The sequence below is a fragment of the Aquimarina sp. AD10 genome, assembly GCF_003443715.1.
Taxonomy (GTDB): domain Bacteria; phylum Bacteroidota; class Bacteroidia; order Flavobacteriales; family Flavobacteriaceae; genus Aquimarina; species Aquimarina aggregata.
The window spans coordinates 5,419,744-5,535,086 of sequence record NZ_CP031965.1; the positions used below are offsets into that span (position 1 = coordinate 5,419,744).

Sequence of the window (115,343 nt, forward strand, 5' to 3'; positions counted from 1 at the left end):
AAATACTGGAACTAATTTTGTCTAACCTGATTCATAATGCTGTAAAATATTCAGGCGAGCATAGTGTTATTGATTTACAAGTAAAATTAGAAGAAAAAACACTAGTATTTAAAATTATTGATCAAGGAATCGGAATTCCAGAAAAAGAACAACAATTTATTTTTAAACGATACTTTAGAGCAGAAAATGCGTTGTTAGATCAAGGTACAGGAATAGGGTTAAACATTGTAAAAAGTCACATAGAAAATTTAGGAGGTAGTATAACTTTTACTAGCCAAGAAAATAAGGGATCTACTTTCATTTTAAAAATACCAGTTACTAATAATGACCAATCAGTATGAAAACTATATTACTAATAGAAGACGATACAGCATTAAGAGAAAATACCGCAGAACTGTTAGAGTTGTCTAATTATAATGTAATTACCTCTCCAAATGGAAAAACAGGTATTATTAAAGCTAAAGATGAGAAGCCTGATATTATCGTTTGCGATATTATGATGCCAGAGGTCGATGGCTATGGTGTTTTAGAAAGCTTGTCTGGTGATGCTTCGACAAGCCATATTCCGTTCATTTTTTTGTCGGCCAAGACTGAGCACAAAGAAATAAGAAAAGGTATGGATTTAGGAGCAGATGATTATTTAACCAAACCTTTTGACGAAGAAGAATTGCTTAGTGCTATAGAAAGTCGTTTAGCAAAAGCACAGTTGCTTGCTAATGTATTAGAAGAAAATGCAGTGACCGAACAAGGTGTAAAAGAAGATAAAGGTTTAAGAAGTCTGCATGAACTTAAAAATTTTTTTGATGACAACGGCGAAATTTCAGAATTTAAAAAGGGAGAAACAATCTACAAAGAAGGAGAGCACTCAAATAAAATTTATTTGATTTTAAAAGGAGTTATCAAAACTCATAAAATGGATGAAGGAGGCAAAGAACTTATTACCGCTTTGTATAAGGCAGACGATTTTTTAGGATTTACCTCTTTTATGGATACAATACCTTATCAAGAATCTGCAACAGCAGTAGAAGAAGCCGAATTGGCTGGCGTTTCAAAAAATGATTTAAAAGATATACTAGAAAGAAGTAAAAATATCTCTCTAGAGTTAATGGAATTATTAACAGATAATCTTTCAGAAATCAAAGAACAATTATTGCAAATGGCCTATAGCTCTGTGCGTAAAAAAACAGCCCAAACCATTTTGCAATTTGCACAAGTACTTAATAAGAAACCAGAAGACAGTATTAAAATATCAAGAAATGATTTGGCAAGCGTTGCAGGGATTGCTACCGAGAGTTTGATACGGACATTATCGGGTTTTAAAAAAGATAAACTTATTGATATAGAAGGTCGTAATATTAGAATTATTGATCTAAAAGGACTTCAGCTTATTGAATAATTAATACTGTTAATTCAGAGTCGGTATTAAAAAAATTAATATTTTTGTGATAATGAGAAATGTATTTCATAAAATAATGTCGATAAGTATGGCTTTCGTAGTTCTTATAACTACGATGTCATTTACTATAGATATGCATTATTGTGGTAATACATTGGTTGATGTAGCATTGTTTAAAGAAGCCAAGTCTTGTGGCATGGAAATGCAACAATACAATAACCAAAATATAGATTTGTCGTTTACTAAAAAGTCATGTTGTTCAGATAAAAAGATAATTATTGAAGGGCAAGACAACTTAAAAGATACTAGCAAAACCACAAATCTTGAACAAGAGATTTTTATTACATCTTTTATTTATTCTTATATCAATCTTTTTGAGGGGGTTGAAGAAACCAAGATTCCTTTTACAGCGTATTCACCACCCTACATTAAACAAGATGTACAAGTGCTACATCAGGTTTTCCTTATTTGATTTTTAGATTATGTTCCAAGTAAATAGATAGATACATCTATTTAGTTAGGCCTTGAATTGATTTTGTAGTTTGTGAAATAACTTCGAAAACATCTATGTATTAATGTCTAAAAATCACATGTATGCTCAATAAAAGCATAAAATTCTTAATCGAAAATAAACTTGTCGCAGTAGTATTGTTACTCCTATTTGTAGGCTGGGGTATCATTAATACACCTTTTAATTGGGATATAGGTTTCTTACCAAGCCATCCCGTTTCTGTTGATGCAATTCCAGATATTGGAGAAAACCAACAAATTGTATTTACCAAATGGCAAGGTCGTTCTCCTCAGGATATAGAGGATCAAATTACATATCCTTTAACGACAGCATTACTAGGTGTTCCTGGAGTCAAAACTATTCGAAGTTCGTCTATGTTCGGATTTTCGAGTATCTATATCATTTTTGAAGAAGATGTAGAGTTTTATTGGTCTAGAAGTAGAATTCTTGAAAAACTAAATTCTTTGCCAAATGGTTTACTACCGCAAAATGTAAATCCCGTATTGGGACCAGATGCTACTGGTTTAGGGCAAATTTTTTGGTATACTCTAGAAGGTAGAGATAAACAAGGTAAGGTAACAGGAGGTTGGAATTTACATGAACTACGAAGTATACAAGATTATTACATTAAATATGCGCTATCTTCTGTAGGAGGAGTAGCCGAGGTAGCTTCTGTTGGAGGTTATGTTCAGGAGTATCAGGTAGATGTAGATCCTGAAAAAATGCGACAATATAACGTAAAATTAAAACATGTTGTAAAGGCGGTTAAAGAGAGTAATCAAGATATAGGAGCACAAACTCTAGAAATCAATCAAGCTGAATATTTTGTTCGTGGTTTGGGGTATGTAAAATCTATTTCAGATATAGAAAATGCGGTAGTTGCTTCAGAAAATTTTACATCTCTAAAAATTAAAGATATTGCAAATGTTACGTTAGGACCTGCTAGCAGACGAGGTATTTTGGATAAAGAAGGGGCAGAAGTTGTTGGTGGCGTTGTCGTGTCTCGCTACGGTGCAAACCCAATGGAGGTTATCAATAATGTGAAAACAAAAATAGAGGAATTAAAAGAAGGATTACCGTCAAAAGTACTAACAGATGGTCGTGTATCTCAGCTTACGGTAGTTCCTTTTTATGATCGAACAATACTTATAAAAGAGACACTAGATACACTTCATGAGGCATTGATTTTAGAGATTTTGATTACCATTTTGGTGATCGTTGTTATGGTTTTTAACCTAAGAGTTTCTATTTTGATTTCAGGAGTATTACCAGTTGCTGTTTTGATGGTTTTTGTGACTATGAAATTATGTAATGTAGACGCAAATATTGTAGCGCTATCAGGTATAGCAATAGCAATAGGCACAATGGTTGATATTGGCGTCATTCTATCCGAAAATATGATACGACATATGGATGATGATAAGTTGCGCTTTCGAGAAAATGGTATAGCATATACAACTAACGAGATTATGTATAATGCGACGACAGAGGTTTCGGGAGCTATCCTAACAGCAGTGCTTACCACAATAATTAGTTTTGTACCTGTTTTTGCAATGATAGGTGCCGAAGGAAAATTATTTCGTCCGCTTGCTTTTACCAAAACAATGGCCCTTTTGGCTGCGTTGATCATTGCTTTGTTTTTAATACCTCCATTTGCAGCGTATTTATTTAAAAAAAGAAATACCAAATTATCATTAAAATACATAATACATATTTCACTCCTAGTATTAGGAATAGTAGCAATAATTTTGGGGTATTGGTTAGGTGTCATCCTACTTGCATTTGGTATAGCAGGTATTCTAAAAATAAGAGGTACGCTTGATGAGATAAAGGGAAACTTAATTAAAGTAATCATTTCTGTCATTGCTATCATAGGTATTCTTGCCCAATATTGGCGACCCTTAGGTTTTGATAGAAGTATAGTTGTAAACTTAATTTTTGTGGCTATAATTTGTTTTGTGGTTTTGGGAATTTTTATAGTTTTTAAAAGATATTACGAGCAGATTTTGAGATGGGCTTTAGAAAATAAAGTATTGTTTCTTATCATTCCTACAATCGTCTTTATTTCTGGATTGTGGATAATGAATACTACTGGAAAAGAATTTATGCCATCACTAGATGAAGGTTCTTTTTTACTAATGCCTACTTCCTTACCACATGCTGGAGTAGAAGAGAATAAACGTGTGTTACAACAGCTAGATATGGCAGTGGCTACAATCCCCGAAATAAAAACTGTCGTTGGTAAAGCCGGAAGAATAGAGTCGGCGCTGGACCCAGCACCATTATCGATGTATGAAAATATGATTCAGTATAAATCTGAATATATGCGTAATGCCAAATCAAAGAGACAACGTTACAAAGTAAACGAAGATGGGCTTTTTGTATTAAAAGATAATAGCTTTACAATCAATCCCAATGCAGATATAGATCATGAAAAAATCAATCATTACGCTGATAAACTAAGAAATCCATTCACTGTTAAAAGAGAACACTTAGTTAAGGACGAAGATGGTGAGTTTTATCGTAATTGGCGCCCTCAAATTAAGAATCCAGATGATATTTGGAACGAAATAATAAAAGTTACGAGATTACCAGGAATAACTTCTGCTCCCAAATTACAACCTATTGAGACCCGATTGGTAATGCTCCAAACGGGGATGCGAGCGCCTATGGGGATTAAAATAAAAGGTCAGATTTTGACTCAAATAGAGACTTTTGGTATACAATTAGAAACTATGCTAAAACAAGTAAAAGGCGTAAAAGAACAAGCTGTTTTTGCAGATCGTATTGTAGGTAAACCGTATATATTAATTGATATCAAAAGAGAACAGCTAGCAAGGTACGGCATATCAATTACAGATGTACAACAAGTTTTGCAAGTAGCTATAGGAGGGGTGCCACTTACGCAGACTGTCGAAGGCCGTGAACGTTACAGAGTTCGAGTACGTTACCCTAGAGAGTTACGAGGTAATATAGACGATCTTAAAACGATTTATGTTCCTTTAAAAAAGGGTAATCCAATACCTCTTGGCGAATTAGTTGATATTCGTTATGAGCAAGGACCACAAGTAATTAAAAGTGAAGATACATTCCTTGTAGGGTATGTGTTATTTGATAAGCTTGATGGTTTTGCAGAAGTCGATGTAGTAGAAAGTGCACAAGCTTTGTTTAAACAAAAGATAGCTACAGGAGAATTAATTATTCCCAAAGGAGTTAGTTATCAATTTACAGGAACTTATGAAAATCAACTACGAGCGCAAAAAACACTTTCGCTTGTAGTTCCATTAGCACTTATAAGTATCTTTTTGATTTTGTATTTCCAGTTCAAATCAGTGACTACGTCTCTTATGGTATTTACTAGCATTGCTATCGCATTTGCAGGAGGCTTTATTATGATTTGGCTCTATGGTCAGGATTGGTTTTTTAATTTTAACCTGTTTGGGGAGAATATGCGAGAATTGTTTAATATGAAAACTATCAATTTAAGTGTGGCAGTTTGGATAGGGTTCATTGCATTATTTGGAATCGCGACTGATGATGGAGTAGTAATGGCAACGTATCTTACGCAAACTTTTGATCGAGATAAACCAACAAGCAAAAGTAGTATTCGAGATACAGCATTAGAGGCTGCTCAAAAAAGAATCCGCCCTTGTTTAATGACTACCGTAACAACAGTCCTTGCCCTGTTTCCTATATTAACTTCTACAGGCAAAGGAAGTGATATTATGATACCAATGGCTATCCCGATTCTAGGAGGAATGGTGATTGATGTTACATCTTATTTTATTGTACCTGTTTTATACAGCTGGAGAGAAGAATTTAAATTAAAAATAGCGAACAAATGAAAAATATAGAAATTACGATTTGTGTTTTGTTTGTTTTCACTTTTCACTTTATTGAAGCACAACAATTACAATCTTTTATTGAAGATGCAAAACGCAATAATCCAGAGATTCAAGGATACCTTCTTCGACACAATATAGCCGAGGAAAAAATAAATGAAGCCAACTGGATTCCAAATACAGAATTTAGTGCAGGTTACTTTGTAAGTGAACCAGAAACTAGAACAGGAGCACAACGTGCACGATTTTCGGCAAGACAGAAATTACCTTGGTTTGGTGCCATTACCGCTAGAGAAAATTACGCAAGTGCAATGGCAGATGCCGAATATGTAGAAATCGCCATTGCAAAACGAAAATTAACACTTTCTGTTTCTCAGTCATATTATAGGCTTTATACTATAAAAGCAAAACAAAAAGTACTCAATGAAAATATTCGACTCTTAAAAACATATGAAAAACTAGCATTAACATCGGTAGAAGTAGGTAAAGCTTCTGTGGTTGATGTGCTACGCCTACAAATACGACAAAATGAATTACAACAACAAGTAGAAGTATTAGATGAAGCGTATTTAGGAGAACAAATAACCTTTAATAAACTCCTTAACAGAGAAGGAAATGTTGTAGTTAATATCTTAGAAGAATTATCGTTACCAAAAGAAGATGCAGTATATGATAGCAATAGATTGCCATTTAATCCAGAGCTACTTAAATACGATAAATTGTATGAGTCTGTAGTACAATCAGAAGTATTAAATAAATCTGAACATAATCCCATGATAGGTTTTGGATTGGATTATGTACCTGTTTCTGAAAGACCTGATTTGAGTTTTTCTGATAATGGGAAAGATATTCTTATGCCTATGATTTCGGTATCCATTCCTGTTTTTAATAAAAAGTATGATTCAAAAAGTAAACAGAATGAGCTTAAACAGCTAGAAATAACATCTCAAAAGGATAATCGATTAAATGTTTTAGAGTCTGCTTTTGCGAAAGCAGTATCAAGACGAAATCAAGCAAGGATACAATATAATATGCAAGTTAAGAATATAAAGCAAACCAATGATGCCGAAGAAATTCTTATAAAAGGCTATGAAGCCGAAGCTATTAATTTTAATGAGTTATTGGATATACAAGAGCTAGGTTTAAAGTTTAAAATCAATCAAATAAGTGCTATATCGGCATATTATGAGGAAAGTGCGATAGTTAATTATTTAATAGCAGAATAAGACAAAACAATGAAATTTAAAAAATTATTATTGTCCAAATAAACAAAATACAATGAGTAAAAAAATAAAATCAATTTTAACGGCCTTACTAGTAGTTACAACAGTTTTAATAATATCTTGTAAAGGAAGTACTAAAGAAACTAATATCGAAGTGATAGACGAAAGTAAAGGTAAAGAATATACTGCTGCTTACGTTTGTCCTATGCATTGCAAAGGAAGCGGGAGCGATAAAGAAGGTAAATGCCCTGTATGTAGTATGACTTATGTACCTAATAATGATTCTGAACATGTTGATCATCAACATGAATAAAAACAACTAGTAATTCTGTTAGCATATTTAAGAATAGTACAGAGGTATCATTACTAGATTAAAAAATAAAATAAAATGACAGAGATATATACAATTACAGGAATGACTTGTAATGGATGCCGAACAGGTGTCGAAAAAAAACTTAATGGAATACCCGAAGTAAAAATGGCCACAGTAAACCTAGAAAAAGGAGAAGCCATTATCGCGACAGAAAAACCGATTAAGATTCATGATTTAGAATCAGTACTACCAGAAAAATATACGATTACCCCAAAACGAGGGCATCCAGTTATAGAGAATGACTCATCTACGGTAAAAAAAACAGGTAAATCAAAGCTTGAGCAATTAAAACCTTTACTTCTTATTTTGGGCTATATTACAGTAGCGAGTATACTTATTCATCGTAAGGATTGGAATGTAAGCGAAATGATGCTTGACTTTATGGGGTTATTTTATATTGTATTCAGCTTTTTTAAATTATTAGATTTAAAAGGATTTCCTGATAGTTTTGCAATGTACGATCCGTTAGCAAAAAAGATTCCCTTATATGGTCGAATATATCCATTTATAGAAATGGGATTAGGATTACTGTTTTTATTACGATTTGAAATTTTTATAGCTCTCGTTGTTACAATCATCATTTTGGGTATAACTACAATAGGGGTTACCAAAACTTTGTTGGACAAAAAAGCTATTCAATGTGCATGTCTAGGTACAGCTCTTAAGCTACCAATGACTGAAGCTACTTTTATAGAAAATGCGATTATGATAGTAATGGCAGTACTAATGTTAGTGAATTATATAGTATGAATAAAAACATTTTATATCTCGGTATTGCAGTTGGTATAGGAGTACTTACAGGTTATGTATTGTTTGGTAGTCATAATGCTTCTACGGCACAAAAAAAAATGTTAGATGATCATGAACATGTAGCATCTGATAACCAAATTTGGACGTGCTCAATGCATCCACAGATTATGCAATCAGAATCAGGTGATTGTCCCATCTGCGGAATGGATTTAATCCCAAGAACTTCTGGAGAAAGTGGTTTGGAACCGAATGAAATCAAAATGACCGAAAATGCAATGGCATTAGCAAATATTCAAACGAGTATTATAGGTAATGCATCAACAGGTAAAGAAAAGGAAACAATTTCATTATCAGGTAAGATCGTGATTAATGAAGATAAAGTAGCAATTCAACCTGCCCATTTTAACGGTAGAATAGAAAAATTGTATGTTACCTCAATAGGCGAAAGTGTTAAAAAAGGACAAGCTGTCGCTACCATATATTCTCCAGAATTAGTAGCTGCTCAACAAGAATTAATGACAACCTATGCACTAAGAGAATCGCAGCCACAATTATATAAAGCTGTACGCAATAAGTTTAAAAACTGGAAAATTCATGATTCACAACTAGATGAGGTTATAAAAACTGGTAAAACAAAGACAAGTTTTATTATTTATGCTCATGTTTCCGGTGTTGTTAGTGAAATAGATGTTAGTAATGGAGCACATATTATGGATGGAAAACCTATCTTTAAAGTAACAAACTTAAATACGGTATGGGCAGAATTTGATGTTTATGAAAAACAAATTTCTCAATTTAAGAAAGGTCAAAAAATAAAAGTTTCTACAAATGCATATCCAAATAAACAGTTTGATGCTGTTATTTCGTTTATTGATCCTATTCTTAATACAAGTACAAGAACAGTAACGGTACGCACAACATTAGAAAACAAGAAAAGTTTACTCAAACCTGGCATGTTTGTATCAGGAAAAATCCAAAGTTCGATTAATGTTACAGACAAATTAGTAAGTATTCCTGCAAGTGCACTTTTGTGGACAGGAAAACGTTCTTTGGTGTACGTAAAAACAGATCCTAACAGTCCTGTTTTTGAAATGCGAGAAGTAACAATAGGAACTCGTAATACAGATTCATATACTATTGTATCAGGTTTAAAAAATGGAGACGAAATTGTTACCAATGGTACATTTACTGTGGATGCCGCTGCCCAGTTACAAGGTAAAAAGTCAATGATGAACAAACCAAGTGTCAAAACAATATTGAGTAAGGATAAAAATATAAGAACACAAGAAAATAGGGATAGTGATGTAATGATAGAAATGAAATTACCAGAAAGTGTTCAAATAGCTTTTCAATCTGTTCTTGTATCTTATTTACAAATGAAAGATGCTTTTGTAGCCAGTGATGCCAATCAAGCCTCAGTTTTTGCTAAAGCAACATCCGAAAAAATGCAGGCATTAATAAAAAGTGATTTAGGTAAATTAGAAAAGGAATACTTTCTAAATAGTATTGATTTATTAACATCAATATCTTCAAATAAAGATTTAGAAAAGCAACGATCTTTTTATGTAACACTTAATGAAAATTTGATTGCGCTTATTACGAATGTTACATCATTTAAAAACACACTTTACATACAAAAATGCCCTATGGCAAATAGTAACAAAGGGGCCGTATGGCTTAGTACAGAAAAAGAAATACGTAATCCTTACTTTGGTGATGAGATGTTAAAATGCGGAAGCGTTATTGATGTAATACAGAATAAATGAGAAAGGTTTAAACAATAATTCGGTAGAAGAATCTGTAATGCATAGATGAGGTTTTTACAACTTGATTGGATTAATGAGATTTTTGAACTGATCCAAAATGATAGCTATAGTTCAATGAAGCGTAGGTAATTTTAAACGTTGTTCATTAATTACATTCCTGAACTAGTTAAGAGAACTCTTACATGAATAAGTTGAAACCTTGTTTTCCTAGTGATTTAGATTTCAGTTATTATTGGTTTAGAGTCTTACATCAATCTAATATTTATGAAATACCTTCTTTTAATCATTTCATTTTTTTATTCAGTAACACAAATTTATGGACAGTCAGAGACTACCAATCGGTTCCGGTTTATCGAAGTGAAATCTCATTTTGGTGCTTTTCTAAAATCAGATAATGCCTTGGGAAATAGTGGTATTTTAGATAATGGTTATGGCGGAATAACGGTCAAAATTGGTTGGCAGCCTACAAATCCAGAAGGTTGGGCAAGTAGATATGGATATCCATCCTATGGTATTGGAGCATATGCAGGGTTTTTAAGTGATGCTAATGTTTTTGGAAACCCAAATGCTATCTATGGTTTTATGAATTTTCCTATATCAAGATCTGATAAAAGAAATACCTTTAGTATTGAACCTTCTATTGGGATTACGTACAATTTAAATCCTTTTGATGAGGAAACTAATGAGCTGAACACTTCTATAGGAGCAAGAGCGGCCGTTTATTTTAATATTGATTTTGGTTTTACGTATAAATTTACACGAGAATTAGATTTATTGTACGGGTTTGATTTTAGCCATTTTAGCAATGGGTCAACCTTTAAGCCCAATAATGGTCTTAACCTTTATGGTATTAATTTGGGTATGCGCTATCATTATAATGCAGCTCAATTTAAGAAAGATAATAACCCATATACTAATAATGTTTTACCAGCAAGATTTAAACGCCCTTCTCGTTCTGCAAGGGATAAAACCAGCAGAAATTCTATAAGTCTATATGCTGCTGGTGGAGTTGCTCAAAGCGATAGAGAAATAGGTACGAATATAGTATTTGGAACTTTTTCTGGTGTTCTGGATTATGAGCATCAATTCAATGAGATGCATGGTGTTACCGCAGGAGTCGATTTCTTTTATGATAACCGTTTTCGCGAAGTAGAAGCATCAGAAAGAACACTAACAGGGATACATGCAGGATATGATTTTTCATTTTGGAAACTGATTGTTAAATTTCAACTAGGGACTTATTTGTCTGATGATAAAGGAAAAGGAACATTTTTTATGCGACCTGCTTTGCGTTATAATATTTCTAAAACTGTTTTTGCACAAATCGGCCTTAAAACTTTAGATGGTGGCTCGGCAGATTATATAGAGTACGGTATTGGTTTAAGACCATTTAAGTGGTAATTTTCCTGCTGTTCTAATACTTTGTGTTAATTTACTTCAATGTAATTCGCCCTTAAACTATTTTGAATAAAAATTATACAAACCTCTTTACCACCAAAAGTGAAGAGGCTTTTTTGTGTTTATAGCTCATTTATTATAATTTTTATATCCATTACTTCTACTAATCCTTTGTCTAAAAACGCCTCACTATTAAGTTAGGAAGCTTCACTTTCGTTCTTGGTTGTTTCACCCAAAAAGACAATAATTAAGAGCTAACCTCAAAGTACATTTGTGTAAGAAATAAGAATAAAAATTTAATTGAAACAATAAAATGAAAATCATGGAAACAGTAAACTTAAAGGTTATCTATAATCACAAAAATGAGAATGAAACAGATACTGTAACTAAACAAAATATAAGAACTCAGTTTGTTAAAAGGTTAGAGATACAAGTTAGAAATTGGTATCACAAATTAGAACTCTTAGGTAGTGCAGCAGGTACAGCAATTAGAAACTAGATTACAGAAAAATTAGTAACAAACAAAAGCCATAAAAAGATGAAAAGGATAAAAATAATTGTAATAAAAATTTCCGAAAATATCTGGAATAGTATACTACATAAAGAAGGCTATAAAAATAGAGAAGAGTTTTTATTGGAGTACAAGAATAACGATGATAAGTTTCTATTCATCTAAAGAATTTAGAAATCATGAAAACAAAATACAGACTATTAGGAACTTTGATGGTATTAATACTTTTTTCTAGTTGTTCATCTGTAAAAATCACAGATTCCTGGAGAAATCTTGAAATACCAAAGATAAAAGGTAAAAAGGTGATGGTGGTAAGTAAAACTGATGATCAAACAGCTAGGATACGTTTTGAGAACGATTTAGTTGAAAACTTAAACAAAAAAGGATACCATTCGGTAGAGAGTTATGTTGTTTTTCCCAAATCATCACCCACCAAAGAATTGACTGAATCTGAAACACTTGAAATAAAGAAAAAGCTTAAAAATAATGGTATAGACGTAGTAATTGTAACAGTACTAAAGCATTGTGAAGAATATACAAAAACGACTAGTAAAAATGATTCCTTTTATGCGATATACCCTTCGTATTATGGATTAGGATACTATAGAGGATTTTATGGGTATTATGGGACTGTATATATGGATTCTGAACCAGTTACAGTACTAACAGAGAATGCTAAAAAATATATCCTTGAAACGGTAGTATATGATCTAACGCAACCAGAAGAAAAACAATTACTGTCTGTAATTACAACAGAGGTTGATGATCCACAAACTCTTGGGACAGTATCGATAGATTTCTCTAAAAAGGTAGTTAAAGAATTAAATAAATAAATGTTTTTTTCATAATTAGGTTAAGTTGATTGCGGACAGTCGGGAACTTAAGTAGGTGTTTTCGGCTGTCTTTTTTTAAAAACCTATAAGATATGATAGTGATAAAAAGAAAATGTTGATTTAAATACAGATATGAAGAGTATCCCCCACACCTTTATTTCTACTCAGAAGCCTCTAACTCCCAAACGGAGGCTTCTTCATTTTCAAAAACAAATGATAAAAACATGAGTGGCAATTCTAATATTATCAATCCAATTTTCCGTAAATTTAACAATCACCAATTAAAAAAGATATTATTTACATTGAGCTCTAGAAAAATCAAACACATTGTGATTTTAAGAATAGCATTGCTTATTGCAATGCTGATTAGCTTACCAAGAACATTATCTTTATTTGATATTACTAAGAAGTTGATCGATTCTTTTACAGAAGTTTCAGTAAAAGATATTATGATTCGTTTCTTATTTCTTTTTATACTATCATTAGTTTCTCTAGAACTTAATACCAATTATAAGAGTATATATAGACAGTATTCTCTATTTGTGAGAACTAGTTTAACCATTGCGTTTAATACCATATTATTTTTAGGAATAGTACAATTATTTGTTACCGTATATCCTTTGGTAACAGGGCAGGTTTTATCAGAATCAGAAATTGGATTTACGTACTTTGTGTATTTTGTAATTTTAATGATTACAATTTTTATAGCTAGAATTCTGAAATATCAAATAATACACCATGAAGATCTTTTAGAGAACGAAAAACTTAAACAACAAAATCTTCAAAAAGAACTAACAGCGCTAAAGAATCAAATCAATCCCCATTTTCTTTTTAATTCTTTAAATTCTTTAAATTCTATAGTACGAGATAATAAGGAGGCCACAATGTTTATAAAAAAGCTATCTTTTATGTATCGATACATTTTACAAAGTGGAGAAAGAGATGTAGTCCCTTTACAAGAAGAACTTAAATTCTTAGATAGCTATATCCATTTGGTAAAGAGTAGATATCGAGATCGTTTTAAAATAGATATAGATATAGATGCAGAATATCTGGAAAAGAAAGTTCCTCCGTTAGCGTTGCAATTGTTAGTAGAAAATGCCGTAAAACACAATGAGATTTCAGAAAGTAACCCTTTACAAGTAAACATATATTCAAAAGATTCTGATATTTATGTTGAAAATGAGATGCGATTAAGAACCTCATTTGTTGATAGTACAGGTAATGGATTGATGAACTTAGATAAACGATATTTTTTACTAAAAAAACAACATATCAGCATTAGTGCTACAGAGAATGTATTTAGAGTGAAACTGCCTTTAAATTAAATATATGAAAGTAATAATTGTTGAAGACGAAATTGCAGCAAGTGATCAACTCATTTTTTTATTGAATACAATAGATTCAAATATTGAAGTGGTGAAGGTTTTGGATTCTGTAAAAACAGCAATCAAGTATTTTTCTAATATTTCTGATGCATCACTTATTTTTATGGATATTCACCTAGCAGATGGTATTTCTTTTGAAATCTTTGAACAGGTTAAAATAGAAACACCTATTATTTTTACAACCGCTTATGATCAATATGCAATTAAAGCATTTAAGGTAAATAGTATAGATTATCTCTTAAAACCAATTGATGAAGATGAACTTTCTGAAGCTATTCAAAAGTTTAAAAATAGATCTAATGAGGATAGTTCTTTAAATAATCAAATTCATGGAATGTTGCAAGTGCTTCAGGCTAAAACAAAACCGTATAAAAGCACTTATCTGGTACATCATAAAGATGAATTACTGCCTATAAAAATCGAAAATATTGCTTATTTTTATATAGATACGGGTGTGGTGAAGGCAATTACCTCAGAAAATAAGGCATACATCATTGATAAAAAACTAGAAGATATCGAAGATGAATTAAACCCCGAAGTTTTTAACCGAGTGAATAGACAATTTATCATAAATAGAAATGCAATTGAAAATATTAAACACTATTTTAATGGTAAACTAATCGTTAATATAAGTCCAATAGCCAAAGAGCGCATTGTGGTAAGTAAAGCCAAAGCTACGGGGTTTAAAAAATGGGTGGATTTATAAAATCAAATACATGTATAAGGATCTAATGAATGAATTTTATTTATTTGGGTCATTTTTTAGTAATTATGTACAATGAAATACGAGTGTTTTGTATCCCAGATATCCTATTTCAACCACTTTTAATGAGATTAGAAAATTTGGGTATTTATATCCAAAGTATTATTCAAAAAGCGAAATGCGACATTTTGATCTTTCTAATTCACAAAACTATGTTCCAACAACAGTAGTTCATGATTTATTTTCTTTATTAAGAATAAAGTAACAAAAACTCTTTGTTATCCAAAGTGAAGAGGCTTTTTTACTCTATGAACTCATCGATTATAGTTTTTAAAACTACTTTATTTCTACTCGATCTTTGTTAAAAAATGCTTCAATGTGAAGCTGAGAAACTTCACTTTCATTTTTGGTCACTTCACCTATAAATTCAAAGAAGAATAATTACCCTAGAAGTACATTTGTGTATGAAATGAGAGTAAATGTTTAATTATAAAATAAAAACATCATGAAACAACTATCATATATATTGCTAGCAATTTTTACTATTTCACAATTCATATCCTGTTCATCAGATGATTCAAATGGATCAAATGATCAAAATTTGATTCTAGGAAAATGGCAACTTATAAAAGTAACCAGAAATATGGACGAGGTAATACTAAGTGATTGCCGTAAAGAAGAAACATTAACTTTTTTTGATAATGGGAATATAGAAAATTATTTTGTAGATAATGATCCTTGTGATTATAGCATGAAAACTTTTCAATATTCTGTAAGTGATGATGAACTTACCTTTTCTATTCCTAATGAAGGGATTAATGGTCGTACTTATATTTTAAAATCTCGTATTCTTTCTTTAACCAAGAGCAAGCTAGAATTCCAGTATTTTAATGATAATGAAGTAGGAGATTACCCAGAAAGTCAAAGAGAGACACAAGAATATATTAAAATATGATTTATGAAAAAGCTAATAACACTTGTAACATTATTTTTGATTAGCACATCATTTATAATTAATAGTTTAGATACGACTTCTGTGTATATCTGTACAGGAAAATATAGTAAGAAATACCATTACGAGGAAGACTGCAGAGGATTGTCAAATTGTAAAGCAAAAATAAAAGAAGTAGATATAACAACAGCAAAAGAGTTTGGCAGAACGCTTTGTGGTTGGGAGGATTAAATTACTAATTGTAAATAATAAAATTTTAAGGTATGAAGGTTTATAATAATAAGGTTTTCTTTTTCATGAGATCGATTCTATTAATTAAAAGTTGTATTCAGATGAGATTATTTTTGTTTTTTATTCTTGTAGTATCCAATGTTACATATGGACAGGTCGAATTACTTGATTCTAACAATGGTTTTAAATCAATAAAATTTGGTACAAAGCCTTATGAAATCGATGGAATTAGGTTTTATGGAAGTGATGATTCTTATAATTTGTATTTTTTATTGGAAGAAAAAACAGATTTGAATCAAGTTTTTGATGTGGATTTTCCTATTCTAATGTTGGGATATGATATTTATACAGATAAACTTAAACTTATTAAATACGAAAAATTCTATAAAGGGACATCTACAAAAATTGCTAATGTAGCATTACAGGATTATAAAAACATAGTTTCTAAATTTGAACGAGTTTTAGGGAAATCAGACTTTAGGAAAAATAAAGATGAAGATATGCCCAAACTTCAACATTTATGGTACACAAAAAAAAATAGTTTGTTGGTTGTATTTGAACAACTTGATTATGATATAAATAAATTAGGTGAGTTAGTTGGAATTTTTACTATTAAGGTATTGTTTCGTAATATTGAGGTCGAAAGTAACTCTGAATAAAAATCTATAATTTTAATAGTAATTTTGATAGAACAGTTAAGCTTTTTTGTAAGTTGTTTTTTTATTCCTAAAATATGCTGTTATTGCTAAGAGTATCATAAGTAATGCTAATACATACACAAAATTAGGAATAGGTATTGGATCTCCTGCAGCATAGCTATGTAATCCAGATAAATAGTAGTTCACACCAAAAGAAGTCATAATAATAGACCAAAAAGCAAATATACTTGCGGTATTTAATACAAAATTACTTTTCAATTCTGGTATCAATCGCAGATGTAATACAATAGCATACACAATAACACTAATTAACGCCCATGTTTCTTTAGGGTCCCAAGCCCAATAACGCCCCCAAGATTCATTGGCCCAAATGCCGCCTAAAAATGTGCCAACAGTTAATACAAATAGGCCAATTGTCATTGAGATTTCATTAATATAGGTAAGTTCTTTAATTTTAATGTTGATAACATTCTTGGTTTTGTCTGTTCTGATAATTATTAGAATCAATGCCATAAGGCCTAATACAGCAGACAATGCTAGAGGAGCATAACTGCTTACAATAGTTGCTACGTGCACTTTTAACCAAAACGATTTTAGTACAGGCATTAGATTTGTTATCTCAGGGCTTAACCAATCTAGATAACTAACAAATAAGAGTGCTCCAGAGAACAAGGTAGCCAATGGCAGAGCAAAATCAGATTTTCTAAAAGTAAGCAATCCACAAAGTAACAATACCCATGCTACAAATACGAGCATTTCATAGCCATTACTCCAGGGTGCGTGTTGTGCCACATACCAACGCAGTATAATATTTCCTGTAAATAGTAAAAAGCTAATGAGCGTAGTAACAATAATAATATTCCAAGCCCACTCAATGCCTTTGCTATGTTTAAATATTTTGACCATTGCTAGTAAGAGTAGTACAAATCCTAAAGTAAAAAACACTTGGAACAACCAAAAATTGAGGTTTAATTCATTGTACCACAACTCGGCCGCTATGCGTTTATCACTCGGAATAATTTCTTTACCCAAAACGTCTTGAAACTTCTTTATATACATTAAGTTTTCAAAGGCACTCTCGTAATCTTTTTTCAGTAAAGCTGTAAAATATTGAGGAATAATTCCTTTTGCAAAACGTGCATCTTCTGGAGGGAAATCTTCAAAATTGTGGGAATAGCTATGCCATTTATTAGTGTCATCAAGACTATTAGGAAAAACCTTTAAATAATTCCCGGAGAACACATTATATAAAATATTGAAGCGCTCATCTACTTTAATCACTTCTTTGTCAAATTCAGAACGCTCGGCAGGTTTTTTCTTATTAGCTTTTTCTACTTCTTCGGCTAGTAAATAGACTTCTTCATTATCTAAAAACCCAGAGAAAGGAACTAATCCGTTATCACTTATCGGTAAATTCTTAAAGAGTTCGCCTCCTTTAGTAAGATCTACTTTGATAATAGGAATGTTTTGCCAAGTATTAGGATCCACGTGCATAGCCAAAAATGCTTGGTTGGCATCTAGGGAATTGGTTTCTTCATTTTGTACGAGTTTGAAGTAAGGTTTTCTAGACAGTTTTCTTAGAAATTCAGAAGCTAGGGTATTTATAGGTTTAATACGTCCGTCCAGATCTTGCACCATTAATCGGCCAAACAATTCGGAATGATTTTTATCAATACGTTGTTGTTCTATTATGGCATTGGCATTACCAGCCCAAGGTGTATTTTGAGCAACCACTTCCGAAGAAAAAGAAAGCAGTAATACCCCAATAATAGCAACTTTAGTTTTTAATTTTTTTAGCTTTTTATTCACCGCAGCATAGTGAGATTTCCTTCCAAAGAGCGTAAAAAACATTCCTATTCCCATCAATAGATAGCCTAGATAGGTAATTGTTGTTCCTAATACATCATGATTCACCGCTAAGACCGTTCCTTTTTCATCTGTATCATAACTTGCTTGATAGAAACGATATCCGCCATAATCCAAGACATTATTCATAAAGATGCGATAAGGCATTTTTATACTATTGTTTTTATCTAAAACCGTTACTTCACTTGCATAAGCAGATGGACTTGTAGATCCGGGATACCGTTCTAATTGAAAATCATTCAACTTTATGGTAAAAGGCGTTTCTATCGCCTCGGCGCCATACGATACTATAATGTCGAGATCATTAATTCTTGTATCGTGCTCACTGGGTAAAAAACCATCACGGTATAACATGGTGACAGTTTTAGTGTTATCACCAATAGTAATATCTACTTTTACGGCGTCGTCTTTTATCTCATCATTGTCCTTAGGTTTGTCAGCAAGACTTACTAGTTCTAACTCTCCTTTCGGATAATACTTCATAGGCACAAAAGAAGCATCACCATCACGATATAAGGTTCGAATTACAAGTGGATATAAGCTATCTTTTTTAATAGTACTAGCGGTTTGTGTAGCCATCACAAAGTTGCCTAACTCACGAGGTGTTTTAATAAAGAGTTCACCATTTTCTTCAGAAATTGTAATAATATCATCTCTATTTATTCCAAAACCCACTAAATGTTGGTGTTCACCAATTGCTTCTATTTCTCCTTTTTCTAAAAATATATTCTGTCGACCTTTCCCTGCAGTAACCACCATTTCGATCATTGGTTTACCATTAGGAGAATTTTCTTTTACCTGCGGAATAGCATCTGCAATAAAGTTGTTATGTGAGATTTTTACAGGTGTTCCATTAATATTTGTGTTGATAGTAAAATCATTATTACTAATAGGAGAAAATTCAATTTTTTTGCGAACGACTCGAGTATTGGTTCCATTTGAGATTTTAGCTGTTAAGTAATTCGCGTCGGATATGATTATATTAGAACTGGCACCTTCTCTAATACGCATAATACCGCCATAAGAGCTATAACGTGTAATTCCCGCGCCCAATAAGATGATGATAAATGCCAAATGAAACATCAAAATTGGCCATTTTTCTTTACGCCATAACCTGTATTTAAAGGTGTTTAGAAAAAAAGAAATTCCTAATCCTATCATGACCATTTCAAACCACCAAGCATCGTAAATGACTTTCCAGGCAGTTGCTGTTCCAAAATCATTTTCAACAAAAGTAGCTACTGCCATCGATGTCGCAAAAACAAATAATAAAAGTACAGCAAGGTTTGGAGAGGATAGGAAGCGATATAATTTATTCATGTTTCAGTTTAAAATAAAAAGACACCATCTTAAATTGAAGACGGTACCTTAATTTTGTATGTCAATAGTATATTATTTCTCTTCTGAAGTAGCATTAGTTGCATCAATAGATGATGCCTTAGCATCCGGATATGTTGCTTCTCTTACGACAGCTTCTTCCATCCATTTTGGGAGTAAAGTTTTCTTAAACTCGGCTTTTTCGGCACGAAGCTTTTCCATATCTAAGCCTACATACTGTTGTGCTTTTTCTTTTGTAGAAATGTCTGGCATTTCAACTTCTTGATTATGTCCTAGGGTAGCTAGCATACGAACTAACTTAACACGTGCTTCTTGTGCAATTACTAAACCACTGGCTAATACTCTTACTGTTTCTATTGGAGAATGAAATGATGCTCCATGAGAAGCAGCTCCATAATCCCAGCGCCATTGAGCATGACGAATGTCTTGTAAGATCGGTGCCATCTGATCTTTGCTAGCACCAAGTTCCCAACATTTACCAGCTTCTACATGTGCTTTCACTAATATGCTTTCTAATTTTAATCTTGTTTCGTTTGCTTTACGTTGACGTTCGTATACATTTCGCACCAATTTGCCCTCTTCTTCGCGATGGCATACTTGACAAGCGTTTTGCATATTGTTTAAAGGAGATTGTAAGTGATGATCCGTAAACTTCTGCCCCCCTTCACTTTTATATGGCATGTGACAATCTGCGCAAGACACACCTCGTTGTGCGTGAATACCCTTTACAAAAGTTTCGTAACCTGGATGTTGTGCTTTGAGCATAGGTGTTTTGGAAATTTTATGTTCCCAATCGGCAAAAGCAATAGCGTCATAATACTCTTCCATATCTTCAACACTCATTCCATTTTTCCATGGAAATTTTAAATATGGAACACCTTCTTTTCCTGGTATTTTCTTGTCAAAATAATATTCTACATGACATTGTGCGCATACTAAAGAACGCATTTCATTGTGCGTAGCTTGATTGATGTCTTTGCCCATTGCATCAAAAGCCTCTACTAATGCGGGGCGGGTGATTCGTAATTTCATACTGTTAGGATCATGACAATCTGCACAACCAATTGGATTTACAATTTCTGCACCTTTATCTGCCCATTTTCCTTTGTAGAATTCTGCGATCCCTATTTCATTCATTAATCGAGGTACATCAGGACTTTTACAGGTCCAACAAGTAGCTGGCATAGGACCATCTCCTTTTCCTGTAGGACCTCCTGTTCTAAGCGAATTATGAATATCTTTAATGGCATAACCATGACCACGACCTTGATTATAATCTTTTGAAAAACCGTACCCGGCAAATAGAACCACTAAATTAGGATCTTCTTCAAGAACATCTCTCATATGCGAACCTCCTTGAAAGGAGGCAAATGTGGTATCTAATGTTTGTAATGATGATTGATATTCTTTAGGATAGTTTAAACCCCAAACTTCATTTCTAGGTTCGTTTTCGCTTATGTTTACTTGAGGAACAAAGGCATACTTTGCTTCACTTTTTCTATTAATAATACTTGAAGCAAGTAAGCCTAATAAAAAGACAACGATGATAGTAACTATAAATAACACTTTGTTTTTCATAATGCTGTGTTTATTTTGAATCTATTTCTTTTTGTAGCCACTCAGGAACTACAGACTCTGCTTGGTCAGTAGGTATGGGAGCTAAATTATATTTTATAGTAGAAATACCTTGCTTTTTGCCATGAGGTATTTCTACATGACAGCTCCAACACTGTCTATTTGTTCTATTTTCTCTATGATCTTCGATCCATCCATCGTATTTAATTTGGGTAACTTGTTGCACATGACAGCGAATACAATTAGCTTGTACAACGCGTTGCGAAGCTTCTTTCATTTTTATAACATCAGGCTCAGCTCGCATTGTAAAAACAGATGCATGGTAAGAACCGTCTTTGGCTTTGAAATAGTATTTGTTAACGATGTTATCATGAGGCACGTGACACGCATTACAGTTAGCTACTTCTCTATGTGAACTATGCATCCAACTGTTATAAACAGGTGTCATTACATGGCAGTTAACACACGTTTGTGGATTATCACCCAAATATGACACCACTTCGGATTCTTTAGCCATGAATAGCCCTAATCCAATAAGGCAGGCAATAAAAAATACTGCAATGGTGCGCCAATGTGTTCCTTTTTTTGGTAATATTTTATCTTGTATTGCCAAGTTTTGTGTGAATTAGTATTTAAATTTAGACAAATTTATTTTAAAACATATGCCTTTTATCTTTTAGTGTTAATATACCTCACATATTTGAAATCATAACTTGATTTGTTGCCCTTCTCTTGCTAAAAAACAATTAGGAAAACGTTCCTGACATTCTTTTTCCATGTTTCTTAGAAAGTCATCATTATGATCAGGGTCATGATGAGTTAGATATAGTTGTTTAACGTTAGCCAATTCTGCTACCTGAATTGCTTGTTCCCAACTGCTGTGCCCCCAACCACGACGAGTTAATAATTCTTGTGGGGTATACTGAGCATCATGAATCAATACATCGGCATTTTTGCAAAATTCGATCACCTTGGGGTCCAATTGTTCACCGTGTTCTAGGTCTGTACAATACACAAATATTTTACCTTCTGTTTCTAATCTATAGCCATGTGCACCACCAGGATGTGTATGTTTATTCGCTAATATTTGACCGCCATCAAAGGAAATTCTATCTTCTTTAGTTGTTGTAAAAGTAAAATTAGCACCCATATCATCTATACTTATAGGAAAATAAGTGCTTTCCATTTGTTTGGCTAATATTTCTTTGAAATCATCTATTTTTGGAGCATCATCCCCAATAACAAAAAACTCTATTTCTTTGTTAAGGTCATACGCAGGGGCAAAAAATGGAAAACCCTGAATATGATCCCAATGAAAATGAGAGAATGTCAAATAAATCTTATTACCAGGAAAAAGCTTTTTAGAGATAAGTTCTTTACCAAGCTTTCGAATACCTGTACCTGCATCAAAAACAAGCACGCTTTCTCCTTCCTGTCCACCAGATACTAGTACACAAGTGGTATTACCACCAAATTCCTGAAAACCCGATTCGCAAACTGGTGTTGAACCTCTAGTGCCGTAAAATGTTATAATCATAAATAGAGTTTAGTGAAAAACAGAGGTACTACAGTAAATCACTTATTAATATTTTTGATTTCATCTTTATATGTTTCCTGATCTATTCCCTTTTCGATAACAGCCAACGATTTAGCCACTATGTACTTTACATTTCCTGAAGTAAACCCTATTGCTTTGGCCATTCTCTCTAGCCAAATGGTTTGTTGCTCTCCTGTAATGGTACTGTCTTCAGAAATTAATTTTGTTAAGGTATACATACTTTCTAGTCGCTCATTATAGGTGTTGTTAGGGTCAAGTGGGTAGGTTAAATAGTTTTGAATAATATGATCATACTCTTCTCGTGAAACCCCTAAGGTTTCAGCTAAATGAGCTAAAAAAGCTTTTTCTTCTTCTGATATTTCACCATCTCTTAAGGTAATTTTAACAACTGCGCCAAATTGATAATGATAGGTACTCTTTGATTGCATAATATCGTAGTAAATAATTGCTATACAATAAAATTAGTTTATTTTAATACATCACAGATTATCTTTTTAGATCATTTTTTAAATTTAAAATATTATGAAACTAAACATCACAGGCCTACTATTATTTGTTTTTTTAACTGCATTTGGTCAAACACAAAAGGAAAAACAAGTAGAGAGAGAAAAAAATAAAGTAGAAATCTTTACTTCAGACGAGAAAGATAATTTACAAGTATTTGTTGCCAAACAAGTAGAACAAATGAAGCTTTCTGAAAAGTTAAGAGAAGAGTATTATGGTATTCTTTTATACTATACAAACAAAATGGGTCGTATTGGTGACAAAAATAAAGGATATACTGAAGCAGAGAAAAAAACTAAACTTGACGCTATGGTAATCAATTTAAACGATGAGGTTAAAGAATTTTTGACAGAAGAGCAATATGCCATACATCGAGAAAGTTTTGGTAAAATTGTTACTAGTGTTTATAATAGAAAAGGTTGGACTAAGCAATAATATAATGGTTACCATATCTTAATAAGTAATGAGTATCAAAGGTATTTTCTGTATTTTATGTGTTTGTTTTTTCTCCATTCATATGTTTGGACAAGAAAAAGGAGCTCAAAAAGATCAAAATCCGACTATAAAAATTTTCCAGAAAGAAGAAATTGATTATATCAAAAAATGGATGGAGAACTTTATATTGGACAAAGAGATGACCCCAGAAATAAATGAACGGTTTAAGATTGTTACTTCTTATTATGGTTTAAAAATGAAGCTTCTAGGAGAAAATACAAAACTGACCAAGATTGAAATTATTGGAAAATTTAATATCTTGATAAAAGAACAAAATAATGACCTTAAAGAAATGTTGCCCGCAGAACAATTTGAGAGTTTCTCTAAGCTTTATGATAAAATATCTTGGTCTGTGAACAAACGATTACATCAATTATAATGATTATATTTTTTTAACTGACAATACACACGCATCATCTTAGTCATATGAAAAATTTAAGATTACTGTTCTTACTTACCTTCATACACCTATTGGGGTATTCACAATCCTCAAAAACGTTAACAATAGGTATTCTAGCCGATAAATCATCAGAAGAAACGAAGCCTTTATTAGCAAAACTTCAAAACGAAATAAAAGCTGTAGTCGGTCAAAGTGCTACTATAGTGTTCAAAGAAGTACTCGAAAATGGATTTAATAATGAACTAGCAAAATCAAACTATCAAACATTAGTAAACTCAAATGCAGATATTATATTGGTATTTGGAGTCGTAAATACAATAATGATTGATGAGGTAGATGAATATTCAAAACCTATTATTCTTTTTGGTAGCGCAAATAGTGACTTTTATGATTTTGACGAAGACCAAAAGACATCGACAGTAAATAATATCAACTATCTCATTGCTCCTTTTTCATATACAGATGATTTGGATGTTTTTAAATCCTTGTATAATTATAAAAAAGTAGGTATTATAATTGATGACTTTTTACCCGGTATATTACCTGTCAAAAACCTATTTAATAACTATTTTTCTAAAAAGGGAGGTTCTTATACACTTATTCCTCTTCAGAAAGATGGTAGTATAAGCAGTGATTTAAATGATATAGATGCAGTATACCTTGCAGGTGGGTTTTACCTAAATGATAATGAATTCAAAACTTTGGTAACTACTATTAATTCTAAGAAACTCCCTTCGTTTTCTGTATATAGCAAAGAAGATGTAGAGAAAGGAATTTTAGCATCTAATCAGCCAGAAACCAATATTGATCAATTTTTTAGACGTATTGCACTCAATGTAGAAGCAATTATTGAAGGAACAAACGCATCTACATTACCTATATATTTAAATTATAAGAAGAAACTTTCTATAAACTATAATACCGCAAAGCAAATAGGGTTTCCGTTGCGTTACAGTATGCTTGCTAAGGCAGACTTTATAGGAGGAGAAAATGATGTAAAAGTCGGCACATCATATTCTATTATTGATATCATGAAAGGAGTGGTAGCAAAAAACCTTTCTCTTGATGTAGAACGAAAAAATATTGAGTTAAGCAGTCAGGATGTAAAAACTGCTAAGAGTAGTTATTTACCAAACATTACGGCTAATGGAAATGGTGTGTATCTGGACCCAAAGGTTGCAGAGATCTCTAATGGTACTAATCCCGAGTTTTCTACTTCTGGAAACGTAACTCTTGAACAGGTAATCTATTCAGAAGGAGCTGGAGCCAATATTACAATCAATGAAAATCTACAAAAAGCACAAAAGGAAACCTATAATGCAGCAGAACTAGATGCATTGCTTAATGCTTCGGTAGCTTATTTTAATGCCTTGGTTTTGAAAACAAATGTTGCGATTCAAAATCAAAACCTTCAAGTAACCAAAAAGAATTTAGAAATCGCAGATCAAAACTTTGCAGCAGGAGAATCGGGCAAATCAGATGTACTACGTTTCAGGAGTCAATTAGCGCAGAATACGCAAAGTCTAATCAATGCAGAAAATCAAAAGCTACAGGCTTTTAATACGATTAATCAATTAATGAATAATCCGATCGCAACCGAAATCGATATTGATGATGCCAAAATATCAGAAGGGATATTCGAAAATTATAAGTATCAGGATTTTCTTGAGATTTTGGATGATCCAAAATTACGCCCAGCTTTAGTTAAGTTTTTAGTCGAAGAAGGAAATAAAAATGCTCCCGAATTAAAAAACATCGGTTACAATATGGAAGCTACTCAACGTAATTATCGACTTAATAACTTAGGGCGATTTGTTCCAGTGGTAGCCTTGCAAGGGCAATATAATCTTGCTATTTCACAATCAGGTAAAGGAACAATAGTTCCAGAAGGCTTTCCTAACGCTCCTGATGGCACGTACAACGTGGGTGTCAATCTATCATTACCGATCTTTCAACAAAATCAAAGAAATATTAATAGACAAACAGCAAAAATTCAAGAAGATCAATTATTGATACAGAAAGAGAATGTAGAATTAAGTATCGAAAAAAATGTAAATGATATTTTATTGGATATGACCAATCAGATTGCGAACATCGAAATATCTAAAGTATCAGAAGAAACTGCCAAAGAGAGTTTAGATCTTACACAAAATGCATATGCCCAAGGCGCAGTGCCGCTTATTCAATTAATTGATGCCCAAACCAATTATTTGCAGGCTCAGCTTGCTAGAGCAACGGCCAATTATGACTATTTATTAACGTCAATGCAGTTAGAAAGAGCCATCGGTTATTTCTTTTTAATGAATACAGAGGCAAACAACCAAGATTTTATTCAAAGAGCTAATCAATATATTTTAAATAATAACTAATTAACGATTATGAAATTCGTAAAACATATAGTATTAATAGTATTTGGATTTTTGATGCTTACTGCTTGTAAAGATAAAGAGGTACAAAAAGAAGAAGTATTGAGACCTGTAGAATATCAGGTTGTCGGAAATTTAAATTCGCAAAAGATTAGAACGTTTAGCGGTGTTGCTAAAGCGGGTGATGAAATTGAATTAAGTTTTAGAAGTACTGGTATTATCACAACTCTGGATATCAAAGTAGGACAGAAAGTGAATAAAGGTGATTTGATAGCTAAATTAGATAATGTGCAAGCTAACCTTGCCTATGAGCAGTCAGTATCAGCACTAAATAGTGCTAAATCTGCTATGAATACTGCCAAATCTAGTTTGGATCGTATTAAGGCACTTTATGAAAAAGGGAGTAATTCATTAAGTGATTATGAGTCTGCTAAAAATTCATACCAAAGTGCATTGGATCAATATGAATCAGCAAAACGTAACAAAAGCATTCAGCAGTCGCAAATTAGTTATGGATATATTAAAGCTCCTAAAACTGGAATTATAGCGGCAAAAAATAGTCAGCTCAATGAAAATGTAAGTGCAGGGCAGGTCATTGCGATATTAAATGCAGGGAATCACACTAATATAGAGGTTGGATTACCAGAAAATATAATTAATAAAGTAAAATTAGGAATGAATCCTGATATTTCTTTTTCTGCTTTGGCAGGAAAAAAAATGAATGGAACAGTTATAGAAATAGCCCCTGTTGTCGACGAAAATTCTGCTACATACCCTATTACTATCGACATTACGGATCCCACTAAAGAAATTAAACCAGGTATGACTGCTAATGTTACGTTTAATTTTAAAGAAGAAAATGCTGAGACAGAAACAGTCTTGGTGATTCCTGTAAAATCGGTCGGAGAAGATGGTAATGGTAATTTTGTTTTTCTAATAGATTCTCAAGATGAAGCTGTAGGGGTTGTGAAGAAACATTCTATAGAAATTGGAGAACTTACTACAGATGGCTTTAAGGTTAAAAGTGGACTTTCTGAAGGTCAAAAAATCGCCACAGCAGGACTACAAACTTTATTAGACGGTCAAAAGGTGAAATTACAATAATTACTATCAAAAGAAAAACATATGAATTTTGCTAAATTTTCTATAGAAAAAAATCGTGTTGCTCTAAGTATTCTTACAGTAGTGATGGTAATGGGTATGGTTTTTTATGCTTCGCTCTCACGAGATAGTATGCCGCCATATACTATTCGTGTAGCATCTGTTGTTTCATCATTTCCTGGAGCAAGCCCTGAAAGAGTTGAGGAATTGGTAACCGATAAAATTGAAAAAATAGCACAAGAACTCCCCGAGTTAAAAAAAGTAACTAGTACTTCAAGAACCGGACTTTCTGTAGTTCAAGTAGAATTAAAAATGGAAGTTACTCCCGAAGAGTTACAAGCTGTTTGGGATCGATTACGACGTAAGTTAAATTCAATTCAGGGACTACCCAATAATGTACAACCACAGCTGAATGATGATGGTATTGGTGAAGTATTTGGGATTGCTGTAGGAATTACTAGCGATGGATTTTCATATGCTGCTATGAAAGAACAAGCAGATGACCTTCGTGATGACCTTATTAAACTAGAAGATGCTGCTAAAGTAGAAATTAATGGTGCACAAGAAGAACGTGTTTTTGTAAAATTTGATAACACAAAACTTAAAGCGTATGGATTAACTTCAAGCAGTCTGCAAGGGATTATAGCAAATACAAATATTTTGAATTCTGGAGGTGAGGTCAATATCGAAGAAGAACGAATTATATTAGAACCTACTGGTAATTTTAATACCATTTCAGATATTAAAAATATGCTAATCCCTCTTGGACAAAGTGGGCAAGTGGTTAGCTTAGGAGATATTACAATAATTGAAAAAGGGTATATCAACCCTCCAAAACAAAAGGTACGTATTAATGGTAGGGATGCCGTGTCACTACACATATCTTTAAAAGAAGGAAGAAATATTATCAAATTAGGAGAAGAAATTGACCTGTTATTAGAACAATGGCAGGAGAAATTACCAGTTGGATTAGAAGTGGCTAGATTAGCATCTATTGATCAATATATAGATCTTAAGATAAGTGATTTTTTAGGAAATCTAATGCAGTCTATCGCGATAGTACTAGCAGTAATGTTGATTTTCTTAGGATTTAGAACAGGAATGGTTATAGCGAGCTTAATTCCAATTGTTACTATTACCACATTAATGGTTATGGGGCTAATAGATGTTGGACTTAATCAAATAACACTTGCCGCCTTGATTATGGCTTTGGGGATGATGGTTGACAATGCTATTGTGGTTGCAGAATCTATTATGGTAAAAATGGAAAATGGTATTGATGTAAAAAAAGCGGCTATTGATTCTTGTGCTGAGTTATTTATGCCATTGTTGATATCTACACTAACAACTTCAGCTGCGTTTTTAGCATTTTTTATGGCAGAGTCCGTAATGGGTGATATCATGGGGCCGATATTTGTGGTTATTACTATTGCGCTCTTATCTTCTTGGATCATTTCGTTAAGTATTATTACTTTGTTTTGTGTGTTTTTTCTTAAAATTAAAAAACAAGAAGGTGGGAAAGTCGGTTTTTTAGATCGTATGATTAATGGATTAAAATCCAAATATAAAGACCTTATTCTATTAGCTTTAGCATGGAAAAAAACTGTTTTGGCAAGTATTGTGGTGTTGTTCTTTTTGTCACTCTATGGCTTCACCAAACTAGCGTTTGTGTTTTTCCCGGATAGCGATCGTAATATGATCACAATAGATATCAACTTACCTCAAGGAACCAAAATTGAAAGCACCACAGAAACCATATTAGCTATTGAAGAATTTATAATTAATAATTTGAAGGTCGCAAACGAAAAACCTGACGGTATTGTAGATTGGTCTTCATATATTGGTGAAGGACCATCATCCTATGATTTGGGATATAACGCAGATGAACCCAATTCTAATTATGCTCATATTTTAGTCAATACATCATCTTTTTTAGTGAATAATGATATGGTAAAGCAGTTGGATGCTTTTTGTTTTAAAACATTTCCTAATGCAGATATCAAAGTGGGGCTATTAGGGTCGGGAGGTGGAGGAACTCCTATTGAGATAAAAGTATCTGGAGATAACCCTGATAAATTGGCTAGTATAGCTGAAGAAATCAAATCAAAACTCTTTGGTATTTCTGGGACCAAAAATATTAAAGATGATTGGGGACCCAAAGGGAAAAAATTTGTAATTGATATTGATCAAAATAAAGCACAAACCGCAGGAATTACAAATCAAGATGTAGCAATATCATTACAGACTGTACTAGATGGTTTTCAGGCAGGAGAATTTAGAGAAAATGACAAGTCTATTCCTATTGTAATGACTAGTAATCAAGGAAAACAACAGTCCTTAGCTTCTTTAGAAACCCTAAATATTTATGGTCAAAACTCTGGCAAAAGTGTTCCTTTATTACAAGTGGCTAGTATTATTCCGCAGTGGCAATATTCCAAAATAAAAAGATTAAACCTTACACGAACGATTAATGTGTCTAGTGAATTAACTGAAGATGGAAATGCTTCAGAAGTTACGGCAGTCATAACTCCTTGGTTAAAAGAACAAGAATCAAAATGGGGAAAAGAATATACCTATACTTTAGGAGGGGATGCAGAAAGCAGTGCAGAGAACATGGGGGCTGTAGCAAAATATTTACCACTATCAGCTTTTATCATTGTGATGTTATTGATTATACAATTTAACTCATTTCGTAAAATGACCATGATTGTGACTACAATCCCATTAGGTGTTATCGGGATGGTAATTGGGTTGTTATTATTTGGAGTTCCTTTTGGTTTTATGGCTTTTTTAGGAGTCATCTCTTTAGCCGGAATTGTAATTAATAACGCGATAGTGCTTATTGATCGAATAGAAATAGAAGAAAATGAGCTTAAACGAAAGCCACAGGATGCAATAATAGCAGCTTGTATACAACGTTTTCGACCTATTCTATTAGCAACTTTTACTACGGTGTTAGGACTAATTCCATTATATCTGGGAGGAGGAGAGATGTGGGAACCTATGGCAGTAACCATTATGATAGGATTATTATTTGGTACAGTAATTACCTTATTATTCATCCCCGCTTTTTATAGTGTTTTGTACAAAGTAGATTATAAGGAGTATGAGTTTGATGATAAACTTTTGGAGTAGAAAATCATTGAATAAGGGGTAAGTGACTAATATGTAGGTTGAGCTCATCTGTTGAACCATACTAAAAATTACAGTATGATGCGAAGTAAAGGTATGATAGTAGTTTGTTTTCTTCTTGTAATGAGTATGTTAAAAGCGCAAGAAAAAAATCATATTAGTATAGATCCTATTTTGCCTATTTTTGGAACTTTTCAATTTCAATATGAACGAGCCATTAGTGATAAAATAAGTGTTGGAGTTTCGTTTGGAGTAAAAACAACCTCTGGTGTATTTAGAATTTCAGGTATTGATATAAACAGAATTTCTACTGATGATTTTAATTTTAAAGGAGTAAAAATCTTACCAGAATTTAGATGGTATATTCAAAATACTACCAAAAAATTAAGCGGTTTTTATGTAGGAGTATATACAAAATATCAGAATTTCACAGATGAAATCTTAGGTGTTTATACCGATAATAATGGTATAGATAATGCTATCGAAATTGATGCGAAAATAATAACACTTAGTGGGGGGGTAGAAATAGGTTATAAATTTATGATTCGGAAACGTTTCTTTATCGATTTTTTGATCGCAGGCCCCGGAATTAGTGCGAATAAGATTAAACTTATAGAAAAACAACCCATACCAGAATCATTTTATGATGATGTGTCCGAAGTTCTTTCTGAATATGAACTTTTTGACAATCTTAATCTTGATTTCCGGATAAATGGAAATCAGGATACTGATATTATACTTCCGGCATTTCGTTGGGGAATAAAATTGGGGTATTCATTTTAAAACTTTTTGATGATAAGAAAACTATATCCATATCGTTTTGAGCTCTTTTTATTTAGTCAAATTACAATTCTATTTGGATCTTTAATAATTCCAGGAGATTTTTTTGAAACGATAATGTCACCAATATTATTTTTAATCAATTTGGTCGCAGGAATTGTCTTGATTTCAAGAAAGAAAAGACTTATGCTATTTTTTATCATTTTGTTAATAGTATCAGGAATTGTTTTTAGTACAGATTTATTTGAAAATAATAATAGTAAGTTTTTAGCTTTTTTAAACATGGGAACGTATTTCCTGTTTTATGTGATTGTTACTTTTGAAATTATAAAACAAATCTGGGAAACTAAGTCTGTCGATAAAAATGTGATTTTTGGATTGATTAGTGGATATATTGCATTAGGACTAATCAGTTTTTTTATTTGTTTATCCATAGAAATGGCTTATCCAAGTTCTTTTGCAGGACTAAATGCAACTATCGATCAACCTCAATTGTTTACAGAACGATTAATGTATTATGCCTACATTACCTTGATGACGATTGGCTACGGAGAGATTGTGCCTGTAACCACATTAGCTCAAAAAGCTGCAATTTTAATAGGAATGATCGGGCAATTTTATTTGGTTATTCTAACCGCTATTGTAGTCGGTAAATACATTAGTAGAACTAATGATTAACAGTATTTAATGATCATAAAAACAATCTTTTTAAATTGGAAGAAATTAAAATTAGAACAAGTACTTTACTGCTAATATCGCTTAGCATATCTTTCTTAATCAACCTGAATAGATTTTTATTTATTGTATATCCGGATTTATCCTATTTTAACGATGTTGCCGCTGGTTCCATTCCTGTTTTTTTATTTCGTTTCATAAGTTTTGCGGCATATTGTTTAATTGTTTTATACCTTATTATATATTCAAAAAAGTATTTACAAAGGTTTTCTAAGTTAGTAAGAGTATTAGTTTTTATCGTAATTATTATTGCTGTACCTATTGCGGCTTTTTATCTAATAATGTGGGTTCACCATTTATTACTGTTTAAAGTTGTAGAGCCAGAAAGAGAAGGAATACGTTATGTCTGGGTCGTTATGTGTATAACATCTGTTTTGATTGGGTGGTTACTTGTATTTCAACGAAAACAGAAAATTAGTGTATTAGAAAAAGAACAACTAAAAAAAGAAAATATTCAAAATGAATTAGTAGCACTCAACAATCAAATCAATCCTCATTTTTTATTTAATTCGCTAAATACATTAAAGTATATTATCGAAACAAATCCAAAAAGCTCTATAGTTTATGTGGATCATTTGGCTTCTTTATACAGATATATATTACAAAGTAAAGATAAAGGGCTAGTTACATTACAACAAGAGTTGCAGGTTTTAGAAGCGTATATAAGATTAGCCAGAATTCGGTTTGGGGATAATTTTAATGTGAATATGCAACTTTCTATTCATACTAAAACCACGCTAATTCCTATACTCTCTTTACAATTGTTAATAGAAAATGCCATCAAACATAATGAAGTTTCTGAAGAATTCCCTTTAATTATAGATATTTATAATGAAAACGATAGTATAGTGGTCAAGAATAAGATTCAACTCAAAAGTAAAAGCAGCTTAACAACAGGTGAAGGCCTGAAAAACCTAAATAAAAGGTTTGAACTGCTTAAAAATAAGGTGATTAAAATAGATGTAGATACTTATTTTATTGTAAAATTACCCATACATTAAATAATCTTTGATTTAGGTAAAAACGGGATAAAAAAGTAAATAAATAGCATCATTTATATAGTATTTTGTTAAATTTATAGATATGCCTAATCGAAACACTTGTATATAATGAAAGTTCTGATTATCGAAGATGAGGTTTCTGCAAAAAAGTATTTGATACAATTATTGAATAAAATTGACCCAAACATCGAAATAGTAAAGACTATAGATAGTGTTAAATCTGCTGTCAAATATTTAAAAAAAGAGAATAATTTTGAGCTTATTTTTATGGATATTCAATTGGGTGATGGGATCTGTTTTGAGATTTTTGAACAAACCTTCGTTGATATTCCTATTATTTTTACTACAGCATATGATCAATACGCTATAGAAGCTTTCAAAGTTAACAGCGTATATTATTTATTAAAACCCATTAAGGAAGAAGATCTTGAGAATGCGTTATTGAAATTTAAAAAAACGAGAACACATATTAATCACCAACATGATCAATTGAATATGTTTTTAAAGCAAATGCAAGGAGCAGCTAAAAATAAACATACTACTACTTTTTTGATTTCCGATAAAAATGCACTGCTACCAATAAAAACAAAGGATTTTTCATTCTTCTTTATAGAATCAAACATAGTGAGAGGTGTTACATTTTCTAATAAATCATATGCCCTAGATAAAACAATTAGTGAATTAGAAGAAGAACTAGATTCTGAACTATTTTATAGGGTGAATAGACAATTGTTAGTAAATCGTAACGGAGTAGATAGAGTGTATAATCATTTTTATGGTAAAGTAAAAATTGATGTTACGCCAGAGTTTGATGGTCCTATTATTATTAGCAAAGCCAAGGTTAAAACTTTTAAAAACTGGCTAGTGTCTCATTAAAACCTTAATTTAGTCAGTTCATGACTTAATTTAGACACTTCACTTTTTTTTGTTTTTTTTAGTATGGTAGATCGAATACATTTATATATGTATATCATCATTTTTTACATCGTCAAGTAGAGAATTAATAGATTTCATACCCCGTAATGAAGCAATTGTATTTTGTATATCAAGTATCCTATTTCAAACCACTACTTCTTAGATTAGAAAATTGTGGTTTGGACGTAGCGAGTACAATTAGAAAGTCTGAAATAAGACATTTTGATTTGTCTAATTCTAAAAATTACATACCTACAGGAGTAGTACACGATTTTTTAGTTGCATTAAAAAAAGAATGCAAAATCGATAGTTTTGTAGACTATTTATCTTGTGGTTTTTGTCTCTCAGAATTGGGTAGTTTTGGCACGTATATAAAAGGACAACCAACCCTAAAAAAAGCAATTAGTGAGTTTGTTAAATTTAGCAATATTCTTCAGACTAACCTTAAGACGGATTTAAGGATACATAAAGATATTGTTGTCTTTTCTTTTTCTTTCTTAGAGAAATGTTCACATGGTAGTAGAATATCCGAGAATATTATATTGGTAATACTTTGTCAATTATTTAAAATGTACTTAGGGAATAACTGGAAGCCTATTACCATTTACATACCTAATACGGCTATTTCCGATATTAAGTCTTTGTCTCCCAGAGGGAAATATTTCGTTCAAAATAATCGATCAGAATATAAGTTCGTTTTTTCTAAATCATTATTAGATACCGAGGTTTGTGCAATTTCTTTAAATTCAAGTATAGTTCCAGAATGTCAAGAAACTAATATCATAAATATTATTGAACAAGTCATATCTAGCTATGAGTGCGGTTGTATTCCTTCATTAAAAACATTATCTATCCATTTTAATACATCAGAAAGTAGTATGAAAAGGCTACTTAAATCTAATCAAACTAAATTTTCTAATATTCTTGAGGAGATATTGTATAATAGGGCAATACACCTTCTTACAAAATCTGATATGAATATTAATCTTATTAGCGAAAATTTAGGCTATTCTGATAGTCCAAACTTTATTAGATCGTTTAAAAAATGGACGGGTTTAACACCTGGTATTTATAGAGAGCATCTCAGAGTATCTTGAATATACAAATTAGAATATCAAAACAGTTAAAATGTTTAAATGAGATTAATTATAGATTTTTATAATTTGTCTCGAATTAATAATCTCTCTTCAAGGCTATTTCCTTTAATGTAAATAACTTTAATTTTCTGCTTTTTATAGTTTGAGATCTCTCAAAATAGCTTCTAAGTGATAAATAATCTAAAATAAATCATAACCGATTGAGTCTCGTATTTATCAGATTCGCATTCTAATTTGTACACTTCACTTTAATAGTATCTAATTCATGGATTTATCCTATATAATTTTGTGTTTCAAAATAAGATATAAATACGAACTACTTGTATAGAATGTTGATTTATAAATAGAAAATTGAACTGCTATGATTGAATTTTTTGCATCAGTCTTGAATATGTTTCTTAGGGAGAAAAAGGCTATCTCTCAAAAAGAAGAAATTGATATGGAAGTTTGGTTTGACCTTCATCTATCGGAGATGAACTTATCCAAAACAATACGAACGCGATACAAGAGTATTGTTTTTCATTCTTTTTTGAAACTTTGGGCGATTTGTAATAGTGACGAAGAACTTAATGCTAAGAAATTTATTGATAAATTTAATGAGGTTGTTAACCAAAAGGATGTTGAGGTAAGAAAAATTTTATCAAGTGATCAGTATAAACAACACCAGAGTAATTTTAATGAATTCATGAGAATTATTATCACTCGCTTAAATTAATATTGATAATATAATATAAGTATAGTACTACGGTAGTTTAAAAAGCCTCATTAATCCCAAAATAAAAACCACTATTTCCATTTTCGCCAAATCCAGTGTCTAATCGTAGCCAAGTACTTTTGTTTTTAAGTAACTTAAAACGTATTCCGGCTCCTGCACTAGGTTTTATGTTACTTATGCTAAAGAAATTTTCAGGAGTACTTGCTACTTCGCCTACTAGTCCAAAAGCTGCCATTGTCCATCGCGGTTTAAAACGCCATCGATACTCTGTTTGAATAATGTACATATGTCTGTCTGTAAATCTACCGTAGAAATAACCTCTTGCGCTATAGCTTCCACCAAATTTTGCTAAACCTTGAAAAGGTGCGCCTCCAAAAGTATTTTCACTATATACTTGCATCGCCAAGATGCTTGTTTTGGTTAATGATTCATATGTTCGTAAATCCAAAAAGAATTTATTATACCCATGTGTAGCCCCTAGAAGTTCGCTCGAGAATTGTGCGTTAAGCTTGTAATAACGACCTGATAGAGGAGAGCCTAGATCATCTCTAGTATCTAAATTGAAGGTAACACCTAATCCACTAATAATAGCTCGATCACTTCCTAAAATTGTTCCAGATTCTAAAATCCCACCTTCTTCGACCTCAGTGACATCATGATTCTCAAAGACATATTCAAATCCGAAATTAAGATTTGGGGGTAAGCGTCTTAGATAACCTATTTTTAATTTATGCGAAGTCATGTTATACACTTCTTCATTTCTGTCTGGTGTTCTATTACCGATACCCCAAAATAAATTAGGGTAGATCTCCCAGGTATAGTCTATATTTATAAAATAATCACCTTTACCTAAATAGATTTCTGGTTTGACCTCAAATAGAAATTGCTCGTTTAGAGTATAAATTCCGCTAAACAGGATGTTTGATAGGCGATCATTGTAGATGTTTTTTTTATTTAATAAGAAAAATTGTCCTCCACCACCAAAACCAAATTCAGTTTCTGGCGTATAAAAGGCAATAGGAACTCCTATAAATTGAATACTTTTTGTACTAGCTATAGTATCTGTTTTAAATACCGTTTCCTTACTTTGGGACCTAACTCCATTAAAAAATAAGAGTAAGAGAGCAACTGTATATGTCGAAATTTGCTTTTTCATTAGAATTGATCTACTAAAATGTTAAAACCAAACGAAAAAGAAATACTATTCACAAAAATGGCCTCAGAAGTTATAGTGTTTATTGGGGTTGATTCTTGATCAATATTGATCCATAATAGGTTGGTTTTTAGTCCAATATCAAAAGTGACTACATCGAAAAATGCATATGAGTATCCTACTCCTAGTAGTGTTCCAAAACCACCACCTTCAGCCAATTCTTCTATAAAACCATTTGTTTGCTCTATTCGAGTGTTGTCTCGGTATAGTACATATCCAGGTGATGCTTGAAAAAAAAGTGATCCACGCTCTACCTTTGAGAGATAATATGAAACTATTGGCCCCAGAAATAAGTTCTCTGTAGTTCTCTCAACTATCCCCGAATTATTGCTTCTATTAGCACTAATTGTACCTCCTACTAAAAAACGATTTTTAATAAATTTTCCGGTGGTGAGATTAATTCCGTATTCATTGGTAGTTGTAGTTTCATTAGTATTTCTTAATTCAATGGTACTTGAGTTAATAGTGCCTGATAATCCGGTAAGCCATTTCCCTTTACGAAATGGCGAAACTATGGTGTCTTTATTTTGAATTTGAGCAGTAATAAGATTACTAAATAGAATAAATAGACTGATGCTTATTATTTTTATTGAGTAGGAATGTTTCATTAATAAAAGCTATGTTTTTGGTATATTTGAAAACAATAGGTTATCTTTTTAATAAGATGATTTTTCCATCTCGCAATACCTTTATTTCTAAAGGATCTGTTGGTTTTAGATTTTTTCCCAATTCACCAAGTCTTATCAAAGTATCATCAGTAAAATCGAAGATAATATCATTAAAGGCAAGTATAATATCACCGCCTATTATTAGTTTTTGTCCGTCAATTATGATTTCAGTATCACCTCCTTGTAATCCCATTTTGTGTAATGTGGATCCAAAGACCACGCGTTGTACTAATAAACCGCTATTTTGAGGTACGTTAAACAACCGTTTTGTTTTACCTATTAGAGGAAATGCATCAAAACCTAACCAAGGTGTTCTATTATTTGCCATTAGGTTTTTAGTAATATTTGCTGTAGCAGCAAAACCAATACCTTCAAAACCGCCTGATTTGGTTAGAATTTGACTTACAACACCAATTACCTCTCCAGTCATATTAAACATAGGTCCACCCGAATTACCAGTATTGATAGCAGCATCAGTCTGAATAAATTCTGTTTGCGTAAAAGGGTTTTTTCCTTTTTTATTTCTAATAATTCCACTTACATATCCAGAAGATAATGAGTGACTATAACCAAAAGGGGCGCCTACAATAAAAATTTGTTCTCCAATTTTTAATTGATCAGAATCTCCAAAAGAAACAGTTACTGCATTCTTTTTCGGAAATTCTAGTTTTATAAGGGCTACATCAGCTGTTTTAAATGTAGAGATTACTTTTGCTGGGATAACTTCTCCGTCCAGAAATCGAACTCTTAATTGTTCTGCTATGTCCACAACATGAGAAGCAGTAATAATCTCCGTATCCGAAACCATAAATCCAGACCCTAATCCTTCAGAAGTTATTGTTTTAGTAATACCACCATTTGACTCTAACTTTGCTTCCTGAGTGAAAATTACAACTACTGCAGGATTTACTTTTTCATAAAGTTGAGATAAGTCTTGAGAAGACAGGGTAAGCACAAAGAAACTCGTCATCAAAAACAGTAGATACTTCATAATAGTATTATATGTAATTTTCATAAAATTAAAGACTTAATACCAGAGGGTAATTATCATTTAAGTTCAGCTAAATTGTAAAGAATCTTAAATGAGTTGTAGACTTGAACTAAATTGATAACCGCTTTTTTTGAAGATGCCCTAAATTTATAAAGTAATAGTGATTTCTACACTGTTTTGATCTAACAAAGTTTAGTAACCTGATAAATGTCATGTTTTAATTTAGATCGATAGATGACCTTTATCCTATATAATTAGGAATAGACCTCTATTCAGAATAACACTAACAATAGTATGCCAATCAAAAGTTATCTCGCCCACCCAATAACAGGTATGAAAAATGACCTTATCGTTTCCTTGACCCAATACGAACAATGTGAAGTGATTCCTGCAGAAAATAATGAAGTAGTCATTTTGATTACTGATACTCAGGATGAGACTGAAGAGCATATACTGAAAGAAAAAATAGAGGCAATACCAAGCTTAAAACTGTTAGCTATGGTTTCTGGGTTTAATACTACAAAAAACTAAGCCAATGTATACATCGACACTTACCGATAGAAGGGAATTTATTAAGAAAATGGCAATACTCTCGGCAATGACCGCCGCTGCGACAATGTTTCCGGGAATTATTTTTGCCGAAGAACAAGAAAGTAACATTCCTGAAGGGGCAAATCTGGATTGGAAAAAAGGACCTTGTAGATTTTGTGGAGTAGGTTGCGGCATTTTAGTAGGTACAGAAAATGGAAAAGCAGTAGCCGTAAAAGGAGATCCCAACAGTTCTGTAAATAAAGGCTTACTCTGTGTAAAAGGATATCATCAAATTATGTGTATCCAAGCAAAAGATAGATTAACACATGCATTGGTAAAGAAAAATGGCGCTTATGTTAAAACTCCTCTTAATGAAGCCTTAGATATTGTCGCTAATAAAATGAAGGAGACCATCCAGGAGCATGGTAAAGATGCTGTGGCAATGTATACCTCTGGACAATCCACAATACCTGAAGGATACGTTGCTTCTAAGTTTATGAAAGGTGCAATTGGGACTAATAATCTAGATTGTAATGCTCGTTTATGTATGGCAAGTGCCGTAGCTGGTTTTTTAACCAGTTTTGGAGCAGATGAACCCATGGGATGTTATGAGGACATTGATCATGCCGATTATTTTATAACCTGGGGTAATAATATGGCAGAAATGCATCCGGTATTATTTTCAAGAATGTTAGAACAAAAAAATAGAAGAGGGGCAAAGATTATTGATTTTGCTACACGTACAACACGTTCTAGTACAGCATCTAATAGATCAATATTATTTGAACCTCAAACTGATTTGGCCGTTGCAAATGCTATTTGTTATGAAATTATTCATAACGGTTGGATGAATAAATCTTTTGTAGAAAAGCATTGTAATTTTAGTAAGGGGTTAACTAATATGGGATATGGTTTAGAAGATAACTATTCTTTTAATGATAAACCCTCAAGAATAGATTTTGAAGCCTATAAAAAATTCTTAGAAGAGTATACTCCAGAAAAAGTAGCCAAATACTCAAAAGTGTCGGTAAAAGATATTAAGTATTTAGCTGCTATTTATGGAGACCCAAATAAAAAAGTAGTATCCTATTGGTGTATGGGGATGAACCAACATACCAGAGGAACTTGGATGAATAATTTGGTATATAATATTCATTTACTTACCGGAAAAATCTCTCAACCAGGTAATGGACCATTTTCTTTAACAGGGCAACCTTCGGCATGTGGTACGGCAAGAGAAGTAGGGACTTTTACTCATAAACTGCCTAAAGGTGTTGTGACGAATGAAAAGCACAGACGTCTTGCAGCAAAAATATGGAAAGTTCCCTATGAACGTATTCCGCCGAAACCAACATACCATGCTACCGAGATGTTTAGAGCTGTAGATCGCGGAGATATAAAATTTATATGGACCCAGGTTACTAATCCTTTGGTTTCATTACCAAAAACAGGGAGATATCGACCAGGTATGGAAAAGGATTCTTGCTTTGTGGTAGTTTCAGACGTTTTCCCAACACCAACATCAGATGTAGCAGATGTAATATTGCCAGCATCATGGCATATCGAAAAAAGTGGATTATACGGAAACTCTGAACGCAGAACCCAGCATTGGGATAAAATGGTAGAGGGACCAGGAGAGACTACTCCTGATGCCTGGATGACGATAGAGGTTGCAAAACGAATGGGATTTGGAGATTTGTTTCCGTATAGTGAAGAAAATCATGTTGAAGAAATCTATAATGAGTATAGACAGTTTCATGAAGGACCAAAACATGGAATGGCACCACTAGAGGTGTTAAAAAAAGAATCAGGTGCAATATGGCCGTATGTAGATGGTAAATCTACACAATGGAGGTTTAATGCAAAGTATGACCCAGCATGTACTAATGGAGAAGATTTTCATTTCTATGGGAAACCTGATGGTAAAGCTGTGATCTGGGAAAGACCTTATGAGCCAGCTCCAGAGGTTCCTGATGCAGCATATCCGTTTTGGTTAAATACTGGTAGAGTAATCGAACATTGGCATACAGGTTCTATGACTCGCAGAATTCCAGTATTACATAAAGCTATGCCAGGTGCTTATGTAGAGTTTCATCCTGAGGATGCAGAAGCACTGGGAATTAGGAATGGTGAAAATATTAAGGTTTCATCTCGTAGAGGTTCATGTGTGCTACCTGCATCTATTAATGAGCGAGGCTTACCTACCAAAGGGCAAGTTTTTGTGCCTTTCTTTGATGAAAATATGTTGATTAATGATGTTACGCTAGATGCCTTTTGTCCTATTTCAAAAGAGCCCGATTATAAAAAATGTGCCGTTAAAGTTGAAAAAGCATAGGGTATGAAAAAGAGACTAGGTATCATTTCATTCTTTGTGATTTTATTCATCACCTTTATTGTAATCTGGAATTATAGTTACAAAAAAGGACTAGAAGAAGCATATATTCCGATTAAGGAGCAATCCCTGGATTTTGGTATTCCTTCTGAAAAAGGAGTATTTACACGAGCCGAATTTGCATTGGATTATCTTAATATGCCTGTCGACGAAGCACATCAAAGAAGTTTAGAAACATACTATGATAATCGTGCATACCCAGGCGCACCACCAAGTATTCCACATGAGTTACTAAAAGGCGAAAGAGGAATTGGGGGTAAGGCTTGTCTGCAATGCCATCAAAACGGAGGTTTTGTAGACAAATTTGATGCTTATGCTCCGGTAACGCCACACCCAGAGATGATTAATTGCAGACAATGTCATGTCGCTCAAAATACACAAACACTTTTTGCAATTTCGAATGCTACTAAAATACAAGCACCTAAAGCAGGAGTCAATAATGCATTACCAGGAAGTCCACCTATGATGCCACATGGTATTCAAATGCGAGAGAATTGTTTGTCTTGTCATGCCGGCCCGGCAGCACCAAAAGAGATTCGGGTTACACATCCCGAAAGAGTAAATTGTCGTCAATGTCATGTGCCAGATATTCGTGAATTTGCAGATGTAGAAATTTTTACAAGAACTAATAATCATCAAAATGAGTAGACAAAATTATATATTTCTTCTTAGTTGTATTTTCATTTTTATGCTTTTTTCTTGTAAGCACGGAGAAGGAGAATATCATAGTCTCACAGATAAAATCGAAGAAAAAAGCAAAGATTATCATGGTGTTCCAGTTTCGTCTGAACCATATATAGATGATCTTAAAACTGTAGAGATTACTGAAGGAGAGCATACGTTTTTAATACCTGAACGTAAAAGTCAAATAACATCATATGCCTGTACAGAATGCCATTCTAAACCCTTAGAACAAATGAAAGGATCCGATTTTAAGAAAGCGCATTGGGATATTGAGTTGGTGCATGCAAACAAGGTAACTATGAATTGTGCTACGTGTCATAACGGGAATAACATGGATAATTTGCAAAGTCTTACAGGTAATTCAATTGATTTTAATAGGAGCTATAAATTATGCAGTCAGTGCCATAGTCAGCAATTTGAAGACTGGAAAGGTGGTGCCCACGGTAAAAATATAGGGGGATGGGCTGACCCCAGAGCCGCAATGACCTGTGTAAACTGTCATAATCCACATAAACCGCATATCGAATCCAGATGGCCATCTAGATTTAATACACAAAAAGTAAAAGAAAGAGAATAATCCAATAGCCTTTTTATGGTGATTTTAATAAAACGTAAGTTATGAGTGGGATTGGAAAATATTTTAAGTTAAACATGAATAGTGCAACAAGACAAACAACTGGTGGGGCTTGTAGTTGCGGTAATACATCTGGAGGATGTGGTTCTCATAGCGCAGATACAAGTGAACCAGCTCCTATAAAATCATCTTGTGGTTGCGGTAGTGATTCAGGAGGCTGTGGATCTTATATTGAACCTGAGATGGGAGATCAAGAATTTTTTGAGGCGGCAGTAGATGCTTCTATCGGTCAGGAAACTAAAAAAGATGGTTTCGACCAAGTATTCGAGGTAAAAATGGATCGACGCACAGCGTTTAGGAAGTTAACAGCTAGCCTTATGATTGGGGCTGGTGCAGTAAGTACATCCTGTAGTGTTACTAGTGGAGAAGAATCTAAAGAAAAAGCGCAGATTGATTGGGAAGAGCAGTTTAAAGGAAATTATAAATTGATGACAGACGAAGAACGAAATGCTACGGTAAATCGTTTAGTGCGATCTTATGAGCTTCGTAAAAAAGAGAATATTACTATGAAATCCACAGATGCACTAAAAGATGTATTGTTTGGATATGCTTTTAATATTTCAAAATGTCAAGGATATATGGATTGTGTAAATGCTTGCGTTGAAGAAAATAATCAGGATCGTAATTCGCAAATGCAGTATATCCGTATTCATGAAATGAAAGATGGAGAAGGTTTTAAGTTTAACGAGGCCAACGATAACTATTATCATGAGGTACCGGCTGAAGGTCATTTTTATATGGGCACACAGTGTTTTCATTGTGATAATCCCCCTTGTGTAGATGTGTGCCCTGTGCAGGCTACATGGCGAGAAGATGATGGACTTGTGGTAATTGATTATGATTGGTGTGTGGGATGTAGATACTGTATGGCTGCATGTCCATACGATGGACGTAGGTTTAATTGGAGTACTCCTGAAGTTCCTGAAGAAGAAATCAATAAAAACCAACACTATTTAGGAAATAGAATGCGTAAAAAAGGAGTTATGGAAAAATGTACGTTTTGTGTACAACGATCTAGATCAGGAAAAGACCCAGCTTGCGTTGAAGCATGCCCAACAGGAGCAAGAATTTTTGGTAACCTTTTGGATCCTAATAGTACAATTAGATGGGTATTAGCTAATAAAAAAGTATTTAGATTAAAAGAAGATTTAGGTACAGAACCTAAGTTTTGGTATTTCATGGATTAAAATAACATGCGTGAGGGATAGTAGCGGCATCCTTTTTTTAATGTCATCCTGAGCTTGCTAAAGGATAGTACATTTATAAAGATATAGCGAATAGCCCGACCGAAGCATAGCGAAGGGCACGGACAAAAAAAAGATAAAATGAAAACACTAAGAGTTTTTGGAAGTTTAGTAAAAGATAGCCTAGATATCGTTTCAAAAGGTTCTATGCGATATAATATTTGGATGGGAGCGCTGACTTTTATAATGCTTTTAGGAATGTATTGTTACTCAATTCAGTTAGAAGAAGGGCTAAGTGTTACAGGTATGACTGATCGTGTGAGCTGGGGATTATACATTTCTAATTTTACATTTTTGGTAGGAGTGGCTGCTGCGGCAGTAATGCTAGTGATGCCGACATATGTGCTTAAGGATATAGATTTTAAACAAGCAGTATTGATTGGCGAAGGGCTTGCCGTAGCCGCATTGATTATGTGTTTGGCATTTGTTGTCGCAGATATGGGGGGACCATCTGTATTATGGCATATGATCCCAGGGATTGGTGTTTTTAATTTTCCTGCATCGATGTTAACTTGGGATGTTATTGTGCTTAATGGTTATTTATTTATAAATATTAGTATTCCGTTTTATATCTTATTTAGACATTATCAAGGAAAAGATGCAAATCCAAAAGTTTATGTGCCAGGCGCTATTTTATCAGTGTTGTGGGCCGTAGGAATACATTTGGTAACTGCTTTTTTATATCAGGGGCTACAGGCTCGACCGTTTTGGAATAATGCCTTATTAGGGCCACGTTTTCTGGCTTCTGCATTTGCAGCTGGGCCCGCGTTAATTATTTTGGTGCTAGCAATTATTAGAAGTTTTACTGCCTTTAAAATAGAAGATAAAACCATCAAAAAAATAGCACTAATAGTTACTGTAGCTGCCCAGATTAATCTAATTATGTTGGTTTCTGAGTTATTTAAAGAGTTTTATGCCCCCACACATCATAGTGAAAGTGCTTTTTATCTATTCTTTGGTTTAGAAGGAAAAACGGCTTTACTACCTTGGATTTGGACAGCAATTTCATTAAATGTATTAGCCACAGTACTATTGACTTTTGGTAAGCTAAGAAACAATTTTAAAGTGCTTTATTTTTGTTGCTTTATTTTGTTTGTAGCCATATGGATCGAAAAAGGATTTGGATTAATTGTTCCTGGATTTATCCCAGGACCATATGGTAAAATTGCAGAATATACCCCAACAGGTATAGAAGTAGGAGTTACTTTAGGTATTTGGGCTTTGGGAGCATTTGTATTTACGATACTTGCTAAAACAGCAATTGGGATAGAAGTAGGAAAGTTGAGATTTAGGGCAAAAGAGTAAGGCAAGAAAGGATTTTATTCGGGCATAAAACCCGAATTATTTACCTAATTTTGACATCGATCGATTTAGTATATACAGATGAAAAAATTACGGCCTATTATGTTTGTGGGTACGGGCTCAGATGTTGGTAAAAGTATGTTAGTAACTGGTATATGCAGATTACTAAGGCAAAAAGGCTATTCTCCTGCACCATTTAAAGCACAAAATATGTCGCTGAATAGTTTTGTGACTCCTGATGGATTCGAAATTGGGAGAGCACAAGCAGTACAGGCGGAAGCCTGCAAAATCGAATGTTCTACAGATATGAATCCTATTTTACTAAAACCTTCAGGGATTCATAAATCACAAGTAGTTTTAAATGGTAAACCTATTGGAGACCAAACGACAAAAGAGTATTTTTTAGGAAATAATAAAGAGCAACTTTTTAAAGAAGCCAAACTAGCATTTGGTCGACTTAATGAAAAATATACCCCAATAGTGCTTGAAGGCGCAGGTAGTATAAGCGAACTAAACCTTAAAGATCGCGATATTGTAAATATGAAGATGGCCGATGCTGCAGATGCAGATGTGTATCTTATTGCAGATATTGATAAAGGAGGTGTTTTTGCAAGTGTTTATGGTTCTATTGCATTACTTGAACCTTGGGAAAAGAAATTGATAAAAGGAATTATCATTAATAAGTTTCGAGGGGATGTTTCTTTATTTGAAGAAGGAAAAAGTATTCTAGAAGAGTTAACTGGAGTCCCCGTTTTAGGAATTGTACCCTATGCAAAAGACATATATATTGAAGAAGAAGACTCTCTTGGATTAGAGAAAAAGAAAAATAAAGCACGTGACGGAAGCATTAATATAGCCGTTGTACTATTACCATATATATCAAATTATACAGACTTTAATGTATTAGAAAAAGATGCTAGAACACATTTGTTCTATTCAAATGATCCCAAGAATATTTCAGAAGCCGATATTATAATACTACCAGGAAGTAAAAACACGATCCAAGATCTTTTGTTTCTAAGAGAAAAAGGAATCGCCAAGGTTATTTTAGAAGCACATCGCTTACAAAAAAATATAATCGGAATTTGTGGCGGATATCAAATGTTAGGAAATACTGTGGCAGATCCTCTTGGAATAGAGAGTGATATTAAAACAATTCCTGGACTAGGAATTTTGCCGATAGCTACAAAATTGACAGCAGAAAAAACAACAACACAATGTAGTTTTTCTTTTAAAGAATATCCTAATGTTATAACGGGATATGAAATCCATATGGGTGAGACTACCATTGAGATTCCCAGTCCATTAAACTATAGTGTAACTGGTACAGAGGGGTACTTGTCTGGGAATTGTTGGGGTACTTATATTCATGGTATACTAGACAACGCAATTGTTATAGAGGATTTATTAAAAGATTTTACAGCTCCAAAAGTGGAAACTTCTTTTGACTATAAGGCTTACAAAGAAGAAAACTATAATAAATTAGCTGCTCTATTAGAAAAGCATATCGATGTTGAAACCATAATTTCTGAAATGCAATACGTATAATGATCTACGGACACGGTGATGATGGATATAAATATGAAATCGAATTTGAAGCTAATTTTAGCTCAAATGTATGGTTTGAAAGAACATCGATTAGGCTTATTAATTACCTTAAAGAACAGTTACCAAGTATAGCTAATTACCCAACACCTAATGCAGACGAACTAGCAAAAAAAATAGCCTTACACCATGGGTTAGGTAACGATGCTATTTTGATTACAAATGGTGCTACAGAAGCTTTTTATACTATAGCATCTCTATTTTATGCTAAAAAGGTTGCAATAGGTATACCTACTTTTTCTGAATATAATGATGCCTGTGCGAAAAATAAAATGGATATAACTTTTTTTCAGCGTACAGATGTGTTGCTCACTAGTTTTGAAGAAGATCTGGTATTTATTTGTAATCCCAATAATCCTGATGGTTTTAGCAACACAGTTTTAGAGATAGAACAGGTATTAAAAAAGTTTCCAAATACAATTTTTATCATCGATGAGGCTTATATAGATTTTACCTTTCAAATAACTTCTTGTGTTTCTCTTTTAAGGGATTTTGATAATCTGATTATTGTAAAATCATTAACCAAATTGTTTTCTATTCCAGGATTAAGACTAGGCTATATTTTGTGTAACCCAGAAGTTAAACATAAGCTTCAACAATCCAAAATGCCATGGAGCGTAAATACAATGGCTATAGAAGCTGGAAAATATATCTTCGATAATTATGCTGAAATGTGTCCAGATATGGCAATGTTGTTAGCGTACAGTGAATCTCTTCAACGACAAATCAATATGTTAGATAGTTTTAGTGTTATTCCATCAAAAACGAATTATTTTTTGGTAAAACTAAAAAACCCAGATGCAACACAATTGAAAGATTATTTAGCACGCACTCATAAATTGTTAATTCGGGATGCTTCAAATTTTAAAGGCCTAAATGCAAATTATATTAGGATTGCGAGCCAAAATCCAAAAAAAAATGAATTGTTAGTTAATGCATTAAAAGAATGGAGTATACACCATTAATAATTCCTTTAGTACTAGGATATTTACTTGATTTGATATTTGGTGATCCAAGATGGTTACCACATCCAATACGATTATTCGGAAATAGTATTGCTTTTGGTGAAAAAAAGATGAATAAAGGCAATTTTGTTTTTTTTAAAGGAACTGTACTTGCAGTACTATTAACAAGTACTACTTTCTTATTTTTTTATAGTATTCAAAGAATAGTAGTAGAGTATTCCTTAGGTTACTATGTTTTTTCAAGTGTTTTTGTGTTTTATACCCTTGCAAATAAGAGCTTGATTAGTGAGGGTAAAGCAGTCTTTAAAGCTTTAGCGCAAAGCCTAGAAAAAGGACGAAACCGATTATCTTGGATTGTAGGTAGAGAAACTGATCAATTAAATGAACAACAAATAAAAGCAGCAGTTTTTGAAACCATGTCAGAAAATTTAAGTGATGGAGTGATTGCACCATTATTTTATTATGCGGTTTTAGGTGTTCCTGGAGCAATGGGATATAAAATGATCAATACATTAGATTCTATGATCGGATATAAAAATGATCGATATATTAATTTTGGAAAATTTGCTGCCAAGTTAGACGATATTGTTAATTATCTACCATCTCGAATAACTGCTTTTTTGATGTTGGTAGTGACTTTCAAGCTTCATAAAATCTCTTTTGTTTTAAAGTATGGAAAACAACATTCTAGTCCAAATGCAGGGTATCCAGAAGCTGCCCTGGCAGCAATTCTAAATTGTAGATTTGGAGGGCCTAATTATTATCATGGAAAACTAGTAGAGAAACCCTATATAGGAGTAAATGAAAGAGTATTAATGGATCATGAAATAAAGATAGTGACAAGAATTAATCAAAAAGTGACCTTTGTTTTTATAGCTATGATCTGCTGTTTTTTTTATTTTTATTATGCATAAAAAATATATTATAACTGGTGCTCCTGGAACAGGAAAAACAAGCTTGATTAATGAATTAAATGAAAGGGGATATTTATGTTATGAAGAAATATCCAGGAAAATAATAAAAGGTCAACAAAAAGTAAACGGAAATAAAACACCTTGGGGAGACGTTTCTGGTTTTGTAGATCTGGTATATACACAAACCATTAAAGAATTAACTAATCCCGTAGAACAAAATACTTTTATAGATCGTGGGTTACCAGATACAATCGCATATTTAAACGCTAGATCATTATCAATACCAAAGTATTTGTCGAATTTTCCGTTTGATACTCATTATGAACCCATCATTTTTTTGGCACCTCCCTGGAAAGAAATTTACACAAATGATCCGCAACGTCCTCAGTCTTTTCAAGAAGCTAAGCATATTCATAAGCATCTTATAGAAGTTTATCAAAACCTTAATTTTTGTGTTAAAATCTTGCCTAAAGTAACTTTAACAAAACGTGTAGATTTTATTCGATCTATTATTTAAGCAAAACAATTATATTCGCTGCGGATTAATGGTTCTTGTAGTGATACGAGATTAAAAGGGAATTTGGTGAGAATCCAAAACTGTTCCCGCAACTGTAATACGTTTCAAGAATTACTGTCAAAAATGCCACTGTATACTGTATATGGGAAGGCGATAGTAATACGTAAGTCAGGAGACCTGCCATATAATTTTTAATATAAACTCTCGGGTAAAGAGTTGGATATTTTAGAATAAAGTATGGGTTTTTGACTTTTAAAAAAGATATAACACTTATGTCTTTTGAACTTTATTTTTCTATTTCTAAAACTTTTCCTGCTTAATTACGATTTTTTCACAGATGAAAAAACACACATTATGCAGTGTATTTTTGTTGATGAACTTATTTGGTTTTTCACAATCACAAAGTATTGTAAAAGGTATTGTAAAAGAAAATACTACAGGTTTAAGTATTTCGGACGTTTCTGTAACAGTTTCACAGCAAAACATAGGAACTAGTACCAATAGTGATGGAGAATATTCTATTAGATTACCTAAAGGCCAATACATTATTGAGTTTTCTGCAGTTGGTTTCACTACGGTTTCAAAAAAAATACAACTAGAAGAAGAATTACAGCCCCTTTATGTTGGGTTAAAGCGTTCTGAAACCATTTTATCTGAGATTATTATCGAATCAGATAAAGAAAAAGAAATTGATGAACATACTGTTTCTAAACTCTCTTTAAAATTAAGACCTATTACAAGTGCACAAGATTTACTGAGAACAGTTCCTGGATTATTTATAGCGCAACATGCTGGAGGAGGTAAAGCCGAACAAATATTTTTAAGAGGCTTTGATAATGATCATGGTACTGATTTTGCAGTTTTTGTTGATGATATACCAATAAACTTAACATCGCATGCGCATGGACAAGGATATGCTGATTTACATTTTCTTATTCCTGAAACTGTTGGTGATGCAAGTTATTATAAGGGGCCGCATAAGACATCTATTGGTAATTTTGGGGTTTCTGGAGCTGCCTCTTATAGAACTAAAAGTAGATTGAATAAGAATTTAGTGAAATTAGAGTATGGTCAATATGACTATGTTCGTGCTTTAGGTATGGTTACCTTATTAGATCAGAAGAATTTTTTGACCAAAAACTATGAGAACGCATACATTGCTATAGAAGGTACTTATAATAGAAGTTTTTTTGATACTCCTCAGGATTTAAGAAGGTTAAATACTTTTTCTAAATATACTGCAGATATTAATGATACAAATACATTAGTCACCTCAATATCTACATTTCATAGCGATTGGAATGCCTCAGGGCAAATTCCATTGCGAGCAGTGCAATCTGGTTTGATAGGCAGGTACGGAGCGATAGACGATAGTGAAGGAGGAGATACAAAAAGAATTCATGGTACTATACAACTAAGTTCTGAACTTAATGAAAATATGGTTCTTAACAATCAATTATACTACGTGTCTAACGATTTTAATTTATACTCCAATTTTAGCTTTTTTCAAAATGATCCTGTTAATGGGGATATGATACATCAATTCGAATACAGAAATATTTTTGGATATTCAGGGATCTTATCTTTAAAAAGTATGATTGGGTCATTTGAAAGTAAAACAAAATTTGGCTTAGGAGTTCAATATAATGACAATAGACTGGGATTAAATAGAGGAGTTAGAAGAGTATTTTTAGAATCAGTTAACCGATTTAGAGTAAAAGAAACCAATTATAGTTTGTATGCAGAAGAATTGCTTCATATCAATGAGCGTTTTAGAATATTAATGGGGTTAAGAGGTGATTATTTTAATTTTGATTTAGAAGATATTCTCCCTGTGCAAGGTACCGGAAACGAAAATGCTTTTCGACTTAGTCCTAAATTTAGTGTATACTACGATATAGCTCCTAACGTTCAGTTGTATGCCAAGGCAAGTTCTGGATTCCATTCTAATTATACGCAAACAGTTATAAAAGACCCTTCTATTGATCCATTGCCAAAGGCAGTTGGATATGATCTAGGAGTAGAGTTTAAAATAGGAAAACATATACTAACCAATCTTACGGGATGGTATATACAAAGTGATGCAGAATTTGTTTTTATTACCGATTCTCCTGAGTTCGAAAATAGAGGCCGCTCTGAACGAGTGGGTGGAGATTTATCGTTGCATTATCAACCAAGATCATATTTATGGTTTGATACTAATATGAATTATAGTTACGGAACTTTATTAGATGAACCACAAGAGGCAAATAAAATACCCTCTGCTCCTCGTTTTACTTCTACCGGTGGGATAACTCTGAAATTACCAAACGGGATAAAAAGTTCGTTACGATATAGGTATTTAGCAGAGCGTCCATTACTAGAGGATGAATCTGTAAGTGCAGATGCATATTTTCTAGGAGATTTTGTCATGAATTATACAAAACCCAAATATGAAATAGGGTTGTCTATAGAAAATATTTTTAATCAAGATTGGGTAGAAGCTATATTTTATGATGCTTCTCAACTTCAGGGTGAAGCGGCTCCAGTCGATGATTTTCATTTTACACCAGGAACACCTTTTTCAGCCAAATTAAGTCTAACATATTTCTTTTAATTATGGGAAAAAATATACCTAAAGTATCGACAACATTTCAATTTTGTGATGGAGGATCTTGTCAAAAAGCAAAAAGCGAAGTAGCAGTAAGAGAAGCTAGAGCATACCTTCGTAATCAAGGAGTATGGGATGAAACACATACCATAAAAACAAGATGCAATGGTAGGTGTGAGGATGCACCAACCTGGATCGTACAACCGGGTAATTTTTGGTATAAAAATGTTACTCCAGAAAAGGCTGTAGCTATTGTGAAATCTCATGTAGAAAAAGAGCAACCACAAGAAGAATATCTTTTATTTAAAGAGGGGTGGTCGGTATTGTTAACAGAAAATGAAAAAACAGTAGCTCCGCCAGTATTTAAATATAAAAAAGATATAGAATATGGTGAGGTTTTAATTGCGAGGGCTTTTGCCTCTGATCAACATTTATATCCTTTATTTCAATATTTCTTTCAACAACCTAGACCTATAGGCGTACAAATAGGAGCGGGAGAGATCATTGTAATTAATCAACCACATACTGTAGATTATAATGATAAATATGAAGTAAAAATAACAGGAGAACAACTAGAGTTAGCACTTACTATTGCGGGTATTCCAAAGGATATAGCAGAAGATATAGCTGATCGTAAAGTAAGTATTGCAGAAGTTATCTGGCAAAGAAAAAAAACTATCTTTACCAAGGTGTTACGTCTTAAAAATAAAAAAGGAAAACACTTGGCTTCATTTTGGATTAAAGAAGAAGATAATAGTACATGGGAGCATCTGCTTACTATATATTTGTCTATGCAAATAGATAATATTCGAATAGAAGATGATCTAAGTGTAAATAAATTTTAATCCTCGTTTTGAAGTAATTTGATTTTTAAAACTTGAGCACGTGAATAGTAAACAGATAAGTATATTGGGTTGTGGGTGGCTAGGATTGCCATTGGCTGTTGATTTAGTGTCCAAAGGAATTAATGTGAAAGGATCTACAACAACAGCAACTAAAATTTCTGAATTAGAAGAAGAAGGAATTATGCCTTTTTTACTAAAATTAGGAGAAGCTAATCAAGAGGTATCTAAAGATTTTTTAAAAGATAGCGAGATCATTGTTGTTAACTTTCCTCCTAAAAGAATTCCAAATATACTACAGGTATATACGCAACAAATAGCAAGCATATTACCTTATATTTCAAACACTCAAAAAGTTATTTTTATTAGTTCAACTTCTGTATATCAAAATACAAATGATGAGGTTTTTGAAACGATTTATGTCCAACCTGAGAAAGCATCTGGATTGGCAGTTGCTGCTGTCGAAAAACTCTTACAAGAACAATTGGGAGAACGCTTAACCATAATTCGATTTTGTGGGTTAATAGGGTACGATCGCTTACCAGGTAGATTTTTAGCCAATAAAAAAGAGGTACTTAACGGAGATGCGCCTATTAATGTAATTCATAGAGATGATTGTATCAGACTAATACTTGCTGTGATAGAAAAAAATAGTTGGGGAGAGATCATTAACGGTTGTGCAGATCAGCACCCTTTACGAAAAGAGTTCTATACTATTGCGGCTAGAAATATAGGATTAACACCACCAAGTTTTATAAAACAGGAAACGATAGTCTATAAAATCATATCAAATACAAAAAGTAAAACCTTATTGGGCTTTGAATATAAATATCCAGACCCTTTAAAACTGATCTAATAATGCATGCTGTAGCAATCGTAGGCGCCGGACCAGGAGATCCGGATTTGTTAACCGTTAAAGCGCATCGACTTATAAAAGATGCACAAGTCATTCTACATGATAATTTAGTTTCTGATCGTATTATGGCGATAAGTTCTGAGGCAGAAAAAATATATGTAGGCCGAAAATTTGGAGATACTTCAGACCAGATCAGTAGGCAACAAAAAATTAACGAATTACTAGAATCGTATTACCGTCAAGGAAAAAAAGTGGTACGTCTCAAATCTGGAGATCCATATGTCTATGGTAGAGCGGCAGAAGAGGTTAGATATCTTACGATTAAGAAAATTCCTTTTGAAGTAATTCCGGGAATATCCGCGGCTCTGGCGGCAGCAAATATTCATAACATTCCAATTACAGAGAGAAACAAGTCTAATGCCATGCTTATTTGTACGGCACACACTGCCGATTATTCTTTTGAGCAACTTAATGGGATAGCACATATGCTCAAAGCCGGAAATACAATTTCGATATATATGGGACTTAAAAGTTTACACAGAATTATACCTAAATTGTTAGAAGTCTGTAAAGATGATACAATTCCTGTAAATGCAGCTTCTAATGTATCGCGATCAAATCAGTCTTTAATTACAGGTACTTTAGGAAGTATAGAAGAACAAATTAAGAATAGTACAATACAGATGCCTGTAGTACTAATTATAGGAGCAAATCCTATATGTTAATGTAAAGAGAATTATACATAAGAAATGAAAGAAGGTATATTACTTTGTGGACATGGTAGTCGTAGAGAAGCTGCGATAACATCTTTTAAAAAGTTAGTTACAATTTTACAAAATCGGTATGAAAAAGAGTATGAAGTTGATTATGGTTTTTTAGAGTTTAATCATCCAACATACGAAGCTGCTGTAGAGCGAATGTATCTTAACGGGATTCGAAAAGTATATGCACTACCTGTTATTTTGTTTGCAGGTTCTCATGCTAAAAACGACATCCCGTACGAGTTAAATACAATACAAAGTTATCATGAAGATTTAACGATCACCATGAGTAAACATATTGGTGTAAATTCGTTTTTACTTGATTTAGCCGTAAAGCGAATTGAAGAAACTGAAGCTACGTTAACACCAATGGATCGAAAGGAAACTTGTTTGGTAGTAGTTGGTAGAGGTACCACAGATCCGGATGCAAATAGTGATGTTTGTAAGCTTACAAGTATGCTTTGGGAAGGAATGGGGTATGGATTTGCAACTACGGCATATAGTGGTACTGCATACCCTAAGGTTGATGAATCATTGCAAATGATCGAAAAACTTGGTTTTAAACGTACAATTGTTATCCCATTTTTCTTTTTCACAGGCGTATTGTTAGAGCGTATTTATGGTCATGTAACTACTATGAATACTAATTCTGATCAAGAATTTATATATACAGCTCCGTTTGGTACAGATGAGCTATTGATGAAGGCTTTTGATGAACGTTTAGAAGAAGCAAAGACAGGGACAGCCTATATGAATTGTCAACTTTGTAAATACAGAAAACAAGTAGTTGGTTTTGAACAAGACTATGGTGCAGAACAAGTAGGCCACCATTTGAACGTAAAAGGAATCCTTTTTGAGGAAGATGAAAAGCCTGGAGAGGTTAAAAACTCCTTAGGAACTAAGATTAAGAAAGTTCTGGGGATTTAGAAAAGTTACATTAGATATCTTTAAATTGTAAATTGGGTTTATGTATGAAGATTTTATTTGATTAAAGGGCTAACAATTTAAATAAACAATCGCTTAAATGATGTTTATTTAAATCGTTAGCAAAAGTTTTATTTTATAGCAATTACAGCACTTGTATTTCCGGTCAAATTCATGGTAGAAACCTGTGAAAAACCAATTTCACTTGCCCAAAGATTAAAGTCGGCTGCGGTAAAGTCAAAACCTTCGGGTGTTTCCATTAACATTTGTAATGACATCATTAGACCAAATGCATTTGTTCTTCTATCATCATCAATGATATTTTCAATTACAATTAATGCCCCTGCACTTGGTAAAGCATCATAGGCTTTTTTGATAAGTGTTTTCTTGCCTTGTAATCCCCAGTTATGAAGAATGTTCCCCATCGTAATAACATCAGACTGTGGGAATTCGTCTTTAAAAAAGTTACCTGACTTAACAGATATGCTATCACTTAATCCATTAGCTAAAATATTTTCTTTGGCAAGAATTTCTAATGGAGGTAGGTCAAAGGTAATGGATTTTATATGATTATTGTTTTGTACTACTTCTACGGCTAAATGTCCAGAAGAACCTCCTATATCACAATGTGTTTTGTAATTAGAAAAGTCAAATTTTTGAGACAACATCTTAAAATTGGAACTTTGAAGACCTTCCATAGCTTTTAAAAATTCTTTCAATTTTTGTTGGTCAGCATATATATCTTCAAAAATTGGAGCTCCTCCATTTTTTATTTCATTTTGAGGAATACCCGTTTTTAATCCTTCTTCGAGTGTATTCCAAAAGCCATACAACCTATTATTTGATAGTTCAAGCATGCCTCCAACATAACTTGGTTTGTTCTTGTCAAGAAATAGATTTGTCTCCTCTGTGTTTGTATATATAGAAGATTCTTTTAATCCTGTTCTTTGTAAGAAGTTTAATGCGACTAAAGTGTCTAAAAAATCATAAAGCCCTCTGTCGTGTAGTCCTAATTTTTCCTTGATATTTTGACCAGCTAACTCTTCTTCCTCTGCTAAAAGAGTAAATAACCCCATATTAACTGCTGAGAGTAATGTTTTTGAAGCCCAGAATCCCAATCCAACTTGCATGATTTTTGAAGGGGTCAATTGTTTTTTAGTTACAGTTTTACTTTCTTTCATAATGACGATTTGTTTACTTAATTTTTGTTAACGCTAGATAGATGAACTGAAGCAAATCAAATAAGCCAGAACCAATTGATCTATCTGCCATTTTTATTTCTTTTAAACATATAAAAATTCAGTGCTATTATAAAAAAGAAATGACGTTTCGATTAAACACTAATCGAACTATTTACTATAGTGTTGTATGCTGTTTTATCTTGTCAAATAATTATAAATAAATACTGCATTTATAATAATTAGGATCCAGAATAAAATTCCATATAATCTAATTTTTCTAGCTTCTCGAGCCTTTTCGTCAAATCCATACTTTTCATAACGTTCAAATTCAGATTTTGAAAAATGATCATAATTTCTCCATTTTTGTGTTGGTATAAAAAAAGGTAAAAAGAAAAGAGGAATCCATTCACTAGGTGTTAATGGAGCAGTTTTACGATCATTTTGATTTTTTTTATACTTGAAATATTCAATTTCGACTTCTGATAGCTGTTTTTGAGTCAAATTCCGAGATTTTAATTCCAATTCAGCATTTTTAGTGTCGATTTTATTGTTCCCATTTTTTATAAGATCAAATAATTCAACATTCGTATATCTGTAAATCTTTTTATTGTTCATGAATATCCTACTCAATTGGTATATGAAGTTTAATACATGTGTTATAGTGATACAAAACGTTACTAAGCTTTTCGATATTATCGATGCATTGGTTGCTAAATTTTACTTTTTGCAAGCATTTCGTCTTACCAAAAATACAAGAACTAATCGATTACTGATTAGCAGCTATGATCACGTACTTGGTGTTAACGTTTGTTTATTATTTCAATTGATATACTTCCTAGAGATTTAAGACATGAAGTTATATTTCCAGATATTCTTTTTGGGCTGGCATCAAATATCTGAATTTCCCCTCCAATACCTAATTTCAGAATTTTTGAGTAAGTTTCATCAGTAATTTTATTTCCGTTGATTATCACGGTTGGTAAATCTCCAATTTTTATTTTATATTTTCTGATGGTGAAATACTTTTCCAAGTATCCTGAATTTGGAAAGTAAATTTCAATTTTTGCATCTTTCAAATCAGTTAAATACATTTTAAGGTGATGGCCTGAATTATCGTTAATTTTTAGTTTTGGTCTGGTTATGTCTTGTACGTCAAATTTGATACTTTTAGATTTAGTGTTCACTCCAGAGTTATACAATTTGACCTCGAGTATTTTTTTAGGGGCTTTTTCAGTGGTACAATTGATATAATAATATCCTTGTTTGTCTTTTTTTAATAAACCTCTGTGTGGGTCAAAAACTTGAATACTGTCAGTGTTTGGTACAGAAATTTTGATTTTATTTTGGATTCCTCTGTATACTATTTTTGGGTAATTGGCATTTTCTATAACGATATCAGAGTCATTATTTTGTCCAACAATAGTAATTGAAGAAAATAGTAGTAAAATGGTTATTAAAATGTATTTGCTCATCGATTTGTTTTAATAGACATTATGGTTAGTTTCTTTTTATTAGTTCGTCTATTTGCGGAATTAGAGGGCGGAAAAATGATTTCAATTGTTCAAAACTTTCATTATTATGAGCATAAGCTGAAATAATATCAATTGGTCTTTCACTTTCTTTATTTTTAAGTTTGAAGTTTGCTCCACTATCCAATAAAGTTTTTACTACATCCATAGCGTTTTTAGGAGGTTTAGTTAGACCATCTTGAATCATACTGTCTATGGCTATATCAATAGCTTCTCTTAACGGTTTTCCGTTGTCAATATTTAAATCTGCTCCATTTTCAATAACAAATTTCAGTATACTTGTGTTTCCCGAGTTTATCGCAGCAATAATCGGTCTGATTCCAATTCCGTACTCTTCATTGATATCCGCTCCATTCATTATCATTCTAGAAGCAATTTCCAGATTTGATTCGTCAATATGGGCATTTAATTCTTTCATTTATTTTACATCAACCACAACGTCTTTTGCATGTTGTGTTTGCCTGCCGAAGGCGACATTTGCAATATACAAATTGTTGTAGCGCGTTTTTTATTTCAATCGGTTAAACATTTTCTTTTCCTCTAACCCATAAATTATTTCTTCGCAGATTAAGTTTAGTTTCGCAATTGATAGATCGTTATTTGATTCGTAATTCAAGTTTTTATTATTCTTTTCAGTTTTTAAATTATATTTATTAAATTTCTTTTGAAATTTAGTCGAATCTTTAAAAAACCAAAAATGCCTTTGTGGTGAATGACTGCGAGTAGAAACGTATGAATATTTTTTCCCATTTACTATACTGTCTGCTTTTGTAGTGTAGATTTTAACTTCGTCTTTTTTTAGATTATCTATATTCTTTTCGTAAAACTCAAGAGATTTTGAATCAGTTAGTTTTATAGAATTGAATCCACCACAATTATCGTATTTTTTAATCCAAGTTTCATTTCCATTTTTCCAAAAACCATACATATTGAAGTTATATGCTTTAGGTTTGCAAACAGTCGTCTCTCCCTTTTTAAGGATTAGAAAACTAGAACTATAAGTTATATGCTTGACGATAAAAAAGTTTGAAATATTTTCCAATTTCATTTCCGACCTAAATTTAGTAATTAGTAATTCTGTTGGGTCATCTTTTTCTTGTCCGAAAGTCGGATTGAATATTATAAGTAAGATTATTAATGTGAATTTATGCATTTGCTAAATTTGCTACAACGTCTAATATGTGTGTCGTAATCGGGTAAAATGTTACCTAACTTTTCGACTTTTCTGCAAGCATTCAATTTAACCCGTTTTCTTTTTTGTATTCATAACTTTTACTTTTAAAGTATTTCAAAACTTTTAACGCATCTATAGTCTCCGGCAATTTAGAAAAATCAGGGTGATTTACGCAAAAATCAAGAAAATCGGCAATATTTGTTTGAGGGATTCCCAGTGATTCGGATAATACTTGCTTTGAAAACAAATTATCTATTTCATTTTCAATTTTAATATGCTTATCAAGTAAGACGCGATTTTTAAGCTTTTTTGTTCTACCTGAAATCTTATTAAGCAATTTAGTAACATTTACGGTTGCAGCAACTCCATAAAATTTAATTAACTTTCCGTCATCGGCTTCAAAAAGTAATCTCTCGTTTTTAGTTTTCACTTTTATATTTGCTTTAGGTAATCCCAAAGATGTGGAAGTAATAACAGGGTTAGTATCAAACTTTTTTATATCAAGAGCAACTGTACCTGTTAGATTATGTGGTAGAATTACAACTTCGTCTAAATTGACAATTTTTTCTTCTAAATCAACTTGAATTTTCTTTTGATTTAGAATTTCATCTGTTATAACGATTTCCTTCTTTCTATAACTAACAGCAGAGAATTGTAATGTATCTTGCAATTTAACTTCAATGCTGAAAAACCCTTTAATATCAGTAATCGTAGATTTTTTAGAATTTATATTAACAACTAAAATATCAGAGACAGTATAATTTGGACTTACAACTATGCCAGTCAATTCCACAATATTTTCTTGACTATATCCGATTATCGAAGTCAATAAAATATGTAGTAATATAAATAGGCGAAACGAGTCTTTATTATTCACATATTATGTATTGGGTTTTAATACAAAACCTTAAAATATTATGACTGTTGCAGATTTATACTAATAAGAGATAATGTTTTGTGTATGAGGAGTAGCGGATTAAATACAACTATTTTTCAAAAAGCAATATACTGAATAAATACAATAGCGGTTCGAGTTTGCACTTGAACCGTTATTGTTTTTATGCCTTCTTGTGTGTTCATCTATTTTCTTGAATGAAGACCAATTGTATTTCCTTCAGTATCTAGGAATATTGAGATAAATCCAAATTCTCCTATTGGTGTTTTTGATTTTAGAAGTTTTCCTCCTGCACTTTCAATTTTTATTTCTTCAGTAGTACAATCATTAGATGCGAAATAAACAACTGTATTGTTTTCATTAGCAACATAGTTTTCTTTTTCGACCAGAGCCCCTGTTGCATTTGCTCCATTATTTTCAAACGGAAATGTAGATTGTTGCCCCCATTCAATAGGTAAGTCAGTTAACTTTATTGCAAAAACAGTTTCATAAAATTTCTTAGCTCTTTCTAGGTTTGCTACATTAATATCAAACCAACAAACAGGATTTACAGTATTCATTTTTATCATTTTTAAGTTCTCTACAAAGTTGAGAATGGTTTGAGACTTAAAATTGTAAAAATGGGACAACACTATTTTTTTGAATCAAAAATCAATGACATTTTTAAATCCTCTCCGTAAAATTCTTTTGGTGTAATTCCTGTAAATTCTTTAAAATCTTTAATGAAATGTGACTGGTCAAAGTACTCATTTTCGTAGGTCAAATCGGTTAAGTTTGTCTTTTCGTTTTGTAAAAGCGATTTTAGTGTAGCCTGTAGTCGCACAATTTTTGAAAGTTGTTTTGGACTTAAGCCTACATTTGACGAAAATTTTCTAGCTAATATTCTCCGACTTAAACTGGCTTGGTTTGATAATTCATTAACTGAAAGTTGTCCTTTGTATTTCACAATTGTTTCTATTGTAGAGTTTACAATTCGGTCTTTTACCTCTTTGCTTTTTAATAACTCCAGCAGAAATTTTTCAGCTATGTTGATTCGCTGACTAGTGTTTTTAGCATCTAAAATTTCTTGCTCTAATTTTTTTCCTTTTTCACCAAACAACTCTTTTAAAGCAATAGGTTTGTTTTCCATTTCTTTTATGGGAATGTTGGTAAAAGGTGAAAATCCATTTGGATTAAATCGAATTACAAAAGTTCCTGTTTCTCCTACAGGTTCAACAATATAAGGTTTAGTAAGTTGACCTATTAAAAAACATCTTGGTTGCAGAAAACTTTTCCCAATTTTAGGATGATGCCAATACAAGTCGCCATAATGAAAAATTAATTTCACTGTTCCGTCTGGAACAATAGTGTTCCTAGTAGGGGTGTTTTCCAAAGAACTTTCCAATGTCCAATAACATTTTACAAAGTCTTCTAATTCACTATTGGGCTCAAATATTTTTGGGTTCACTCGGTTTCTTTTTTCAAGGTGACGCACAACATTCAGTGTATAAAACGTAGCGTGTAAAAAGATACTACATTTTCGAATTAGCACTGAGCCAATTTTTATATTTTGTTTTAATTTTCTGTTTTAAAGCCAAATTAAAAGATTTGGCAAACGTTATAGAAATACACTAAACTTTTGATTAAGAATCAAACCCCGTATTAATTATAGCCTTTGTTGACATGTCGTTATTCTTCGACCTCTAAATCTTCTCTTTTTATGACTTCACCTCCAATAATAATTTTTTCTATAGCATCATATGCTTCAATATCGATTAAAGGGTTTTTAGTCATCATAATTATATTAGCCTTTTTTCCGATAGCTAATGAACCAATAGAAGAATCTAAATGAAAAGCTTTGGCATTATTAATTGTAGCGGATGCAAGAATTTTATGTAAAGGAACACCTGCCTTTTTCATTAATTTAAGTTCCCAATACCCATTATGACCAGGTTGATTAGTATAAATTGGGCCTGATGGCGTATCTGTGCCAAATAGAATTAGACCATTATTATCAGAAAGGTATTTTAAAACTAGCATTGCATGAGACTGGACATTGCCATAGGTTTTATGCACCTCTTCTACATTAGATTCACTAAAAAGGTCTTTGGCGAACCATTGTGCTTCTTCCGTTTTATACCATTCAAGTAAATTTTTAGGAATCACTTTTTTTAAGGCGGGCTGATTAATAAATTTATTGTCAACTAAAGCTCCCTCTCCTTCAATGACTGTTAATGTGGGAGTGTAGCCTATTTGTTTTTGAATTTGTAAATCCAATGTTTCTTTTATTTCTAATGGAAGAGAGTCCGTTGGTACATCTTTATATTTTTCCCAGTTCCATAACCCGTGCGCTAAAATATCTACCCCTACGTCAGCCAAAAAAGAATGTCCTGTAAATGAATTTGCATGAACTGTTAGCACTAGTCCATTTGCATGTGACTCATTAAGTAATTCAGTCATAATGTTTTTAGTAGGTAAAGGTAAATTGGACATGCGTCCAAAGCCTGACTCATAGTAAGATTTTACCGCAATAGCCCCAGAATTTTTAATACGCTTAACCACCGCTTTGGGTGTATGGTCGGCTGGCTTATATTTATCTGGAATATGCTCCGCTTGACTTTCCATGTATATGAAATTTGGCTCAATTTCAAATCGAAACTCTTCAGGAGTATAAATCATTGGGTAACCATTTGCAACCGCAGCTCCAGAATATCCAATATGATATAAGTCGGGTTTTAATAGTTGCATGTTAAAAGAATTGATTCGTTCATCTGATATACCTCCAAGATTAATTATAGTGGTAAAACCATAGTATAAATAACTTCTAGGCATTTGGTTATTAAATTCTTTGACTAGTTCAGGGTATTTTTCTATATGGTGTTGAAGCATTCCCTGTACATCTGTCATATGAACATGATTATCAATTAACCCTGGAATTACAAATTTTCCAGTTCCATCAATCTGCTCAAATATTCCGCTTATGTTTGGCTCATTCTTATCTATGTAAATGATTTTATCTTTTTCGACCACTAAATGACCTATATATGGGTTATAATTTCCATCTTCTGTTGAGATAAGGGTAACGTTAGATATGTACAAACCTTGAGTAAGATTCAATTGCTCTTTTTTCTCTCGACAAGAGAATGCCTGTAATATAAATAGTAGTAATATTGTTTTCTTCATAATCATTCTTTTAATGCATGCCAACCTGTTAGTGTATGGTTAACTGAGTTGTATTTATCTGCTATATTTTATTGACAAAATAATAATAGAGAAAAGGATTAAATGCTCTAAAAGAAGATTTAGGACTCGAAATATTAAAAAAAATATCTTAAAAAGATTTAAAACTGAATGATTGTTAGAGTTTTCTATACTCGGTAGGAGATAATCCTGTAGCTCTTTTGAAAGCAAGATTAAAAGTTGATTTAGAATTAAAACCACACTCAAAGGCAATTGTTAGCATTTTCAATTGATTATATTCCCTGTCGTTTAACCTTTTCTTTACTTCTTCGATTCGCCAATCATTAATATAATTGTTAAAATTCTTATGAAGATGTTCATTGATTACAAAAGATAAGGCTTTTGGATTTACATCTAATGAACCAGCAATAGCAGTTAGAGAAATAGCACCATCTAAATAGGGTTTCTCCTCAGTCATAAAAAGAGTTAATTGATTCAATAAATTTTTACCATCTGTCTCTGTTAAAGTAAAAATTTTCCTTTTTGTGATTAAGTTAATGTCAAAGAGAAATCGATCGTTTGTAATAAATTGTAAACTCATATAATAAAGAATCACTGCTAATATTATCATAACTGGATAATAATATATGAGCTCCATAGTATAGTCAAAGTATAATAATTCTGCTAAAACGTAGATTAACCAAATGATAAAAAAAACAAAAAAATTGCGTATTAATTTATTTAAAAGCTTGTAAAGTTCTTTACGATATGAAGATTTATGTTGTCTAACAATTTTGTAAGTTAGATAAAGGTATATTGAAAAATAGATGATACTAAAACGATCGTTAACTTTTATGATGTTAGTTAGATACGTCATGTAATCGATTGGGTTTTTTAAAGAAAAATAATATAGTATAAATACTAAATTTATAATTAGAAATGGGAGGAAATGTAGGGAGTGAAAATTCAAAGGATTCTTAGTAGCTCTAGATGATTCTTTTGCATAAAGGTATAAGGCGGGAGAAATCAATAAAAAGAAGTTAAGATTATTAAAGAGCCATGGTTGTTTTTCATAGATACCTATTACTACAACTCGTCCTAATAAAGCTGCAAAACCGATTAATATTAGGGCTAAATAAAAAAAATCTTGTTTTAGTTTAAATCCTTTTATTAAAAGAAAAACGCCAATAATAAGACCTTGCATGGCACCAAATGAAATGACGAAATTTATAATAGTGTACAATTTTTTACTTCTTTAAGTTTTTTACTCTTTTTCAGTTCTAATGCATTCCAACGGTCTTGTGTATGAAATGTAGCGTGTAAAACAACGCTGGCTTTTCGGATTAACAAGGAGCAGAATTTTTATATTTTGTTTTTAATTTATCAATATTAAAAGCCAAATTTAAAAATTTGACGGTCTTCATAAATATAAACCTCTTGGTTTAGCATTTACTAGCTATGTTTTATACACGTTGTTTTAGCCAGTTTAATTCCACATTCCATTAGATTCAGTAAGAATAATTGGGTTTTTATCCGTAATTAATATTGTTTGCTCGTGTTGTGTTACATATCCACCTTTATTACCTACTAAAGTCCACCCATCATTTAATTCGACAGCAACAGTAGACTTTGTCGATATAAAAGTTTCTATTGCAACTGTAGTATTTTTTCTAAATCTTTCTCGATTTGTTCTAACTCTATAGTTTAAAATGTTTTCTGGTTCTTCGTGTAAACTTCTACCAACTCCGTGACCAGCTAAATTTTTAATTACTTTAAAACCTGATTTTTTAGCTTCTGTTTCTATTAAATATCCAATTTCTGAAATTTTTACTCCACCTTTAATATTGTTTATTGCTTTGCGTAAAATATTCTTGGAAGCATTTACAAGAGGTTGGTGATTATGGAGGTCTTTTCCAATAACAAAAGAACTTCCATTGTCAGACCAAAAGCCATCCAATTCAGCTGATACATCAATATTAATTAAGTCTCCTTCTTTTAATATTTTTTTCTCTGATGGTATTCCGTGAGCAGCTTCTTCATTTAAACTTATGCAAGTGAATCCTGGAAAATCATAAGTTTCATAAGGTGCTGATTTTGCTCTATAGCTTTTTAAAATTTCACCACCATATTCGTCTAATTCTTTCGTTGACATACCAACTTTAGCATATTCTTTCATCAATTTTAGTGTAGTTCCAACAACTTCACTAACTCTTTTCATTCCTATTAATTCAGATTCTTTTGTTATCGACATTTCGTTTTGTTTTAATTGGTTACAACGGTTTGTGTATGAATCGTTGTGGCGAAGCCACTATGATTTATACACCTTGTTGTGTTGTAGTTTTATTTTTAATTTCGAACCTATTTCAGGTTTTATTTTCTGTTTTTTCTTCTCAGTTTCAATCAAGTAGGAATATATTCCATTTTTTCTTTTGTTCAATTCTTTTTCAACTGCAATTTCTCGGTCTTTTAGATTTTTAAAAACGCTATCTACATGCATTGATTCCGTTTCACAGTCAAAGTATTTCTCGGACCTGTCCAATATTAATATTCCATGATGCACTCTTTTCTTAACTATCCAAGTTTCGTTTGTTATAGGATCAAATATTTGAGTGTTTGGTGGGATTCCATTTTCGGAATGTTGTAACTCTGTTAAAAGTCCAATTGCGGTGATATTAAAACACTCAATGATTTTTATGAAACCTTGTTCCATTGACTTACAAATAAATTTTCACTTCTAAATCCTGCTCTATCGACTCTTTGAAGAAAGATTTTAAATTATCTATATCATTATTTATGTCTTTCAAAGTATAATCATTGGTCGTCCAAAACTTTAAAATCTTTTCTGAGTCAACTTTTGGAGAAAACTCTTCTTTGTTCAGTATTCTGCGGACTTTTTCAATTTCGTTTTTCAGTACAGATATTTTATCTTGTTTATACGATTGTAATTCGTCTGTCCATTTGTCCGAATTAAGGTCTAAATTCAAGAGTATTGGGAACTCATCTCTTATGTTTTTAGGTAAATGCCTAGAACAATAAATTAGAAAATTAGGAGCCATCTCAGAAACAACTTCCTCTTTTTTATTTAAAGCTCTCATCCATCTTCCCATAATTTTGGTTTTAATGACACACAACAAAGGTGTATGTTAACGGTAAACATATTTCTCTTATAGAAGTAACTAAATTAGTAAATCTTTTACTTTTTTAATTTTTTTTGCCACATGAGTATAAATTTTAGTTGGTTTTGCTCTCGCATTATAAGAACCAAGATTAAAAAGGTGTCAAGAATATAGTAATGTATTAATCTTCTAATATTGCAGCCTTAATCCATGAGGACATAGATTTAAAAAAACTACTTTCTGTTTCCATTTTGTCAATTTCAGATTGATTAATCAGGCGTTTGAAATACTTTTTTTCAGAATGTCTAGCGTATAGTTCTCCTTCGAAACGATAAGCCTTTGAAAACATTTTTATTCCTGTGATAAATTCTTTGAGATTGGGAAAGTTAGTATTTATAAATGTCTCTATAGTTTCATTTTCTGATATAAAGAGCTCACCAGTACTACCGTTGATGATTTCGTAATTGCCATTCTTTCTTTTAGAAAGAAATAAGATTAACCGTTGTCCATTTTTTGGAAATTTAATGCGTCTATCACAGGTCCATTCTCTCCACATAGTAACAGTGATTTTTTGTGCAGATGTACCTTTAACAAATTCAGAAATTTGAAAATCGTATTCATATACAGAAAAAGATACCTCAGAAATAGCACCAACGACAATTAAATCAGCTTTTGAAATAATAACAGGGTATGATAACGTTCTTTTTTTAAAATTAGAGTTTGTTGTAAATCCTAAAATTAATAGTATAGAAATCAAAGTTTTCATAGCTAATGTTTATATTATTCTGTTAACCCCTCACTTTCAAGATATAAACTTTCCAATTGTTCTTTTATTTCATTTGATGGGTTTTTCCACATACCGCGTTGTATGGCTTCTAATAAACGCTCACTCATATCCTTTAATGCCCAGGGGTTATTTTTTTGTATAAATTCTTTGTTTTTTGGAGTTAATAAATAACTCTCAGTAATTCCTTCATACATAAAATCATCGATAAGATTTGTAGTGGCGTCATAAGCAAAAAGATAATCTAAAGTAGCAGCCATTTCAAAAGCACCTTTGTATCCATGTCGTTGCACACCGTTAATCCATTTTGGATTAATTACTCGGGATCGATACACTTTTAAAAGTTCTTCTTTTAATGTTTTTACTTTTGGTGTTTCTGGTATAGAGTTATCACCAAAATATATAGCTGCGTCTTCTCCTTTTACTGTTTTTACAGCATTTGCCAAGCCACCATGAAATTGATAATAATCATCACTATCTAGAATATCATGTTCACGATTATCCTGATTTTGCATGACAATCTGCATGGCTTGTAGTCGATATTGAAATGACTCATGTGCAGAGACTCCTTTTTTAGAGTTGCCATACGCATAACCGCTCCAGTTAATATATACTTTGGCAAGATCTTCTTGTGTTTGCCAGTTTTTTTCGTCTATTACAGCTTGCAATCCGGCACCATACGCTCCTGGTTTAGATCCAAAAACACGATACAACGCACGTTGTGTTGCTTCATCTTTTGGTAATCCTTGTTCTTGCCATTGTTGTTGTTCTGCTAAAAAACGCTTGCGTATAGGATTGTCTTCTACAGACTCATCCAGATGTGCTAAACGTGTAACAACGGCATTAAATAGATTTATAACATCAGGAAATGCATCTCTAAAAAAACCTGAAATCCTTAAGGTTACGTCTATTCTAGGCCTTTTTAATTTTAGTAATGGAATGATTTCAAAATCGGTGACTCTACGATTTACATTTTTCCAGATGGGTCGAACTCCCATAAGTGCGAATGCTTGTGCAATATCATCACCTCCTGTGCGCATCGTTGATGTTCCCCAAACTGAAACTCCAATAGTTTCGGGATAATCGCCATTTTCTTGTAAGTATCTATCAATAATGAGTTGTGCACTTTTTTCTCCAAGTCGATAGGCAGTTTCGGTAGGTATGGTTCGTACATCTACAGAATAGAAGTTTCTTCCTGTTGGTAGTAAATCTAACCGCCCACGAGTAGGGGCACCAGACGGTCCTGAAGGCACGTAATAACCATTTAATCCATTTAATAGAAAATCCAACTCATCGGTTGTTTTTTGCACTTTTACTAATGTGCTGGTTTTTATATGTTGGATTATTTGGAACGTTAAAGGATACAATGTAGTTTCTTCTCCCTTTTCTAAATAAGAGATTAACAATCGCTTTACAATGTGTTCTAATTGCGCAACTACTTGCCCAGCAGTTTTACAAAATACACCTTCAATAGTAAGCTCCATTACTGCTGTATACGGAATCTCTAATATGTTCTCTTCAATACCAAGATCTTTGGCTAATACTTGAGTAATCCCTTGTTGTTTATATCCGGGAACTCTATGCAATGCAATTAATAAATCTATTAGCTGTTCATTAACTGGTGCTTTACCAAAAATGTGTAATCCATCTCTAATTTGTGCTTCTTTTAATTCACATAAATACCCATCTAGCTTAATTAGTAGTTCGTCTACATCATCTGATGCAATACCTAGATCTACATTTAACTTGGTTTCTTTAACCAGTCCAGATATCTCTTTTTCTAATGCTCGAGATCGTTTTGGGTCTAAGGAAGCAGCCTCATAGTATTCGTCTACTAGATGTTCCAGCTTCATTAAATTTCCATAGCTCTCTGCTCTGGTCATAGGTGGAATCAGGTGATCGATAATCACTGCTTGATTTCTCCTTTTAGCTTGTGTTCCTTCCCCGGGGTCATTAATAATAAAAGGATAAAAGTGGGGTAGTGCACCAAATACAGCTGCCGGGAAACAGGTTTCAGCATTTAAGGATACACTTTTTCCCGGTAACCATTCTAGATTACCGTGTTTTCCTAGATGAATAACAGCATCTGCTTGATAATTTTCTTGTAACCAGAAATAATAGGCTAAATATTGATAAGTAGGAGGTAAATCAGGTGAATGATAAATTGCCTGTGGGTCTTGGTTATATCCTCGAGAGGGTTGAATACTTACAAAGGTATTACCTAATAAAAATCCCGAAATAATAAAACCATTTTCAGTACAATAGGGATCATTATCTGGAGTACCCCATTGCTCGGTAACCTTATTTTGTAGTTCTTGGGATAATAACGAAAAGCATTGTTTAAATTCGTTATGACTAAACACTAGAGCATGTGGTCTTGTAGTTGTTGTAGTGATATCGTTGGTAGTGACCTGGGTAATCCAATGCATGATTTCGGTACCACTTTTTGGTAATTGCGTCCCTAGATCATAACCTTCTGTTTGTAACGCTTGCAGTAATACCACACAACTCTCAGGAGTATCCAAACCTACACCATTAGCTAAACGACTATCTTTATTTGGATAATTAGGTAAAATAATAGCCACTTTTTTTTCACTATTCTTTTTAACCTGAAGTGAAGTCCATCGCTTAGCTAGCTCTGCTGTAAATTCACATGCAGGAATATAAGCTTCATATTTTAGAATAGAACTATCTGTAAGACTATCTTTTTCTATTTCCTTTTTAAAAGAAACCGCACGTCCTATTATACGCCCATCTATTTCGGGCAAGGCAATATTCATTGCTATATCTGTAGGAGGAAGACCAAAAAGTCCTTCTTCCCAGACTTTTTTATTTGCTGTAGAAAATATTGCTTGTAATACAGGAATTTTTAAGTTTTCAAAAATAAATTCAGAGCCGTCCATAGGTTTTATAGTAAACCCTGTAGTGTTTATGATAGTATGAATATCGCGTTTCCCTGAATGCGTCATTAACGATTGTACTTGTTCTACTAATTTTGAATCCCTAAGGTTACTAGTAAAAACCACAAAAGTATTCATCCCTTTAGCATGTAATGCCTTACTTATTGCCTGTATTGGAGATAGGTTATCTGAAAGATAATGTGTGCGATATGCTAATATAACTACATTGGGTCTTGAAGAGTTAAGTGAAAGTTCAAGTGTTTCCTGTTCTAATAATCCAGTTTCACAAGTAAATAAAAATACATCAGCTATTGATTTAACTGGAGTAATGTTTATCTGATCATTAAAAAACGTATATCGCAGATAATTCAAAAAAGCTACTGAATTTTCTTTTCCTCCTTCTTGTAAATACTGTCGCGATTGGTGTGCGATCTGAATATCAACAGAAGATAGTTTCATTAGCTCAAAATCGGGTTCATGAGCAGGTAAGAACAAAATAGTATTACCAATTCGTTCCTGTAGTTCGACTAGGGATTCTATTAAGTATTTGTAGTAACTAATACCTCCCAACATGCTACAAATGATAACTTTGGCTTTTTCAAGGACTTCCTCAAGATAGGTGTCAATTGTTAATTCTTGTTTAAGATATACTAGATTGGTCATACGTAAACTTGGTAAAGTATCTCCTTCGGTTTCATACAATTGTTTGTATGCTTCATTCATGGTATGAATCTCGGTATCGCCAGCACTTAGAAATACAATATCCCCGGGTTGTTGTTCGATATAAAAAATTTCATCATCATTTGGATTCCATCCACCAGGTATTGTTGCTACTAAATGCATATATCTTTTGGTTTTAACGCTGCCCAATACAAGTGAATATAGCTAGCGTATACATTTTTATAAGTATATATTTTTGTTGAAATTTCTTTATCTCTTGCGGTGAAAACTTTTCCGATACTAGAGTTGGTTTGATCATTAAGTATTTTAGAATAATGAAATTCATGTCCCCAGATTTCTAAACCCTCAAAAAGTACTTTACGATAGCCTAAGGATAATTTTTTATTTTCCATAGAGGTACTATAGTCAAATATATTGACCATAGAATGTGCCAATCCCTTTTCATCTATAATCGTTTTTCCTAGATACATCATTCCTCCGCATTCTGCATAGATAGTTACACCTAGGTTAGCGGCATTTCTGATTTGGTTACACATGCTTACATTTTGAGATAATTTTTCTAAATATAATTCTGGGTAGCCACCTGCTAAATAAATGTAATCTGCATCCGGAAGCTGTGAGTCGTGAATTGGGCTAAAATATACAATACGTCCGATAGATTCTAACCACTTTAAATTTTCTATATAGGTAAAGCTAAACGCCTCATCTTTTGCGATAGCAATTGTTTTTGTTTTAGAGGGAGTTTTGACTGGTATTTTTTCTCTTGCTATCTTATTAATTTCTTTGGCAGATTCTAATAGCTTTGAGACCGAGATGTTTGAGGTTATATGAGAAGCAGCTTTTTCTATTATCGTTTCAAAAGTCTTATCAATATGTAGACCCAAATGTCGAGATGGTATAGCAATTTCTTCATTAGGAGGGATATATCCCAATGATGGAATACCAACCGTATCACAAGCTTCTTTCAAGAAAGCATAATGAGATTCTGTTTTAACAAAATTAAATAGTACTCCAGCTATTTGAACCTCAGGATCAAATGTTTTTAATCCATGCAAAATAGGAGCAATTGTATATGCCATACTACTGGCATTGACAACTAAAATAACAGGAATATCTAATAACTTGGCAATTGCAGCAGAACTTCCTTGATCTTTTACAGCACCATCAAATAACCCCATAACACCTTCGATAATACTGATGTCGGTACCTTGTTGATAGTTATTAAATGTGCGTATCACATGTTCTTCTGGCATCATTACTACGTCTAAATTCACAGCAGGTTTTCTGGCTGCAGTACTATGATGGATAGTATCAATATAGTCCGGACCACACTTAAAAGGTTGTACATTTAAACCTTGATTTGAAAACCAACGACATAAACTTAACGTTACCGTTGTTTTCCCAGAATTACTCCATGGAGCTGCTATTAAAAATGCTTTAGACATATGAATTAAAAATCAGAAATCGCAGTATAATTTAATTGTAAGATTTTAGCCATTTCTTTTGCTTTACCTAATTTTACAAAACCTAATTCTGTATCTATAATAGTCGTTTTAGATATTTTACTAAGATATTTTTTATAGGTGGTTATAGCATATTGAAAAGAATCTTTGGCCCCTGTGTTAGCTTTGCCATCTGTAAAAACAAATAGCTGCACCGTTTGAAGGTTTAAGGATTTTAATACTTCATAAACTTTAAAAAATGCAGCTCCTAAATTGGTTTTCCCTTGAGTTCTTAATTGCTGATTTATAGAGGTGATTTCTTTTGTGTTTGTAGTGAACTCTTGTAGAATTTTAGCAGACGACCCCTGCAAACCAACTATAGCATACTGTATTTTATGTAAAGGGTGTGATAGTACGGTTTTTTCGATAACCCCTTTTAAATAGGCCATTTGTTGATCTATTGCCATAGAAGCACTGGTATCTACTAAAAATACAATACGCGCTATTGCTTTTTGTACTAGTTGTTTATGAATACGATTAAAAACTCCTGATTTTAAATAGGCTTTTACAGATTTTGCTATTGCGATCTCAGTGTGAGGATTTAAAGGATAGGGTGCTGATGAAATATTAGAAAGAGGATTTAGTTTAATGTTTTGTTTGTTGTTTTTCTTTGGAGCAGAAAACTGTAGTCCTTGTTGTACCGATTTAGGTAATTGAAATTCTGCCTTAGTAGAGGCTTGAGCTATTGATTCTTCTTGTGAATCTTTATTTTTTTGATTGGTATCATCATTTTCGTTTGTAGTATTAGGTGGAGTATATTCTTTTGCTCGATGTTGTAGTACAAATGGTGCAATACTATTTACAATTTCAAGAGTTACTTCTGGATAATTATAATAGGCTGCATATGCTCTGGCAGTCTTTAATAATAAAATATCCGCACGCATTCCTTCTACTTTATTAGTGATCGTTAACTCTGCACAAAATTCTTGAACGTCTTCTGGAATGATAACATTTTGTAATCGCTGTTTTCCAAAAAGAACCTGTTCTTTTATTTTCTGTTCTTCAGACTCAAATTTTATAAAGAATGTTTCTGGGTCGTTATCAAATGAGAGACGTTGCATAGCGATCTGAGAACGTATTTTTTTATCTGTAGGAGTATCAATATTTACACTAAGACCAAAACGATCTAATAGTTGTGGTCGTAACACTCCTTCTTCTGGATTCATCGTTCCTACCATACAAAAACGGCTATCTACCCATTGAGATATGCCTTCGCGTTCTAGATGATATCCTCCCGTTGCAGAAGCATCCAACAATATATCCATTAGATAATCATTAAGAAGATTAATTTCATCAATGTATAAAAACCCTTGATGCGCCTGAGCTAATAACCCTTTGTCTACAATAGATACTTTTTTATTAATTAATGTTTCTAAATCGACGCTACCCAATACTCTGTCTTCTGTGGCACCAATTGGTAGGTTTACAAATGGAAAATTTTCCCCCATCAACTGACTTAATCCTCTTACCATCGTAGTTTTGGCAGTGCCTTTATCACCTGTTGCTAATACTCCGCCAATGGTTGGATCGACTAAATTAAGTAACAAGCATAATTTTAAATCTTCTTGTGCTAGTATAGCAGTAAAAGGGTAATTATATTTTGATTGCATCTATTTCTATATAAGAGTTGTAAAAATAAGGATTTATGCAGGTAGAATGGTCATCCTTCTTTGTTTAAATATCACTTTTATGAGGATATAAAAGAAGATGATGTGCGTGGTACTTAAAAGTATTTATTTCTGAATCATTTGAATATAACAAACAATACTTTTTATCAGAATATTCTGTGTGTTTAAGGATACCCTATAAAATAATAAAAACTTTACAAACCTAATTTCCTAATATTTTCCTATTTTTAGATTAGCTATTGATTTTTTCTGTTTCTAGAGAATTATTCAATTTCTAGTCAAAATGCTAAGGAATACTAAGCTTATTCGAGCCAGAGTATTCGTTAGAAGTCAGTCTTTCTAATTACCCCTACTTTTTTGAATATCGATATGGCTTTCTATGTAGTAAATAGTCATATTGAAAAACCTACTTTACATGAAAAAAATTTTAGCAATAGATGATCAGCAACTTGTTTTATTATCCTTAGAAAAACACCTGTCGGATCAAGGATACATTATCGAATGTGCAAGTGATGGACAATCAGGACTAGAACTGTTTGATAGTTTTAAGCCTGATATTGTGATTGTGGATATTAACATGGATGGAATGTCTGGTCTTGAGGTTATTGAAAATATTCGTCAAGAAAAAAAATCAGACGTTAAGATTTTGGTGATGTCTGGTAATACTAATGAAGATACCATTCTAGACGGTTTTGATTTAGGTATAGATGACTATATGAAAAAACCACTATCACTTAATGAAATTTCGGCAAGAATAGCAAGAATATTTGGAATAAGATCAAGAAAGAAAACAGAAAACAACACTAAAGGTCAAATGTTACAAAGACATTGCGTAGGAGTTGTTATCCCATGTTATAATGAAGAAACAAGAATCTTGAGTAAAGAATTTACCGATTTTACTCATAGTAACTTAGGATATCATTTATGTTTTGTGAATGATGGAAGTACAGATAATACATTAGAAGTTTTAAAAAAATTATCTGAAGGTAGAGAAGATAATATAAGTGTTTATAATTGCGAAAAAAATGGAGGAAAAGGAGAAGCAGTGCGACAAGGGGTTTTGCATTTGGCAAAAGATCCGCAATTAGATTATATAGGATATTTAGATGCTGACTTGTCCACAGATTTTAAGGATTTTGATGATTTGGTTAAAACGATAGAGTCCTCAAAATTTAAAATAGTAAGTGGCTCGAGAATGAGTAGGATGGGAGCAAATATTACAAAAGAATCTGCGCGTAAAATAATAAGTAAAACGATCAATCTGATTATTCGAAATATCTTGAGTATGTCATTTAATGATACGCAATGTGGTGCTAAAATTATGGATAGAGAAATAGTCAATGAAATGTTCCGAGAGAAGTTTATTACAAAATGGTTGTTTGATGTTGAAATCTTTATGAAGATGCGCAAATTTTACGGAAAAGAAAAAGCAATTTCTTATATATGCGAGCAACCTCTTAAACGTTGGATACATGCAGACGGTTCTAAGTTATCTATGAAAGATTCTGTGAAAATTGTTGGGCAACTTGCTCAAATTGCTTATCACTATAACTTTAAAGTCAAATCAAAAGTCAGTTGAAATTAGATGTATAAAAGAAAACAGTTCTGCAAAAGGTTACAGAGTATCTATGTATTCTGTGATCATTTGTAGAACTTTTTCGAAATCTTCTTTAAGTTCGTAATTCCCATCCTTTAGATTGTTTTCATAATCTGTTGCGATTTCATAACTTTTTTCAAGTCCAAAAATACTTACCTTGTGCTTCAGTTTATGTACGTCTTCTGCAGCTTTTATTAGATTTTTATTTTCTAAATTACTGAAATATTGAGCTTTTTCTAGAGGGAATTCTTTTTTGATAACATTAAAGATTCTTTCTTCAAAAGTTTTATCTCCATTAGATAACTTATTGATTTCTGATAAGTTTGGTTGTTCCATTGTAGTTGGTTTTTAATTAGAACATGATCGTCTGATAATTTGGAATATTAAAACCATTCTAGGAGTGCTCTTTGTAACATAATTAATCCGACCACAATAGAAATGATTCCAATAATACCGTTCATCCATTTAAAGATAGAAATATTTCGCTCTATAAAACGACTCATTGTAAAAATTAAGACATAGCTATATATTGCCATAGAGAGAATAACACCAATTGATTCTATAATCAATATCCAGATAGCATCAGAAACCGTATCAGCACTTATAATTAATGCAGATGTAAGCGCACCTCCGGTTCCAGCCAACCCATGTAACATCCCAATCCAAAAAGAACGATTAATCGGGTTCATAGCTATTTCTTCACCAGTTTTACCATGTAAATGAATGGGATTATTAGCCATATGTTCATGAGCTTCTATTTTTTTATGATCCGCCATCATCTCGTTGACCTTATGGTTTCTACGAATAGCCATAATACCTAACCAAATCATAATAGGGCCCACTGAAAACTCAGCCCAGAAAGATAAGCCTTCAATAAAAGTTAACAGCGCAGTTCTAAAAATCAACGCTATTCCTCCAAATAGTAATAAAGTAACAGAATGTCCTAATGCCCACTGAGAAGCAGTAAAAACCGTTTTTAAATTGACTTTTTTCTTTTGAATAGCATTTTCTGCTGCTAAAACAGAAACAGCCGACATATGATCAGGTTCAAAAGAATGTAATACTCCTGCAATAAGAGGTCTGGCAAGATTCATTATGTTCATAAAGGATACGCTATATGGATTCCATCATTATTGATCAAATACATCTGAAGATGCACATTTGGGGCTATTTTCTGACAATGATAATGACATCTTTTTATTAGTTCTTGATAAAATTTTTCTTGGCTGGCAAAAGTAAAAATTTCTCTAAGACGTCCGGCCATATTTAATGCTAAAACTTTGTTAGCAATCTCTTCTGGGTAGCCACATGCTATTGCTAATTCATAAATAAAATTTTTGTCCCAGGTTGTTTTACCGCTATGTGTATTGGTATTGCCTTGTGCTAGTTTTGCAGCTTTACCAAGCATAATACCCATAGATACTTTTGTGATTTGTTGAGATTGATGAATTTTTTCAAAAGTTTCCTGAATCCAGTTTCCGTAATGAATACAAGAAATATCATCTATTTCAGGAAACAAGCCTTTCAACATTTTTTCGCTACGTGCACCAGAATTAATTAATAATTCGGTTTTTTTATTGGCAATAGCAACATCTATTCCTTGTTGGATGCTTGCAATATATGAGGCTGCAGAAAAAGGAGTTACTACTCCCGAGGTGCCTAAAATTGAAATGCCATATAGAATTCCTAATCGACTATTAAGGGTTCTTTTAGCTAATTGTTCGCCATCTTTAACGGATACTTTAATATGTACTCCTTTGGTTTCTATTTGATGATCTGATAATATTTTTTTGCAAACAGTACTCATCATTTTTCTAGGTACAGGATTAATTGCTGGTTCACCTACAGGAATTTCTAATCCAGGAAGTGTTACTAGTCCAACTCCTTTGCCTCTTACAAAAACAATTTCTTTAAGTGTATTAAAAGAAACTGTTACCGAGATGTGTGCTTTATGTGTTACATCAGGGTCGTCACCGGCATCTTTTATGGTAGCGTATTTGGCTTCGTTTGTAGTAAGAGAGATTAAGTTTACTTTGAATGTAACTGTTTCTCCAATGGGTAATATAACCGATACTTCTTCTAGTTTGTTTTGTGTGACTAGACTTAATAAAGCAGCCTTGGTGCATGCTGTAGCGCAAGCTCCGGTTGTGTAACCTCTGCGTAATGGTTTGTTAGGTATGTCTTGTAGTTCGCTCAAAAATTAAGTTACCAGTTTTGTCAATTCGTCTGTAGTATCTATACAAAGATACCGATTCGAAATTTCTGGTTTTTTTAGAATTACTATAGGTGTTTTTAAATGAAGAGCCGCTTGTATTTTTTCTTCTAGTTTACCATTATTGCCACTTTCTTTAGTTAAAATAACATCTGGAGCTATCTTCTCGAACAATTTTATTTCTTCTTTTTTAGATTGTGGGTATCCAAAAAGTAAATGTGTTTTAGGGAAATTAACTTCTAAGGCAATAGCACGAGAAGAATCTCTGTCTAAAATACGAAACCAAGTGGGATGTGTTTTCCAATATGATTTAAGTTTTATGATGGTTTGCACACCAGATAAAGCAAGCAATGATTGGTAATTATTCGTGTGAAAAAGGTTTATGGCTTCTTCAAAACTATCAATATGTGACACAAGTCGATGTGAAACTCGTGTTGAGAATTTTCTTTGATAACGAATTAAAGGAATTGGTAAAGAAAGCTTAGCAATAGTTTGGTGTAATTGTATAGCAAAGGGGTGCGAAGCATTAATAATGATGGTAATGTTATTCGTAAGACAGAAAGATTCTAGTAGGGTTGAGGTCATCTCACCAAATATGGGAGTACCTTGCCCTGTATAATCTACTTGAGTTTTGGTAGAATAATAATATGAAAGATCCAGTTTATCAAGTATTTTAGCTACTTGTTTACCTTCTGTAGTACCACCAAAAACCAGTATCATGAATTCTCAGCTATTTTTTCTTTTTTTCTAAAAATATGATGCCATTTATCATCATATAACCATGATCGGTTCTTTCTTGCTCCAATGGCTTCACCTACTACAATCATAACTGTTCTACTAAGTTTATTAGTTTTAATAATTTGTGTCAATTCAGAAAGAGTACCGATCCAAACTTTTTCATCTGGCCAACTTACACGATAAAGTATGGCTAAGGGAGTATCTTCAGGATAGTATTCTAAGAGTTGTTTTTGTATTTTCTTGGCAATACCAACACTTAAGAAAATACACATTGTAGCTCTTAGCTTAGCCATATCAGCTATTTTCTCATGTTCAGGCATCGGTGTGTTTCCTTCTCCTCTTGTAAGAATTATAGTTTGTGCAACTTCCGGAATTGTAAATTCTGATTTTAGGTACGCTGCAGCTGCTTGAAAAGAAGAAATTCCAGGAACGATATAATACTCATATCCTTTTTCATCAAAAATAGTCATCTGTTCTTGTATAGCACCATAAATGGATGGGTCGCCAGAATGTAATCGTACAATAGATTTTCCTTGGGTATAATACCTGTCTATGATTGCTATTTGTTCTTCTAGGGTCATAGAAGCCGAGTTTCTAACTAGGGCTCCTTCTTTTGCCATATGCGTTAATGCTTCAGGAACTAAACTACCAGCATATAGGATACAATCTGCATTTTCTAGAATGTATTGACCCTTTAGGGTTAACAGTTCGGGGTCTCCTGATCCGGCACCTATAATTGCAATACTTGCTTTTCGTTCGTAAACGCCTACTAGACTAAAAGCATACGTAAACTTTTTACCTGATTGGGTGAGTACTTTGGTTTTCTCAACAAGCCATTTGGATTGCCCTGCAATTAGTGCTGCGGCTGCTTCGGATACTCCATAAACTCCCACTTTTTTCTTAACCACTTCAGAAGGGTTAGCAACGTCGATAGTATTTAGTTCATCTCCTGTATAAGTAATAAAAGGAATTTCATTTTGTGAAGCGAAATCAAGATAAGCTTGTTCTTTGTTTTTGATTGAGGCAGATCCAATAGCATAAATGCTTTCTTTTGCAATCCCTTTTTGATATAAAGCAGACTCCATATCTTCAATTAATAATGAAGGTTCAATATCTTTCGCACAACCGCTACCTATTGCGATACAGGGAGCATAGTAGGTAATTATCGGGGTTTTACAATCTATAACTTCATATCCTATATAAATTATTAATTCATAGGTATCTAGGCTACAATCTTCAAGATTGTAATATATATCGACAAAATCGGGACAGCTTTTTTCTAAATATGATGTGCCTTTATCTTTTATTTTTAAGATGAGTGCTGTGGATTTTCTATTTACAAATAAAGAGATGATTTCGTTGGTACCAGTATTGCTTTTTGCTTTCCAACCATATGTTTCTGCAAGTGTATCTAATGACCACAATTCTTGCAGATCACTCGAGGTAGAAAGTACCGCCTGTGCATCTAATATTCTGCCTACTTGTTTTGTGAGTATATTTGCTTTTCCAACATGTCCGCTAAGAACAGATTGCACAAATTTACTTTGATCGTCCACGTTTATTATTGCAGGATCTGATGTTTTATCTTTGATATGTGGAGCAATACTACGAACACATATGCCTAATGCACCTACAAAAACCCAAGCATCGTAGCTATTAAAAGAAGCACTCATTAATTGACTGGCAGTATCAATTTGGTGAATGTCTTTGTTAGCTGTTACCTTTCTTGTGGTGTACACTTTAGAACGGTAGAATTCTTTTTGCAGTGTTTTGGCTATTTGTAGTCCTTGATCTGTAAAGCAGAGTATGGCGATTTTTAGAGTATGTTCTGACATAAATATTTAGAAGGGAATTATAAAAAATATCAAAAACAAAGATACCAGAAGTTATGTTGAATCAAGCTTAGTTTTTGATACTTTTTGCCTTTAATAATGTAATAGGATTATGAGCATCTACAGTAATAGTATGTTCGGTTATGATCTTGTATTCAATATTAGCGCAGCTTCGTTTAAACTGTTGGATCGAATTTTCTTTTACGGCATTAATAATAATGGTAGTTGTGGGTTTTAAAAAAGATTGAATTTTTAAAAAAAAGTCTTCTAGTTTACCACCATGTCCCCCAATAAATATAGTATCGGGTTTTGGTAATTTATTTAGGTCTTGTTCTAAGAAATCTCCAATAATAGCTTGAATTCCAGGGGCTCCAAAACGTTTTTGATTTTCGTTGAGTATCGCTTTACATTCTTTTCTTTTTTCAAAAGCAATTATTTCTACTTCCGGGTTTTTTAATTTTGCTTCAATACTAATAGATCCAGTACAAAAACCAATATCCCAGAATACCGAAGAGTTTAAAATTTCTAAAAGATGTAATGTTAGTAATCGAATAGGCATTTTGGTAATCATTTTAGGCCTATTCTGTAATCCAACAAAGTCTTTATTTTTTATTCCGAAGTCTATAACACGATGATTTTTCTTTTTTAAAAGGACACAATTTAAGGGATGAAACTCTTTTTTTGCAGCTTCATATAATGATAACTCATGAAATTTTTCGTTATCGCCCTCTATATCCTCCCCAACAATAATATCATAATTTGTATAGCCATAATCAATCATACGTTTCGCAATTGCTGCTGGGTTTTTCTCTTGGTCGGTAAGTACACCGATCAATTTGTTTTGTTGGATTATACTGACATCAAATGTTATCCATGTTCTGCCATGAACACTAACTGTTTGCAGTTGATTACTATTGGTATTTGTTGCATTTGCTAGTAATTGAATAGCACTAAAATAGGGTTCAATTATGATTTCAGTATTTGGATATTTGTTTTTTAACGTGTTTGCAAATCCATAAAACAGCGGGTTTCCCGACGCAAAAATGATAATGGGGGCTTCTACTTTTTCATAGGTTTTATAAACCTCTGACATCGGAGATTGAATATATATCCATTGATGATTTTCTGGGAGACTGTGCTTAACCAATTCATAATGGCGTTTTCCTCCACTAAATATGTGATGTTTTAGAATAATTTGTAGCTGCTCTTTATTAAAATTAGGCGCTTTATTTCCAATACCTATAATATGAAAAGTCATAACGATATTTGTATATAGCTTTAGTAATTTAGGAAGGATTATATTGCTCTTCTACAACTACTTCTTGTCGCATTTTTTTTCTATCCCATTTCCTAAGCTCTAACTCAGGTTGGTTATAAAACATATCTGTATACCCAAAACATAAATAACCTATCAATTGATTTTCAGATGGTGCATGAAGTACTTTTTTAACTTTTTTTGGGTCTAAAATGCTTACCCACCCCATTCCGATATTTAAAGATCTTGCCATAAGCCACATGTTCTGTATGGCACATACCACACTATATTTTCCCATATTCGGCATACTGGTTTGACCTAATACGGGCCCCTTTTTAGGTTTGTAAAATACAGCGATATTTAAAGGAGATTCTATAATCCCTTCTAATTTAAGTTTTATATACTCTTTTTGCTTTTCCTCTTCGAATAATAGAGCCGCCTGAGCAGTTTCTTCAGAAAATGTTTCTTTTATTGCACGTTTGGTTGCTTGATCTTTGATGAGTACAAATTCCCACGGTTGAGAAAATCCAACAGAAGGGGCAGAAAATGCAGCTTCTAGTATCGTATCAATTGCTGTATGAGGAATCGGGGTACTCAAGAAACGATTTCCACGAACATCTCTTCGATGCATTAAAATTTCTTTTAATAATTCTTGCTCATTTTTATCAAACAATCGTTGCGAGTGTTCTATCATAATGCCACAGATTTAACTTCTTCAAGGGTAAAAGCTGCATTTACAATAGCAGCAGCAAAATTGCTTCCTCCTCTTTTTTCTGAAATTAGCGCATAAGGAGTATTTGTTATCGTTTTTAAACGTTCTTTAGATTCAATTACATTAATAAATCCAACTGGGGCTCCAATAACACCGGTAGGGGATAGTATACCTTCATGAATTTGATCTGTTATCTCAATTAATGCTGTAGGCGCATTACCGATAACAAATAACGCTTTTGGATATTTTTTTGCTGCTAATTTTATACCAGCTTGTGTTCTTGTTAATCCCTCTTTTTCAGCTAAGGTTAAAGCTTCTGGATCATTTAATAAACAAACGACCTGATTATTGTATTTATTGGTATATGCCTTTGTGATCCCAGCTTGTACCATAGTTACATCGGTTACAATGGTGCCTCCATCTTTAAGATATTCATGCCAAATGGCAATAGCTTTTTCTGATGTATTTATATAATTGATATACTCAAAATCTCCTGATGTATGAATACATCGAATAGCTGCCCAAAGTGCATCTTTTTGTAATGTGTTTGGGGGGATATTATTAAGTATTTCTGTAAAACTGGCCTGTTGGATCTCTAATCCTGTTTCTGGTTTTCTATTTAAATATCCTCTGGGGGTAATTAAATTGTCTTTATATCTAAACGTTTGACTATTCCCAATAAGCACCACACAAAACATATCAACATCATTAATATCTAGGTTTTCTAATGTGGTGATTTTAATATGTTCTTCTGTTCTTCCTAATTGTTTACAAATAGCAACGGGGGTTTCTGCATTGCGATATTCTAGGTATATATCTTTTAAAGCCTTAAGTTGCCAATACCTTTTCTTACTTCTTGGGTTATATAATCCGGTAACAAAATCTCCTATTGCAGCTGCCCTAATACGATTTTCAATAGTGGTCCAAGGGGTCATTAAATCAGACAAAGAAATACAACAAAAATCATGACCTAAAACAGCTCCTAATTTACTGCCGGCTGTAATAAAAGCAGAAATACCAGGTACAGTTTCTACAGGTATTTCTAATTGCTGCTCTGCAACTTTTTGATATACAATTGATGCCATAGCATAAATACTGGCATCTCCTGAACCAATAACAACAACAGATTCTCCTTCTAGGGCATGTTGGATTGCAATTTCGGCTCTTTTTTCTTCTTCGCTAAGTTCTTTTCCTATACATAGTGCATTAGGCTGCACCAAATGTTGTATAAATTGAAAATAATAATGATACCCAATGAGTACTGTAGCCTCTGAAATTGCTTTTGTAGCCATGGGAATAATATAGTCTGAATGTCCAGGGCCTAGCCCTACAACTTTGATCATTTCTTAATAATTAATAATGAGAAATATGGTATTTCTCTATGAGTCAGTTTGGTTAAATCTGAAGTAATATATTCTTGATTGGTTCCTAAGCGCTCGCAATAGTAGCAGTTCCAATCTTTTTTTGCTAATTCTAACCGAAAATTATTCCATCCGGATCTTATTTTCATTAATATCACAGTGTCAAATACTTCAAAATACTTAGTGATTTCTGAAATTTCTTTAATTCTTGGGATCACAGCAATCTTATCGTTTAATAGACTTAAGGGTACTAAATGTTGCGCAGCACCTAGCGAAAAAGAATTGATTCCCGGGATCAAAGAAACTGGTAATTGTAAATCTTGAAGTTCGGTCAATAGATATGAAAAAGAAGCATATAAACTAATATCTCCTTCACATACGATAGCTATTTTTTTTCCTAAATGGTAAGCTTCTTTAATTTCTTTTGCTGTTTGAGCATAGACTGTAGAAGCTTGTGTTCTATCACTTGACATTTTTAGAAAAAAACCTTTAAGTTCTTTCTTCTCTAACCCATGATATTGTAAAATAGGAAATACATAACTTTTTTTAGTACCCTTTGTGATAGATCCAGGATAAAAAATAAGATCGACTTCTTTTAAGATGCGTAATGCTTTTAAAGTCAAGAGCTCTGGATCTCCGGGACCCAAAGCAATGCCATAGATGGTTTGCAAAATTATGTTGTTTTTTTCTTTTTTCTTTTATACAAAAAGAGTTGCCATTTTTCTTCTGCTACTCCTGCTTTATCCATTTCTGCTCTGGCCATAGTAAAGAATAGGTCTGATAATCTGTTAATATAGGCCACCACGTACTCTTCTACAGATGATGGATCTTCATGCATAAGGGTTACAAGTCTTCGTTCTCCTCTTCTAATTTGCGTGCGGCATACATGGCATAGTGCCGAAATTTCATTACCTCCAGGCAATAAAAAATAATCAGAAGGAGAACTGATCTGTGCTTCCATAGCATCCATCCATTGTTCGCAAAAATCGGCTCCGTCTACAGGTTTTGGGTTGGTGTTTTCTTTTTTAGAATTAGAAGGTCTTGCCAAATGTGACATCATATCCATTAAATCCTTTTGAATTTTATGTAGATTTTGTTGCCATTCATGATCATTTTCTAGCTTAGACCTTAGTAACCCAATGGTAGAATTAGCCTCATCTAATGCTCCATTACATTCTATGCGGGCAGAGTCCTTATATTCTCTTTTTCCTCCAAAAACTCCGGTCATACCGGTGTCTCCTTTACGTGTGTATATTTTCATAAACTTAAGCCTCTATAGGTGTCGTTAGTTTTGCTTCTAATGCCTGTTGTAATTTATCTTCTTCTATTTGCTCACCAATAATTACGAGGCGTGTTGCTTTTAGCTCACCTTCATTCCATCTTCTATCAAAATAGTTTTCGAATCGATCTGCTACTCCCTGAACAATCATACGCATAGGTTTTCCGGGTACGTGAATGATCCCTTTAATTCTATAAATGTGATGCTCTTTTACAAGAGATTTTAATGTTTTAATTAATATCTCTGGCGTATGTGGGATTGCTACATTAATAACGATAGAATTGATCTTTTCATCATGTTCATGATCGTGATGGTGGTCGTGCCCGTGCTCATGATCATGATGGTGATGCGTTTCATGATGAGAATGTTTGCTATCTACATGATCTTCGGCTTTAGCATCGATTCCTAGTAGTACTTCAGTAGGAATATTTCCTTTTACTGCAGAAATTAGCTTAATATTATCTCCTACTCGGTTTTGTATAACATCACGGACTTGAATATATTGTTCTTCATTAATCAGATCAGATTTTGTCATGATGATAAGGTCTGCACAAGATAATTGATCTTCAAATAGTTCTTCGATAGAAGATTCGTGATCTAGGTTCTCATCATCTAGTCGTTGTGATTGCACTTTATCTCGATCGCAAATTTCTCCTGTAGCTTGACCAACGCAATCTACAACGGTAATCACTGCATCTACTGTTATTTGAGGTTTAAGGTCAGGCCAGTTAAAAGCTTTTAGTAGAGGTTTAGGCAACGCTAAACCAGATGTTTCTACAATAATATGATCGATATCCTTTTTACGCTCCATTAACTGTAACATCGTCGGTAAAAATTCTTCTTGAACTGTGCAACACAGACAACCGTTACTTAACTCTAATATGTTTTCTTCTTCACATCCGCAGTCATTTCCTTTTAGGATTTCACCGTCCATTCCTAGTTCACCAAATTCATTCACGATGATAGCTAATCGTTTCCCGTTAGCGTTTTTTGCAATGTTATGTATAAGGGTTGTTTTGCCCGATCCTAGAAAACCTGTAATGATCGTTACAGGTATTTTATGTGTGTTTAAAGCCATAGTATTTTTATCAAAATGATTCTAAACAAAACTATTTATTATAGTTTAAAGGAAAAAAGAAATTTGGATATGTTTATGATATAATTGATAAAGGCTATGTATAGTTCTTTAAACATGTATGAGTTTCTTTTTTATTGTAAAGCTGGTTTTACAATTTTTATGACTTTTTCTCTTTTATGGTATTAAGATTTTAAGAGAACAAAACATAAATAAATGTTGAATAATGTAATTTCATTTCTATATATCGAGAATTATCGATATATTTATGTGTATGAATTTAAAATTAGCAACAGAAATAGGAAAATGTTTATCTAATAACCCTAGGGTACAAATTCTAGAATGGTTGAAAGAACCTGAAAAACATTTCCCCCCTCACGAGACATTAAAGCACTTTAATGATGGGGTTTGTGTAACCTATATTCAAGAAAAAGCAGGGCTATCACAATCTACGATTTCTACGTATCTGGCTAATATGGAAAAATGCGGTTTGTTAATCATAACTAGACACGGCAAATGGTCATACTTTAAACGAAATGAGGAATTAATTAGACAATACACTGAATTTCTCCTGTAATGTTTTAAGTCATTATATAAAAAATATCAATCATCAAATTAACAGTTTGATGTCGCAAGAAGCTATTTTAATTTAAAAAACAAATTATGAAAATACTAGTCATTGGTGGTTCGGGAACCATTGGTAAAAAGATTGTAGAGTTTTTTTCAAAAGAGCATCAAGTTATTGTTGCAGGTAGAAGTTCTAAAGATTACCCAGTAGATATCGCAGATACCAAATCCATCAAAGAATTATATAAAAAAGTAAAAGAAACAGGAAAAGTAGATGCCATAATATGTGCTGCAGGTGAGGCAAAATGGGCTCCGTTTAAAGATCTTTCTGAAACTGATTTTCATATAGGGTTAAGAAGTAAATTAATGGGGCAAGTAAATGTAGTTAGATATGGACATAAATGTTTGAAAAAGAAAGGATCTATAACACTTACTACAGGGATACTGGCCGATGATCCCGTATATCAAACCACTAGTGCCGCAATGGTTAATGGGGGTATACATAGTTTTGTGCAAGCTGTAGCTATAGAAATGAGGAAAAAAATAAGAGTAAATGTGGTGTCATCTGGTGTGGTTGTAGATGCATATCATAAATATGAAAGCTATTTCCCTGGCCATCCTCCTATCCCTATGGAGAAAATGATAATGGGATACAGAAAAAGCGTTAGCGGTAGAGTTAATGGTGAGGTTATTAGAATATATTCTTAAGAGCATTAATGCATAATAAATCAATATTTATAGATGGAAAAGATAGTAGTTATAGGCGGTGGGTTAATGGGAAGTTCGGTCGCATGGAAATTAGTTGATCGTGATGCAAAAGTAGTAATGATCGAACAACAAGGTCAGAACTATTTTAAAGGATCAAGTATTGGAAATACGGGTATTGCTAGAAGTTTGGGCCCGAAAAAAGATGTGTTTTCATATGCTCATAATAAAACGATCCAAGAAGTTGCTAGACTACTCGAGTATTTAAATGAAGAAGAACCAAAACAACAACATACCATAGATGAAATTTATTCGACATCTCCTGTTTCCTATCTTTATCATAAAAACGAATATGCCAAAATTGAAAAATTAAGATTTAAAAAACAAAAAAAGGATTTTAATAGAGCCTCGTCGAGTTCTTCTTTTAGAAAATTTGGAATGTCGATTCCTGATGATACAATTTTAGTTCGAGAGAAAAGACAATATTCGGGGACTTTAAATCCAACCGAGTTATTAAAAAAACTGCGTTCGGGAATTGAAAAAAAAGGAGGAGAGATAAAGTATGAACATCAGGTAGTTGGGCTTGTAAAAAAAGATGACATTTTTGAAGTAAGCGTTTTGAATATGAAAACACAAAAAATTCATAAACTCAAAGCTAAAAAAGTTGTTGTTTGCTCAGGAGCATATACGGTAAACGTACTCAAAGAGTTTGCCCCTTATTTTAATAAGATTATAAGCCCGAAAAAAGTTGTGCTATCGTTTTTTAAGATTACCGATGATCGTTATGGGCAGTTGTCCGAAGTAGAGAAAGAAGCATTATTTAATAGTCTACCATTCTTTTCTCAAATAAAACAAGAGTATTTTGCAATGATATCCGAACTTAAAGAAGGAGTTTCTCCTATAATAAAAGCTGGGGGGCATCAAAGAAGACGAAATATTCATGACCTAGAAAAAATCTGGGACGAAAAGCCACAAAAGAAAGAACTAAAATGGATAAAAAAACAGTTTAAGAAACACCTGGAAATGCTAGAGATCTATGTGTCAAAAAAGGATATTGAAGAAGTTAAAAGCTATAATTGTGTATATTCAGAGACAAGAACAAAAACACCTATAGTTACTCATATTTTTAATAAGTATGGAGTTCTTGATACAAATATAGCGGTTGTTGGAGGAATGTCAGGTATCGGTGCAAAAGGCTGTTTGTGCTATGGTCTATTAGCTTCTGATCTACTATTAGGAAAAAATGACAAACCTGATAAGATGTATAAAAAAATGACCAAGGCATTTGGTAATCCATCTGTTAATTTATATACAAAAAGAATAAAACCAGGAAGATTGTTTTGAGTTTATAATGAGATTTTTTTTTAGAAAAATTTGGATAGTTTATCAAACCAAAAACTAACCAAATCAATGAAAATTAGGATACAAGTTAAAGCGGATGATTTAAATTTATTTATTATGATTATGAAACTTGAATTAGGTCAAGAGTTTTATGTTAAATCATAACCGTATTAAGTAATAAAGTTTGTTTTGTTAGGTTTGCTAACGAAATAAAAGCATAGCAGAGCACTAATTAAAAATAAGATAAACATACAATGACTGGAGAAACAGATATTTCTAAACTAATAAAAGGAATGACTCCTAAATTAAACAAAGGTGAATACGTGTTTTCGACAGTAACTAACCTTAATAAAATAGATAGAGCAGACACTATTTGTGAATTTAAAGAAAAAGAAGGGACTACTATTGTTATTGAAAGAAAAAAAGCAAACGAATTAAACCTAAGTTATGATTATATTGCTTCTTGGATTACGCTTATGATTCATTCATCTCTTGATGCAGTAGGTTTAACCGCCATATTTTCTACAGAACTAGCAAAAAATGAAATTAGCTGTAATGTAATAGCAGGATATTATCATGACCATATTTTTGTTGACAAAAAAGATGCTGACCAAGCAATTCGTGTTTTAAGAGAATTGTCTGAAAATCAAAAATAAAATCGGTTGACAGCAGTGATTATGAATCATAAAAGTTTTTACACTTACCTTAAGATTTTGTATTTATTAAAATCCACCAAATCTTTTAATAATCTGTTTGAGATGTAATATGAATTTATAAACTATGTATGTAATTTGTTAGTACTATTCTTAATTCTTTGTTTTTTTAAACAGATAGCCATGAGTTCATATTTGAAATCTACCCTTTAGTGTAGCATTTAATCACTAATGGAATGGTAATTTTGTAATAAACCCCATTATATGAAAACTAGATATAGTCGAAATAGAATATACCTGAATGCGAATGAGCAAGAAACCATTAAGAATTATCCAATAATTTTAGGAGGTTGCGGCATAGGAAGTGTGATAGCCGAGTGTATATTACGGCTTGGTTTTGAAAATATTACTATTATTGATGGCGATCAAGTAGAATTGTCTAATCTAAACCGTCAAAATTATACTCAAAATGATGTCTCTATTGATAAAACAGAAGCAATTAAAAACAGATTAAAATCTATTAATGAGAATGCGACTATTACCGTTCATAATTGTTTTTTGACTACAGAAAATGTTGAACAGTATATCAAAGGACATAAAATAGCTATTAATGCCTTGGATTTCACTTCTGAAGTACCTTTAGTCTTTGATAAGATTTGCCAAGAGAATAATATCCCTATTTTGCATCCGTATAATTTGGGATGGGGTGGATTAGTTACTGTAATTGCGCCTAATGGATTGGCATTAAATACAATAGAAAAATTTGATGAAAATTTTAGTGAAGTAAATATGGTAGAATATGCGTCTAATTATTTAAAATTTTGGGGAACACCTCATACTTGGATAGACGATATTATAGAAAAATATAAAAACGAAGAAGAGAGTTTACCTCCTCCTCAACTGTCTATAGCATCATGGACGGTAGCTGGAATGTGCGCACATTTACTTTTTAATATTGCTACTAACAAAGAGTACAAGAAATTCCCCGAATTCTACTTGTCTACTATAATGAATAACTAAATTAACTTATTATTTGTAGCATGTGCAATGGCTTCAGAAATGTTAACTACCTCTAATTTTTCAAATAATTTTCTTCTATGAAATTTTACTGTATCTGGTGAAACAAATATAGCTTCAGCAACTTCATTTATCGTATATCCTCTTGTAGAGTATTGTAGTATTTCTTTTTCTCGACTTGTTAATTTTATTTTTTCTGTATTCGTCCAGAAATCACCTTCCAAGTCATATTTAAATACTTTATTATCTCCTTTTTTGTAAATCTTTATATTTCCCGAATTATGCTCAGCAGAAAGTGAAATAATACAAATAGATTTCCATATTTTGCCATCTTTAGTCAAAAACAAAGGAGTTAGTTTTTGATTGATTAAAATCTTCTTTCCTTCTTGATTTTTGAGACAATAGTCATAAGATATAGTATGGTTCTTTCTTTCTTCTAGAGGTATTTTGTCAAAAAAGTCAAACCCAACAGTGTTTATTTTTAAAAGAAGATCTAAATCAGGTTTTATGACATATTTAAAATAGAAAGCATACCCCATTTCTTTAACTTCTTGCGCAGTATGCCCACATAAAAATAACGGATTATCAGATACGTACTCAAATTCTTTTTTATGATAATCAATAACATAAATACTCTTATAAGTTGTTCTAGCAAATGCCTTTATTGGTTCTAAATAATTAGCAGTTTGTTTGTGCTCATCATTAGAAATGTTGTTAACTGTGTTTTTAAAATGAAAAAAATCGTTTATATCTTCCATAAATAAAATATCCTCTAAAACAAAGATATACTTTTTTAATCGAGAAGGATAATCAAACTACACAAAAGTGTAGTTCTTTTATAGATCCCTCATTACTACCTTTTTGTGTAATGATGAGGCTGTTTTATCTAGATAGCTTTGACAGTAAAATATTTCAATATGATACTCACACAAACCTATTTAGAAAAGCTTGGATCAGATCAAATATTAAATTTGGCAGAATTCATTGTTACAGAAAATTTTAACCATCATTCAAATCAAATTTTACCAAAAGATTACAGAAAAGATGTACGTTCAATTTATGATGAAGAAGTAACATATTATAACAATTCAGAAATTTATGTTACTAAGGATTGTATAGGATCAATTTTAGGAGCTATTCGTGTCTTAAGGTGGAATTATGTAGACACCTTACCTCTTCAAAAGATTTTTAGAATTAATCCATTATTGTGCATTAATCAAACCAATATAAATAACATTTTCCATATCGGGAGGTTTGCGATAAAAAAAGGAGTACGCGATATTAACTTGTTTAAGCAATTAATGGTTTGTGCTATAGCTCCTGTTTGTCAACATAAAGACAATATAGTTTTTGCAGAATGTGATGGAAAATTACTACGAATATTGTCTTTATTAGGTATAAAAGCAACCATTATAGGCAAGTCTATAGATTATTTAGGATCAGAAACTATTCCAATAGTAATGGCATATGATGGATTAATAGATTTTTACAATAAAAATAAGTCATTAGCCTCTGTTCGCAAGTCAACGCCTCAAGTAGAATCTTCAAGACTACCCAAAAGTGTAGTTTTCAATGCTCCAGCATACAACTACTCTTTAGTGTAGTCAAAATTGAAACAGTACGCATTAATTTTGAGATATAGATATACAAATTATATGAAAGATACAATCATCATAGCACTCCTAACATTAACAAGCTGTTTAGCTTATACTCAGACGTATCAAGGGATCGTTAGAGATTCGCAAAATAAGGCAATAGCTTATGCTAATGTGATTGTACAGAATGCTACTGATGATTCGTTAATTACAGGAGTTATAACAGATGAAGAAGGAAAATTTAATGTATCAGTTAAAACAGATCTACCTTTTGTTTTACTAATTAGTTTTATTGGTTATGAAAATTGGAAAAAACAAATAACCATACATGAAGATACAGATTTAGGGATCATTTCTTTAGTAGAAAGTAATAATCAGTTAGACGAAGTTGTTATTAGGGCCGAGAAAAAACTGATTGAACGAAAAGTAGATAGGTTAATATTTAATGTCGAAAATTCAATTGCTGCAAGTGGTGGTGATGCACTGGATGCATTAAAGGTAGCGCCACGAATTAGGGTTCAGAATGACGAGATTTCTATGATAGGAAAAAGCGGAATGAGGGTTCTAGTAAACAATAAACTTATACAATTAGCAGGAGATGATTTATCTAATTTTCTAAAAACAATTAGAACAGATGATATAAAAAGTATCGAAGTAATTACTAACCCACCTGCAAAATATGCTGCAGAAGGTAATAGTGGATTAATAAATATTAACTTAAAGAAAGCGAAGCTTAATAGTTGGAACACCTCATTACGTTCATCGTATCAACAAGCAACTTATCCAACAGGCAACGTAGGAGTAGGATTTACGTATCAAAAAAATAAATGGTCTTTATTTTCTGATGTTAACTATTCTAACGGATCGATAGCTCCTTTAAGAAGAAATAAAATATCTTATCCTGAACAGTTCTGGAATGAACGAAGCAATCGACGAGATTACAAAGATCTTATTGCCTATAAATTAGGGACTAATTATCAAATTTCAGATAAAACAAGTATAGGTGTTCAGTATATAGGAAATTATGGCAAACCAGATATAGTCGAAAATAATAGAGCAACGCTAACCAATAATTTAACACAAGAATTAGATTCTTTAATTAGCACGAGAGCAAGAACGAATAGAGAGAAAAAATACAATTCGATCAATACAAATTTTACCTATACTATTGATTCAATTGGTAAGATACTCTCGGTAGATATTGATTTCTTTAAATATCAAAATAATGATAATAGAAATGTGTCATCAAATAATTTCTTAGGTGATGGTTCTTTAATAACGGATTCCTTTTTTTCTGCTCAAAATATAGGAAAACAAGATATCACTAATTATTCTGCGAATCTTGATATGGAACACCCATTAAAAAATATAAGCCTTAATTATGGAGGGAGGCTATCGTTTTCTGAAACAGATAACAAGGTTGTCTTTAATGATTTGTCGTCGGGAGTTTCTGTTTTTGATCCTTCTCAAAGTGACGAGTTTAACTACACAGAAAATACCCAGGCACTATATTTCTCAGCCCACAAAAATTTTGGAGATAAAATAGAAGCAAAAATAGGCGTGAGAATGGAAAATACTGAAATTAAAGGGCAGTCTATTGTATCCAACCAAACGAACAATAATTCGTATACAGAATTTTTCCCAACGGCTTACCTATCATATGTACCTAGTGATATGCATACATTTTCTCTAAACTATGGTAGACGAATCGATAGACCTACATTTAGTTGGCTAAATCCCTTTAGGTGGTATTCTTCTAACTTTTCATTCTCTGAAGGAAACCCTAATCTAACACCTTCATTTACTCATAATATCGAGTTGGATTATACCTATAATGATAACTGGATTAATTCATTGTACTTTTCTAGCTTAGAGGACGGTTTTGAGTATGTTACGATTGTAGACGAAACAACAAATACACAACGGTTGTTTGCACAAAATTTTATAAAGACAAATATAATAGGACTTTATGAAATGATATCATTCGAACCATTTAAAGGAGTTTCTACAAGCCTAGTGATGAATGTATATTACAGTGACTCCAGATCAAGTATACCTGTAACAAATCAATCACTAACAGGATGGAATTTAGAGAGCTATATAGGAAGTGATTTTGTACTTCATAAAGACAAAAAAATACTTTTTAATGTATCATATATATTGGCTTCTGATGGAGTGGATAATTTAGACAGGAACACTGCTCTATCACAATTAGATGCATCATTAAAGTTTTTCTTACTAGATAAAAATTTACAAATAACCTTATCAGGAAATGATATTCTTAAAAGTAATCAACCTGAATATAAAGGGTTCTCAAATAACTTAAGAACAAGCTTCAAAAACTATTATGATACCAGAAATTTTAGAGTATCTCTGGTATACAATATTGGTAAAAAAATAGATGTTGAAGAACGTGAAATTAAAAACGAAGAAGAAAAAGATAGAATTAATTAAGAAATACTTGCAAGTAAGACCAAAGAAGAGCTCTTAAGTCTTTAAACTAATGGGCCAACAAACTATTAATTTATAAATTTTTTAAACATGAAAAATCAAAAATTTGATGTAAAAGGCTTCTTAAATGTAAAAACTCTTTCTCCACTAGAAGAAACTCAAGTAAAAGGAGGAACAGATAAAGTGAAAGTAAAAGTAAAAGTGAAAATTAAAGCTGCGGCTTAATTAACTTTTCTGAAATTATTATCACTAGAACTAAGGAGTGTAAGCACTCCTTAGTTTTACATCTAACTTAAAATTAATGAATTATGGATACGTTAATCGAAAAAGAAATAAAATTTAATGAGAATTGGTGGGACGATTTTTGCTTGAAAAACGAAAATTTTACAAAAACGAGTGTAATTGAAAATGCTTTAAGTGATATCGATGTAAAAAAACTAAGCATAGAGGTTCTAAATATTTTGAAAAATATGTTTGAGTATAATGTTAATGTAGAGGGTTTTCGTTTTTATTTAGGAGATGAGGAACAAAATGAAAATTACATTAAAAAAAATATATTCAACAACCCTCCTTTAGAAAATGAAGACATTTTAGCATATTCAGAAAGAGTGTTTAAAGGTGAGAAATTTGCTATTATCATGAATTTTACCGAAAAGTATTCGAATGAAATGGCAAAGATAATTAGAGAAAAAATAGATCCGCTAATCCAAAAAAAGGGATACCCGTTATTAGGCCTGGACGGAACTATTTTTATTGGAAATTATGAGTATACTCCTTTAGGAATACATCAAGATAGAAGAGGAGAAAATGTAATACATTTTCACTTAGGACCAGGAGATAAAATTATGTATAACTGGGAAGATGACGTTTATGCAAAATATGCAGATTCAAAGCCTAACAACCCTAATATAGAACCGTTACTACAGCATGCGCAAAAATATCAGTTTAAAACAGGAGATGTGTATTATATGCCCTGGAATAAATGGCATGTAGGGTATTCAGGAGAGTTGTCTTCAGCTATTACATTATGGTTTAATAACCCTACTAAACAAACATACACTGAAGAAATGTTTAAATCATTTACGTTACAATACATTAATGAAGATGATTCTATTCTAAGTTTAGATAGTGATACCAGTAATGTTAAACCTTTATTAGCAGTAGAGAATATTCAAAAAGATAATACCCTTTTTGATGTTTTAAATTATGTTAGTGAAGAATATAGATTAGCAATTCTAAGCAACGGGGGATGGTCTGGTTTACCCACAACCTTATCATTAGAAAAAGTCTTTGATTTAGAAGAAGACTATATCATGTTAAAAGATAAAAAAATCAGTACTCCCAATTTCTTCAAAATATATTTCACAAAATACGAGGATGAGTTAACTTTTTTTGCCAGAGGTTATAAAATGGAAATAAAATATCATCCTGAACTAGAAAATATCATTAAAAAATTGAATACTCATGAAGTATGTAGTGTCGATTCTTTAATAAAAGATCTTTCAAAAGATTGGCCCATAGAAGCTAGCCTTTATTTTCTGGCTTTGCTATACGATAAAAAAGCAATTGAGATTATTGAATAACAGCCAAAAGAAAATCCTATGATTAGTTTTAGTATTTCGGCTAAGAATGACGGAGCCAATGTAAAGTTAGTTAGTACAAATAAAAAATTTGTATTCACTTCTACTTTCAAGAAAAATAAAAAAGAAGAAATAGTTTCTTATTTAGAAAATGCGATAGGCGTGCCTAAAGCAGACGACACCAACATAAACATAACTATCGAAAATCCTTATGGGGTTAGTATAATCTTAAATGATCAATCAATAAAAATAAAGTTGAAGAGTACCAAAAACGATACTGGTATTACAAAAGAACTGGTAACAAAATTAAATACTATTGTTAAAGATGTATCAAACATTATTAATAGTTAAACCGGTATTACATTCAAATTTATACTAAAGAGTATACCATAATTAGGATTATGTTTCTGATAATTAATAACTCATAATTTCATCTAAAATATATTTTTATGTCTTTTCAATTCACGCATCAGCATGATAATATGGATTGTGGACCTGCTTGTCTAAGTATGGTTGCCAGTAGTCATGGAAAAAATTATCCTTTAAAGTATTTAAAAGAAAATTCTTCGATTACTCGAGAAGGTGTGTCTTTAAATGGAATAAGAGAAGCAGGAAATGATATCGGGTTTGATGCTATAGCGACCAAATTAAATATCGAAGAACTTAAAGGACGAAAAGATTATTTTCCTGCTATTCTTCATTGGAATCAAAACCATTTTGTAGTATTAAGAAGAGTCTCTAAAAATATATTTACCAATAAATACTATTACCATATTGCAGATCCTGCACATGGCTTAATTAAACTTTCAGAACAAAAGTTTTTAGAATCTTGGTACTCTGAAGACGAAGACGGAATAATTTTATTTTTAATACCGAGAGAAGAGTTTTATGAAAAAGAAGTTGTCGAAAAAGAAGAAATATCAATTAAATATATTTTAAGCTTTCTTACCCCATATCGCAAACAGCTAACCTATATGTTTTTGTTATTACTGTTTGGTAGTGGTTTAACCCTAATTTTTCCTTTTTTAACGCAAATGTTGATCGATAAAGGAGTTAATGCTAAGGATATTGATTTTATCTTTATAATTCTTTCGGCTCAGTTGGGTGTGTTTTTAGGAACTATTACTATAGATATTTTTAGAAACTGGTTAATGCTCTACATTGGAACAAATTTGAGTATTACTATTATTTCAGATTTTATAAAAAACATTTTAAAACTTCCCATTAAGTTTTTTGATACAAAAAAGAAAGGAGATTTTATACAAAGAATACAGGATAACGAACGAATAGAAGAGTTTTTAACCTCTCAAAGTTTAACCACGTTCTTCTCGATTATAACTTTTGTTGTGTTTTTTGGAGTGTTTATATATTATGATTACAAAATATTTGTTGTCTACCTTTTTTTAACAGTAATATCTGTTATGTGGTCCTTCTTTTGGCTCAAAAAACGTAAACGGTTAGATTATTATAGATTTCAACAAAGAAGTCAAGATCAGGAATCTATTTATGAAATCATCAATGGTGTAACAGAAATGAAAATCAACCAATTTGAAGATTTTAAACGATTAGAATGGGAAAAAATTCAAAAAAAACTGTTTAACCTTAATATCAGGATTCTTAGAATAAACCAAATACAAATTTCTGGTTTCGAATTTATTAATCAATTAAAAAATATAATTGTAACCTTTTTAGCAGCAACTTTTGTGGTCGAAGGTAAGATGACTTTAGGAGCATTATTAAGTGTGTCTTATATAATAGGGCAAATGAACTCACCAATTGATCAGTTAATTAGTTTCTTTCGCTCTTTGCAAGATGCCAAATTAAGTTTAGAACGATTAAACGAAGTCCAAAATCACCCAACAGAAGAACAAGACGATCAAAAAAAGCTTCAAAATATAGAAGCGATAAAAGAAAATGGCATAAAAAAGGGGATACGATTAGTAAATGTTAGTTTTAAATACGGAACAGCAATAGCACCAAATATTTTAGAAAACGTAAACCTATGTATTCCCGAAGGAAAGGTAACGGCAATTGTAGGAGCTAGTGGTAGTGGTAAAACTACGCTAATGAAATTGTTATTACGTTTTTATAATCCTAATAATGGTAAGATATTTTTTAATGATACAAATATACTCGACCTATCTCCAAAAAGTATAAGAGAAAACTGCGGAGTAGTCATGCAAGATGGTTACATTTTTTCTGATACTATAGAAAGAAACATCGCTACAGGAGACACCGATATAGATTATAAAAAGCTTGCTTATGCACTTAAAATAGCCAATATAGAAGAGTATATAGAATCTCTGCCATTAAAATTAAAAACAAAAATAGGAGCGGCTGGCAATGGCATTTCTGGAGGACAGCAACAAAGAATCCTTATTGCCAGAGCTATATATAAAAATCCGAGGTACATATTTTTTGATGAAGCTACTAGTGCCCTAGATGCAGAAAACGAAAAAATAATTCACGATAATTTACAAGGTTTTTTTAAGAATAGAACAGTAGTGATCATCGCACATAGGCTATCAACGGTAAAAAATGCAGATCAAATTATCGTTTTAAAGAAAGGCGGCATTGTAGAATATGGCAATCATCAAGAACTGGTAAGTACCAAAGGGGATTATTATAGTTTGGTGAAAAACCAATTAGAGCTTGGCTCTTAAAAGAGTGTAAGAGAGGAGTATCAATGAATATAGCAACTATGATGAAGAGTAAAGACCAGAGTAAACAATGCTGTTAAAACAAAGCCTTAAAAATAAATTGATCATTCGTTTGCAATAAAAATGATGTGTTTTTTATTGTAGAATATCCCTGACTATTTTTAGTTGGGGATTTTTTTACAGGATTGTGGTTTGCCGTAAAGAAGTAAAAATAAATGTAAATATATTCACGGATGTAAATACTAAAAATATGTTTCTAGTAAACATAGTGAATTGTTATCTGAAAACGCTAAAAAAAATAAATGGGATTTACAAAAGCATTATATTATCCAACTATTGATATTCAAAATTCTGATTGGGCAAAGTCGGCAGTGTTATTTTGGGATAACATTCAAACGATTGTTCCTGAATCTATTAACACGCCATATAAGAATAGGGTTTCTAAAATCCTGAATGATGAAGGATTATTAACACCGCATTTTGTAAATCCTGACCACAATGCAGTTCGAGACTTAGCTTCTGATGTCACAAATTTTCTTGAAACAAATGAAGGATTTGATTTTTTGGTAAGTGGACGTGATAACGGTTCTTCAATTCATGTGGAAAAATTACCGAGAGAACTTAAAAAATTTTCAAGAATACACCGTGAAAAACTACCTTATGCAATAAAAGTTTTATTAGAGGATCAAATTCATCGAAATGGATGGCTCGAAGTTAATAGTGTGTTTGTAGGATTCTATATGACACTACTTGCAAATAAAATTTGTGAAAGAGAAAGGCTGGTCTTATTGACAGACAATTCAATCGCTTCCAAATTAACAGACAAGGCCAAATTAGATAATCAAAGAAAAATCGTAGGTAGATCAAGGCAATGGGATTATGATAGAAATGAAAATACAACATTGCATTTGAGCCAAGGAATTTTATCTAATCTTATTTTAAAAGGTATTAGATTTTCACCTGATACTAAAACAGAAGATATTATTAAGTTTAAAAGGAAACACAAAGATGAATTAGGATTATTTCGCATTAATCTTGAGAAGCTTGTAAGTGATATTCCTGATGACATTCCATTTGAAACTTTACAGCAGAACATAAAGGATATTTACACAAATGAGTTTGAGCCATCATATAATAATTTTAAAAAAGCACTAGATGGTTTTAAACTAAAATGGATAAATGACCACGTAATGAAGGTAGCTTTCTTTAAAACGGGAACAGGAGCATTGCTACCTTACCTTTTAGGCGTTACCATTCCGCAAGCTTTGTTTGCAGGTATTGGTATTTCAATTGTGACATCTGCAATATCATATAATGAAGCAAAAAAGACAATGCTAAGAGAAAATCCATACTCATATCTTGTATCAGCGGAAAAAGAATTGAATAAAGAAGATTTTAGAAAAGCATTAACGAATAGAATATATTAATCAAAAGCCAGCAGATAACACTGTATAACAAATCATAACACCCTGTGGGACGCTACGCTTGGTATACTTGCTGTTGTAATTATTTTCCAAATTTAGGGGTAACATTTTAGAAGAATAAGGTACTTAATAATGTAAATTATTTATAAATAAAATGGAAATGAAGAAAAGAGTATTATTTATTACATTACTAGTATTGAATTTAGGACTTAATGCACAAACAAAAATTGGATTTAACATAAATGACGCTTTTGATGTATCAGGTAATTCAGTAGCACATTATGGTATGTCACGAATAAGTGGAACGGGATATCATTATGTTGGTTTGTCAGGATACTTTGGACTAAACTTTTATACAGAAGGTAAAGAAAGAATCAAAATCTCGCGAAATGGTAATGTTGGAATTGGAACGTCTAATCCTAAAAGTAAGTTTCACCTTTACAGAGGAATATCTGGGGGTAATCCACACGGCTTTTCAGCATTAACAGTGGAGGGTTCTGACCATTCAATGATATCCATATTAACTCCAAATAATAAAACAGCCTACTTTGGTTTTTCTGATGCTGAAGATGATTATGTTGGAGGAATGCAATATGAACATTCTACAAATAGATTAGTATTTAGAACTAATAACCACGGAAGCGATTTAATTATTAATAATAATGGAAATGTTGGTATTGGGACATCTAACTCAGAATGGAAATTAGCTGTTAATGGAAAAATCAGAGCAAAAGAAATCAAAGTAGAAACTGGATGGTCTGATTTTGTGTTTTTTAGGGATTATAAACTACCAACACTTCAAGAAGTGGAAAGTCATATAAAAGAAAATGGACATTTAAAAGACATTCCTAGCGCAAAAGAGGTGGAAAAAAATGGGATTTATCTTGGTGAAATGGATTCTAAATTACTTCAAAAAATCGAAGAATTGACCCTATATACAATTCAACAACAGAAAGAAATTGAAAGTCTTAAAAAAGAAAATAAAGAAGTAAAATTACTAAATAAAAAACTTCTTGAACTACAATCGAGACTGGAAAAACTGGAATCTGAAAAATAAACAAGCTTATAAAAATTTGTATAGTGTTATGCATCCTTCGGGATACAGATGCATCATATAAGAGCCGTTACTAAGTTTTAATAAAAAGGGATAAAAATTAGATTATGAAAAAATATGTAAATAAAGTTGTTCTTGTCTTTTTGAGTGTAATAATGATAGCATGTAATAGTAGTGATGAAGAAATTAAAATAAATGATTTTAAAGGGTTTTATAAAATTAAGTCCATTTCTAGTATTATTCCTGTTGATTTAAACAACGATGGCTTAAAGTCTAATAATTACCTTCAAGAAATTAAATCAAATTATATTTCTTATAACGGAGAGATAATAAATTATGCCTATAATAACGAATTGAGGCATAATTTTGCTGAAGCTAGACCTACTAGATATCAATCAAATAATACTACCCAATTTTTAGATATTCGATTTCCAATTCAACGAATAGATTCAATTTATCAAGGAAATAATAACTTTGTTAAAATGAATATGGAATATCAAAAAATGTCGACTGGATTTATTTATAAGCTAATAAATAGTAACATTGAAATAGAAGCTGACCCTTTTAATCAATTTGAGTTTTTTAATATTAACAATTTCAAAATAAATAGAATTAATAATATTGAATTTGAAATTATGTTTGATTTTAATATTTATGACTTCTCAGAAAATGATTGGATTGAGAGTAAGCTTATTGCCAGATATGAAAAAATGAAAGAATAAAACCTATACTAATATTGCGCACAAGCCCCAGTTATCCTTAGTCTTTTTACTAGTATAGTAAAAGCATTCTTGGTTTTTAAAAAAAATACATATTTATACTTGTTGTGATCCCAATGATACAAAGTTCGAACTTTTTAACTGATTATTTAGATAGTGTTTTTAATCATGTAAAAGAGTATAAAGCCTTAATGAAAGCTTGCTAAGACTATTCTGCCTGAAAATATTTTGACTCTTATGTAACTTTTGGAGAGAATAAAAAATAATGGTTTTGTACCCTGTGCTTCTTATCCTATTCATTCGAAAAGCAAGGAATAACATCTTCTTCAAAGTAAGGTTTTTGATTTGCCCAAAACATATAATTAACCTTCAAAAAATATTTTGCAAAAGAATTTAGCATTGGAACAAAATTTCTTCTATCCTTTTTACCGTTGTCTTTATTTTCTTCATAATCTTTATCAGCCCCCGTTTTACTAATATAATTTCCGTCTTGAATCGCAATTCCAAGAGGAACTGTGAATTTTCCTTCGTGCATTTGTGCAAGAGCATGATTCAGCTGTCCTTTTCTAGTAACCATTAAATCAGGTCCACCAAGTCCAACACCAATGTCTTCTCCATATTTGTAAATGCTTTTTAAATATCCTTTGTCGTCAAATGGTAGCCATTCTCCAGGAATAAAATTAGCGTATATCATCGTTGTTACATTTGGAAATGCTTTTTTAACTGCTAACATATTATTTTTAATTCCCTTAAGATAATTTGCTTCGGTAAAACTAGGATCTGTTTTACTACTAACTCCAATAGCTGTCTCCTGAAGATTAATTCCTTCTATTTCCTTATTAAACTCATTTCCTAATGCCATAAGTAATATTGCAAAACGTTCTTGAACTTTTTTATTCCATCTTTTAGCTGTCCAGCCTTCGGGTTCTCCATCATCATTATATTGAAAAACTGCACCTCCATCATATTCATTAGTCAACAAATAATTTGGAACAGCTTTATATCTTTTATCAAATGTGACATCTTGTAACTGAATAAAAAGTTTTTTTCCATACTTTTTTAGATAGGCTATATCTTCTTTAATTATAGAAAAATCGTATTGCCCTTTTTTAGGTTCTAATTCTTTCCAAGAATACATTATCTGTGCTCCTTGAAACCGAGGTATGAATAATAATGGATGTTTTGTAATTAATTCTCTATCTCTTGAAAAATACACAAAATGTCGAATACTATCTTGGGGTATTGGACAAGTGAAATTAATATATTTTTTATAGGCATCTTTATATTTTTCGGATGGGTTTCTCTCATTTTGTGCATTTAATGATATACATATAAATAGCAAAAGAGAGGAAGTGAAAAAACGTTTAATTTTCATTTAGGTATTCAGGTTTTGTATTGAGTAGAACAATTGTATAAAGGATATATATCCTTTATTTCCTGAATATAAAAGTAATAATAATCAACAAAAAAGCGAGACAATATTGTCTCGCTTTGGTAAAAATTGTCTTGTTGTGACCTCGTAAGAATCGCTATAATGAGGTACCAATGTTAAAATATAGTATCTATCATCAAAAACTCATTAATGATGATGAAGTGATACTTGAAGAGCCTATACCATCTAAACAACGACCAAAAAATAAATTGATTGTTCGTTCGCTGTAAAAGTGTGCATTTTTTATTGTTGAGTAAGCCCTGACTTTTTGAGTTGGGGTTTGTTTTTTTGATGATTGCGGATTACCGTAAAAAAGTGAAAATAAATGTAAATATATTCACGGTTGTAAATACTAAAAAAGTATATATATAATTTAATTATCACGATGTATGTATACTTTAATAATGAAAATATGTTCACTAGTGAACATAGCGAATTGTTAGCAGTAAATTAAAAAAACTATGGCAAAACCAAGAATATTTCTAAGTTCCACATTTTATGATTTAAAATATATCAGAGCGGAACTTGATCAATTTATAGAGAATTTAGGTTATGAACCTATTCGTAATGAAGAAGGAGATATTCCGTATGGTAAAGAAGAAGCTTTGGAAGAATATTGCTATAAGGAAATAAAAAACATTGATATTCTTGTATCAATAATAGGTGGTCGATTTGGGTCTGAGTCAAAACGAAGTGAAAAATCAATTTCAAATCTTGAATTAAAAATAGCCCAAGAAGAAAGTAAACAAGTTTATATTTTTATTGAAAAAAATGTTCTGGCTGAATACGAAACGTATCTTTTGAACAAAGACAAGGATATATCCTTTAGACACGTGGACGATATTAGAGTTTATAAGTTCATTGAAGAAATAAAATCTTTACCATCAAATAATAATATCAAAGGTTTTGAAACAAGTGCAGATATTCTTCACTACTTACAAGAACAATTTGCAGGTTTATTTCAAAGATTTTTACAAAATCAATCGCGATTCAAAGAAGTAAACCTTGCTTCAAAATTAGAAAACACCTCTAAAACGTTAAATCAACTTGTCAATTTTCTAAGTGAGCAAAATAAAGAGAATGCCGAGGAAGTAAATCGAATTTTAATGATAAATCATCCGCTTGTAGGTGAATTAAGAGAAAAATTAAAAATAGATTACCCTATTTATATTGAAGAAATGATGGACGTTGACCAATTAGTGCGAGCCAAAAATTTTGCAGGTATTGATGATACAGATAAGTATTGGATGTGGGAAAGAGAGTTTAGAGGAGAGAAATTGACTTTAGGAATTTCGAGAGAATTATTTGACCAAGAAGATAAGTTAAAATTCATTAAAAAATCTGATTGGATAGATGAATATATTATTACGAAAAGAGAGGAATACGATGAATTACCTTTCTAAAAATCTACTGCTAACACGGTGTATAAAACATAGCTATTAAGTGCTAAATCGATAGGTCTTTACCAATTTGCGAAGACCACCAAATTTTTAAATTTGTCTTTTAAGATTGATAAGTTAAAAACAAAATATAAAAATTCGGCTCTGTGTTAATTCGAAAAGTTCGTGTCTTTTTACACGCTACTTTTCATACACAAGTCCGTTGGGTGTAATCCCTCATAGACTTCAAAAAAGTCTTCAGTATGTATGCGAACGTAAAAATGAGCAGAAAAATAAATAAATGTAAAATATTGATAAACAGTAAATTATTTTTACGTTAGTCAGAATGCAAAAGAACCGCAAGAATTAATCAATAAACAAAATGACAATCAACAATAATATAATTGTTAAAAATTACAAATGCTTTGATTCTATTGAAGGTGGCGGATTCGATAAAATACTACCGATTAATTTAATAATTGGAAAAAACAATTCAGGAAAAAGCAGTCTAATCGACTTAATTCAATTTTTAATTGATAGTAATGATACTTTTAAAAAAACAGGAAGAGATTCTAAAGCTCCTGAAATTTTAATTGAACACACCTTGAACGAATCAAATATCTCTCGGGTTTTTCTTTCAGGAAGAAGTGGTGGCGGAATACCTGCAAGAAATTTTTTTGAATATGGAAAACGATTTATAGGAAAAAAGTACACTTACCGATATACAGGTGAAAATCAAAAATCTTTTGTGAGCTTAGATGCTGAATTTGTTAACCAAGCTCAACAAATGATTAATGGTTTGGCTGATAGTGTAGAATTTCCTTTTACAGGTAAATCATTTTGTAATATTTCAGCCGAAAGAGATGTTAATCCTGAGCAATCAAATGCCGAATTAAAATTCTCTTCTAATGGTATTGGAGCAACTAATACTATTCAACAAATATTGAATAAAACTGATAAAAACAGTAGCTTAATTGAAAAAGAGCTACTTGAAGAACTTAATATCATAATTAATCCTGACATATGTTTTACCAGAATTTTAGTCCAATTAGATGACCAAAATAAATGGGAATTATTCTTCGAAGATGCGAATCAAAAAAGAATCTCTCTTTCAAAAATGGGAAGTGGAATAAAAACTGTCTTACTAGTCTTACTTAACTTAATTGTCAGACCACAAATTGAAAACAAGAACCCAAGTTCTTATGTATTTGCTTTTGAGGAACTAGAAAATAATTTACATCCATCATTACAAAGACGCTTATATAATTATATAAAAATATATTCAAAGAAACATTCTACGTATTTTTTCCTTACTACACATTCAAATGTTGTAATAGATTCATTTGGAACAGACAAAAATTCTCAACTAATTCACGTATCAAATGATGGTGATAAATCAATAACAAAAACAGTTTTATCATATAGTGGCACAAAGCATATTTTAAATGATTTAGGCTTAAAAGCAAGTGACATTCTTCAAAGTAATGGAATCATTTGGGTAGAAGGACCAAGTGATAGACATTTTATAAACAAATGGATTGAGATTCTCTCACCAGAATTACAAGAAGGTTTAAACTATGTAATAATGTTTTATGGAGGTCGATTGCTATCCAATTTGTCTTTTGATTTCGAATGGTTAAAAAAAGAAGTTATTCCTCTTTTAAAAATAAATCACAATGCTTACGTAGTAATAGATAGAGATGGTAAAATGATAAACACTAAGCTTAACGAAACAAAAATTAGAATTCAAGATGAAATTGGAGAAAATAGATGTTGGATAACAAAAGGCAGAGAAATTGAAAATTATTTATCTGACAAAATATTATCGGTTTGGCTAAAAGAAAAGCATAAGTATCAATTCGAAATAAGTAATGATAAAAACACAAAGCTAGAAGAAAACATACTAAACGCGAGTGATAAAATAAAACTAAAATATAACTTAAATAAGACAATCTATTCTTCAGAGATTTCTGAATATATAGACGCAGATTCCATAGATGTTTTGGATTTAAAACAGAGATTAAATGAATTAATAGATGTAATAAAAGATTGGAATAAATAAGTACTATCCCCAACACTATATATAGTAAATTGGGCGATTAGTGTTTAATCCAAAGCTTGTTATCTATTTGTGAAGTCGCCAAATCTTTTGATTTGGTATTAAAAAAGAAAAATTAAAACAAAATACAAAAGATTTGGCTTGTGGTTATACAGAAAACAACTCCTTGTTTTCTGCCCAATTTGCCATGTATTTAACGTTGTGCGTCATTAACTAACTCAAAAATATCAATATTGCTGTTTTTTATCAGCATACTTACTCTTTTAATTGCTTATATATTATTAATATCTGGATACGATAGGATGAGTAGTAAATTACAGGATTTAATTGATGGTAAAGTTGAAGAGTTTACTGTAAAAGAAACTGTTGGTAGGGTTGATAATGGTTATAAAATAATGTTGTTTTTATCATTATTATGTTTCATTGGAGGAGCAATATTTTTAAGTGTATTTTTGTTTGGTTTTTGACAGGCAATGGTTAGAAAAAAAGACACATTCTTTCTTCTATTAAAACCTATATTTTTTATTTTCAACATTATCTATCATTGATATTAAATATACTAATTATAACATGGAGGAATTGCAAAAAAGAATAACGGATCTTGAGAAGGAACTTATTGAGCAAGAACATCGTCCAATAAGAATAGTTTCTAATTATCTAAAAAGGAGACAATACACGAAGGATGATCCACGCAGGTTAGCAACAACTAAAGCAATTATATGGAGATTGTTATTTTCGCCAGCTATACTTGCTACTACCACGGGTGGTGGCCTTACACTAGCAACTATAATTTTTATGATGATTCAGACAGAATTATTATCAGATCAGAATAGTCTAATTAAAGATCAGAATAAATTTTTTCAAAATCAGATTTTAAATAGTGACATTCAGGTTCAGCGGGAAATAATGTATAATAATGAAGAAAAATATTCTAAAAATCAAGTGATTGAAGCACTATTATCATACATCAAATTAAAAAGAAGAATAAACCCGAATGATAGAATAATTATTTCAAGTTTAAACCTGAGAAATGCGAAAATACGTTATTCTAAGTTAGAAAATATAGACTTTATAGATACTGATTTTAGAGGGTCAATTTTTAGTGAAGTTAGTTTTAAAGGAAGTAGTTTTAATAATTGTAAATTTTATTTAAATTTTGAATCTATATCACAAAAATTTACTTCTATTAAAAATAATAAAATATTACATTTTAATTCTAAAAAAGAATACCCAAAAAAAAAGAATACCATTTTTATTGGATGTAATTTCATTAACACTAATTTCCATCAAGGCAATCAGTTTGGAGGCACTATATTCTTAAATTGTTTGATGAAAAATTCCAATCTATACAATAGAAGATTTGACGACCCATCTGCAACTGACTTTCGGAATTTATATAATGAATTAAACGCCATCATATTCTGTTCAAATTTCCCATATGTTAATGATAGAACAGGTTTCGTTCATAAAAATTTTGGAAGTATGGATTCTATTTTAGACGGTTTAGTAGATAAAAATCAACAATTGGATAAAATATTAAATTATATAGAATCTACACAACCTAAAAAATTTAAATTAGTCTTTGATAGTTTTGTTAAAAGACATAAAAATGAAGAGTATGAAGATTTTGAAATTGTGAATTTAATCCAATCTATAGGTGACTTTCATAACGACGAATACATAGAAAGATGGAAGTCAGAAATTCTTGACAATACAAGAATAGATATTTCTGAAAGAATTTTTCAATTAAAATATGAAATAGAATTTAGAATATTTTATTTAAGTGAACTTCATGTTGGTATTCCTCGCAGTTTACAAAAATTATATTGGGATATCGGTATCAATGGTTAAGAATAAGTGTAATACAAAAATATAAAACAGCATTATTTTGTTAAATATATTATAACCAGTGTTTTATTATTGTGTTTGATTAGATGTGAAATATATCCAGAAAACTGTATTTTTTTTGTAATATTATAAAAATTTGATATTTAGCTATGTATATGCTAAAGTCATTTAAAAATATAGAAATACAGAAAAAACTGAAAACTTAACTAATTTTATTTAAAAAGATTATTGATTAAATCGATTTGATCGTCCATGATTTGTTCTACAATATGCACATATATCATAGTTTCTTTTATTTCTGAATGTCCAAGTAATTTTTGAAGGTTTTCTACACGACCACCACTAATTAAAAAATTGGTTGCAAAAGTATGCCTGGAACAATGAAAATGAAGATTTTTCTTGATTCCTAATTGTCTGGCGATAGTTTTTAACTCTCGGTTGATATGCTCACGAGTATATTTCCCTTCCCATAGGGTTGGAAATGCAATCATTTGATTGGCATATTGATTTAGTTTTATTCGAATAAATTTAGATGTTTTTTGCATTGTAAAGGCTAAATGATCACCAATGAAATTTTCTTCAGTAATTGACTCAATATCGCTTATTCTTAGGCCAGTAAAACAGCTAAACAGAAATCTACTTAATATGTTTTTATGAGACTTTGTGACAAATTCACTATCTCGATATTTTACTAAAATCTTTAATTCTTCTGGTAATAAAAATGTACGATCACCTACCATTTTTTTAACAGAAATATCGTCGAATTTTAATTCAGTATTAACTCCTTTTTTGTTAGCTGCATGCAGGTATTTTTTGAAATTTTTAATTGTTCCCTCTATTGTAGCGGGTTTGTTTTTTTCAGAGTTTTTCATCCAAGATCTAAAATCAATCAAAAACTGCTCATTTATTTCATAGAAATACAACGGAGATTTGAATTGCTCTATTTTTGATAGAGCTCCTTTTTGTTGTCTATAAGTTGAATGTTTTAATACTCCTCTTTGTTCCTCTAGTATTCTTTTGGCAAAAGCAATGTAGTCAATTCTTAAACTTGGATTTTCAAGTTCTTCCATCAATCGGTTTAATGTGAGAGCCTGATTGTTCAATCTATAATTAACTTCTATTTTATTAATGTCGGCAAGTCTTTTTTCGATTATCAAATTGTAGTCCTTATAGTTCTTACACTTTTTATTGATACGTTGTTTCTTCTTATCAAATTGATCTAGTTTAACAGAGATATCTAAAGGAATTCTTTTTCTGCTATTTAAATATACCTGGAGGTATAGGGCACAGGTTCCATCGTTGCGTACATAATCACTTTTGATGATTACTTTGTATGTTAACTTCCCATTCATTTTCTGTGGGTCAAATTGTGGGACAAATACAGAATTTTGATTCATTAACTCCATGAGGCTTTATTTTATGTAACATGTATAAAACGCTAAAAGCGAGTATTGTACATAATATTATGTACAATACTCGCTTTTATTTTTATGTCTTTATTAGACTTTGTGACCTCGGCAGGATCACAAATAATATTTTTAATTACTCTTATTAAACATTTAAATATTAATAAATAAGCATATTTATAAGGGGTTTAAGGTTTTTTTAATCCTTGTGTATTTAATGAGATTTAAAATAATGGACTAAAAATGGTCATAATATGGACTAGATTTATGATATTTGTATACCTCGTAAAATATAAAGGAGATGGCAATTACTTTCTTTATCCAATCCAAAAAAGCCCCTGCCCCCATATATGTTCGTATTAGGGAAGGTGTAGAAATTGATGCAAAAGCAAAAACTGGTTTTAAGGTTAACCATGAAAACTTTTCTAAGGGTAAAGTAAAACTCTTTAAAAAACCATCTGGGGCTGATGCTTCTGTAAAAAAGGAAATACAAGAGAAAAATGATCCGTTAATTAAGCTGCAAGAGGATTTGGATAGTCTCAGAATACATCTTACAAACTTACTTAACAATCGCAAAGAATATGAAGAGATAAATAGTAAATGGCTAAAAAGTGTTATAAATCCTGATAAAGAGGTAGATTCTGTTCCTAGTAATTTGGTTGAGTATTTTGATTATTATATAGATTTTAAGAGATCCTCTTTAGAATCTTCTACCATTAAAAAACTTAAAGTCTTTAGATCTAGAATGGGCGATTTTCAAAAAGACTATGGAATCGTCTATATTCAGGATGTTAATAAAAAATTAAGTATAGCTATCCAGAAATGGTGTGATAAAAATGGATATGCCCACAATACAAAAGTAAAAACATTAAAAGTTATCAAGACTGTTTGTAATCATGCTAAAGAGAACGGTGTTATTGCTCATCCAGAATTAGATTTAATAACTAAAGGTTTAAAGTACAAAAAGGTAGAGCATATACATTTGGATTTTGATGAAATACAAAAAATAATAGATTCAGATCTAGAAGATGAAAAGCTTGATATTGCTAGAGATTGGTTAGTGATATCTTGTTATACCGCACAGAGGGTTTCGGATTTTTTGAGGTTTAGCAAAGACAGTATTGTGGAAATGGATGGAGAGAAGTTTCTAGATATTAGACAAAAGAAAACTGATGAACCGATTTATATTTTCTTGAGTGATGAGGTGGTTGACATTTTAAACAAAAGGGGAGGAGAGTTTCCTCCTGTCTTTTCAGAAAACACAGAGAGTAATAAAACCATCTATAATAGACTTATAAAAGATGTATGTCGCTTAGCTAATATTAAAAATACAGTAACCGCAAATCTAAGGAATCCTTTAACCAATAGGTATGAGGAAAAAGAAGTGCCCAAATATAAGGCGGTTAGTACACACATAGGGAGAAGGTCATATGCTACAAATTACTATGGTAAAATAAATACGGCATTGTTGATAGCTGCAACAGGACATGCATCCGAAGAACAGTTTTTGCGTTACGTTGGTAAAAAAGGAACGCAAAATGCTTTGTCGTTGGCAAAAGAGATGCGAAAACTAGCAGTAAAAGAAGGTAGAAAACCTCATCTAAAACTCATTAAAAATGTTTCCGGTTAATTATAGGTTTTTAATCCAAGAGCTTTGTCTATAATAATTCCTTATATTTAATACTTATTCAATAGAGATAGGTGATATTTGGTTCTATGAAGAACAATAGTGTTATTGATAAAGAATGTTATGATATAGATAACCCATTGGTGGATATAACCAATGATGAGATAAATTTTATAATTCAGTATGTGCTTTCTCCTGATCATAAAGAAGATGTTAGAATAGATAGCATACCTTTTTTTATAGCAAATATCATAAGTTATATTAGTAGTGAAACTTTATTACAAGATATTATTGCTCTTCAAAAAAATGCGGGACTCTTAAAAGATGAACATGTAATTAGACATATTTTGGATGGTAAATGTTTTTCATCGGATCATTTTTTTACAGATAGGGTTAAGATAATTGCAGTATCATATTCTATATTAATGAAATATGAGTTAATGTGCTTTTTTTCAAAAGGTATAGGTTGTTGGATTCCCGAATTATCTGTTCAAGTAAAAGGAAGAAAGGTATATCATAATTTATCCTTGGTAAGCGATATCCTGACCAGAGAAAGTGTAATGAAATCTATAGAGGACTTTAGATGCCTTTCATATAATGAACAGGAGAACAAAATGAATATATTGATTAATCAACTCCGAGAACAAGACTATAGATTTGGTACAAAGTATAATACACCACATATTGATTATATATCTGAAAGCAAAAAAAGTCTTGTTGTAGAAAAACAGGTTTCCGTAACAAAAGAAGAAAATAAGAATGAACAAATTAATCCGTTTCCTTTAATTTTTGCTGATGATACAAACAGAACTTACTTTCTGTTCCATTTTTGCATGGAAGAACTAAAGATTAAAGATAAAACCAAGGCTTCTATCTTATATCACTATTTTAAACTCCATAACTATCTTAGCCCAGATTGCCGTCAAGATGATTACAAAGAATTTGTAGAAAAAAAGTACGGTATTAGGATCTCAAAAATTTTCCAAAAGAATCATAAAGCAGAAGATACTATCAATATCACTTTACCAAATTTGGAAATTTCTTTTAATGATCTACAAAATGAAATGAAATGAAACGTTTGCTATAAGAAAAATGAAATGCTTCACATAAATATTTGCATTGTAATCAAAAAAAACAAATTACAATGAAAAGTGAATCATTTATACAGTTAATAAGTATAACTCCAGAACAATTACAAAGTTTATATCTACAAGGAATAAAATTGGAGTTTGAAGAGTTGAAAAAATCTTTCCAACCAAAAGAGCCTACAAAATATCTTACACGATCTGAGGTTTCCGAAATGCTCAAAGTTGACTTGTCTACTGTTCATAATTGGACTAAGAAAGGTAAGTTGAAAGCTTATGGTATTGGTGGTCGTGTCTACTATAAGAGACAAGAAATAGAGGAGTCACTTATAAAGCTTAGCTAGTATAATCTGCTAAGTATCTAAAGTAGGTCAAGTGATTGATTTTGTGAAAATGCAAATAAAAGGAGTTGTACGTTTTGTTTTAGAAGAGAACCCTTATCTGGAGTTTTATTATAGAGATATCAACCTTGTAACAGGAGAAGTTAGAACTATTAATCGAAATGGGAAAAGAAAAACTCCTTACAAATATGCCGATTACAAGGGGTTAGAATTTAGAATATACGATTCTGGTAGTATTTATGTTATGGGAAGCTTACATAAATACTGGAACGATGGAGAGCATAACTATAATGATCTTACTAAGGAGATGTTTTTTGCTGTAGTGCAAGATTTAGAAAAAAGGTTTGATATTGATCCTAAATTATGCATTTTAAAGAATTTGGAGATAGGGGTTAATATTATACCTCCCATACCAGTTAATACGGTCTTAGATCATTGCTTTTTACATAAAACAAATCCTTTATGTTATACCCATAATACGGATGAAGGTAAATATAGACAGGTTAAGTATGAGCAGTATATTATCAAAATCTATAATAAATCTCTTCAATATGGTATCGATAAAGAGATTTTAAGGTTTGAAATTAAGTATACAAGAATGCAAAAAATCCATAGAGAAAAGATCTTTACATTAAAAGATTTGGTCAACTATGGGTTTAAAAATTTCACAAATATTTTAATAAAAGAGTGGGAAAATATATTGTTTTACGATTCATCGATAATTCATAATACTGTAAGATTGGCGAATTATAGAAACCCTTTGTATTGGTTGGATTTATTGGAAAATAGAAGCTCTTCAACATTTAAAAAACATCGAAAGGTGTTAAGATGGCTTACTAAGAATTACTCTCAGAATTATAAGCAAAAAATCTTAGAAACTATAAAGTGCAAAATTAATGATCTTGCGATGGGGTGTCCTAATTTACAACTTGTCTATAATGTAATAAAAGATACCCCTAAAAGACTGATTTTTAGTGAGACTAAAAAGTATTGTTTCGTAACAGGGCTAGATATATCAATGCAGAAAAATGATAGCATAACTTTGTCACATACAGGGTTGAGGTATTATCGGAAGTATTATCCTAAATTGTATACAAAGGTTAAGGAAAAGTATTTAACCCGAAGATGGTCGAATTCATCCTCGGAAGAGGAGATTAGAGAGATAGCACATCATATCCGTGATATTAAACGTAATTATATAAGAAGCCGAAATAATAAATATAAAAAAGGTCAATTAAATATGTTCGGAGTCTTAGGGATACGTCCTTTATCTTTGGCTTCTGTAAAGGGGGTAGAATTTATGTAGTTTCTATTCGTGATTCTAAAGAATAGAAAAAAAGTCAAAAATCTCCTGAAAACACCTAGAAAAGATACCCCATACGCATCTTTTTAACGTTTTTGTTTTTCCTTGTGTTTATTTAATAAAGAGTATACTGTTTCGAGTTTATAACCAGACATTATTTTTTTTAAAGGGTATTATGTTTAACAACTTCTGAGGTTGTCAAAATTATTTGTTTAAAAATATTTTTGTGTTGAGTATAACTATAAAGGACTTGTATAATTGGGTATGTGAAGAAATCAATGAATTTGGGATATATTTCTATATGGAACACGTGTGCTCACATCAGCTAAAAAAGAAATAATATAGATGATATTATGCAATAAGAGTTCATTAATTTAAGAGGAATACTAAAGGAAATGTTTCTGCTAAATAAGATCTGTTAGACTAGGTTAGCTAGAAATCATTTTATGAATGTATGTGCTTTCATTGATATCTTCCATTACGTGAAAAATTAGCCAAAGTAGGTTTTACCGCAAATTTTATACTTATTACCAAAAATTTTGGGGAATATAGCTATAGGATGTTGTTTTTTTATTAGATTAAAGCTTAATAAATTTCATTCCTTTAGAAGGGGATGAGTAAATTGTCTTTTTATGAATAAAAATTTAAAAACTGCATTATTTGTATTGAATGCTATTGTTTTAATTCTTGCTATTGTTTGGGTTAAAAATGACTCTCCTGAAATAGAACCGATAATTGTA

General features: G+C 32.0%; 106 protein-coding genes and 1 riboswitch (2 of these 107 only partly in view). Of the genes, 67 read left to right on the top strand and 39 right to left on the bottom strand.

The genetic code is table 11. The features are described from left to right. From D1816_RS22520 to D1816_RS22590, 17 genes are all read left to right on the top strand, one after another. Positions 1-341 carry the 3' portion of a PAS domain-containing sensor histidine kinase gene (locus tag D1816_RS22520; protein ID WP_118505796.1) on the top strand. Its footprint begins 898 nt before the window's first position, so the window shows 341 of its 1,239 coding nt (coding positions 899-1,239); the start codon falls outside the window, past its left edge; the stop codon is at positions 339-341. After that, positions 338-1,396, top strand: a complete 1,059-nt coding sequence (locus D1816_RS22525; RefSeq protein ID WP_118505797.1) for a response regulator — start codon at positions 338-340, stop codon at positions 1,394-1,396. The genes D1816_RS22520 and D1816_RS22525 overlap by 4 nt, the downstream gene beginning before the upstream one ends. 52 nt (positions 1,397-1,448) lie before the next feature. Next, positions 1,449-1,868: a hypothetical protein gene (locus tag D1816_RS22530; RefSeq protein WP_240338675.1), complete on the top strand. Its 420-nt coding sequence runs from the start codon at positions 1,449-1,451 to the stop codon at positions 1,866-1,868. A 122-nt stretch (positions 1,869-1,990) separates the two neighbouring features. Next, positions 1,991-5,752: an efflux RND transporter permease subunit gene (locus D1816_RS22535; RefSeq protein WP_118505799.1), complete on the top strand. Its 3,762-nt coding sequence runs from the start codon at positions 1,991-1,993 to the stop codon at positions 5,750-5,752. Further along, on the top strand, positions 5,749-6,975 hold the full coding sequence (locus D1816_RS22540) for a TolC family protein (RefSeq protein WP_118505800.1): 1,227 nt from the start codon (positions 5,749-5,751) through the stop codon (positions 6,973-6,975). The genes D1816_RS22535 and D1816_RS22540 overlap by 4 nt, the downstream gene beginning before the upstream one ends. A 52-nt stretch (positions 6,976-7,027) precedes the next feature. Beyond that, positions 7,028-7,285, top strand: a complete 258-nt coding sequence (locus D1816_RS22545) for a heavy metal-binding domain-containing protein (protein WP_118505801.1) — start codon at positions 7,028-7,030, stop codon at positions 7,283-7,285. 75 nt (positions 7,286-7,360) lie between these two features. Beyond that, a complete protein-coding gene (locus D1816_RS22550; RefSeq protein WP_118505802.1) occupies positions 7,361-8,095 on the top strand; it encodes a heavy-metal-associated domain-containing protein in 735 nt (244 codons plus the stop codon). Beyond that, complete coding sequence (locus tag D1816_RS22555) at positions 8,092-9,861, top strand: efflux RND transporter periplasmic adaptor subunit (protein WP_118505803.1); 1,770 nt, start codon at positions 8,092-8,094, stop codon at positions 9,859-9,861. Before D1816_RS22550 ends, D1816_RS22555 begins: the two co-directional genes overlap by 4 nt. 264 nt (positions 9,862-10,125) lie before the next feature. Next, positions 10,126-11,262 (top strand): acyloxyacyl hydrolase, encoded by a 1,137-nt coding sequence (locus tag D1816_RS22560; RefSeq protein ID WP_118505804.1) that lies wholly within the window; start codon positions 10,126-10,128, stop codon positions 11,260-11,262. Positions 11,263-11,581: 319 nt separating this feature from the next. Continuing rightward, on the top strand, positions 11,582-11,758 hold the full coding sequence (locus D1816_RS25900; RefSeq protein ID WP_157766097.1) for a hypothetical protein: 177 nt from the start codon (positions 11,582-11,584) through the stop codon (positions 11,756-11,758). 39 nt (positions 11,759-11,797) lie between these two features. Continuing rightward, positions 11,798-11,935 carry a hypothetical protein gene (locus D1816_RS25905; protein WP_157766096.1) on the top strand — a complete coding sequence of 46 codons (138 nt, stop codon included), beginning with the start codon at positions 11,798-11,800 and terminating at the stop codon, positions 11,933-11,935. A 14-nt stretch (positions 11,936-11,949) separates the two neighbouring features. Continuing rightward, positions 11,950-12,603 (top strand): hypothetical protein, encoded by a 654-nt coding sequence (locus tag D1816_RS22565; protein WP_118505805.1) that lies wholly within the window; start codon positions 11,950-11,952, stop codon positions 12,601-12,603. A 329-nt stretch (positions 12,604-12,932) separates the two neighbouring features. Next, complete coding sequence (locus D1816_RS22570) at positions 12,933-13,931, top strand: sensor histidine kinase (protein ID WP_162900348.1); 999 nt, start codon at positions 12,933-12,935, stop codon at positions 13,929-13,931. A gap of 4 nt (positions 13,932-13,935) precedes the next feature. Further along, the gene (locus D1816_RS22575; protein ID WP_066314344.1) at positions 13,936-14,697 is read left to right on the top strand and encodes a LytTR family DNA-binding domain-containing protein; all 762 of its coding nucleotides are present in this window, start codon (positions 13,936-13,938) and stop codon (positions 14,695-14,697) included. A 502-nt stretch (positions 14,698-15,199) separates the two neighbouring features. Further along, on the top strand, positions 15,200-15,649 hold the full coding sequence (locus tag D1816_RS22580; RefSeq protein WP_118505807.1) for a lipocalin family protein: 450 nt from the start codon (positions 15,200-15,202) through the stop codon (positions 15,647-15,649). Between the two features lie 3 nt (positions 15,650-15,652). Beyond that, positions 15,653-15,877 carry a hypothetical protein gene (locus D1816_RS22585; protein WP_118505808.1) on the top strand — a complete coding sequence of 75 codons (225 nt, stop codon included), beginning with the start codon at positions 15,653-15,655 and terminating at the stop codon, positions 15,875-15,877. Positions 15,878-15,978: 101 nt separating this feature from the next. Continuing rightward, complete coding sequence (locus D1816_RS22590; protein ID WP_118505809.1) at positions 15,979-16,536, top strand: hypothetical protein; 558 nt, start codon at positions 15,979-15,981, stop codon at positions 16,534-16,536. Positions 16,537-16,572: 36 nt separating this feature from the next. On the opposite strand, the gene ccsA is transcribed toward D1816_RS22590, so the two are convergent. The 5 genes from ccsA to D1816_RS22615 all read right to left on the bottom strand — a co-directional run bounded on the left by ccsA (position 16,573) and on the right by D1816_RS22615 (position 23,301). Next, positions 16,573-19,722 carry a cytochrome c biogenesis protein gene (gene ccsA / locus D1816_RS22595; protein ID WP_118505810.1) on the bottom strand — a complete coding sequence of 1,050 codons (3,150 nt, stop codon included), beginning with the start codon at positions 19,720-19,722 and terminating at the stop codon, positions 16,573-16,575. Between the two features lie 72 nt (positions 19,723-19,794). Continuing rightward, positions 19,795-21,318, bottom strand: coding sequence for an ammonia-forming cytochrome c nitrite reductase (gene nrfA / locus D1816_RS22600; RefSeq protein ID WP_118505811.1), 1,524 nt, complete (start codon positions 21,316-21,318; stop codon positions 19,795-19,797). A gap of 10 nt (positions 21,319-21,328) precedes the next feature. Then, complete coding sequence (gene nrfH, locus D1816_RS22605) at positions 21,329-21,928, bottom strand: cytochrome c nitrite reductase small subunit (protein WP_066314340.1); 600 nt, start codon at positions 21,926-21,928, stop codon at positions 21,329-21,331. Between the two features lie 93 nt (positions 21,929-22,021). Continuing rightward, a complete protein-coding gene (locus D1816_RS22610) occupies positions 22,022-22,852 on the bottom strand; it encodes an MBL fold metallo-hydrolase (protein ID WP_118505812.1) in 831 nt (276 codons plus the stop codon). Between the two features lie 38 nt (positions 22,853-22,890). Then, a complete protein-coding gene (locus tag D1816_RS22615) occupies positions 22,891-23,301 on the bottom strand; it encodes a hypothetical protein (RefSeq protein ID WP_066314334.1) in 411 nt (136 codons plus the stop codon). A gap of 94 nt (positions 23,302-23,395) precedes the next feature. Here D1816_RS22615 and D1816_RS22620 point away from each other — a divergent pair, with 94 nt between their 5' ends. The 11 genes from D1816_RS22620 (at position 23,396) to D1816_RS22670 (ending at position 36,114) form a co-directional block, all read left to right on the top strand. Then, positions 23,396-23,812 (top strand): hypothetical protein, encoded by a 417-nt coding sequence (locus tag D1816_RS22620; RefSeq protein WP_066314330.1) that lies wholly within the window; start codon positions 23,396-23,398, stop codon positions 23,810-23,812. A gap of 82 nt (positions 23,813-23,894) precedes the next feature. Further along, positions 23,895-24,251, top strand: coding sequence for a hypothetical protein (locus D1816_RS22625; RefSeq protein ID WP_118505813.1), 357 nt, complete (start codon positions 23,895-23,897; stop codon positions 24,249-24,251). 47 nt (positions 24,252-24,298) lie between these two features. After that, positions 24,299-26,641 (top strand): TolC family protein, encoded by a 2,343-nt coding sequence (locus tag D1816_RS22630; RefSeq protein ID WP_118505814.1) that lies wholly within the window; start codon positions 24,299-24,301, stop codon positions 26,639-26,641. A gap of 9 nt (positions 26,642-26,650) precedes the next feature. After that, positions 26,651-27,742: an efflux RND transporter periplasmic adaptor subunit gene (locus D1816_RS22635; protein WP_082832435.1), complete on the top strand. Its 1,092-nt coding sequence runs from the start codon at positions 26,651-26,653 to the stop codon at positions 27,740-27,742. Positions 27,743-27,763: 21 nt separating this feature from the next. Beyond that, positions 27,764-30,874 carry an efflux RND transporter permease subunit gene (locus D1816_RS22640; protein WP_118505815.1) on the top strand — a complete coding sequence of 1,037 codons (3,111 nt, stop codon included), beginning with the start codon at positions 27,764-27,766 and terminating at the stop codon, positions 30,872-30,874. A gap of 75 nt (positions 30,875-30,949) precedes the next feature. Continuing rightward, the gene (locus D1816_RS22645; RefSeq protein WP_118505816.1) at positions 30,950-31,654 is read left to right on the top strand and encodes a DUF3575 domain-containing protein; all 705 of its coding nucleotides are present in this window, start codon (positions 30,950-30,952) and stop codon (positions 31,652-31,654) included. 9 nt (positions 31,655-31,663) lie between these two features. Further along, positions 31,664-32,329, top strand: coding sequence for an ion channel (locus D1816_RS22650; RefSeq protein ID WP_118505817.1), 666 nt, complete (start codon positions 31,664-31,666; stop codon positions 32,327-32,329). Positions 32,330-32,364: 35 nt separating this feature from the next. Then, positions 32,365-33,387, top strand: a complete 1,023-nt coding sequence (locus tag D1816_RS22655; protein WP_118505818.1) for a sensor histidine kinase — start codon at positions 32,365-32,367, stop codon at positions 33,385-33,387. Positions 33,388-33,495: 108 nt separating this feature from the next. Next, a complete protein-coding gene (locus D1816_RS22660; protein WP_118505819.1) occupies positions 33,496-34,263 on the top strand; it encodes a LytTR family DNA-binding domain-containing protein in 768 nt (255 codons plus the stop codon). A gap of 146 nt (positions 34,264-34,409) precedes the next feature. Beyond that, positions 34,410-35,399: an AraC family transcriptional regulator gene (locus tag D1816_RS22665; RefSeq protein WP_118505820.1), complete on the top strand. Its 990-nt coding sequence runs from the start codon at positions 34,410-34,412 to the stop codon at positions 35,397-35,399. 361 nt (positions 35,400-35,760) lie between these two features. Continuing rightward, complete coding sequence (locus D1816_RS22670) at positions 35,761-36,114, top strand: hypothetical protein (RefSeq protein ID WP_120702441.1); 354 nt, start codon at positions 35,761-35,763, stop codon at positions 36,112-36,114. A gap of 37 nt (positions 36,115-36,151) precedes the next feature. Here the strand turns inward: D1816_RS22670 and D1816_RS22675 are convergent, their stop codons facing one another. Genes D1816_RS22675 through D1816_RS22685 form a run of 3 tightly spaced genes read right to left on the bottom strand, consistent with a single transcriptional unit; the run spans position 36,152 to position 39,010 of the window. Next, positions 36,152-37,270, bottom strand: coding sequence for a BamA/TamA family outer membrane protein (locus D1816_RS22675; protein WP_118505822.1), 1,119 nt, complete (start codon positions 37,268-37,270; stop codon positions 36,152-36,154). Next, the gene (locus D1816_RS22680) at positions 37,270-37,935 is read right to left on the bottom strand and encodes a DUF481 domain-containing protein (RefSeq protein WP_118505823.1); all 666 of its coding nucleotides are present in this window, start codon (positions 37,933-37,935) and stop codon (positions 37,270-37,272) included. The genes D1816_RS22675 and D1816_RS22680 overlap by 1 nt, the downstream gene beginning before the upstream one ends. Before the next feature lie 40 nt (positions 37,936-37,975). Beyond that, a complete protein-coding gene (locus D1816_RS22685) occupies positions 37,976-39,010 on the bottom strand; it encodes a S1C family serine protease (RefSeq protein WP_118505824.1) in 1,035 nt (344 codons plus the stop codon). A 270-nt stretch (positions 39,011-39,280) separates the two neighbouring features. Between D1816_RS22685 and D1816_RS22690 the strand changes: the two genes are divergently transcribed. The 15 genes from D1816_RS22690 to D1816_RS22760 all read left to right on the top strand — a co-directional run bounded on the left by D1816_RS22690 (position 39,281) and on the right by D1816_RS22760 (position 55,750). After that, positions 39,281-39,517, top strand: a complete 237-nt coding sequence (locus tag D1816_RS22690) for a hypothetical protein (protein ID WP_118505825.1) — start codon at positions 39,281-39,283, stop codon at positions 39,515-39,517. A gap of 4 nt (positions 39,518-39,521) precedes the next feature. Beyond that, positions 39,522-41,852 carry a molybdopterin-dependent oxidoreductase gene (locus D1816_RS22695; protein WP_118505826.1) on the top strand — a complete coding sequence of 777 codons (2,331 nt, stop codon included), beginning with the start codon at positions 39,522-39,524 and terminating at the stop codon, positions 41,850-41,852. Positions 41,853-41,855: 3 nt separating this feature from the next. Further along, positions 41,856-42,557 (top strand): cytochrome C, encoded by a 702-nt coding sequence (locus D1816_RS22700; protein ID WP_118505827.1) that lies wholly within the window; start codon positions 41,856-41,858, stop codon positions 42,555-42,557. Further along, positions 42,550-43,170 (top strand): cytochrome c3 family protein, encoded by a 621-nt coding sequence (locus tag D1816_RS22705; RefSeq protein WP_118505828.1) that lies wholly within the window; start codon positions 42,550-42,552, stop codon positions 43,168-43,170. Before D1816_RS22700 ends, D1816_RS22705 begins: the two co-directional genes overlap by 8 nt. Positions 43,171-43,211: 41 nt before the next feature. Then, the gene (locus D1816_RS22710; protein WP_233565287.1) at positions 43,212-44,414 is read left to right on the top strand and encodes a 4Fe-4S dicluster domain-containing protein; all 1,203 of its coding nucleotides are present in this window, start codon (positions 43,212-43,214) and stop codon (positions 44,412-44,414) included. Between the two features lie 138 nt (positions 44,415-44,552). Beyond that, a complete protein-coding gene (gene dsrP / locus D1816_RS22715) occupies positions 44,553-45,776 on the top strand; it encodes a sulfate reduction electron transfer complex DsrMKJOP subunit DsrP (RefSeq protein WP_066314294.1) in 1,224 nt (407 codons plus the stop codon). Positions 45,777-45,854: 78 nt separating this feature from the next. Beyond that, entirely contained in the window at positions 45,855-47,321 is a 1,467-nt protein-coding gene (locus tag D1816_RS22720; protein ID WP_118505829.1) for a cobyric acid synthase, read from the top strand. Further along, positions 47,321-48,343: a histidinol-phosphate transaminase gene (locus D1816_RS22725; RefSeq protein WP_118505830.1), complete on the top strand. Its 1,023-nt coding sequence runs from the start codon at positions 47,321-47,323 to the stop codon at positions 48,341-48,343. Before D1816_RS22720 ends, D1816_RS22725 begins: the two co-directional genes overlap by 1 nt. Next, positions 48,325-49,257 carry an adenosylcobinamide-phosphate synthase CbiB gene (cbiB, locus tag D1816_RS22730; RefSeq protein ID WP_118505831.1) on the top strand — a complete coding sequence of 311 codons (933 nt, stop codon included), beginning with the start codon at positions 48,325-48,327 and terminating at the stop codon, positions 49,255-49,257. Before D1816_RS22725 ends, cbiB begins: the two co-directional genes overlap by 19 nt. Further along, positions 49,250-49,774 carry an AAA family ATPase gene (locus D1816_RS22735; protein ID WP_118505832.1) on the top strand — a complete coding sequence of 175 codons (525 nt, stop codon included), beginning with the start codon at positions 49,250-49,252 and terminating at the stop codon, positions 49,772-49,774. Before cbiB ends, D1816_RS22735 begins: the two co-directional genes overlap by 8 nt. 12 nt (positions 49,775-49,786) lie before the next feature. Next, positions 49,787-49,974, top strand: a riboswitch (cobalamin riboswitch). A 137-nt stretch (positions 49,975-50,111) separates the two neighbouring features. Continuing rightward, the gene (locus D1816_RS22740; protein WP_118505833.1) at positions 50,112-52,370 is read left to right on the top strand and encodes a TonB-dependent receptor; all 2,259 of its coding nucleotides are present in this window, start codon (positions 50,112-50,114) and stop codon (positions 52,368-52,370) included. 2 nt (positions 52,371-52,372) lie between these two features. Next, a complete protein-coding gene (locus D1816_RS22745; protein WP_118505834.1) occupies positions 52,373-53,209 on the top strand; it encodes a ferredoxin in 837 nt (278 codons plus the stop codon). Positions 53,210-53,249: 40 nt separating this feature from the next. Further along, positions 53,250-54,062, top strand: a complete 813-nt coding sequence (locus tag D1816_RS22750) for an NAD(P)-binding domain-containing protein (RefSeq protein ID WP_118505835.1) — start codon at positions 53,250-53,252, stop codon at positions 54,060-54,062. 2 nt (positions 54,063-54,064) lie between these two features. Next, positions 54,065-54,787, top strand: a complete 723-nt coding sequence (gene cobA, locus D1816_RS22755; protein WP_118505836.1) for a uroporphyrinogen-III C-methyltransferase — start codon at positions 54,065-54,067, stop codon at positions 54,785-54,787. A 24-nt stretch (positions 54,788-54,811) separates the two neighbouring features. Further along, positions 54,812-55,750 carry a sirohydrochlorin chelatase gene (locus D1816_RS22760; protein ID WP_118505837.1) on the top strand — a complete coding sequence of 313 codons (939 nt, stop codon included), beginning with the start codon at positions 54,812-54,814 and terminating at the stop codon, positions 55,748-55,750. 128 nt (positions 55,751-55,878) lie between these two features. On the opposite strand, the gene D1816_RS22765 is transcribed toward D1816_RS22760, so the two are convergent. The 17 genes from D1816_RS22765 to D1816_RS22845 form a co-directional block, all read right to left on the bottom strand. Further along, complete coding sequence (locus tag D1816_RS22765) at positions 55,879-56,928, bottom strand: methyltransferase (protein ID WP_118505838.1); 1,050 nt, start codon at positions 56,926-56,928, stop codon at positions 55,879-55,881. A gap of 195 nt (positions 56,929-57,123) precedes the next feature. After that, positions 57,124-57,543, bottom strand: coding sequence for a hypothetical protein (locus D1816_RS22770; protein ID WP_118505839.1), 420 nt, complete (start codon positions 57,541-57,543; stop codon positions 57,124-57,126). Between the two features lie 185 nt (positions 57,544-57,728). Next, a complete protein-coding gene (locus D1816_RS22775) occupies positions 57,729-58,400 on the bottom strand; it encodes a GldM family protein (RefSeq protein ID WP_066314275.1) in 672 nt (223 codons plus the stop codon). Positions 58,401-58,425: 25 nt separating this feature from the next. After that, a complete protein-coding gene (locus tag D1816_RS22780) occupies positions 58,426-58,875 on the bottom strand; it encodes an ankyrin repeat domain-containing protein (RefSeq protein ID WP_118505840.1) in 450 nt (149 codons plus the stop codon). A 90-nt stretch (positions 58,876-58,965) separates the two neighbouring features. Next, positions 58,966-59,610 carry a hypothetical protein gene (locus D1816_RS22785; RefSeq protein ID WP_118505841.1) on the bottom strand — a complete coding sequence of 215 codons (645 nt, stop codon included), beginning with the start codon at positions 59,608-59,610 and terminating at the stop codon, positions 58,966-58,968. Between the two features lie 82 nt (positions 59,611-59,692). Further along, positions 59,693-60,508 carry a carboxypeptidase-like regulatory domain-containing protein gene (locus tag D1816_RS22790; protein WP_118505842.1) on the bottom strand — a complete coding sequence of 272 codons (816 nt, stop codon included), beginning with the start codon at positions 60,506-60,508 and terminating at the stop codon, positions 59,693-59,695. A gap of 203 nt (positions 60,509-60,711) precedes the next feature. After that, positions 60,712-61,086, bottom strand: a complete 375-nt coding sequence (locus D1816_RS22795) for a VOC family protein (RefSeq protein ID WP_118505843.1) — start codon at positions 61,084-61,086, stop codon at positions 60,712-60,714. 71 nt (positions 61,087-61,157) lie between these two features. Further along, positions 61,158-61,973, bottom strand: coding sequence for a helix-turn-helix transcriptional regulator (locus D1816_RS22800; RefSeq protein WP_118505844.1), 816 nt, complete (start codon positions 61,971-61,973; stop codon positions 61,158-61,160). A 221-nt stretch (positions 61,974-62,194) separates the two neighbouring features. Beyond that, positions 62,195-63,688 (bottom strand): amidohydrolase family protein, encoded by a 1,494-nt coding sequence (locus D1816_RS22805; protein WP_158597760.1) that lies wholly within the window; start codon positions 63,686-63,688, stop codon positions 62,195-62,197. Positions 63,689-63,863: 175 nt separating this feature from the next. Continuing rightward, the gene (locus tag D1816_RS25910; RefSeq protein WP_162900349.1) at positions 63,864-64,163 is read right to left on the bottom strand and encodes an AraC family transcriptional regulator; all 300 of its coding nucleotides are present in this window, start codon (positions 64,161-64,163) and stop codon (positions 63,864-63,866) included. A gap of 1,008 nt (positions 64,164-65,171) precedes the next feature. Continuing rightward, positions 65,172-65,936 carry a type I methionyl aminopeptidase gene (map, locus tag D1816_RS22815; protein WP_118505847.1) on the bottom strand — a complete coding sequence of 255 codons (765 nt, stop codon included), beginning with the start codon at positions 65,934-65,936 and terminating at the stop codon, positions 65,172-65,174. 57 nt (positions 65,937-65,993) lie between these two features. Continuing rightward, entirely contained in the window at positions 65,994-66,395 is a 402-nt protein-coding gene (locus D1816_RS22820) for a hypothetical protein (RefSeq protein ID WP_118505848.1), read from the bottom strand. Positions 66,396-66,399: 4 nt separating this feature from the next. Continuing rightward, entirely contained in the window at positions 66,400-66,792 is a 393-nt protein-coding gene (locus D1816_RS22825; protein ID WP_118505849.1) for a hypothetical protein, read from the bottom strand. 190 nt (positions 66,793-66,982) lie between these two features. Then, positions 66,983-67,567, bottom strand: coding sequence for a hypothetical protein (locus D1816_RS22830; RefSeq protein ID WP_118505850.1), 585 nt, complete (start codon positions 67,565-67,567; stop codon positions 66,983-66,985). Between the two features lie 14 nt (positions 67,568-67,581). Beyond that, on the bottom strand, positions 67,582-71,328 hold the full coding sequence (gene cobN / locus D1816_RS22835) for a cobaltochelatase subunit CobN (protein ID WP_118505851.1): 3,747 nt from the start codon (positions 71,326-71,328) through the stop codon (positions 67,582-67,584). Continuing rightward, positions 71,319-72,611, bottom strand: coding sequence for a cobyrinate a,c-diamide synthase (locus D1816_RS22840; RefSeq protein WP_118505852.1), 1,293 nt, complete (start codon positions 72,609-72,611; stop codon positions 71,319-71,321). The genes cobN and D1816_RS22840 overlap by 10 nt, the downstream gene beginning before the upstream one ends. A 5-nt stretch (positions 72,612-72,616) precedes the next feature. Continuing rightward, positions 72,617-74,278, bottom strand: coding sequence for a VWA domain-containing protein (locus tag D1816_RS22845; protein WP_118505853.1), 1,662 nt, complete (start codon positions 74,276-74,278; stop codon positions 72,617-72,619). Positions 74,279-74,711: 433 nt separating this feature from the next. Here D1816_RS22845 and D1816_RS22850 point away from each other — a divergent pair, with 433 nt between their 5' ends. Continuing rightward, positions 74,712-75,875, top strand: coding sequence for a response regulator (locus tag D1816_RS22850; RefSeq protein WP_066314253.1), 1,164 nt, complete (start codon positions 74,712-74,714; stop codon positions 75,873-75,875). Positions 75,876-75,911: 36 nt separating this feature from the next. Here the strand turns inward: D1816_RS22850 and D1816_RS22855 are convergent, their stop codons facing one another. The 11 genes from D1816_RS22855 to cobW form a co-directional block, all read right to left on the bottom strand. Next, on the bottom strand, positions 75,912-76,229 hold the full coding sequence (locus D1816_RS22855) for a histidine kinase (RefSeq protein WP_066314251.1): 318 nt from the start codon (positions 76,227-76,229) through the stop codon (positions 75,912-75,914). A gap of 47 nt (positions 76,230-76,276) precedes the next feature. After that, on the bottom strand, positions 76,277-76,996 hold the full coding sequence (locus D1816_RS22860) for a cytochrome c biogenesis protein CcdA (RefSeq protein ID WP_066314248.1): 720 nt from the start codon (positions 76,994-76,996) through the stop codon (positions 76,277-76,279). Beyond that, positions 76,993-78,090, bottom strand: a complete 1,098-nt coding sequence (locus D1816_RS22865; RefSeq protein ID WP_118505854.1) for a cobalt-precorrin-5B (C(1))-methyltransferase — start codon at positions 78,088-78,090, stop codon at positions 76,993-76,995. Before D1816_RS22865 ends, D1816_RS22860 begins: the two co-directional genes overlap by 4 nt. A gap of 3 nt (positions 78,091-78,093) precedes the next feature. Beyond that, complete coding sequence (locus D1816_RS22870; protein WP_118505855.1) at positions 78,094-78,825, bottom strand: precorrin-6A/cobalt-precorrin-6A reductase; 732 nt, start codon at positions 78,823-78,825, stop codon at positions 78,094-78,096. Continuing rightward, entirely contained in the window at positions 78,822-80,678 is a 1,857-nt protein-coding gene (gene cobM / locus D1816_RS22875) for a precorrin-4 C(11)-methyltransferase (RefSeq protein ID WP_118505856.1), read from the bottom strand. Before cobM ends, D1816_RS22870 begins: the two co-directional genes overlap by 4 nt. 67 nt (positions 80,679-80,745) lie before the next feature. After that, positions 80,746-81,933: a precorrin-6y C5,15-methyltransferase (decarboxylating) subunit CbiE gene (gene cbiE, locus D1816_RS22880; protein ID WP_118505857.1), complete on the bottom strand. Its 1,188-nt coding sequence runs from the start codon at positions 81,931-81,933 to the stop codon at positions 80,746-80,748. A gap of 28 nt (positions 81,934-81,961) precedes the next feature. Beyond that, entirely contained in the window at positions 81,962-82,624 is a 663-nt protein-coding gene (gene bluB / locus D1816_RS22885; protein ID WP_118505858.1) for a 5,6-dimethylbenzimidazole synthase, read from the bottom strand. Next, entirely contained in the window at positions 82,621-83,985 is a 1,365-nt protein-coding gene (gene cobJ, locus D1816_RS22890) for a precorrin-3B C(17)-methyltransferase (RefSeq protein ID WP_118505859.1), read from the bottom strand. Before cobJ ends, bluB begins: the two co-directional genes overlap by 4 nt. Beyond that, a complete protein-coding gene (gene cobI / locus D1816_RS22895) occupies positions 83,982-84,674 on the bottom strand; it encodes a precorrin-2 C(20)-methyltransferase (protein WP_233565288.1) in 693 nt (230 codons plus the stop codon). The genes cobJ and cobI overlap by 4 nt, the downstream gene beginning before the upstream one ends. Before the next feature lie 2 nt (positions 84,675-84,676). Next, a complete protein-coding gene (locus tag D1816_RS22900) occupies positions 84,677-85,264 on the bottom strand; it encodes a cob(I)yrinic acid a,c-diamide adenosyltransferase (RefSeq protein WP_066314239.1) in 588 nt (195 codons plus the stop codon). Positions 85,265-85,268: 4 nt separating this feature from the next. Further along, positions 85,269-86,360 (bottom strand): cobalamin biosynthesis protein CobW, encoded by a 1,092-nt coding sequence (gene cobW / locus D1816_RS22905; protein WP_118505861.1) that lies wholly within the window; start codon positions 86,358-86,360, stop codon positions 85,269-85,271. A gap of 271 nt (positions 86,361-86,631) precedes the next feature. Here cobW and D1816_RS22910 point away from each other — a divergent pair, with 271 nt between their 5' ends. From D1816_RS22910 to D1816_RS22930, 5 genes are all read left to right on the top strand, one after another. After that, positions 86,632-86,934, top strand: coding sequence for a helix-turn-helix transcriptional regulator (locus D1816_RS22910; protein ID WP_066314235.1), 303 nt, complete (start codon positions 86,632-86,634; stop codon positions 86,932-86,934). 86 nt (positions 86,935-87,020) lie between these two features. Then, complete coding sequence (locus D1816_RS22915) at positions 87,021-87,632, top strand: short chain dehydrogenase (RefSeq protein ID WP_118505862.1); 612 nt, start codon at positions 87,021-87,023, stop codon at positions 87,630-87,632. A gap of 33 nt (positions 87,633-87,665) precedes the next feature. Next, positions 87,666-88,973, top strand: coding sequence for an FAD-binding oxidoreductase (locus D1816_RS22920; RefSeq protein ID WP_118505863.1), 1,308 nt, complete (start codon positions 87,666-87,668; stop codon positions 88,971-88,973). Positions 88,974-89,224: 251 nt separating this feature from the next. Then, positions 89,225-89,626 carry an ACT domain-containing protein gene (locus D1816_RS22925; protein ID WP_118505864.1) on the top strand — a complete coding sequence of 134 codons (402 nt, stop codon included), beginning with the start codon at positions 89,225-89,227 and terminating at the stop codon, positions 89,624-89,626. Between the two features lie 261 nt (positions 89,627-89,887). After that, positions 89,888-90,643 (top strand): ThiF family adenylyltransferase, encoded by a 756-nt coding sequence (locus D1816_RS22930; RefSeq protein WP_118505865.1) that lies wholly within the window; start codon positions 89,888-89,890, stop codon positions 90,641-90,643. Here the strand turns inward: D1816_RS22930 and D1816_RS22935 are convergent. Beyond that, the gene (locus D1816_RS22935; protein ID WP_066314227.1) at positions 90,640-91,398 is read right to left on the bottom strand and encodes a response regulator transcription factor; all 759 of its coding nucleotides are present in this window, start codon (positions 91,396-91,398) and stop codon (positions 90,640-90,642) included. The genes D1816_RS22930 and D1816_RS22935 overlap by 4 nt on opposite strands. Before the next feature lie 159 nt (positions 91,399-91,557). Between D1816_RS22935 and D1816_RS22940 the strand changes: the two genes are divergently transcribed. From D1816_RS22940 to D1816_RS22975, 9 genes are all read left to right on the top strand, one after another. Further along, positions 91,558-92,244, top strand: coding sequence for a hypothetical protein (locus D1816_RS22940; RefSeq protein ID WP_118505866.1), 687 nt, complete (start codon positions 91,558-91,560; stop codon positions 92,242-92,244). A 51-nt stretch (positions 92,245-92,295) separates the two neighbouring features. Beyond that, positions 92,296-94,689 (top strand): TonB-dependent receptor domain-containing protein, encoded by a 2,394-nt coding sequence (locus D1816_RS22945; RefSeq protein ID WP_118505867.1) that lies wholly within the window; start codon positions 92,296-92,298, stop codon positions 94,687-94,689. A gap of 87 nt (positions 94,690-94,776) precedes the next feature. Continuing rightward, a complete protein-coding gene (locus tag D1816_RS26220) occupies positions 94,777-94,911 on the top strand; it encodes a hypothetical protein (RefSeq protein ID WP_255420533.1) in 135 nt (44 codons plus the stop codon). An 83-nt stretch (positions 94,912-94,994) separates the two neighbouring features. Then, positions 94,995-96,269 (top strand): hypothetical protein, encoded by a 1,275-nt coding sequence (locus D1816_RS22950; protein ID WP_066314222.1) that lies wholly within the window; start codon positions 94,995-94,997, stop codon positions 96,267-96,269. 18 nt (positions 96,270-96,287) lie between these two features. Continuing rightward, positions 96,288-96,617: a hypothetical protein gene (locus tag D1816_RS22955; protein ID WP_118505868.1), complete on the top strand. Its 330-nt coding sequence runs from the start codon at positions 96,288-96,290 to the stop codon at positions 96,615-96,617. 98 nt (positions 96,618-96,715) lie between these two features. Then, positions 96,716-98,929, top strand: coding sequence for a peptidase domain-containing ABC transporter (locus D1816_RS22960; protein WP_118505869.1), 2,214 nt, complete (start codon positions 96,716-96,718; stop codon positions 98,927-98,929). 299 nt (positions 98,930-99,228) lie between these two features. Then, a complete protein-coding gene (locus D1816_RS22965) occupies positions 99,229-100,353 on the top strand; it encodes a DUF6236 family protein (protein ID WP_118505870.1) in 1,125 nt (374 codons plus the stop codon). A 157-nt stretch (positions 100,354-100,510) separates the two neighbouring features. Further along, complete coding sequence (locus D1816_RS22970) at positions 100,511-101,407, top strand: hypothetical protein (RefSeq protein WP_147405085.1); 897 nt, start codon at positions 100,511-100,513, stop codon at positions 101,405-101,407. A 104-nt stretch (positions 101,408-101,511) separates the two neighbouring features. After that, positions 101,512-102,126 (top strand): hypothetical protein, encoded by a 615-nt coding sequence (locus D1816_RS22975; RefSeq protein ID WP_118505872.1) that lies wholly within the window; start codon positions 101,512-101,514, stop codon positions 102,124-102,126. A gap of 289 nt (positions 102,127-102,415) precedes the next feature. Here D1816_RS22975 and D1816_RS22980 read toward each other — a convergent pair whose 3' ends face one another. Then, positions 102,416-103,498 (bottom strand): hypothetical protein, encoded by a 1,083-nt coding sequence (locus D1816_RS22980; RefSeq protein WP_118505873.1) that lies wholly within the window; start codon positions 103,496-103,498, stop codon positions 102,416-102,418. A 518-nt stretch (positions 103,499-104,016) separates the two neighbouring features. Between D1816_RS22980 and D1816_RS22985 the strand changes: the two genes are divergently transcribed. The 4 genes from D1816_RS22985 (at position 104,017) to D1816_RS22995 (ending at position 108,844) form a co-directional block, all read left to right on the top strand. Beyond that, positions 104,017-104,958, top strand: a complete 942-nt coding sequence (locus tag D1816_RS22985; protein ID WP_118505874.1) for a DUF4062 domain-containing protein — start codon at positions 104,017-104,019, stop codon at positions 104,956-104,958. Positions 104,959-105,316: 358 nt separating this feature from the next. Further along, complete coding sequence (locus D1816_RS22990) at positions 105,317-106,996, top strand: AAA family ATPase (RefSeq protein ID WP_118505875.1); 1,680 nt, start codon at positions 105,317-105,319, stop codon at positions 106,994-106,996. 299 nt (positions 106,997-107,295) lie between these two features. Beyond that, positions 107,296-107,460: a hypothetical protein gene (locus D1816_RS25915; protein WP_158597798.1), complete on the top strand. Its 165-nt coding sequence runs from the start codon at positions 107,296-107,298 to the stop codon at positions 107,458-107,460. Between the two features lie 103 nt (positions 107,461-107,563). Further along, positions 107,564-108,844 carry a pentapeptide repeat-containing protein gene (locus D1816_RS22995; RefSeq protein WP_118505876.1) on the top strand — a complete coding sequence of 427 codons (1,281 nt, stop codon included), beginning with the start codon at positions 107,564-107,566 and terminating at the stop codon, positions 108,842-108,844. Between the two features lie 209 nt (positions 108,845-109,053). Here D1816_RS22995 and D1816_RS23000 read toward each other — a convergent pair whose 3' ends face one another. Then, positions 109,054-110,247 (bottom strand): site-specific integrase, encoded by a 1,194-nt coding sequence (locus D1816_RS23000; RefSeq protein WP_118505877.1) that lies wholly within the window; start codon positions 110,245-110,247, stop codon positions 109,054-109,056. Between the two features lie 301 nt (positions 110,248-110,548). On the opposite strand from D1816_RS23000, the gene D1816_RS23005 reads away from it, so the two are divergent. From D1816_RS23005 to D1816_RS23025, 5 genes are all read left to right on the top strand, one after another. Beyond that, a complete protein-coding gene (locus D1816_RS23005; protein WP_118505878.1) occupies positions 110,549-111,877 on the top strand; it encodes a phage integrase SAM-like domain-containing protein in 1,329 nt (442 codons plus the stop codon). A gap of 86 nt (positions 111,878-111,963) precedes the next feature. Beyond that, positions 111,964-112,947, top strand: coding sequence for a hypothetical protein (locus D1816_RS23010; protein WP_118505879.1), 984 nt, complete (start codon positions 111,964-111,966; stop codon positions 112,945-112,947). A gap of 71 nt (positions 112,948-113,018) precedes the next feature. Then, positions 113,019-113,303: a helix-turn-helix domain-containing protein gene (locus D1816_RS23015; RefSeq protein ID WP_118505880.1), complete on the top strand. Its 285-nt coding sequence runs from the start codon at positions 113,019-113,021 to the stop codon at positions 113,301-113,303. Between the two features lie 31 nt (positions 113,304-113,334). Further along, complete coding sequence (locus D1816_RS23020; RefSeq protein WP_147405067.1) at positions 113,335-114,606, top strand: hypothetical protein; 1,272 nt, start codon at positions 113,335-113,337, stop codon at positions 114,604-114,606. A gap of 629 nt (positions 114,607-115,235) precedes the next feature. Further along, on the top strand, positions 115,236-115,343 hold the start of the coding sequence (locus D1816_RS23025) for a hypothetical protein (protein WP_118505882.1). It continues 192 nt past the right edge of the window; the window shows 108 of its 300 coding nt (coding positions 1-108); its start codon is at positions 115,236-115,238; its stop codon lies beyond the right edge, outside the window.

What these genes read in the sequence shown, in the direction of transcription:
- D1816_RS22525 (WP_118505797.1), top strand. Translation starts at nt 338, where the DNA reads ATGAAAACTATATTACTAATAGAAGACGATACAGCATTAAGAGAAAAT.
- D1816_RS22530 (WP_240338675.1), top strand. Translation starts at nt 1,449, where the DNA reads ATGAGAAATGTATTTCATAAAATAATGTCGATAAGTATGGCTTTCGTA.
- D1816_RS22535 (WP_118505799.1), top strand. Translation starts at nt 1,991, where the DNA reads ATGCTCAATAAAAGCATAAAATTCTTAATCGAAAATAAACTTGTCGCA.
- D1816_RS22540 (WP_118505800.1), top strand. Translation starts at nt 5,749, where the DNA reads ATGAAAAATATAGAAATTACGATTTGTGTTTTGTTTGTTTTCACTTTT.
- D1816_RS22545 (WP_118505801.1), top strand. Translation starts at nt 7,028, where the DNA reads ATGAGTAAAAAAATAAAATCAATTTTAACGGCCTTACTAGTAGTTACA.
- D1816_RS22550 (WP_118505802.1), top strand. Translation starts at nt 7,361, where the DNA reads ATGACAGAGATATATACAATTACAGGAATGACTTGTAATGGATGCCGA.
- D1816_RS22555 (WP_118505803.1), top strand. Translation starts at nt 8,092, where the DNA reads ATGAATAAAAACATTTTATATCTCGGTATTGCAGTTGGTATAGGAGTA.
- D1816_RS22560 (WP_118505804.1), top strand. Translation starts at nt 10,126, where the DNA reads ATGAAATACCTTCTTTTAATCATTTCATTTTTTTATTCAGTAACACAA.
- D1816_RS25900 (WP_157766097.1), top strand. Translation starts at nt 11,582, where the DNA reads ATGGAAACAGTAAACTTAAAGGTTATCTATAATCACAAAAATGAGAAT.
- D1816_RS25905 (WP_157766096.1), top strand. Translation starts at nt 11,798, where the DNA reads ATGAAAAGGATAAAAATAATTGTAATAAAAATTTCCGAAAATATCTGG.
- D1816_RS22565 (WP_118505805.1), top strand. Translation starts at nt 11,950, where the DNA reads ATGAAAACAAAATACAGACTATTAGGAACTTTGATGGTATTAATACTT.
- D1816_RS22575 (WP_066314344.1), top strand. Translation starts at nt 13,936, where the DNA reads ATGAAAGTAATAATTGTTGAAGACGAAATTGCAGCAAGTGATCAACTC.
- D1816_RS22580 (WP_118505807.1), top strand. Translation starts at nt 15,200, where the DNA reads ATGAAACAACTATCATATATATTGCTAGCAATTTTTACTATTTCACAA.
- D1816_RS22585 (WP_118505808.1), top strand. Translation starts at nt 15,653, where the DNA reads ATGAAAAAGCTAATAACACTTGTAACATTATTTTTGATTAGCACATCA.
- D1816_RS22590 (WP_118505809.1), top strand. Translation starts at nt 15,979, where the DNA reads ATGAGATTATTTTTGTTTTTTATTCTTGTAGTATCCAATGTTACATAT.
- ccsA (WP_118505810.1), bottom strand. Translation starts at nt 19,722, where the DNA reads ATGAATAAATTATATCGCTTCCTATCCTCTCCAAACCTTGCTGTACTT.
- nrfA (WP_118505811.1), bottom strand. Translation starts at nt 21,318, where the DNA reads ATGAAAAACAAAGTGTTATTTATAGTTACTATCATCGTTGTCTTTTTA.
- D1816_RS22610 (WP_118505812.1), bottom strand. Translation starts at nt 22,852, where the DNA reads ATGATTATAACATTTTACGGCACTAGAGGTTCAACACCAGTTTGCGAA.
- D1816_RS22615 (WP_066314334.1), bottom strand. Translation starts at nt 23,301, where the DNA reads ATGCAATCAAAGAGTACCTATCATTATCAATTTGGCGCAGTTGTTAAA.
- D1816_RS22620 (WP_066314330.1), top strand. Translation starts at nt 23,396, where the DNA reads ATGAAACTAAACATCACAGGCCTACTATTATTTGTTTTTTTAACTGCA.
- D1816_RS22625 (WP_118505813.1), top strand. Translation starts at nt 23,895, where the DNA reads ATGTTTGGACAAGAAAAAGGAGCTCAAAAAGATCAAAATCCGACTATA.
- D1816_RS22630 (WP_118505814.1), top strand. Translation starts at nt 24,299, where the DNA reads ATGAAAAATTTAAGATTACTGTTCTTACTTACCTTCATACACCTATTG.
- D1816_RS22635 (WP_082832435.1), top strand. Translation starts at nt 26,651, where the DNA reads ATGAAATTCGTAAAACATATAGTATTAATAGTATTTGGATTTTTGATG.
- D1816_RS22640 (WP_118505815.1), top strand. Translation starts at nt 27,764, where the DNA reads ATGAATTTTGCTAAATTTTCTATAGAAAAAAATCGTGTTGCTCTAAGT.
- D1816_RS22645 (WP_118505816.1), top strand. Translation starts at nt 30,950, where the DNA reads ATGATGCGAAGTAAAGGTATGATAGTAGTTTGTTTTCTTCTTGTAATG.
- D1816_RS22650 (WP_118505817.1), top strand. Translation starts at nt 31,664, where the DNA reads ATGATAAGAAAACTATATCCATATCGTTTTGAGCTCTTTTTATTTAGT.
- D1816_RS22660 (WP_118505819.1), top strand. Translation starts at nt 33,496, where the DNA reads ATGAAAGTTCTGATTATCGAAGATGAGGTTTCTGCAAAAAAGTATTTG.
- D1816_RS22665 (WP_118505820.1), top strand. Translation starts at nt 34,410, where the DNA reads ATGAAGCAATTGTATTTTGTATATCAAGTATCCTATTTCAAACCACTA.
- D1816_RS22670 (WP_120702441.1), top strand. Translation starts at nt 35,761, where the DNA reads ATGATTGAATTTTTTGCATCAGTCTTGAATATGTTTCTTAGGGAGAAA.
- D1816_RS22675 (WP_118505822.1), bottom strand. Translation starts at nt 37,270, where the DNA reads ATGAAAAAGCAAATTTCGACATATACAGTTGCTCTCTTACTCTTATTT.
- D1816_RS22680 (WP_118505823.1), bottom strand. Translation starts at nt 37,935, where the DNA reads ATGAAACATTCCTACTCAATAAAAATAATAAGCATCAGTCTATTTATT.
- D1816_RS22685 (WP_118505824.1), bottom strand. Translation starts at nt 39,010, where the DNA reads ATGAAAATTACATATAATACTATTATGAAGTATCTACTGTTTTTGATG.
- D1816_RS22690 (WP_118505825.1), top strand. Translation starts at nt 39,281, where the DNA reads ATGCCAATCAAAAGTTATCTCGCCCACCCAATAACAGGTATGAAAAAT.
- D1816_RS22695 (WP_118505826.1), top strand. Translation starts at nt 39,522, where the DNA reads ATGTATACATCGACACTTACCGATAGAAGGGAATTTATTAAGAAAATG.
- D1816_RS22700 (WP_118505827.1), top strand. Translation starts at nt 41,856, where the DNA reads ATGAAAAAGAGACTAGGTATCATTTCATTCTTTGTGATTTTATTCATC.
- D1816_RS22705 (WP_118505828.1), top strand. Translation starts at nt 42,550, where the DNA reads ATGAGTAGACAAAATTATATATTTCTTCTTAGTTGTATTTTCATTTTT.
- D1816_RS22710 (WP_233565287.1), top strand. Translation starts at nt 43,212, where the DNA reads ATGAGTGGGATTGGAAAATATTTTAAGTTAAACATGAATAGTGCAACA.
- dsrP (WP_066314294.1), top strand. Translation starts at nt 44,553, where the DNA reads ATGAAAACACTAAGAGTTTTTGGAAGTTTAGTAAAAGATAGCCTAGAT.
- D1816_RS22720 (WP_118505829.1), top strand. Translation starts at nt 45,855, where the DNA reads ATGAAAAAATTACGGCCTATTATGTTTGTGGGTACGGGCTCAGATGTT.
- D1816_RS22725 (WP_118505830.1), top strand. Translation starts at nt 47,321, where the DNA reads ATGATCTACGGACACGGTGATGATGGATATAAATATGAAATCGAATTT.
- cbiB (WP_118505831.1), top strand. Translation starts at nt 48,325, where the DNA reads ATGGAGTATACACCATTAATAATTCCTTTAGTACTAGGATATTTACTT.
- D1816_RS22735 (WP_118505832.1), top strand. Translation starts at nt 49,250, where the DNA reads ATGCATAAAAAATATATTATAACTGGTGCTCCTGGAACAGGAAAAACA.
- D1816_RS22740 (WP_118505833.1), top strand. Translation starts at nt 50,112, where the DNA reads ATGAAAAAACACACATTATGCAGTGTATTTTTGTTGATGAACTTATTT.
- D1816_RS22745 (WP_118505834.1), top strand. Translation starts at nt 52,373, where the DNA reads ATGGGAAAAAATATACCTAAAGTATCGACAACATTTCAATTTTGTGAT.
- cobA (WP_118505836.1), top strand. Translation starts at nt 54,065, where the DNA reads ATGCATGCTGTAGCAATCGTAGGCGCCGGACCAGGAGATCCGGATTTG.
- D1816_RS22760 (WP_118505837.1), top strand. Translation starts at nt 54,812, where the DNA reads ATGAAAGAAGGTATATTACTTTGTGGACATGGTAGTCGTAGAGAAGCT.
- D1816_RS22765 (WP_118505838.1), bottom strand. Translation starts at nt 56,928, where the DNA reads ATGAAAGAAAGTAAAACTGTAACTAAAAAACAATTGACCCCTTCAAAA.
- D1816_RS22770 (WP_118505839.1), bottom strand. Translation starts at nt 57,543, where the DNA reads ATGAACAATAAAAAGATTTACAGATATACGAATGTTGAATTATTTGAT.
- D1816_RS22775 (WP_066314275.1), bottom strand. Translation starts at nt 58,400, where the DNA reads ATGAGCAAATACATTTTAATAACCATTTTACTACTATTTTCTTCAATT.
- D1816_RS22780 (WP_118505840.1), bottom strand. Translation starts at nt 58,875, where the DNA reads ATGAAAGAATTAAATGCCCATATTGACGAATCAAATCTGGAAATTGCT.
- D1816_RS22785 (WP_118505841.1), bottom strand. Translation starts at nt 59,610, where the DNA reads ATGCATAAATTCACATTAATAATCTTACTTATAATATTCAATCCGACT.
- D1816_RS22795 (WP_118505843.1), bottom strand. Translation starts at nt 61,086, where the DNA reads ATGAATACTGTAAATCCTGTTTGTTGGTTTGATATTAATGTAGCAAAC.
- D1816_RS22805 (WP_158597760.1), bottom strand. Translation starts at nt 63,688, where the DNA reads ATGAAGAAAACAATATTACTACTATTTATATTACAGGCATTCTCTTGT.
- D1816_RS25910 (WP_162900349.1), bottom strand. Translation starts at nt 64,163, where the DNA reads ATGACTGAGGAGAAACCCTATTTAGATGGTGCTATTTCTCTAACTGCT.
- map (WP_118505847.1), bottom strand. Translation starts at nt 65,936, where the DNA reads ATGTCGATAACAAAAGAATCTGAATTAATAGGAATGAAAAGAGTTAGT.
- D1816_RS22820 (WP_118505848.1), bottom strand. Translation starts at nt 66,395, where the DNA reads ATGGAACAAGGTTTCATAAAAATCATTGAGTGTTTTAATATCACCGCA.
- D1816_RS22825 (WP_118505849.1), bottom strand. Translation starts at nt 66,792, where the DNA reads ATGGGAAGATGGATGAGAGCTTTAAATAAAAAAGAGGAAGTTGTTTCT.
- D1816_RS22830 (WP_118505850.1), bottom strand. Translation starts at nt 67,567, where the DNA reads ATGAAAACTTTGATTTCTATACTATTAATTTTAGGATTTACAACAAAC.
- cobN (WP_118505851.1), bottom strand. Translation starts at nt 71,328, where the DNA reads ATGCATTTAGTAGCAACAATACCTGGTGGATGGAATCCAAATGATGAT.
- D1816_RS22840 (WP_118505852.1), bottom strand. Translation starts at nt 72,611, where the DNA reads ATGTCTAAAGCATTTTTAATAGCAGCTCCATGGAGTAATTCTGGGAAA.
- D1816_RS22845 (WP_118505853.1), bottom strand. Translation starts at nt 74,278, where the DNA reads ATGCAATCAAAATATAATTACCCTTTTACTGCTATACTAGCACAAGAA.
- D1816_RS22850 (WP_066314253.1), top strand. Translation starts at nt 74,712, where the DNA reads ATGAAAAAAATTTTAGCAATAGATGATCAGCAACTTGTTTTATTATCC.
- D1816_RS22855 (WP_066314251.1), bottom strand. Translation starts at nt 76,229, where the DNA reads ATGGAACAACCAAACTTATCAGAAATCAATAAGTTATCTAATGGAGAT.
- D1816_RS22860 (WP_066314248.1), bottom strand. Translation starts at nt 76,996, where the DNA reads ATGAACATAATGAATCTTGCCAGACCTCTTATTGCAGGAGTATTACAT.
- D1816_RS22870 (WP_118505855.1), bottom strand. Translation starts at nt 78,825, where the DNA reads ATGATACTGGTTTTTGGTGGTACTACAGAAGGTAAACAAGTAGCTAAA.
- cobM (WP_118505856.1), bottom strand. Translation starts at nt 80,678, where the DNA reads ATGTCAGAACATACTCTAAAAATCGCCATACTCTGCTTTACAGATCAA.
- cbiE (WP_118505857.1), bottom strand. Translation starts at nt 81,933, where the DNA reads ATGACTTTTCATATTATAGGTATTGGAAATAAAGCGCCTAATTTTAAT.
- bluB (WP_118505858.1), bottom strand. Translation starts at nt 82,624, where the DNA reads ATGATAGAACACTCGCAACGATTGTTTGATAAAAATGAGCAAGAATTA.
- cobJ (WP_118505859.1), bottom strand. Translation starts at nt 83,985, where the DNA reads ATGATCAAAGTTGTAGGGCTAGGCCCTGGACATTCAGACTATATTATT.
- D1816_RS22900 (WP_066314239.1), bottom strand. Translation starts at nt 85,264, where the DNA reads ATGAAAATATACACACGTAAAGGAGACACCGGTATGACCGGAGTTTTT.
- cobW (WP_118505861.1), bottom strand. Translation starts at nt 86,360, where the DNA reads ATGGCTTTAAACACACATAAAATACCTGTAACGATCATTACAGGTTTT.
- D1816_RS22910 (WP_066314235.1), top strand. Translation starts at nt 86,632, where the DNA reads ATGAATTTAAAATTAGCAACAGAAATAGGAAAATGTTTATCTAATAAC.
- D1816_RS22915 (WP_118505862.1), top strand. Translation starts at nt 87,021, where the DNA reads ATGAAAATACTAGTCATTGGTGGTTCGGGAACCATTGGTAAAAAGATT.
- D1816_RS22920 (WP_118505863.1), top strand. Translation starts at nt 87,666, where the DNA reads ATGGAAAAGATAGTAGTTATAGGCGGTGGGTTAATGGGAAGTTCGGTC.
- D1816_RS22925 (WP_118505864.1), top strand. Translation starts at nt 89,225, where the DNA reads ATGACTGGAGAAACAGATATTTCTAAACTAATAAAAGGAATGACTCCT.
- D1816_RS22930 (WP_118505865.1), top strand. Translation starts at nt 89,888, where the DNA reads ATGAAAACTAGATATAGTCGAAATAGAATATACCTGAATGCGAATGAG.
- D1816_RS22935 (WP_066314227.1), bottom strand. Translation starts at nt 91,398, where the DNA reads ATGGAAGATATAAACGATTTTTTTCATTTTAAAAACACAGTTAACAAC.
- D1816_RS22940 (WP_118505866.1), top strand. Translation starts at nt 91,558, where the DNA reads ATGATACTCACACAAACCTATTTAGAAAAGCTTGGATCAGATCAAATA.
- D1816_RS22945 (WP_118505867.1), top strand. Translation starts at nt 92,296, where the DNA reads ATGAAAGATACAATCATCATAGCACTCCTAACATTAACAAGCTGTTTA.
- D1816_RS26220 (WP_255420533.1), top strand. Translation starts at nt 94,777, where the DNA reads ATGAAAAATCAAAAATTTGATGTAAAAGGCTTCTTAAATGTAAAAACT.
- D1816_RS22950 (WP_066314222.1), top strand. Translation starts at nt 94,995, where the DNA reads ATGGATACGTTAATCGAAAAAGAAATAAAATTTAATGAGAATTGGTGG.
- D1816_RS22955 (WP_118505868.1), top strand. Translation starts at nt 96,288, where the DNA reads ATGATTAGTTTTAGTATTTCGGCTAAGAATGACGGAGCCAATGTAAAG.
- D1816_RS22960 (WP_118505869.1), top strand. Translation starts at nt 96,716, where the DNA reads ATGTCTTTTCAATTCACGCATCAGCATGATAATATGGATTGTGGACCT.
- D1816_RS22965 (WP_118505870.1), top strand. Translation starts at nt 99,229, where the DNA reads ATGGGATTTACAAAAGCATTATATTATCCAACTATTGATATTCAAAAT.
- D1816_RS22970 (WP_147405085.1), top strand. Translation starts at nt 100,511, where the DNA reads ATGAAGAAAAGAGTATTATTTATTACATTACTAGTATTGAATTTAGGA.
- D1816_RS22975 (WP_118505872.1), top strand. Translation starts at nt 101,512, where the DNA reads ATGAAAAAATATGTAAATAAAGTTGTTCTTGTCTTTTTGAGTGTAATA.
- D1816_RS22980 (WP_118505873.1), bottom strand. Translation starts at nt 103,498, where the DNA reads ATGAAAATTAAACGTTTTTTCACTTCCTCTCTTTTGCTATTTATATGT.
- D1816_RS22985 (WP_118505874.1), top strand. Translation starts at nt 104,017, where the DNA reads ATGGCAAAACCAAGAATATTTCTAAGTTCCACATTTTATGATTTAAAA.
- D1816_RS22990 (WP_118505875.1), top strand. Translation starts at nt 105,317, where the DNA reads ATGACAATCAACAATAATATAATTGTTAAAAATTACAAATGCTTTGAT.
- D1816_RS25915 (WP_158597798.1), top strand. Translation starts at nt 107,296, where the DNA reads ATGAGTAGTAAATTACAGGATTTAATTGATGGTAAAGTTGAAGAGTTT.
- D1816_RS22995 (WP_118505876.1), top strand. Translation starts at nt 107,564, where the DNA reads ATGGAGGAATTGCAAAAAAGAATAACGGATCTTGAGAAGGAACTTATT.
- D1816_RS23000 (WP_118505877.1), bottom strand. Translation starts at nt 110,247, where the DNA reads ATGGAGTTAATGAATCAAAATTCTGTATTTGTCCCACAATTTGACCCA.
- D1816_RS23005 (WP_118505878.1), top strand. Translation starts at nt 110,549, where the DNA reads ATGGCAATTACTTTCTTTATCCAATCCAAAAAAGCCCCTGCCCCCATA.
- D1816_RS23010 (WP_118505879.1), top strand. Translation starts at nt 111,964, where the DNA reads ATGAAGAACAATAGTGTTATTGATAAAGAATGTTATGATATAGATAAC.
- D1816_RS23015 (WP_118505880.1), top strand. Translation starts at nt 113,019, where the DNA reads ATGAAAAGTGAATCATTTATACAGTTAATAAGTATAACTCCAGAACAA.